This window comes from Arthrobacter sp. MYb23 (genome assembly GCF_002979775.1).
In the GTDB taxonomy this organism is placed as follows: Bacteria; Actinomycetota; Actinomycetes; order Actinomycetales; family Micrococcaceae; genus Arthrobacter.
Map to the genome: position 1 here is coordinate 1 of NZ_PCPR01000007.1, position 115,343 is coordinate 115,343.

Annotated in this window: 105 protein-coding genes (1 of these 105 running past the window's edge); 62 read left to right on the top strand and 43 right to left on the bottom strand. The window is 61.5% G+C overall.

The window, feature by feature from the left end; translation table 11 throughout:
* From mltG to nusB, 8 genes are all read left to right on the top strand, one after another.
* On the top strand, nucleotides 1–1,618 hold a 1,618-nt coding region (gene mltG, locus CQ020_RS24460; protein WP_374956261.1), incomplete at its 5' end, for an endolytic transglycosylase MltG.
* Nucleotides 1,615–2,469 (top strand): shikimate dehydrogenase, encoded by an 855-nt coding sequence (locus tag CQ020_RS09660; protein WP_105691660.1) that lies wholly within the window; start codon nucleotides 1,615–1,617, stop codon nucleotides 2,467–2,469. The genes mltG and CQ020_RS09660, both read left to right, overlap by 4 nt.
* Before the next feature lie 26 nt (nucleotides 2,470–2,495).
* Nucleotides 2,496–3,695, top strand: coding sequence for a chorismate synthase (gene aroC / locus CQ020_RS09665; RefSeq protein WP_105568108.1), 1,200 nt, complete (start codon nucleotides 2,496–2,498; stop codon nucleotides 3,693–3,695).
* Entirely contained in the window at nucleotides 3,695–4,252 is a 558-nt protein-coding gene (locus CQ020_RS09670) for a shikimate kinase (protein ID WP_105691661.1), read from the top strand. Before aroC ends, CQ020_RS09670 begins: the two co-directional genes overlap by 1 nt.
* Nucleotides 4,249–5,340, top strand: coding sequence for a 3-dehydroquinate synthase (aroB, locus tag CQ020_RS09675; RefSeq protein WP_105691662.1), 1,092 nt, complete (start codon nucleotides 4,249–4,251; stop codon nucleotides 5,338–5,340). The genes CQ020_RS09670 and aroB overlap by 4 nt, the downstream gene beginning before the upstream one ends.
* On the top strand, nucleotides 5,337–5,858 hold the full coding sequence (locus tag CQ020_RS09680) for a lipopolysaccharide assembly protein LapB (RefSeq protein WP_024816829.1): 522 nt from the start codon (nucleotides 5,337–5,339) through the stop codon (nucleotides 5,856–5,858). Before aroB ends, CQ020_RS09680 begins: the two co-directional genes overlap by 4 nt.
* A 153-nt stretch (nucleotides 5,859–6,011) precedes the next feature.
* A complete protein-coding gene (gene efp / locus CQ020_RS09685) occupies nucleotides 6,012–6,575 on the top strand; it encodes an elongation factor P (RefSeq protein WP_011774957.1) in 564 nt (187 codons plus the stop codon).
* Nucleotides 6,575–6,985 (top strand): transcription antitermination factor NusB, encoded by a 411-nt coding sequence (gene nusB, locus CQ020_RS09690; protein WP_011774956.1) that lies wholly within the window; start codon nucleotides 6,575–6,577, stop codon nucleotides 6,983–6,985. Before efp ends, nusB begins: the two co-directional genes overlap by 1 nt.
* Before the next feature lie 93 nt (nucleotides 6,986–7,078).
* Here the strand turns inward: nusB and CQ020_RS09695 are convergent, their stop codons facing one another.
* Complete coding sequence (locus tag CQ020_RS09695) at nucleotides 7,079–8,329, bottom strand: PrsW family intramembrane metalloprotease (RefSeq protein WP_374955186.1); 1,251 nt, start codon at nucleotides 8,327–8,329, stop codon at nucleotides 7,079–7,081.
* 155 nt (nucleotides 8,330–8,484) lie between these two features.
* Here CQ020_RS09695 and pyrR point away from each other — a divergent pair, with 155 nt between their 5' ends.
* The 13 genes from pyrR (at nucleotide 8,485) to CQ020_RS09760 (ending at nucleotide 23,505) form a co-directional block, all read left to right on the top strand.
* Nucleotides 8,485–9,069 carry a bifunctional pyr operon transcriptional regulator/uracil phosphoribosyltransferase PyrR gene (gene pyrR / locus CQ020_RS09700; RefSeq protein ID WP_105691664.1) on the top strand — a complete coding sequence of 195 codons (585 nt, stop codon included), beginning with the start codon at nucleotides 8,485–8,487 and terminating at the stop codon, nucleotides 9,067–9,069.
* Nucleotides 9,066–10,073 carry an aspartate carbamoyltransferase catalytic subunit gene (locus CQ020_RS09705; RefSeq protein ID WP_105691665.1) on the top strand — a complete coding sequence of 336 codons (1,008 nt, stop codon included), beginning with the start codon at nucleotides 9,066–9,068 and terminating at the stop codon, nucleotides 10,071–10,073. The genes pyrR and CQ020_RS09705 overlap by 4 nt, the downstream gene beginning before the upstream one ends.
* Nucleotides 10,073–11,398, top strand: coding sequence for a dihydroorotase (locus CQ020_RS09710; protein ID WP_105691666.1), 1,326 nt, complete (start codon nucleotides 10,073–10,075; stop codon nucleotides 11,396–11,398). The genes CQ020_RS09705 and CQ020_RS09710 overlap by 1 nt, the downstream gene beginning before the upstream one ends.
* Entirely contained in the window at nucleotides 11,398–11,919 is a 522-nt protein-coding gene (locus CQ020_RS09715) for a hypothetical protein (protein ID WP_105691667.1), read from the top strand. The genes CQ020_RS09710 and CQ020_RS09715 overlap by 1 nt, the downstream gene beginning before the upstream one ends.
* Nucleotides 11,900–13,147 carry a glutamine-hydrolyzing carbamoyl-phosphate synthase small subunit gene (gene carA, locus CQ020_RS09720; RefSeq protein ID WP_105691668.1) on the top strand — a complete coding sequence of 416 codons (1,248 nt, stop codon included), beginning with the start codon at nucleotides 11,900–11,902 and terminating at the stop codon, nucleotides 13,145–13,147. The genes CQ020_RS09715 and carA overlap by 20 nt, the downstream gene beginning before the upstream one ends.
* Nucleotides 13,147–16,455, top strand: coding sequence for a carbamoyl-phosphate synthase large subunit (gene carB, locus CQ020_RS09725; protein ID WP_105691669.1), 3,309 nt, complete (start codon nucleotides 13,147–13,149; stop codon nucleotides 16,453–16,455). Before carA ends, carB begins: the two co-directional genes overlap by 1 nt.
* A complete protein-coding gene (gene pyrF / locus CQ020_RS09730) occupies nucleotides 16,448–17,323 on the top strand; it encodes an orotidine-5'-phosphate decarboxylase (protein WP_105691670.1) in 876 nt (291 codons plus the stop codon). The genes carB and pyrF overlap by 8 nt, the downstream gene beginning before the upstream one ends.
* A 98-nt stretch (nucleotides 17,324–17,421) precedes the next feature.
* Entirely contained in the window at nucleotides 17,422–17,748 is a 327-nt protein-coding gene (mihF, locus tag CQ020_RS09735; RefSeq protein ID WP_024816819.1) for an integration host factor, actinobacterial type, read from the top strand.
* Between the two features lie 21 nt (nucleotides 17,749–17,769).
* Nucleotides 17,770–18,342 (top strand): guanylate kinase, encoded by a 573-nt coding sequence (gene gmk / locus CQ020_RS09740; RefSeq protein ID WP_105691671.1) that lies wholly within the window; start codon nucleotides 17,770–17,772, stop codon nucleotides 18,340–18,342.
* Nucleotides 18,343–18,381: 39 nt separating this feature from the next.
* Nucleotides 18,382–18,642, top strand: a complete 261-nt coding sequence (gene rpoZ, locus CQ020_RS09745; RefSeq protein WP_017197559.1) for a DNA-directed RNA polymerase subunit omega — start codon at nucleotides 18,382–18,384, stop codon at nucleotides 18,640–18,642.
* A gap of 27 nt (nucleotides 18,643–18,669) precedes the next feature.
* Nucleotides 18,670–19,926, top strand: coding sequence for a bifunctional phosphopantothenoylcysteine decarboxylase/phosphopantothenate--cysteine ligase CoaBC (coaBC, locus tag CQ020_RS09750; RefSeq protein WP_105691672.1), 1,257 nt, complete (start codon nucleotides 18,670–18,672; stop codon nucleotides 19,924–19,926).
* 76 nt (nucleotides 19,927–20,002) lie between these two features.
* The gene (gene metK / locus CQ020_RS09755; RefSeq protein WP_024816815.1) at nucleotides 20,003–21,232 is read left to right on the top strand and encodes a methionine adenosyltransferase; all 1,230 of its coding nucleotides are present in this window, start codon (nucleotides 20,003–20,005) and stop codon (nucleotides 21,230–21,232) included.
* A gap of 170 nt (nucleotides 21,233–21,402) precedes the next feature.
* Nucleotides 21,403–23,505: a primosomal protein N' gene (locus CQ020_RS09760; RefSeq protein WP_105691673.1), complete on the top strand. Its 2,103-nt coding sequence runs from the start codon at nucleotides 21,403–21,405 to the stop codon at nucleotides 23,503–23,505.
* Between the two features lie 18 nt (nucleotides 23,506–23,523).
* On the opposite strand, the gene CQ020_RS09765 is transcribed toward CQ020_RS09760, so the two are convergent.
* The 4 genes from CQ020_RS09765 to CQ020_RS09780 are packed head-to-tail and all read right to left on the bottom strand — an operon-like array spanning nucleotide 23,524 to nucleotide 27,451.
* On the bottom strand, nucleotides 23,524–24,606 hold the full coding sequence (locus CQ020_RS09765; protein ID WP_105691674.1) for a glycosyltransferase family 1 protein: 1,083 nt from the start codon (nucleotides 24,604–24,606) through the stop codon (nucleotides 23,524–23,526).
* Nucleotides 24,603–25,547, bottom strand: a complete 945-nt coding sequence (locus tag CQ020_RS09770) for an alpha/beta fold hydrolase (protein WP_105691675.1) — start codon at nucleotides 25,545–25,547, stop codon at nucleotides 24,603–24,605. The genes CQ020_RS09765 and CQ020_RS09770 overlap by 4 nt, the downstream gene beginning before the upstream one ends.
* A 10-nt stretch (nucleotides 25,548–25,557) precedes the next feature.
* On the bottom strand, nucleotides 25,558–26,454 hold the full coding sequence (locus tag CQ020_RS09775; RefSeq protein WP_181151830.1) for an aldo/keto reductase: 897 nt from the start codon (nucleotides 26,452–26,454) through the stop codon (nucleotides 25,558–25,560).
* Nucleotides 26,455–26,488: 34 nt separating this feature from the next.
* Nucleotides 26,489–27,451, bottom strand: a complete 963-nt coding sequence (locus CQ020_RS09780) for a sugar-binding transcriptional regulator (protein ID WP_011774935.1) — start codon at nucleotides 27,449–27,451, stop codon at nucleotides 26,489–26,491.
* Nucleotides 27,452–27,573: 122 nt separating this feature from the next.
* Between CQ020_RS09780 and CQ020_RS09785 the strand changes: the two genes are divergently transcribed.
* The 8 genes from CQ020_RS09785 to holA all read left to right on the top strand — a co-directional run bounded on the left by CQ020_RS09785 (nucleotide 27,574) and on the right by holA (nucleotide 39,311).
* The gene (locus CQ020_RS09785) at nucleotides 27,574–29,355 is read left to right on the top strand and encodes a glycerol-3-phosphate dehydrogenase/oxidase (protein WP_105691676.1); all 1,782 of its coding nucleotides are present in this window, start codon (nucleotides 27,574–27,576) and stop codon (nucleotides 29,353–29,355) included.
* Between the two features lie 169 nt (nucleotides 29,356–29,524).
* Entirely contained in the window at nucleotides 29,525–30,277 is a 753-nt protein-coding gene (locus CQ020_RS09790) for an MIP/aquaporin family protein (protein WP_105691677.1), read from the top strand.
* Between the two features lie 77 nt (nucleotides 30,278–30,354).
* Complete coding sequence (glpK, locus tag CQ020_RS09795) at nucleotides 30,355–31,869, top strand: glycerol kinase GlpK (protein WP_105691678.1); 1,515 nt, start codon at nucleotides 30,355–30,357, stop codon at nucleotides 31,867–31,869.
* Between the two features lie 288 nt (nucleotides 31,870–32,157).
* Nucleotides 32,158–34,686, top strand: coding sequence for a leucine--tRNA ligase (gene leuS, locus CQ020_RS09800; RefSeq protein ID WP_105691679.1), 2,529 nt, complete (start codon nucleotides 32,158–32,160; stop codon nucleotides 34,684–34,686).
* A 59-nt stretch (nucleotides 34,687–34,745) separates the two neighbouring features.
* Complete coding sequence (locus tag CQ020_RS09805) at nucleotides 34,746–35,729, top strand: DegV family protein (protein ID WP_374955187.1); 984 nt, start codon at nucleotides 34,746–34,748, stop codon at nucleotides 35,727–35,729.
* Between the two features lie 72 nt (nucleotides 35,730–35,801).
* Nucleotides 35,802–36,647, top strand: coding sequence for a helix-hairpin-helix domain-containing protein (locus CQ020_RS09810; RefSeq protein WP_105691681.1), 846 nt, complete (start codon nucleotides 35,802–35,804; stop codon nucleotides 36,645–36,647).
* Nucleotides 36,648–36,690: 43 nt separating this feature from the next.
* Entirely contained in the window at nucleotides 36,691–38,376 is a 1,686-nt protein-coding gene (locus CQ020_RS09815; RefSeq protein ID WP_105691682.1) for a ComEC/Rec2 family competence protein, read from the top strand.
* Nucleotides 38,295–39,311: a DNA polymerase III subunit delta gene (holA, locus tag CQ020_RS09820; RefSeq protein WP_105691683.1), complete on the top strand. Its 1,017-nt coding sequence runs from the start codon at nucleotides 38,295–38,297 to the stop codon at nucleotides 39,309–39,311. Before CQ020_RS09815 ends, holA begins: the two co-directional genes overlap by 82 nt.
* Before the next feature lie 157 nt (nucleotides 39,312–39,468).
* Here holA and rpsT read toward each other — a convergent pair whose 3' ends face one another.
* Complete coding sequence (gene rpsT / locus CQ020_RS09825) at nucleotides 39,469–39,729, bottom strand: 30S ribosomal protein S20 (protein ID WP_024816801.1); 261 nt, start codon at nucleotides 39,727–39,729, stop codon at nucleotides 39,469–39,471.
* Nucleotides 39,730–39,907: 178 nt separating this feature from the next.
* Entirely contained in the window at nucleotides 39,908–40,450 is a 543-nt protein-coding gene (locus CQ020_RS09830; RefSeq protein WP_105691684.1) for a type II toxin-antitoxin system PemK/MazF family toxin, read from the bottom strand.
* A gap of 159 nt (nucleotides 40,451–40,609) precedes the next feature.
* On the opposite strand from CQ020_RS09830, the gene lepA reads away from it, so the two are divergent.
* Nucleotides 40,610–42,463, top strand: a complete 1,854-nt coding sequence (gene lepA / locus CQ020_RS09835; RefSeq protein ID WP_024816799.1) for a translation elongation factor 4 — start codon at nucleotides 40,610–40,612, stop codon at nucleotides 42,461–42,463.
* Nucleotides 42,464–43,693 (top strand): radical SAM family heme chaperone HemW, encoded by a 1,230-nt coding sequence (gene hemW, locus CQ020_RS09840; RefSeq protein ID WP_105691685.1) that lies wholly within the window; start codon nucleotides 42,464–42,466, stop codon nucleotides 43,691–43,693. It abuts the gene before it with no gap.
* A gap of 73 nt (nucleotides 43,694–43,766) precedes the next feature.
* Here hemW and CQ020_RS09845 read toward each other — a convergent pair whose 3' ends face one another.
* Entirely contained in the window at nucleotides 43,767–44,180 is a 414-nt protein-coding gene (locus tag CQ020_RS09845) for a DUF4870 domain-containing protein (RefSeq protein ID WP_105691686.1), read from the bottom strand.
* Between the two features lie 122 nt (nucleotides 44,181–44,302).
* Nucleotides 44,303–45,154, bottom strand: coding sequence for a DUF3097 domain-containing protein (locus tag CQ020_RS09850; protein WP_105691687.1), 852 nt, complete (start codon nucleotides 45,152–45,154; stop codon nucleotides 44,303–44,305).
* Between the two features lie 191 nt (nucleotides 45,155–45,345).
* Here CQ020_RS09850 and hrcA point away from each other — a divergent pair, with 191 nt between their 5' ends.
* From hrcA to CQ020_RS09865, 3 genes are read left to right on the top strand one after another with little or no spacing between them, the layout of a single operon-like run.
* Nucleotides 45,346–46,353, top strand: a complete 1,008-nt coding sequence (gene hrcA / locus CQ020_RS09855) for a heat-inducible transcriptional repressor HrcA (protein ID WP_105691688.1) — start codon at nucleotides 45,346–45,348, stop codon at nucleotides 46,351–46,353.
* A 50-nt stretch (nucleotides 46,354–46,403) separates the two neighbouring features.
* Nucleotides 46,404–47,531, top strand: coding sequence for a molecular chaperone DnaJ (gene dnaJ, locus CQ020_RS09860; protein ID WP_105691689.1), 1,128 nt, complete (start codon nucleotides 46,404–46,406; stop codon nucleotides 47,529–47,531).
* 2 nt (nucleotides 47,532–47,533) lie between these two features.
* Nucleotides 47,534–48,307, top strand: coding sequence for a 16S rRNA (uracil(1498)-N(3))-methyltransferase (locus CQ020_RS09865; protein WP_105691690.1), 774 nt, complete (start codon nucleotides 47,534–47,536; stop codon nucleotides 48,305–48,307).
* A gap of 61 nt (nucleotides 48,308–48,368) precedes the next feature.
* Here CQ020_RS09865 and CQ020_RS09870 read toward each other — a convergent pair whose 3' ends face one another.
* Nucleotides 48,369–49,241, bottom strand: coding sequence for a GerMN domain-containing protein (locus CQ020_RS09870; RefSeq protein ID WP_105691691.1), 873 nt, complete (start codon nucleotides 49,239–49,241; stop codon nucleotides 48,369–48,371).
* Nucleotides 49,242–49,668: 427 nt separating this feature from the next.
* Between CQ020_RS09870 and CQ020_RS09875 the strand changes: the two genes are divergently transcribed.
* From CQ020_RS09875 to CQ020_RS09895, 5 genes are all read left to right on the top strand, one after another.
* The gene (locus tag CQ020_RS09875; protein ID WP_105691692.1) at nucleotides 49,669–50,760 is read left to right on the top strand and encodes a PhoH family protein; all 1,092 of its coding nucleotides are present in this window, start codon (nucleotides 49,669–49,671) and stop codon (nucleotides 50,758–50,760) included.
* On the top strand, nucleotides 50,757–51,230 hold the full coding sequence (gene ybeY / locus CQ020_RS09880; protein ID WP_024816790.1) for an rRNA maturation RNase YbeY: 474 nt from the start codon (nucleotides 50,757–50,759) through the stop codon (nucleotides 51,228–51,230). Before CQ020_RS09875 ends, ybeY begins: the two co-directional genes overlap by 4 nt.
* Nucleotides 51,227–52,558, top strand: a complete 1,332-nt coding sequence (locus CQ020_RS09885) for a hemolysin family protein (RefSeq protein ID WP_105691693.1) — start codon at nucleotides 51,227–51,229, stop codon at nucleotides 52,556–52,558. The genes ybeY and CQ020_RS09885 overlap by 4 nt, the downstream gene beginning before the upstream one ends.
* Nucleotides 52,542–53,504: a GTPase Era gene (gene era, locus CQ020_RS09890; RefSeq protein WP_105691694.1), complete on the top strand. Its 963-nt coding sequence runs from the start codon at nucleotides 52,542–52,544 to the stop codon at nucleotides 53,502–53,504. The genes CQ020_RS09885 and era overlap by 17 nt, the downstream gene beginning before the upstream one ends.
* A gap of 106 nt (nucleotides 53,505–53,610) precedes the next feature.
* Nucleotides 53,611–55,170 (top strand): LCP family protein, encoded by a 1,560-nt coding sequence (locus CQ020_RS09895; RefSeq protein WP_105691695.1) that lies wholly within the window; start codon nucleotides 53,611–53,613, stop codon nucleotides 55,168–55,170.
* A gap of 95 nt (nucleotides 55,171–55,265) precedes the next feature.
* On the opposite strand, the gene CQ020_RS09900 is transcribed toward CQ020_RS09895, so the two are convergent.
* Nucleotides 55,266–57,218, bottom strand: coding sequence for a M13 family metallopeptidase (locus CQ020_RS09900; RefSeq protein ID WP_105691696.1), 1,953 nt, complete (start codon nucleotides 57,216–57,218; stop codon nucleotides 55,266–55,268).
* 249 nt (nucleotides 57,219–57,467) lie between these two features.
* Between CQ020_RS09900 and leuA the strand changes: the two genes are divergently transcribed.
* From leuA to CQ020_RS09915, 3 genes are all read left to right on the top strand, one after another.
* Nucleotides 57,468–59,207 carry a 2-isopropylmalate synthase gene (gene leuA, locus CQ020_RS09905; RefSeq protein ID WP_105691697.1) on the top strand — a complete coding sequence of 580 codons (1,740 nt, stop codon included), beginning with the start codon at nucleotides 57,468–57,470 and terminating at the stop codon, nucleotides 59,205–59,207.
* An 85-nt stretch (nucleotides 59,208–59,292) separates the two neighbouring features.
* Entirely contained in the window at nucleotides 59,293–60,045 is a 753-nt protein-coding gene (gene recO / locus CQ020_RS09910; RefSeq protein WP_105691698.1) for a DNA repair protein RecO, read from the top strand.
* Nucleotides 60,046–60,047: 2 nt separating this feature from the next.
* Entirely contained in the window at nucleotides 60,048–60,872 is an 825-nt protein-coding gene (locus CQ020_RS09915; protein ID WP_105691699.1) for an isoprenyl transferase, read from the top strand.
* 33 nt (nucleotides 60,873–60,905) lie between these two features.
* On the opposite strand, the gene CQ020_RS09920 is transcribed toward CQ020_RS09915, so the two are convergent.
* The 3 genes from CQ020_RS09920 to CQ020_RS09930 are packed head-to-tail and all read right to left on the bottom strand — an operon-like array spanning nucleotide 60,906 to nucleotide 64,693.
* A complete protein-coding gene (locus tag CQ020_RS09920; RefSeq protein WP_105691700.1) occupies nucleotides 60,906–61,979 on the bottom strand; it encodes an alpha/beta hydrolase in 1,074 nt (357 codons plus the stop codon).
* Complete coding sequence (locus tag CQ020_RS09925; protein ID WP_105691701.1) at nucleotides 61,976–63,001, bottom strand: alpha/beta hydrolase; 1,026 nt, start codon at nucleotides 62,999–63,001, stop codon at nucleotides 61,976–61,978. The genes CQ020_RS09920 and CQ020_RS09925 overlap by 4 nt, the downstream gene beginning before the upstream one ends.
* A 9-nt stretch (nucleotides 63,002–63,010) precedes the next feature.
* On the bottom strand, nucleotides 63,011–64,693 hold the full coding sequence (locus tag CQ020_RS09930) for an FAD-binding dehydrogenase (protein WP_105691702.1): 1,683 nt from the start codon (nucleotides 64,691–64,693) through the stop codon (nucleotides 63,011–63,013).
* 68 nt (nucleotides 64,694–64,761) lie between these two features.
* Here CQ020_RS09930 and CQ020_RS09935 point away from each other — a divergent pair, with 68 nt between their 5' ends.
* Nucleotides 64,762–65,841, top strand: a complete 1,080-nt coding sequence (locus CQ020_RS09935; RefSeq protein WP_105691703.1) for a quinone-dependent dihydroorotate dehydrogenase — start codon at nucleotides 64,762–64,764, stop codon at nucleotides 65,839–65,841.
* A gap of 134 nt (nucleotides 65,842–65,975) precedes the next feature.
* Here the strand turns inward: CQ020_RS09935 and CQ020_RS09940 are convergent, their stop codons facing one another.
* Nucleotides 65,976–66,569: a DUF3043 domain-containing protein gene (locus CQ020_RS09940; protein WP_105691704.1), complete on the bottom strand. Its 594-nt coding sequence runs from the start codon at nucleotides 66,567–66,569 to the stop codon at nucleotides 65,976–65,978.
* Between the two features lie 135 nt (nucleotides 66,570–66,704).
* On the opposite strand from CQ020_RS09940, the gene CQ020_RS09945 reads away from it, so the two are divergent.
* The 5 genes from CQ020_RS09945 to CQ020_RS09965 all read left to right on the top strand — a co-directional run bounded on the left by CQ020_RS09945 (nucleotide 66,705) and on the right by CQ020_RS09965 (nucleotide 71,884).
* Nucleotides 66,705–68,138, top strand: coding sequence for a dipeptidase (locus CQ020_RS09945; RefSeq protein WP_105691705.1), 1,434 nt, complete (start codon nucleotides 66,705–66,707; stop codon nucleotides 68,136–68,138).
* A gap of 164 nt (nucleotides 68,139–68,302) precedes the next feature.
* Nucleotides 68,303–68,695: an iron-sulfur cluster assembly accessory protein gene (locus CQ020_RS09950; protein ID WP_011774901.1), complete on the top strand. Its 393-nt coding sequence runs from the start codon at nucleotides 68,303–68,305 to the stop codon at nucleotides 68,693–68,695.
* A gap of 183 nt (nucleotides 68,696–68,878) precedes the next feature.
* Entirely contained in the window at nucleotides 68,879–69,751 is an 873-nt protein-coding gene (gene coxB / locus CQ020_RS09955; protein ID WP_024816775.1) for a cytochrome c oxidase subunit II, read from the top strand.
* Between the two features lie 10 nt (nucleotides 69,752–69,761).
* A complete protein-coding gene (gene ctaD, locus CQ020_RS09960; RefSeq protein ID WP_011774899.1) occupies nucleotides 69,762–71,486 on the top strand; it encodes a cytochrome c oxidase subunit I in 1,725 nt (574 codons plus the stop codon).
* Nucleotides 71,483–71,884: a cytochrome c oxidase subunit 4 gene (locus CQ020_RS09965; protein WP_105691706.1), complete on the top strand. Its 402-nt coding sequence runs from the start codon at nucleotides 71,483–71,485 to the stop codon at nucleotides 71,882–71,884. The genes ctaD and CQ020_RS09965 overlap by 4 nt, the downstream gene beginning before the upstream one ends.
* Before the next feature lie 124 nt (nucleotides 71,885–72,008).
* Here the strand turns inward: CQ020_RS09965 and CQ020_RS09970 are convergent, their stop codons facing one another.
* Complete coding sequence (locus CQ020_RS09970; protein WP_105691707.1) at nucleotides 72,009–72,302, bottom strand: HPr family phosphocarrier protein; 294 nt, start codon at nucleotides 72,300–72,302, stop codon at nucleotides 72,009–72,011.
* Nucleotides 72,303–72,459: 157 nt separating this feature from the next.
* Here CQ020_RS09970 and CQ020_RS09975 point away from each other — a divergent pair, with 157 nt between their 5' ends.
* Complete coding sequence (locus tag CQ020_RS09975; protein ID WP_024816772.1) at nucleotides 72,460–73,248, top strand: GntR family transcriptional regulator; 789 nt, start codon at nucleotides 72,460–72,462, stop codon at nucleotides 73,246–73,248.
* Between the two features lie 112 nt (nucleotides 73,249–73,360).
* Here the strand turns inward: CQ020_RS09975 and CQ020_RS09980 are convergent, their stop codons facing one another.
* From CQ020_RS09980 to CQ020_RS09995, 4 genes are all read right to left on the bottom strand, one after another.
* Nucleotides 73,361–75,034, bottom strand: a complete 1,674-nt coding sequence (locus tag CQ020_RS09980) for a ubiquinol-cytochrome c reductase cytochrome b subunit (protein ID WP_105691708.1) — start codon at nucleotides 75,032–75,034, stop codon at nucleotides 73,361–73,363.
* On the bottom strand, nucleotides 75,012–76,082 hold the full coding sequence (locus tag CQ020_RS09985) for a ubiquinol-cytochrome c reductase iron-sulfur subunit (RefSeq protein ID WP_024816770.1): 1,071 nt from the start codon (nucleotides 76,080–76,082) through the stop codon (nucleotides 75,012–75,014). The genes CQ020_RS09980 and CQ020_RS09985 overlap by 23 nt, the downstream gene beginning before the upstream one ends.
* 95 nt (nucleotides 76,083–76,177) lie before the next feature.
* On the bottom strand, nucleotides 76,178–76,966 hold the full coding sequence (locus CQ020_RS09990) for a c-type cytochrome (RefSeq protein WP_105691709.1): 789 nt from the start codon (nucleotides 76,964–76,966) through the stop codon (nucleotides 76,178–76,180).
* Nucleotides 76,967–77,054: 88 nt separating this feature from the next.
* The gene (locus CQ020_RS09995; protein WP_105691710.1) at nucleotides 77,055–77,693 is read right to left on the bottom strand and encodes a heme-copper oxidase subunit III; all 639 of its coding nucleotides are present in this window, start codon (nucleotides 77,691–77,693) and stop codon (nucleotides 77,055–77,057) included.
* 148 nt (nucleotides 77,694–77,841) lie between these two features.
* Here CQ020_RS09995 and trpD point away from each other — a divergent pair, with 148 nt between their 5' ends.
* On the top strand, nucleotides 77,842–78,900 hold the full coding sequence (gene trpD, locus CQ020_RS10000; protein WP_105691711.1) for an anthranilate phosphoribosyltransferase: 1,059 nt from the start codon (nucleotides 77,842–77,844) through the stop codon (nucleotides 78,898–78,900).
* 18 nt (nucleotides 78,901–78,918) lie between these two features.
* Here the strand turns inward: trpD and CQ020_RS10005 are convergent, their stop codons facing one another.
* Complete coding sequence (locus tag CQ020_RS10005) at nucleotides 78,919–79,197, bottom strand: Lrp/AsnC family transcriptional regulator (RefSeq protein ID WP_014921945.1); 279 nt, start codon at nucleotides 79,195–79,197, stop codon at nucleotides 78,919–78,921.
* 72 nt (nucleotides 79,198–79,269) lie between these two features.
* Nucleotides 79,270–79,659: a DUF3054 domain-containing protein gene (locus CQ020_RS10010; protein WP_105691712.1), complete on the bottom strand. Its 390-nt coding sequence runs from the start codon at nucleotides 79,657–79,659 to the stop codon at nucleotides 79,270–79,272.
* Between the two features lie 155 nt (nucleotides 79,660–79,814).
* Here CQ020_RS10010 and CQ020_RS10015 point away from each other — a divergent pair, with 155 nt between their 5' ends.
* Together CQ020_RS10015 and CQ020_RS10020 are read left to right on the top strand one after the other, a co-directional pair.
* Nucleotides 79,815–80,270 (top strand): VOC family protein, encoded by a 456-nt coding sequence (locus CQ020_RS10015; RefSeq protein ID WP_105691801.1) that lies wholly within the window; start codon nucleotides 79,815–79,817, stop codon nucleotides 80,268–80,270.
* Between the two features lie 85 nt (nucleotides 80,271–80,355).
* On the top strand, nucleotides 80,356–80,781 hold the full coding sequence (locus CQ020_RS10020) for a VOC family protein (RefSeq protein ID WP_105691713.1): 426 nt from the start codon (nucleotides 80,356–80,358) through the stop codon (nucleotides 80,779–80,781).
* Nucleotides 80,782–80,873: 92 nt separating this feature from the next.
* Here CQ020_RS10020 and CQ020_RS10025 read toward each other — a convergent pair whose 3' ends face one another.
* Nucleotides 80,874–81,860, bottom strand: coding sequence for an Lrp/AsnC family transcriptional regulator (locus CQ020_RS10025; RefSeq protein WP_105691714.1), 987 nt, complete (start codon nucleotides 81,858–81,860; stop codon nucleotides 80,874–80,876).
* 102 nt (nucleotides 81,861–81,962) lie between these two features.
* Between CQ020_RS10025 and CQ020_RS24755 the strand changes: the two genes are divergently transcribed.
* Nucleotides 81,963–82,808 (top strand): RNA polymerase sigma factor, encoded by an 846-nt coding sequence (locus CQ020_RS24755; protein ID WP_105691715.1) that lies wholly within the window; start codon nucleotides 81,963–81,965, stop codon nucleotides 82,806–82,808.
* Nucleotides 82,809–82,900: 92 nt separating this feature from the next.
* Here CQ020_RS24755 and CQ020_RS10035 read toward each other — a convergent pair whose 3' ends face one another.
* Nucleotides 82,901–83,383, bottom strand: coding sequence for a MarR family transcriptional regulator (locus tag CQ020_RS10035; RefSeq protein WP_105691716.1), 483 nt, complete (start codon nucleotides 83,381–83,383; stop codon nucleotides 82,901–82,903).
* A 104-nt stretch (nucleotides 83,384–83,487) separates the two neighbouring features.
* Here CQ020_RS10035 and CQ020_RS10040 point away from each other — a divergent pair, with 104 nt between their 5' ends.
* Nucleotides 83,488–84,708 (top strand): NAD(P)/FAD-dependent oxidoreductase, encoded by a 1,221-nt coding sequence (locus tag CQ020_RS10040; RefSeq protein ID WP_105691717.1) that lies wholly within the window; start codon nucleotides 83,488–83,490, stop codon nucleotides 84,706–84,708.
* A gap of 78 nt (nucleotides 84,709–84,786) precedes the next feature.
* Here the strand turns inward: CQ020_RS10040 and CQ020_RS10045 are convergent, their stop codons facing one another.
* Nucleotides 84,787–87,180 carry an excinuclease ABC subunit UvrA gene (locus CQ020_RS10045; RefSeq protein WP_181151832.1) on the bottom strand — a complete coding sequence of 798 codons (2,394 nt, stop codon included), beginning with the start codon at nucleotides 87,178–87,180 and terminating at the stop codon, nucleotides 84,787–84,789.
* 130 nt (nucleotides 87,181–87,310) lie between these two features.
* Between CQ020_RS10045 and CQ020_RS10050 the strand changes: the two genes are divergently transcribed.
* Genes CQ020_RS10050 through CQ020_RS10060 form a run of 3 tightly spaced genes read left to right on the top strand, consistent with a single transcriptional unit; the run spans nucleotide 87,311 to nucleotide 90,280 of the window.
* Nucleotides 87,311–88,447 carry a type III polyketide synthase gene (locus CQ020_RS10050; protein ID WP_105691719.1) on the top strand — a complete coding sequence of 379 codons (1,137 nt, stop codon included), beginning with the start codon at nucleotides 87,311–87,313 and terminating at the stop codon, nucleotides 88,445–88,447.
* Nucleotides 88,444–89,157 carry a class I SAM-dependent methyltransferase gene (locus CQ020_RS10055; protein ID WP_105691720.1) on the top strand — a complete coding sequence of 238 codons (714 nt, stop codon included), beginning with the start codon at nucleotides 88,444–88,446 and terminating at the stop codon, nucleotides 89,155–89,157. The genes CQ020_RS10050 and CQ020_RS10055 overlap by 4 nt, the downstream gene beginning before the upstream one ends.
* Nucleotides 89,150–90,280, top strand: a complete 1,131-nt coding sequence (locus CQ020_RS10060; RefSeq protein ID WP_105691802.1) for an NAD(P)/FAD-dependent oxidoreductase — start codon at nucleotides 89,150–89,152, stop codon at nucleotides 90,278–90,280. The genes CQ020_RS10055 and CQ020_RS10060 overlap by 8 nt, the downstream gene beginning before the upstream one ends.
* A 32-nt stretch (nucleotides 90,281–90,312) precedes the next feature.
* On the opposite strand, the gene CQ020_RS10065 is transcribed toward CQ020_RS10060, so the two are convergent.
* Complete coding sequence (locus tag CQ020_RS10065; RefSeq protein ID WP_024816757.1) at nucleotides 90,313–90,720, bottom strand: nuclear transport factor 2 family protein; 408 nt, start codon at nucleotides 90,718–90,720, stop codon at nucleotides 90,313–90,315.
* 54 nt (nucleotides 90,721–90,774) lie between these two features.
* Between CQ020_RS10065 and CQ020_RS10070 the strand changes: the two genes are divergently transcribed.
* The gene (locus CQ020_RS10070) at nucleotides 90,775–91,449 is read left to right on the top strand and encodes a peptide deformylase (protein WP_105691721.1); all 675 of its coding nucleotides are present in this window, start codon (nucleotides 90,775–90,777) and stop codon (nucleotides 91,447–91,449) included.
* Nucleotides 91,450–91,482: 33 nt separating this feature from the next.
* Here CQ020_RS10070 and CQ020_RS10075 read toward each other — a convergent pair whose 3' ends face one another.
* On the bottom strand, nucleotides 91,483–93,498 hold the full coding sequence (locus CQ020_RS10075) for a S9 family peptidase (protein ID WP_105691803.1): 2,016 nt from the start codon (nucleotides 93,496–93,498) through the stop codon (nucleotides 91,483–91,485).
* 68 nt (nucleotides 93,499–93,566) lie between these two features.
* Here CQ020_RS10075 and CQ020_RS10080 point away from each other — a divergent pair, with 68 nt between their 5' ends.
* The 4 genes from CQ020_RS10080 to CQ020_RS10095 all read left to right on the top strand — a co-directional run bounded on the left by CQ020_RS10080 (nucleotide 93,567) and on the right by CQ020_RS10095 (nucleotide 96,624).
* Complete coding sequence (locus tag CQ020_RS10080; protein ID WP_105691722.1) at nucleotides 93,567–94,409, top strand: methyltransferase domain-containing protein; 843 nt, start codon at nucleotides 93,567–93,569, stop codon at nucleotides 94,407–94,409.
* Between the two features lie 80 nt (nucleotides 94,410–94,489).
* On the top strand, nucleotides 94,490–94,951 hold the full coding sequence (locus CQ020_RS10085) for an NfeD family protein (protein WP_105691804.1): 462 nt from the start codon (nucleotides 94,490–94,492) through the stop codon (nucleotides 94,949–94,951).
* Nucleotides 94,952–95,042: 91 nt separating this feature from the next.
* Nucleotides 95,043–96,020, top strand: a complete 978-nt coding sequence (locus CQ020_RS10090) for an SPFH domain-containing protein (RefSeq protein WP_105691723.1) — start codon at nucleotides 95,043–95,045, stop codon at nucleotides 96,018–96,020.
* Between the two features lie 256 nt (nucleotides 96,021–96,276).
* Nucleotides 96,277–96,624 carry an RNA polymerase-binding protein RbpA gene (locus CQ020_RS10095; protein WP_011774875.1) on the top strand — a complete coding sequence of 116 codons (348 nt, stop codon included), beginning with the start codon at nucleotides 96,277–96,279 and terminating at the stop codon, nucleotides 96,622–96,624.
* Nucleotides 96,625–96,746: 122 nt separating this feature from the next.
* On the opposite strand, the gene CQ020_RS10100 is transcribed toward CQ020_RS10095, so the two are convergent.
* The 16 genes from CQ020_RS10100 to CQ020_RS10175 all read right to left on the bottom strand — a co-directional run.
* A complete protein-coding gene (locus CQ020_RS10100) occupies nucleotides 96,747–97,490 on the bottom strand; it encodes a polyprenol monophosphomannose synthase (protein WP_105691724.1) in 744 nt (247 codons plus the stop codon).
* Nucleotides 97,491–97,638: 148 nt separating this feature from the next.
* Nucleotides 97,639–99,297, bottom strand: a complete 1,659-nt coding sequence (locus CQ020_RS10105; RefSeq protein WP_105691725.1) for an amidohydrolase — start codon at nucleotides 99,295–99,297, stop codon at nucleotides 97,639–97,641.
* Between the two features lie 48 nt (nucleotides 99,298–99,345).
* Nucleotides 99,346–102,318 (bottom strand): RNA helicase, encoded by a 2,973-nt coding sequence (locus tag CQ020_RS10110; protein ID WP_105691726.1) that lies wholly within the window; start codon nucleotides 102,316–102,318, stop codon nucleotides 99,346–99,348.
* Nucleotides 102,319–102,342: 24 nt separating this feature from the next.
* Complete coding sequence (gene tatC, locus CQ020_RS10115; protein ID WP_105691727.1) at nucleotides 102,343–103,179, bottom strand: twin-arginine translocase subunit TatC; 837 nt, start codon at nucleotides 103,177–103,179, stop codon at nucleotides 102,343–102,345.
* Nucleotides 103,180–103,185: 6 nt separating this feature from the next.
* Nucleotides 103,186–103,455: a Sec-independent protein translocase subunit TatA gene (gene tatA / locus CQ020_RS10120; RefSeq protein WP_105691728.1), complete on the bottom strand. Its 270-nt coding sequence runs from the start codon at nucleotides 103,453–103,455 to the stop codon at nucleotides 103,186–103,188.
* 36 nt (nucleotides 103,456–103,491) lie between these two features.
* On the bottom strand, nucleotides 103,492–103,842 hold the full coding sequence (locus CQ020_RS10125; RefSeq protein WP_105691729.1) for a hypothetical protein: 351 nt from the start codon (nucleotides 103,840–103,842) through the stop codon (nucleotides 103,492–103,494).
* Between the two features lie 9 nt (nucleotides 103,843–103,851).
* Complete coding sequence (locus CQ020_RS10130) at nucleotides 103,852–105,870, bottom strand: YafY family protein (RefSeq protein WP_181151833.1); 2,019 nt, start codon at nucleotides 105,868–105,870, stop codon at nucleotides 103,852–103,854.
* 95 nt (nucleotides 105,871–105,965) lie between these two features.
* Nucleotides 105,966–106,361 (bottom strand): FKBP-type peptidyl-prolyl cis-trans isomerase, encoded by a 396-nt coding sequence (locus tag CQ020_RS10135; RefSeq protein ID WP_105691731.1) that lies wholly within the window; start codon nucleotides 106,359–106,361, stop codon nucleotides 105,966–105,968.
* A 68-nt stretch (nucleotides 106,362–106,429) separates the two neighbouring features.
* Nucleotides 106,430–107,362, bottom strand: coding sequence for an FKBP-type peptidyl-prolyl cis-trans isomerase (locus CQ020_RS10140; protein ID WP_258141814.1), 933 nt, complete (start codon nucleotides 107,360–107,362; stop codon nucleotides 106,430–106,432).
* Nucleotides 107,363–107,491: 129 nt separating this feature from the next.
* A complete protein-coding gene (gene pafA, locus CQ020_RS10145) occupies nucleotides 107,492–108,856 on the bottom strand; it encodes a Pup--protein ligase (protein ID WP_024816742.1) in 1,365 nt (454 codons plus the stop codon).
* A 1-nt stretch (nucleotide 108,857) separates the two neighbouring features.
* Nucleotides 108,858–109,565, bottom strand: a complete 708-nt coding sequence (gene prcA / locus CQ020_RS10150; RefSeq protein ID WP_105691733.1) for a proteasome subunit alpha — start codon at nucleotides 109,563–109,565, stop codon at nucleotides 108,858–108,860.
* 1 nt (nucleotide 109,566) lies between these two features.
* Nucleotides 109,567–110,376: a proteasome subunit beta gene (gene prcB / locus CQ020_RS10155; RefSeq protein ID WP_105691734.1), complete on the bottom strand. Its 810-nt coding sequence runs from the start codon at nucleotides 110,374–110,376 to the stop codon at nucleotides 109,567–109,569.
* Between the two features lie 79 nt (nucleotides 110,377–110,455).
* Nucleotides 110,456–110,659 carry a ubiquitin-like protein Pup gene (locus CQ020_RS10160; protein ID WP_024816739.1) on the bottom strand — a complete coding sequence of 68 codons (204 nt, stop codon included), beginning with the start codon at nucleotides 110,657–110,659 and terminating at the stop codon, nucleotides 110,456–110,458.
* A 119-nt stretch (nucleotides 110,660–110,778) separates the two neighbouring features.
* Nucleotides 110,779–112,398 (bottom strand): depupylase/deamidase Dop, encoded by a 1,620-nt coding sequence (gene dop / locus CQ020_RS10165; protein ID WP_105691735.1) that lies wholly within the window; start codon nucleotides 112,396–112,398, stop codon nucleotides 110,779–110,781.
* A 50-nt stretch (nucleotides 112,399–112,448) separates the two neighbouring features.
* Entirely contained in the window at nucleotides 112,449–114,257 is a 1,809-nt protein-coding gene (gene arc / locus CQ020_RS10170) for a proteasome ATPase (RefSeq protein ID WP_181151834.1), read from the bottom strand.
* A gap of 97 nt (nucleotides 114,258–114,354) precedes the next feature.
* A protein-coding gene (locus tag CQ020_RS10175) for a tRNA (adenine-N1)-methyltransferase (protein WP_105691736.1) crosses the window boundary here: on the bottom strand, nucleotides 114,355–115,343 show its 3' portion. It continues 76 nt past the right edge of the window; only the last 989 of its 1,065 coding nucleotides appear in the window; the start codon falls outside the window, past its right edge; it ends in the stop codon at nucleotides 114,355–114,357.

Below are 115,343 nucleotides of genomic sequence, written 5' to 3' on the forward strand. Positions count from 1 at the left end.
AGTGGCGCCGCCCACACCCGTGGCACCCCCCACGCCCGCAGCGTCCCCCACAGCCGCAGCACCTCCGACAGAGCCCGAGGTGCCGGCCGATGGTGCTGATGAGGCCACACTCCACGTGAATGAAGAGCACGGCAAGCCCGAAGGCCACCTTCAGGACCCCCATGAGCCTGACGTGCATGAGCCTGACGTGCCTGAGCAAGACGTGCCTGGGCAAGACGGCGAAACCCGTGAGCACGGTGCCAGTGAGCATCTTCCCGCAGAGCAACCTGTGGTTGAGCACATGGGGATCGGTCACGGAGAGACGTCGAACGGTCACATACACCCCGAAGACGTCCATCAGGGTGAGATGGAACACGATGCTGTTTCGGCGGAGCATCCAGAGGTGCACGCTGGTGGCCATGAGTACGTGGAGCACCACGCCCACTACCCGTTGGGTACTCATGAGGAACTCCACCATGAGGAACTCCACCATGAGGAAGTCCACCATGACGTTCTTCTTGATGACCATCCCCACGATCTCATCCCCCTTCCGGCGAGTCCGGCGTCCAAGGCCGCCGCTAAGAAGGCCCGCCGTCGTCGTCGTGTCCTGGCCCTTCTGATCACGCTGGGCGTCTTCGTTGCCGCGATCGCCATTGGTGCTCAGTTCCTGAAGCCCTTGCTGGGCATGGACAAAGTCACTGACTACCCCGGCCCGGGAACAGGCTCGGTGACCATCACGGTGCCTGAGGGGTCCGGTCCCAAGGCTGTAGCCAACGATCTCGTTGCGAATCGCGTGGTGGCTGATTCGGATGCTTTCGTCAAGGAGTTCCTCAACGAAGGCGGCGAACTCTCGCCGGGCGCCTTCACTTTCCGCACCGAGATGAAGAATTCGGATGCCGTAGCGGTCCTGGTGAACAAGGATGCATCCAAGGTCATGTACTTTGCGCTGAGCGCGGGCTTGCGTATCAACGAATCGTTGGAGGCCATCTCCAAGGGTTCGGGCATTCCACTGCAGGAGCTCAACGCCCTGAACCAGGCACCCGGGCAGTTCGGTGTTCCGGCAAAGGCCAAGAACCTGGAAGGCTTCCTCGCCCCGGGCGAGTATCGGTTCGAACTCGGCACCCCGGCCAAGGACATCATCCAGAAGTTGGTGACCACCACCCTCGATGAACTCAAGGCCCAGGGAGTTACCGACCCCGCGAAGCAATACGACACCGTAACCATCGCCAGCATTGTTCAGGCCGAAGGCGGGCAGGCGGACTATGGAAACGTGGCTGGAGCAATTTACAACCGGCTTAAGCCCAACAACATTGAGACCAGTGGACTGATCCAGTCCGATGCCACTGTGACGTATGGCCTGGGCAAGAAGTCGTTCCACCTCACTGAGGAAGAAAAGGCCGATAAGTCCAACGCCTACAACACCTACGCCAACGTGGGGCTGCCGGTGGGTCCCATTGGCTCGCCGGGCAAAACGGCCATTGATGCCGCAGCCAAACCGACGCAGAACGAGTACCTCTACTGGGTGACCATCAACTTGGACACCAAGGAGACCAAGTTCTCCAAGACGTTGGCTGAGCACAACACCTACGTTGAGCAATACAATGCGTGGTGCGCGGCCAACGCAGGACGGTGTGTGTGAGTCGTCGTGCCGCAGTCCTGGGGCACCCGATTTCACATTCGAAGTCTCCGGCACTGCACTCTGCTGCCTACGCCAAGTTAGGTGTGGACATCGACTACTCGGCGATCGATGTCACGGTGGAGGGGCTCCCTTCGTTCATGGACTCGCTTCGCGGTGACGAGTCTTGGTGCGGCCTTTCGGTGACCATGCCGTTGAAATCGGCCATGGTCAAGGAAATGGATGAAGTCCGCGGCGCCGGTGCCCACCTTGGTGTCATCAACACGGTCGTTTTCGAGCACGACGCCGGGCGGGTGCGTCGGGTGGGGTTCAACACTGATGTGGCTGGCATCGTCGAAGCAGTCCGCTACGCGGGCGTAGTTGCCGCACCCCACGTGGCCATCCTTGGTGGAGGCGGCACCTCGGCTGCGGCCGTCGCCGCTGCGCAGGAACTCGGCGCCCACCACGTCGACGTCTTCGTCCGTGACGCCGGCCGTGCCGGTGATGCACAAGCCGCCGCGGCCGCCGTCGGAATTTCCCTTACCGTCCGGCCGCTGACGGAAGCGGCGGCCGCCGTGGCCGGGACGGATCTGGTGATCTCCACGTTTCCGCCCCGCGCCGCCGATTCCTTGGCGGAGGAGCTTGCAGCCCTGCCGGGTACGGGAGCTGGCGTCCTGTTGGACGTCGCCTACGATCCTTGGCCCAGCCGGCTGGCGGAAGTGTGGCACGGCCACGGGGGAGCGGTGGTCCCGGGGCTGGAGATGCTGATGTATCAGGCGGCCGAGCAGATCAGGCGCTTCAGCGGCTGTGATGTCGACGCCGCCGTCATAGATGTGATGTGCGACTCAGTCGGGCTTCCCCGGCGAGTGTTCTAGACGCCCTACATGGCAGGATTGGTTATATGTTGCGTTGGTTGACTGCCGGTGAATCCCATGGTCCGGCTCTGATCGGAATTGTTGAAGGCGTGCCCGCCGGTGTTGAACTCACCAGTGAGCAGATTCGTGACGCGCTGGCGCGCAGGCGCCTGGGCTATGGACGTGGTGCCCGCATGAAGTTTGAGCAGGACGAGGTCACCATCATGGGTGGTGTCCGGCATGGACTTACCCAAGGCGGCCCTGTGGCCATCCAGGTTGGAAATACAGAGTGGCCCAAGTGGGAGCAGATTATGTCTGCTGACCCCGTGGCCCCTGAAGTCCTTGCCGATCAGGCCCGCAATGCACCTCTGACCCGTCCGCGGCCGGGGCACGCCGATTTCACGGGCATGCAGAAATATGGATTCGACGAAGCGCGTCCGGTCCTCGAGCGTGCCAGCGCACGCGAAACAGCCACACGCGTGGCCCTTGGCACCGTTGCCGCCCAGTTCCTGAAGCAACTGGGTATTGAATTGGTAAGTCATACCGTTTCCATTGCGAGCGTGACCGTCCCCGAGGGCAGGCCCCTGCCGTTGCCCAGGGATGTTATTGCGCTCGACGCCGACCCCCTTCGTTGCTTCGACCGTGAGACTTCCAACGCGATGGTGGCCGAGGTGGATGCCGCCCACAAAGAGGGCGAAACCCTGGGCGGCGTGGTGGAAGTACTGGCTTACGGGCTTCCGCCGGGATTGGGCAGCTACGTCCACTGGGATCGTCGTCTCGACTCCCGCCTGGCAGCCGCGCTCATGGGTATCCAGGCCATCAAGGGCGTGGAGGTTGGTGATGGCTTCCTCACGGCGGCTCGTCGTGGATCTGCGGCGCATGACGAGATTCTCAAGGATGACAACGGCAGGATTGTTCGTCAGACCAACAGGGCCGGAGGCATTGAAGGCGGCATGAGCATTGGTGAAGTGCTTCGTGTCCGGGCTGCCATGAAGCCCATCGCCACAGTCCCGCGCGCACTGCGGACCATTGACGTCAGCACGGGCGAGCCTGCCAAGGCGCACCACCAGCGTTCAGATGTTTGTGCGGTCCCTGCAGCAGGCGTGGTGGCCGAAGCCATGGTGGCGTTGGTTTTGGCTGAGGCTGTTGCCGAGAAATTCGGTGGTGACTCTGTGGCCGAGACCCAGCGCAATCTGCAGGGCTACCTTGAAAGCATCCCCGCAACCTTGGACTCGGTCGGCCGCTAGTGGTCCGCGCTATCCCGGATGGCCTGCCTGTTGTTCTCGTTGGCCCCATGGCGGTCGGAAAATCGGCGATAGGCCAGCAGCTGGCCCATCAGCTCCGTCTTCCCTTTGTGGATACCGACGCAGTGGTTGTGGCTGCTCACGGCAGCATCGCCGATATCTTTGCGGGCAGGGGGGAACACGCGTTTCGTGAGATTGAAGCGCGGGCTGTGGCCAAGGCCATCGAGTCCGCAAAGATGGAGCCGGCCATTATTTCCCTCGGCGGCGGAGCGGTGCTTGATTCCGGGACCCAGCAATTGTTGGGGGAGTGCACCGTGGTCTATCTGGAGTGTGATGCGGAAACCGTCGCGGACAGAATTGCGCGGAACACCGGAAGGCCCTTGCTGCAGGGTGACGCGATGACCCGATGGGAAGCGTTGTTCGCTACCCGGCGGCCAGTCTATGAGCGTCTTGCGGACATTGTCATGGACGTCCGTTCTGGATCCGTGGCGGAAATCGGCCTCCATTTGGAGGAGCGGCTGCTCCAGCATGCAGCCTTGAAAGAGGAAGTTGAAAAGTGAGCAACGAAGCAACTGTCATCAAGGTGACCGGCCAGTCCGTTAACGAAAACTACGACGTCGTGGTGGGTCGTGGACTCTTGGGCACCCTGCCCGCCAAGCTTGGCGAACGCGTCCGACGTGTTTTGGTGATTCACCCACGCGCCCTCCGCCTGACTGGCGATACTGTTCGGGACGAGCTCGAAGCCGCAGGTTTCACTGCGCTCACGGCTGAAATCCCTGATGCAGAAGAAGGCAAGCACATCCAAGTGGCAGCATTCTGCTGGCAGGTGCTGGGCCAGAACGACTTCACGCGATCTGATGCCATTGTGGCAGTAGGCGGCGGCGCAGTAACCGACCTCGCCGGCTTTGTGGCAGCTACATGGCTTCGCGGAGTCAAAGTCATCCACATGCCCACGAGTTTGCTGGGCATGGTGGATGCTTCGGTCGGCGGCAAGACCGGCATCAATACGGCCGAAGGCAAGAACCTGGTGGGGTCCTTTCACCCGCCGGCCGCAGTCCTGGCTGACCTTGACACGCTCCAGACCCTGCCCAAGAACGAGCTCATTTCTGGAATGGCCGAGGTCATCAAGTGCGGCTTCATTGCCGATCCGGTGATTCTGGACCTCGTGGAGAAGAATACCGACGCCGTGATGGACGCGGGATCGGACGTTATCCGTGAGCTTATTGAGCGTGCCATTTCCGTGAAAGCTGATGTCGTCTCCCAGGACCTCAAGGAATCGGGCCTCCGTGAAATCCTGAACTACGGGCACACCCTGGGCCATGCCATTGAGCTCGTGGAACGCTACTCATGGCGTCACGGTGCCGCTGTGTCGGTGGGAATGATGTTTGCTGCCGAGTTGTCGCGAAGCGTGGGCCGCTTGTCCGATGCTGACGCGGACAGGCACCGCACCATCTTGGAAAGCCTCGGTTTGCCCACTACATACCGCAAGGACCGCTGGCAGGGTCTTCTGGACGGCATGCGCCGTGACAAGAAGTCCCGCGGTGATCTTCTCCGCTTTGTGGTCCTGGATGGTGTGGCAAAGCCGGGCATCCTGGAAGTCCCTGACACTTCTCTCCTGTTTGCCGCCTACCAGGAGATCGCATCATGACCGTCACTCTTCGTGAAGGCGTCAGCGACTGGCCCACCGCCGGGTTCCCGGGAGTCCGGATGAACCCGGACACGTTGCTTCCTGTGATTGTCAACGAGGAAATCATGGAGTCCGCCCTGGCGGCTTCTGAAGATCCAGCGGATCGCATCATGGCGCTCCTGCTGGACAACCAGCCCAATGAGGCTGCAGAACTCCTGGCTGAAGCGCGCTACAAGGATCCCGAGTCGTTCCGGCTGCGGATTTTTGAAGCAGAAGTGCACCGTGCAACCAATCGCTTGGATCGTGCTGTCCAGTTGTTCAGGCACCTGCTGCAGGACGTCCAGGGCAGCCCCAAAGAAGCCATTGTCCACCAGTACCTGGGCCGGGCATACTTCGTCAGCGGGAACGCCCTGGCAGCATCCGAGGAATTCGCCAGGGCCTTGGACCTCCGTGTTGCGATGGCTGCCGATGCTGCGCTGATCTATTCCTCCGCAGTTGCCCTTCAAAGGGCCCGGAATGTGCTGGAACTCGCTTCCTGAAGCCCGGTGGAACACTCGCCGCAAGCCTTTGACGTAAATGCCGGTAGAATGGTTCTTGGATTTTTGATAAATACGCGCTGGCGGGCCGATTGGCACGCCTGCTTGGCATAGATAGCTGGCAGCTAGAACCAGTGCGATAACCAGAGGATACGAGTGGCAACCACAAACGACATCAAGAACGGGACCGTACTGAAGCTCGAGGGCCAGCTCTGGAACATCATCGAGTTCCAGCACGTCAAGCCTGGCAAGGGCGGCGCCTTCGTCCGCACCAAGATGCGCAACGTCATGTCCGGCAAGGTGGTGGACAAGACCTTCAACGCCGGTCTTAAGATCGAAACCGCCACGGTTGACCGCCGCGATTACCAGTACCTGTACCAGGACGGCGAAGACTTCGTGTTCATGGACACCCAGGACTACGACCAAATCACCGTGTCCGGTGCCACCGTGGGCGATGCCACGAACTTCATGCTCGAAAACCAGATGGTGAACATTGCCATCCACGAGGGCACGCCGTTGTACATCGAACTGCCTCCGAGCGTCGTCCTCGAAATCACTTACACGGAGCCGGGCCTTCAGGGCGACCGCTCTTCGGCAGGCACCAAGCCGGCCACAGTCGAGACCGGCTACGAAATCCAGGTTCCGCTGTTCGTTGAGCAGGGCACCAAGGTCAAGGTTGACACCCGGGATGGCAGCTACTTGGGTCGGGTCAACGACTAGTGAGCGCACGCGGTAAAGCCCGTAGCAGGGCACTTGAAGTACTTTTCGAGGCGGAGCAGCGTTCCGTTTCGGCTTTCGACGCGATGACAGCGCGCCGGGAGAAGACCGATCTTGTCATCAACCCCTACACGGTGGAAATCGTGGAGGGCGTTGTTTCCATGCAGGCAACCATTGATGAGTTCCTGCAGACTTACGCCCAGGGCTGGACGTTGGAGCGGATGCCGTCGGTAGATCGCATCATCCTCCGCATCGGTGCTTGGGAACTTCTCTACAATGACGAAGTTCCTGACGGCGTAGCTGTCAGCGAAGCCGTGGCTCTCGCCAAGACCATGTCCACGGACGAGTCGCCCGCGTTCATCAACGGGCTGCTTGGCCGCCTGCAGAAGCTCAAGCCGTCCCTCCTCGCGTAGGCCTTCACTCGCGAAAGCTTTTCGAGGCGCGATGAGTTCAGGGCAATGAATAGGGAAAGGACCCGCATCCACAAGATGCGGGTCCTTTCTGCATTACTGGAGGACTGCTGCCCTGAGGGAGGGGATGCTCCTGAGGAGCTCAAGCTCGTCATGCTGATGGACGTGGACGTCGCGGCCGCTGAGTATCCGCTGCCGGGTAAAGGCCAGCGCTGTGGCCCCCTTGATGAAGGCCTTCATCTGCGCTCCGCGCCCACGCGAGGATGCCCAATGAATAGCCTGCCGCCGGCCTCGTGAGGTAGCCAGCATCTCCACTTCCGCTGGAGTGAACCAGCCTGCCCGGGCATACTCGAGGAGCCGTTGGCGGGTTAGTTTCCCTTCAGCGACCCGGAGCAGAATGATGCCCGTAGCGGCAACCAGGAAGATCGGGACTTGGACCACGAAGTACTCCACCAGGAAGTTCTGGCCCATGCTGTTCCATCGGTTATGCAGGAACATCGCGGGCAGCAAGCCGATGAAGAAGGCCAGGAAAGCGTAGCCCGAGTGCCATTTTCGGGCGGCGAAGCCCATGATCAGTCCGGTTGTCCCCGTGAAGACTGCATGCGCGAACGGCGACATGACACCGCGGAGGATGAAAATCCGGATGAGGTCAGTACTGGGATCGGTGGAGGAGGCTATTTCGCGGCCAAAGTAGAGGATGTTTTCCGTGAAAGCGAATCCGGCGGCGATGGTAAAGGCGAAAACGACGCCGTCCACAGGTCCGTCAAAGTACTTGCGCGCTGCGAGGATCAGGACCAGCAAACCCAGCGATTTGGTGAATTCCTCCACGATGGGGGCCTGGACCGTGGCCATGAAGTAGGTGAATGCTTCTTCACTCGAGGTGGGGGCGGCGAGGGCGAAGAGCGGCTGGATGAGCAGCGTCCCGGCAATGGAAACCGCAGCACCCCAGGTGAAAGCGAACCACAGGAGCCTCTTTGGTTCGGGCTCCCAGCGATCGATCACCCGTACCGTCAACAGCACCACGGAGAGAGGTATCAGGGAGGCAATGAAGCCGATGACAAAACCGGTGATGCCGGTGTTGCCCAGCAGAAACGGAACCACCAGGAACAGGCTGCCCAGAACCAGGACGGTTGCACCGATGAGCAAGGGAAGCGTCCCCCAGGACGGGCGTGCTGGCGGCGCTGGTGGCCTGGCCCAGGTTTGCCGAGGCAGTGTTGTGGGATTACCGGGGGCCGGTTGATAATTCCCGGGCTGGACGCGGCCGATCCAGGTGGGGTTGGCGCCAGGTTCCAGATAAGGCCGCGGATAGGGTTGTCCGCCGGGTTGGCCGTGGTGGTTCATGGTCATGGGCAAGAGCCTATTCCACGGCACGGACTGTGAGCTTAAACTCACTGGTCACGGCCGTCTTGGGTGAGGTGGAAAAGGGGCGCTGTGGTAGCTTTGAAAAGCAAATATTCCTTTTTTAATTCCGTCCCGTGAGGCGGGGAAAGGGGAGACGAGCGATGACTGAAGTCACTTCAGCGCACGTGCCGTCGCGGGTTGTTCTCAATCAGGCGGACATTGATCGTGCGCTCACTCGTATCGCCCACGAGATCCTCGAAGCCAACAAAGGCTCCCAGGACCTGGTCCTGTTGGGCATTCCCAGCCGCGGCTATCCTTTGGCTGTGCGGCTTGCCAACAAGATCGCAGCCGCCGATCCCACGGTCAACGCCGACACCATGGTTGGTCAGCTGGATGTCACCATGTTCCGTGACGATCTTTCCCATCAGCCCACGCGGCCCCCACGCCACACCCGGCTCCCGCTGTCAGGCATTGATAACAAAGTTGTTGTCCTGATTGACGACGTCCTGTACTCCGGCCGGACCATTCGCGCGGCCCTGGATGCCTTGGTTGATCTTGGCCGCCCCCGCATCGTCCGTCTTGCGGTGCTGGTGGACAGGGGCCACCGTGAGCTTCCCATCCGCGCGGATCACGTGGGCAAGAACCTGCCCACTTCCTCCTCGGAGAAGGTCCGGGTCCACCTTGAGGAGATCGATTCTGTGAACGGCGTGCCCGTCAACGAGGTTGTTATCGAGGCCGGCAAGTGAAGCATCTCCTTTCCACCGAAAACCTCAGTCTCTTTGACGCCATCCGTGTTCTGGACACGGCGGAGGAAATGTCCGCCGTTGGCGAGCGTGAAGTAAAGAAACTTCCGGCGTTGCGGGGCCGGACCGTAGTGAACCTCTTCTTCGAGGACTCCACCCGTACCCGTATCTCCTTTGAGGCGGCGGCCAAGCGGCTGTCAGCAGATGTCATCAACTTCGCCGCCAAAGGATCCTCGGTCTCCAAGGGAGAGTCGCTCAAGGACACGGCGCAAACACTTGCAGCGATGGGTGCGGATGCCGTCGTTATCCGGCACTGGGCCTCCGGCGCGCCGCACCGGCTTGCTGCCACCGACTGGATCGACGCAGCCGTCATCAACGCTGGCGATGGCACCCATGAGCACCCTACGCAGGCACTGCTGGACGCCTTCACCATGCGTCGGCATTGGTCACAGGTCAACGGCATTGAGTCCACGGGGGCAGACCTCAAAGGCATGCGGGTAGCGATTGCCGGAGATGTCCTGCACTCGCGCGTGGCCCGTTCCAATGTGTGGTTGCTCAAGACCCTTGGCGCCGAGGTCACGCTCGTGGCGCCCCCCACGCTGCTGCCCATCGGCGTCGAGCACTGGCCTTGCACGGTCAGCTACAACCTGGACGAGACCCTGGAAGCCGGCATCGACGCCATGATGATGCTCCGCGTCCAGGGTGAGCGGATGAACGCCTCATTCTTCCCCTCAACCCGTGAGTACTCGCGGCGTTGGGGTTTCGACGACGCAAGGCTCCGCGCGCTGGATGATCTCGGCATGAAGGACACCATCATCATGCATCCCGGCCCCATGAACCGTGGCTTGGAAATTTCATCGGCAGCGGCCGATTCGCCGCGTTCAACCGTCCTCGCCCAGGTGCGAAACGGTGTCTCGGTCCGCATGGCCGCCCTTTACCTGCTGCTCTCCGGAGATTCCCGTGAAGCGGCCCCCACCTTAAGCCAGTCCAGCAAGGAGACCAACTGATGGCCGAGAACAGCTACCTGATTCGTGGGGCCGCCATCCTCGGCGGCGAAGCTGAAGACCTCTTGATCCGCGACGGCGTCATTGAAGCACGCGGCAAGGACCTGTCCGCTGACGACGCAACTGTCATCGAGGCCCAGGGCCTCGTCGCATTGCCGGGCATGGTGGACGTTCATACGCACCTGCGCGAACCCGGCCGTGAAGACGCCGAAACGGTGGAGACCGGCACCCGCGCCGCCGCCCTGGGTGGCTTCACCGCAGTCCACGCGATGGCTAACAGCAACCCGGTGGCAGACACCGCGGGCGTCGTGGAGCAGGTTCACAGCCTGGGCCGGGCTTCCGGCTGGGTGGACGTCCGCCCTGTTGGTGCAGTAACCGTGGGTTTGGCCGGGGAACAACTGGCAGAGCTGGGCGCCATGGCGGACTCCCGCGCGCAGGTCCGGATGTTCTCTGATGACGGCATCTGCGTCCACGACCCCGTGATCATGCGCCGTGCGCTGGAGTATGTGAAAGCGTTCGACGGCGTGGTGGCCCAGCACGCGCAGGAGCCCCGCCTTACCGCCGGTGCGCAGATGAATGAAGGCGCAGTGTCCGCCGTGCTTGGACTCACGGGGTGGCCCGCTGTCGCCGAGGAAAGCATTATTGCGCGCGACGTCCTGCTCGCGCAGCACGTTGGTTCCCGCCTGCACGTGTGCCACGTGTCCACGGCCGGATCAGTGGAAATTGTGCGCTGGGCAAAAGCTCGGGGAATCAACGTCACCGCCGAGGTCACACCGCACCACCTGCTGCTCACTGATGAGCTGGTCCGCAGCTACGACCCCGTCTACAAGGTCAACCCGCCGCTGCGCACCGATTCCGACGTTCAGGCGCTCCGGGAGGGCCTGGCCGACGGCACCATCGACGTCGTGGGAACCGACCACGCGCCGCACCCCAGCGAGCATAAGGAATGTGAATGGGCGCAGGCGGCCATGGGCATGACCGGTCTTGAGACCGCACTGTCCGTGGTTCAGGAGACCATGATCGAAACCGGCCTTATGACCTGGGCTGATTTCGCCAGGGTTACCTCGTTCACGCCTGCAGTGATCGGGCGCGTCGCTGATCAGGGCCGTCCGCTGGAGGTTGGCGAACCTGCCAACGTCATCCTGGTGGACCCGGCTGCGCGTTGGACCGTTGACCCGCATAAAATGGCAACCATGGGCCGCAATTCACCGTTCAAGGGCAAGGAGCTGCCCGGATCCGTGGTGGCCACCTTCTTCAAAGGCCACCCCACGGTCCTTGATGGTCAGCTCAACACGCCTTACAGGTACCCGGCAGTCAGCAGCAACTGATGGACAACCAAACACTGACCGTGCTGATCACGGTGCCGCTGATCGTCGTCGTCCTGGCGATGATCTGGCTGGGATGGCGGAACCGGCTGAGGCGGCAAGCCGACGTCGAACGCCTTCCCGAGGTGCCGAAGCAGCTGACACCGGCCACGGTGGTAGCAGATGGCCAATACGTGGCCAGCACTACGGCCGGCGACTGGTTGGACCGGATCGCAGTCCAGGGCCTGGGTATCCGGACCAACGCGGAGCTGAGCATCCACGCTGAAGGCGTGCTGTTCGACCGTTCCGGTGCCGCCCCAGTTTTCATCCCGCGCTCCGCACTGGTGGATAGCCGTGAAAGCAACGGAATGGCTGGAAAATTCGTCGAAAAGGACGGACTCCTGGTCATCAACTGGAAGCTTGGCTCCCGTGAACTCGACACCGGCTTCCGTTCCAGGCACGCAAGCGACAAGCAGCTCCTCCTCGATGCCCTTCAAGAATTGATCTCCGCAGCCCCTCAGGCAGATGCCGATAGTGGAAAGTAATAAAGTGACGGATAGTAAAGCAGCCACCACCCCCACCCCCTCAGCAGCAGTACTCGTGCTCGAAGACGGCCGCATGTTCCGCGGCCGCAGCTACGGAGCCCAGGGAACCGCCCTGGGGGAGGCAGTCTTCGCCACCGGCATGACCGGCTACCAGGAGACCATCACCGACCCCTCCTACGCGCGGCAGTTGGTGGTTCAGACTGCGCCGCATATCGGGAACACTGGCGTGAACAGCGAAGATGCTGAGTCCCGCCGCATCTGGGTGGCCGGGTACATCGTGCGCGATGCCGCACGCCGCCCGTCCAACTGGCGCTCCGAACGCAGCCTCGATGACGAACTCGTTGATCAGGGAATCGTCGGCATCCAGGGCGTGGACACCCGTGCCATCACCCGCCACCTCCGCGAGCACAAGACCATGCGCGCAGGCATCTTCTCCGGCGAAGCCGCTCAGGCCACGGACAAGGAACTGCTGAATACGGTCCTGGCCAGTGCCCCCATGGAAGGCGCCGCCCTCGCCGAGGAAGTCTCCATTGATGAGGCCTACGTCGTAGAGCCCAAGGACCACGGCTGGGACGGTGAGCCGCGCTTCTCCATCGCGGCCGTTGATCTTGGCATCAAGGCTATGACACCGATTCGCTTCGCCGAGCGCGGCGTCCGCGTGCACGTCCTGCCCGCCACGTCCACCTTGGAGGACGTCAACGCGGTCAAGCCCGACGGTTTCTTCATGTCCAATGGACCTGGCGATCCTGCCACCGCAGACCACCAGGTCTCCCTCCTGCGCTCCGTGCTGGACGAGAAACTTCCGTACTTCGGCATCTGCTTCGGTAACCAGATCCTGGGCCGTGCCCTGGGTTTCGGGACCTACAAGCTCCGTTACGGCCACCGCGGCATCAACCAGCCCGTCATGGACCGCCGGACCGGCAAGGTGGAAATCACCTCCCAGAACCACGGCTTCGCCGTTGATGCGCCGCTGAACGGTTCCACCGTGGCGCCGGAAGAGCGCTACGGGCGGGTGGAAGTCAGCCACGTTTCGTTGAACGACGACGTCGTTGAAGGACTCGCCTGCCTCGACATCCCCGCGTTCTCGGTCCAGTACCACCCTGAAGCCGCGGCCGGCCCGCACGATGCCGCGTACCTCTTCGACCGCTTCATCGACCTCATGGCCGACACCAAGGCCCAGGCCACAGGCGCCAACTCCACCGACTCCAAGACTGAGGACAAGAAGTAATGCCCAAGCGTACAGATCTCAAGAGCGTCCTTGTCATCGGTTCCGGCCCCATCGTCATCGGCCAGGCGGCCGAGTTCGACTACTCCGGTACCCAGGCGCTTCGCGTCCTCAAGGAGGAGGGCCTGCGGGTCATCCTCGTGAACTCCAACCCGGCCACCATCATGACGGATCCCGAGTTCGCTGATGCCACGTACGTGGAGCCCATCACTCCCGAGGTGGTGGAGAAGATCATCGCCAAGGAGCGTCCGGACGCCATCCTGCCTACCTTGGGTGGCCAGACGGCCTTGAACACGGCCATCGCCTTGGACAAGAACGGTGTGCTGGAGAAGTACAACGTGGAACTCATCGGCGCCAACATTGCTGCCATTGAGCTCGGCGAAGACCGTGAGAAGTTCAAGGGCGTCGTGGAGCGTTGTGGCGCTGAGTCCGCACGCAGCCACATCATCCACACCATGGAAGAGGCCTTCGCTGCTGCCGAGGATCTGGGCTACCCCATGGTGGTCCGTCCCTCCTTCACCATGGGCGGCCTGGGTTCGGGCCTGGCGTACAACGAGGATGATCTCCGCCGCATCGTCGGCCAGGGCCTCCAGTACAGCCCCACCACTGAGGTCCTGCTCGAGGAGAGCATCCTCGGCTGGAAGGAATACGAGCTGGAGATGATGCGCGACAAGAACGACAACGTCGTTGTTGTGTGCTCCATCGAGAACTTCGACCCCGTTGGTGTCCACACCGGTGACTCCATCACGGTTGCTCCGGCGCTGACCCTGACGGACCGTGAGTACCAGAAGCTGCGCGATGTCTCCATCGCTGTGATCCGTGAAGTGGGTGTGGACACCGGCGGCTGTAACATCCAGTTCGCCATTGATCCCGCCACGGGCCGTGTAGTGGTGATCGAGATGAACCCTCGCGTATCCCGGTCTTCCGCCCTGGCCTCCAAGGCAACCGGCTTTGCCATCGCCAAGATCGCCACCAAGCTGTCCCTTGGGTACACCTTGGACGAAATCCCGAACGACATCACGCAGAAGACGCCGGCCTCTTTCGAGCCGACCCTGGACTACGTTGTGGTCAAGGTTCCCCGCTTTGCCTTCGAGAAGTTCCCGGCAGCGGACAACACCCTCACCACCACCATGAAGTCCGTGGGCGAAGCCATGGCCATGGGCCGTAACTTCACCGAAGCCCTGCAGAAGGCTCTCCGTTCCTTGGAACAGAAGGGCTCACAGCTCGACTTCAGCTCCGTGCCGGAGTACGAGGTTGCCGAGCTCATCGAGAAGGCCAAGCGCCCCACTACTGACCGCCTGCACCAGGTGCAGCGCGCGCTCTTGGGTGGCGCCACGGTTGAAGAGGTTTTCGAAGCCACAAAGATCGATCCTTGGTTCCTGGATCAGCTGCAGCTCTTGAACGAGACCGCGCAGGAGATCCGCAAGGCCGGTGTGCTCACTGAGGACATGCTGCGCAATGCCAAGCGCCATGGCTTCTCCGATGAGCAGATCGGTGCTTTGACGCACAACAACGAAGCTGTGGTCCGCGGCGTCCGCCAGGCCCTGGGCATTCGTCCGGTCTACAAAACAGTGGATACCTGTGCTGCTGAGTTCGCCGCCTACACCCCGTACCACTACTCGTCCTATGACGAGGAAGATGAAGTAGGCCTGCACGCCAAGCCTTCCGTCATCATCCTTGGCTCCGGGCCCAACCGTATTGGCCAGGGCATCGAGTTCGACTACTCCTGCGTCCACGCCTCCATGGCGCTGCGCAAGGCCGGCTATGAGACGGTCATGGTCAACTGCAACCCGGAGACTGTCTCCACGGACTACGACGTCTCCACGCGCCTGTATTTCGAGCCGCTGACGCTTGAGGACGTCCTCGAGGTCATCGCCGCGGAAGAACGCACCGGCGGCGTCATGGGCGTCTTCGTCCAGCTCGGCGGCCAGACCCCGCTGAAGCTGGCACAGCAGCTGGCCGACGCCGGCGTTCCGATTTTGGGCACTTCGCCCGAAGCGATCGATCTGGCAGAGCACCGCGGCGCCTTCGCCCGCGTCCTTGATGAGGCCGGACTGACCTCCCCGAAGAACGGCACCGCCGTCTCCTTCGAGGACGCCAAGAAGATCGCCGACGAAATCGGCTACCCGGTGCTGGTCCGTCCGTCCTATGTCCTGGGTGGACGCGGCATGGAGATCGTCTACGACGAAGCAAACCTCTCCCGTTACATCGCCAATGCCACGGAAATCACCCCGGACCACCCGGTGCTGATCGACCGCTTCCTGGAAGACGCCGTCGAAATTGACGTCGACGCTCTCTTCGACGGCACGGACATGTACCTCGGCGGCATCATGGAACACATCGAGGAAGCCGGTATCCACTCCGGTGACTCCGCTTGCGTCCTTCCTCCGATCACCTTGGGCAACAATGTGATCGAACGCGTGCGCACGGCAACCCGCGCCATTGCCGAAGGTGTGGGCGTTCGCGGCCTCATCAACATCCAGTTCGCTCTGGCCTCCGACGTCCTGTACGTCCTTGAAGCCAACCCGCGTGCTTCGCGCACCGTCCCGTTCGTCTCCAAGGCAACCGGCGTGCAGATGGCCAAGGCGGCAGCCCTCATCGGCACAGGGGTGACCATCAACCAGCTCCGCGGAGCCTACAAGATGCTGCCGGAAACCGGTGACGGTTCCACCCTGCCGTTGGACGCCCCGGTTGCGGTCAAGGAAGCAGTCCTTCCGTTCAGCCGCTTCCGTACGCCGGAAGGCAAGGTTGTGGACTCCCTGCTCGGCCCGGAAATGCGCTCCACCGGTGAAGTCATGGGCATTGACAAGCACTTTGATACGGCGTTCGCCAAGAGTCAGGCAGCCGCTAACAACGCACTGCCCACTGAAGGCAAGATCTTCGTTTCAGTAGCCAACCGTGACAAGCGTTCGGTGATCATGGGCGTCAAGCGCCTCTCGGACCTGGGCTTCGAGATCGTCTCCACGGGAGGCACCGCTGACGTCCTGCGCCGCAACGGCATCCAGGCGACTCCGGTGCGCAAGGTTGCCGAGGGCAGCAGCGCCGAGGGCGAAGGCACCATTGCTGATCTGGTCATCGCCGGCGAGATCGACATGGTCTTCAACACGCCGTCCGGTGGCGAGGCCCGGAGCGACGGATATGAGCTCCGCGCCGCGGCAACGTCCATCGGCATTCCCTGCATCACTACGGTTGCCGAGTTCAACGCAGCGGTGCAGGCCATCGAGGCACTGCGCACGTACGAGTGGTCCGTGACCAGCCTGCAGGAGCACGCGGCCAACCTGGCATCGGCAGTGGAAGCAGCCAATGCCTGAGTCTGCTGCACCACAGCAAGGGCAGCAGCCGGTCCGGGAGTCCTTCGGCTCCCGGCTGGCTGCGGCCATGGCCGCGCGCGGTCCGCTCTGCGTCGGGATCGACCCCCACCCACAGCTTTTAGCTGACTGGGGATTGAACGACGACGTCGCCGGCCTGGAGCGCTTCTCGCTGACAGTGGTGGAGGCCGTGGCTTCGCTCGCTGCCGCAGTCAAGCCGCAGGTGGCGCTCTATGAGCGTCACGGCTCTGCCGGTATGGCAGTGCTGGAACGCACCCTTGCCGCCTCGGCGGAGGCGGGTGTACTCAGCATCGCCGACGCGAAACGCGGGGACATCGGTTCCACCATGGCGGCCTACGCGGATGCCTGGCTGCGGGACGGTTCGTCCCTGGCTGCGGACTCGGTGACCTTGAGTCCGTACCTTGGCTTTGAGTCGCTGCGCCCGGCGTTGGACCTCGCTGCCCAGTACGGCAGGGGAGTGTTCGTGCTTGCGCTGACATCGAACCCTGAGGGAAAGTCCGTCCAGCACGTGGGCGGGAACGATTCCGTGGCGCGGCGGATTACCGCCGCCGCCGCCGTCGAAAACCAGCGCTACGGCGGTGACCTGGGCTCTGTTGGCCTGGTGGTGGGGGCAACCATCGGTTCTGCCCTGTTTGATTTGGATATCGATCTCGAGGCTGTCCGCGGTCCGATCCTTGCTCCTGGACTAGGTGCACAGGGCGCCACTCCAGCCGATCTTCGAGCGACGTTCGGCGCTGCGTACCCCACTGTCCTGGCGACCTCCAGCAGGGGGATCCTGGCCGCCGGGCCGTCCCTGGCAGGGCTCCGTGCTGCAACGGAGGAAACACTGGGCGGGCTTCGCTCGGAGTAAGTTGTCCACGCTCATTGCGCAACCGGGCCCCTGCCGGGTAGGTTCAGGATCAGTCCGCGTGATCTGGATCACAATCGCGATCTGACAGGGGTTTGGCAGTGGGCCTTAAAGAGCTGACACCGCAGGAGCGTTCCGATGCCCTCGAGAAGGCTGCCAAGGCGCGGGCCGTACGCGCCGCGGCAAAGGAACGGCTCAAACGTGGCGAGGTGAGCATTGCCGAGTTGATCTCCTCAGGTACTACCGACGAGGCGATTGCGCGCATGCGGGTGGTGGAATTGCTGGAGGCCCTGCCGGGCATTGGTCCGGTCAGGGCAGCAGGAATCATGGCTGAGATTGGGATTGCCGGATCCCGGCGCATCAGGGGGCTGGGAATTCATCAGGCCCGGGCGCTGGTAGATTTTATGGATACCCAGCAAAGCGTTTGACGCATCTCCCCGAAGGAATCCGTGAGCAAGAAACCCGGACTGACTGTCCTTGCAGGCCCCACTGCCGTTGGCAAGGGAACCGTATCCACCTACATCAGGGACAACTATCCAGAGGTTTGGCTCTCGGTCTCGGCAACCACCCGGGCTGCGCGTCCGGGCGAAACGGATGGCGTCCATTACTTCTTCAAGTCCGCTGAGGAGTTTGACTCCCTGGTCGCCGAGGGTGAACTCCTGGAGTGGGCTGTAGTGCATGGCCAGAACCGCTACGGCACCCTCCGCAGCACTGTTGACGCGGCTATCGCCGATGGCAAGTCAGTCCTGCTGGAGATTGACCTCCAAGGTGCGCGGCAGGTCAAAGCAGCGGTCCCGGACGCGAATTTCGTGTTCCTGGCACCGCCCAGCTGGGACGAAATGGTCCGTCGATTGGTGGGCCGCGGCACTGAAACTCCCGAGGAACAGCAGCGCAGGCTGGAAACCGCTAAACTGGAACTTGCTGCTGAACCGGAGTTTGACCACACCGTCATCAATGACGACGTTCGCCGGGCAGCAGACGAGCTTGTTTCACTCATGGGGCTTACCCCGCACCAGCGCTAAGCGCTTGCATTTGTTGGCCCGCTAAAATTTGGAGAATTCGTGTCCACGAACCTTGAAGGCATCATCAACCCGCCGATCGATTCGCTGCTTGAGGCTGCTGATTCCAAGTACGGCCTGGTCATCTTCGGCGCCAAGCGTGCCCGTCAGATCAACGCCTACTACGCACAGCTCCACGAGGGCCTGTTCGAGTACGTCGGCCCCTTGGTTGACACCAAGCTGAATGAGAAGTCGTTGTCCATCGCTCTGCGCGAGATCAACGAAGGCTTGCTGGTTTCCACGCCGATCGAGCCCGCAGAATAACAAAGACTGCCTGTTGACGGAGGTCACGTGCGCATAGTCCTCGGAGTCGGGGGAGGGATCGCAGCCTATAAGGTTGCATCGCTCCTCCGGCTTTTTACTGAAGCCGGTCACAAGGTGACGGTCATTCCCACGGAAGCTGCCACCCGGTTCGTCGGAGTGGCCACGTGGGAGGCCCTCTCCGGCAACCCTGTGAGCAACAGCGTCTTTGACGACGTCGAGAAGGTCAACCATGTCCGTTTGGGGCATGAAGCCGACCTGATCGTGGTTGCCCCTGCCACGGCCGATCTCCTGGCCAAGGCAGCTACGGGACAAGCGGGAGACCTCCTCACCAACACGCTTCTCATGGCTCACGGACCGGTTCTGTTTGCCCCTGCGATGCACACGGAAATGTGGCAGCACGCCGCAACCCAGGCGAACGTGGAGACGTTGCGCAGCCGTGGCGTCACCGTGCTCGAGCCTGCCTCCGGTCGCCTGACGGGCGCAGATTCAGGGCCTGGGCGTTTACCGGAACCGGAAGCTATTTTTGCTGCCGCCGTGGCTTTGGCCGGGGCTTCAGTGGACGGCGGACCGAATGCCGCCCCCGCCCCGCACGCGACTTTGGCTGGACGGACGGTTACCATCTCCGCCGGCGGCACAAGGGAAGCGCTGGACCCGGTCCGGTTCCTGGGCAACCGTTCCTCCGGAAAGCAGGGTGCCGCTTTGGCCGCGGCTGCTTTGGCGGCCGGGGCAACGGTGAAATTCCTCGCCGCTCACATGGACGTCGAGCCGCCTGCAGGAGTGGAGCTTGTCCGCGTTGAATCGGCCTTGGAACTGCGCGAAGCTGCACTGAAAGCGGCAGTGGACTCCGACGTCGTCATTATGGCCGCTGCCGTTGCGGACTTCCGTCCGGCAGAGGTCTCGGACACCAAGATCAAGAAGGTTGACGGCGAGGACGCTCCCGTTGTGCGGCTGATCCGGAACCCGGACATCCTGCATGAGCTCGTGGAGCGCCGTAATGCCGAGGGCGGTCAGCAGCTGATTGTCGGTTTCGCGGCCGAAACGGGCGACGCTCACGGCGACGTCCTTGACCATGCAACGGCCAAGCTCAAGCGCAAAGGCTGCGACCTCTTGGTGGTAAACCAGGTGGGCATTGGCCGGGTATTCGGCCAGGATGACAATTCGGTGGTCATCCTGTCCGGCCACGGAGCCGAACCGGAGTCAGCCGCGGGCTCAAAGGCCGACGTCGCAGCTGCCGTGATTGATCGGGTGGGCTCCGAGCTCACGCGGGTCTTTCCGGCCATGTAACTGAGCCCACACCCGAATTCTTAGCAAAGGGACACACGGCAGATCCCGCCGTCCCGCAACCCAGTAAGGTGGTCGAGTGACTTTACCGCTGCACCATGAACACCATGGCACCCCGTCCAAGCTCCGGCTCTTCACGTCCGAATCGGTCACTGAAGGGCATCCGGACAAGATCTGCGACCAAATCAGCGACTCCATCCTGGACGCGCTGCTGGCCGCTGATCCTGAATCCCGCGTGGCCGTTGAAACCATGGCCACTACGGGCTTGGTGCACGTGGCCGGTGAGGTCACCACCGACGCTTACGTGGAAATCCCGCAGATTGTCCGCGAGACCATCCTGGGCATCGGCTACGACTCGTCCGCCAACGGATTCGACGGCGCCCGCTGTGGTGTGTCCGTGTCCATCGGCCAACAGTCCAACGACATCGCCGGTGGCGTGTTCAACTCACTTGAGGCCCGTGAAGGCCGTCAGGAGGACGATTACGACCTCCAGGGTGCGGGCGATCAGGGAATCATGTTTGGCTATGCCAGCGATGAGACGGCGTCTTACATGCCTACTCCCATCTGGCTCGCCCACCGTCTGTCCGAACGTCTCACTGAGGTCCGTAAAAACGGCGAGCTGGCCTACCTTCGCCCGGACGGCAAGACGCAGGTCACCGTAGGATACGACGGCGATCGGCCGGTTTCCGTGGAAACGGTGGTCATCTCCAGCCAGCACGCCGAAGAGGCTAGCCTTGAGCAGCTTCGTGCGGACTTGGCCAGCTACGTGATCGACCCCGTCATGTCGGCGTCCAACCTGGATATTTCGCATGCTGCAAACATTCTCAACCCCGCGGGCGCCTTCGTCATCGGCGGTCCCGTAGGCGATGCCGGGCTCACAGGCCGCAAGATCATTGTGGACACCTACGGGGGATTCTCGCGCCACGGCGGGGGAGCTTTCTCCGGCAAGGATCCGTCCAAGGTGGACCGCTCAGCCGCTTACGCCATGCGCTGGGTTGCCAAGAACGTGGTGGCCGCCGGACTGGCCAAGCGGGCTGAGATTCAAATTGCCTATGCCATCGGCCAGGCACGCCCGGTTGGAACGTACGTTGAGACCTTTGGCACGGAAACCGTTGACCCGGCCCGCATCAGTGAAGCGATCGACGAACTGTTCGACCTCCGTCCGCGCGCCATCATTGACGCACTGGATCTCAAGCGGCCCATTTACGCCAAGACAGCGGCGCACGGTCACTTCGGTCGCGATGACCCGGACTTCACCTGGGAACGGCTGGACCGCGTGGCCGACCTGAAGGAATACTTCAACGCCTGAACCCTGCACGATCGGCTGGCAGCAGGCGCATCAACCCCAGGTTGTTGTATTGTCCGTGGCCCATGATTGGCTGGTGCCAGAGAGATGCCCGCAGCGGGTCAATCCCGCTGCGGGCATTCCGGGTTAAGAATGCGTGGTGTTTTCCGCGCTCAGAGTTGGAGGTGAAGTGCATGGCAGGACACGAGGCCCAGCCGTCGTTGCTTCAACCCTCGTTGCTTCAAGGTTTTCCGGATCGTGCGCCGGTCAATGGGCCGCCGCTTGCTGCTGAGAATCCAGTGGCCCGGGTGGTGCTCGAATCTTCCCTGCCCCATTTGGACAGGCCCTTCGACTACAGCGTTCCAGCAGAGCTCGCCGAGGTGGCTGCTCCCGGTGTCCGGGTGAAGGTGAAGTTCAATGGCCAGGAGCTCAATGGCTACATCATTGAACGGCGCGCAGATTCGGATGCTGCGGCGCCCCTCAGTACCCTGCATAAGGTTGTATCTCCAGTTGCGGTCCTGACCCCGGCTGCTTTGGAGCTTGCCGGTACAGTGGCTGGCCGTTACGTCGGAAGCCTGAGCGATGTCCTTCGAACGGCAATCCCTCCGCGGGTGGCCAAGGTGGAGAAGGAACTTCTGGCCGGGGACTTCGAAGCCGGCGTCGTTGACCTGAAACCGGCCACAGACGCCCACGCGTGGGCTTCTTACGGTAATGGTGAGCCCTATCTGCAGCACCTTGCCAAGGGCGGTTCGCCCAAAGCTGTCCTCACCGCTCTTCAGGGGTTCGGCCCTGGTGGCTGGCCGGCCATGGTTGCGTCGGCTGTTGCCACCGTTCGCTCTTCGGGACGTGGTGCGGTAGTGGTGGTGCCGGATTATCGGGATCTTGAGCAGTTGGAGGCAGCGCTTGCCAACGTCCTGCCGTCGTCCGACGTCGCCCGTCTCACAGCGGATGATGGGCAGACACCCCGTTATAGAAACTTCCTGCGGCTTCTGAGCGGGACAGCGGGAGTGGCCATCGGTACTCGTTCGGCGGCGTACGCTCCTGTGCGCGACCTTGGTTTGGTGGTGTGCTGGGACGACGGCGACGACCTCCATATCGAGCAACGGGCCCCTTATGCGCACACCAGGGAAGTCCTTCTGTTGCGTGCCGAGCAGGAGAACGCCGCTTGCCTGATGGCCTCCCATAACCGAAGCACCGAACTCCAGCGCCTTGTTGAAATGCAGTGGGCTGTGCCCATTGAAGCACCGCGAAGTACAGTCCGCGCCACGGCACCCCGGGTTCTGAACACCGCTGACAGCTTCGAACAAGAACGTGATCCTCTGGCGCGTATTGCGCGATTGCCCGGTGCGGCGTGGCGGGCAGCCAAGGAGGGCCTGGAGCGCGGCCCCGTCTTGGTCCAAGTGGCCCGGGCCGGTTACGCCCCGTCGCTGGTGTGCGAGACGTGCCGGGAACTTGCGCGCTGCAACGCCTGCCAGGGGCCGCTGGCTGTGAACAGCAGTTCGGCCATGCCGGCGTGCCGCTGGTGTTCCACGCCGGCCCCACAATGGCGCTGCATGCACTGTAGCGGAACAAGACTGCGCCGTGGGGCGGCAGGAGTCATGCGGACGGCAGAGGAGTTGGGGCGGGCCTTCCCTGGCAAAGCCGTCGTGACGTCATCCGGTGAGCACATCAAGGCAACCGTCCCGGATGCTCCTGCCCTGGTGGTCGCAACGGTTGGTGCTGAACCGGTTGCGTCCAACGGATACGCTGCAGCCCTGTTGCTGGATGGCAACTCGTTGCTCCGCCGTGAGAACCTGCGCGCAGGGGAAGATACTGTCCGCCGGTGGTTCAATGCCGCTTCCCTCGTGAAGCCGGCCAGCCAAGGTGGGCTCGTGGTGATCACTGCGGACGATACCGCGGCGACAGGAGCACTGTTGCGGTGGGACGCCGCTGGATTTGCCTCGCGGGAGTTGGCGCTTCGGAAAGAATTGCAGCTGCCCCCGGCAGTCCGGGTGGCCTCCGTGACCGGCCCCAGGGCCGACGTCGTGCATTTCAGTGACGCCTTGGAAACCAGCGCCCACCTGGCCTCGATAGCCAAACTCCGCAAAGCCGGGCCTGCACCCGTTCAGCTTTCCGCCAGCAATCAGGGCTCCGCCGCTGCGGTTGAGAACGATGCGGACGTCCGGACGCTCTATTTCATTCCTTACGCAGACGCCGCAGAGACCACCCGGGCCATGCGGGCCGTGAAGGTGGCCAACGCCGCCAAGCGCACGTCTGGCCCGGTGCAGTTGCGTTTGGATGGCGTCGACGTTCTCTGACCCTGGCCGTGCGCTGGATTACGCCTTCCGGTGACGCTGTGCAACGACCTCTTCGGCCGCGGCCAGAAGCTGCCGTGCCGATTCGTCCCAGTTGAAGGTGGCGGCGCGTTCCACCGATGTTCGGGAACGCTCCTGCCAGAGTGCGTCCTCGCCCAGCGCAGTTACAGCAGCCGCGAATTCAGCGGGCGATTCAGGGTGGACGTAGCTGACGGCGTCGCCTCCGACTTCACGGAAGATGGGAATATCGCTTGCGATGACCGGAGTACCCAAGGCCATGGCCTCCACCAGCGGCAAGCCGTATCCCTCAGCTCGTGAAAGGCTGGTCAGCGCTGTGGCACGCAGCAGCAGTTCGTCGTACTCGGCGTCAGTTACACCGTTGTGGAACACCACCTTGGCTCCGTCGGGAACCAAGGCCTCCAACTCAGCTTTGCGTTGCGGGGTGATCCGGCTGAGCAAGTGCAGGGTGTACCCCGGCAGCCCGGACATGCCCCGGACCATGGTTTCCACGTTCTTGTACGGCATGAACGAACCCATATAGAGGATCGACTTGTCTGCCCCTGCTTCAGGGTCCCGGGGTTTTTGGCCTGGTTGAGGTGCGTTCCCCACGATGCGGACGGGACGCTTTGTCAGCGTGTACTTGGACATGAGGGCTTCAGTGGTGCGGCTGATGGTAGCCACGATGTCCGCACGGTTGAGCAGGAGCCGCTGCGGCCAGAATGCCTTGTGGTAAAGCCTCCACAACAGGCGCACGGGTGCGGGTAGAAAGCCCGGGGGAGTCGGGTGTTCGTAGTAGATGAGGTCGTGAAGCGTGAGCACAAGCCCGTATTTGCGGCCGAAGGTGCCCATGGTCTGCATGGGACAGACCACCACGTCAGCACCAAGGGGGTTGACCTTGCGGGCCACGAACAATTCCAAGGGCGATAGTGGGCTGTTGGCCATCACGTACGGTACGTCGGGGAGAAGGGCCAGTTGCCGCTTGTCGCTGATCAGCATAGTGACGTCGGCGATTTTGGACGTTGCGGCTATGAGGCTTGAACCGTAGCGGCTGATGCCATCGTGATGGTCCGTTCGGGTAAAGCGGGCGTCGATGACAATTTTCACGCGGGATGTTCCTCCAGGAAGGTGCGGATTGCTTCGGCGGCCGGAACCGGCGTCTCGTAGTGGATCAGATGCCCGACGTCGGGAATCACTACCAGCGCCGCGTCCGGCAGGAGCTTCATGAGTTTGTGCTGGTTGGGAAGAGTGGCGATCTCGTCTTTTTCCCCTGCGACAAGGAGCACCGGAAGAGTCAGTTTCCCGGCTACCTCGGCGACGTGTCCCGAAACAGAGGCTTTGAAGGACTCCAGCAGGCTTCTCCGGTCTGAGAAGGCACTGAAGTAGGCATCGTGTTGGCCGTGGATGAAACGGCGCAGGTTCTTGTCTTTGGTTTTCGCCATGGTGATGCTCATGACGCGGACGATCGCTCGATTCCTGAGGACCGCCAGCCCCAGTGGGCGGGGGAGCTTGGCCGAGACCTGGTAGTACAGCACAGCCAGTTTGGTCATGATTCCCTTGGGGCCTTCAAGCGCCGGCGCGGCAATGGGATTGATGAGGACCAAGGGATATACGGCGCCCGGATGCGTGGCGGCAAAGTGACTGGCCACGATCGACCCGAAGGAGTGGCCCAGGAGTACGGTCTTGGGTCCCAATCCGAGGGCGCTCATGAAGCCGGTGATGAACTGCCCGTAGCGTTCAACGGAGTGCTCGCCATCGACGAACGGTTCGGAGCTTCCGAAGGCCGGCAGGTCCGGCATGATGATGCGCATCTCCGGAAGCTGGTCTGCTACGCGCAGCAGTCCGTGGTGGTCGCCCCGGAACCCGTGGATGACCAGGATGGTGCGGGTTGCCGGCGTGGCGGACACGGGCTCGTACGTCCAGTAGGCAACATTGCTGCCGTCCACGTCCACATCCGAGGCGTGCGTACGGCCTTGCAGGGTTGAGCTGAAGAATTGACTGGGGGCCTGCGCTCCGTCAGGTGTGTGCGCGGTGTCCACTGTTTCCATACGGATGGTCCTAGTTCACGTTGTCCGGGTGCGACCCGGTCCGATGATGGCGTTCGAGTCCTGCGATGCCGTCCATATCGGTGGCATCCAGTTCGAAGTCAGCGACGGCAAAATTTTCCTTGATCCGGCCGGCAGAGCTTGCTTTCGGTATCACCAGGTTTCCCACTTGGAGGTGCCAGCGGAGAATGACCTGTGCGGGGGTCCGGTTGTACTTGTCCGCCAGCGCGGTAATGGCGGGGTCGGCCATTACCTGCCCGCGGCCCAGTGGACTCCAGGCTTCAGTGGCGATGCCGAGTTGTTCGTGCAAAGTTCTCAACCGGCTCTGCTGAAGCCAGGGGTGCAACTCGATCTGATTTACTGCGGGAACAACTTCAGCCTTCTGCATCAGCTCTTCCAAGTGTCCGGGCTGGAAGTTGGACACGCCGATGGCCCGCACTTTCCCTTCCCGGTACAGGGTCTCCAAAGCTTTATAGGTCTCTGCAAACAAACCCCGCCCGGCACAGGGCCAGTGGATGAGGTAGAGGTCCACATAGTCAAGCCCAAGGTTGGAGATGGAAGTATCGAACGCCCGGAGCGTGGCATCGTAGCCCTGGTCATCGTTCCAGACCTTGGTGGTGACGAAGAGGTCCTCGCGTGCGAGTGCGTGCACGGATTCGCCGGAGCCGCCGGTGGCTCTGTTCGCTTCAGCGGCGTCTCCGATCGCACCGCCAAGCGCCCGGCCCACTCCTACTTCGTTGCCGTACATGGCGGCAGTATCAAAGCGCCGGTAGCCCTCGCCCAAGGCTGTGGCAACCAACGCTTCTGCGTCTTTGGCGGGAACTTTATAGAGTCCGTATCCCATGCGGTCCATCTGTACGCCATTGTTCAGCGCCAACTTGTTTGATGTCAGCTTGGAAGGGGATCTCATAGCAACGACTCTACCCATTCCCTGCACGATTACTTCAGGAATGGCCGTTGAAACTCACCAGGCGTCGGGCTGAGGCTTCGTCCAGAATGAGGTCTGTTGCCAGCCCGGCTGCCAGAGCTCCTTGGAGTCCATTGATCTTCGATGCCCCGGACACCACGCAGATCCGGCGCCTGACTTGACGCAACTGTTCATGGCTGGGACCGGTTGACCTCTCATTAAGGGTGATGCCGTCCGAGGACCCGTCACTCCTGAAGAAGACCGTTGCGACGTCGCCCACCACGTCGTCGGCTGCCAGCATGGTGAGGTCGTGTTCATCGAGGTAACCACCGGCGTACACATGGCTCGGGTAGTCGGAATCCACCGAACCGACGCCGAAGATGGCGATGCTCATGCGGGCCTGCAAGTCCAGGATGCGTTGAACGCTGCGCTCATTCCACATGGCTGTCTTGGTGGAGGCATGATCAAAAAAGGCCGGAACAGGGAACTGCTCCACGCGCGCACCGTAGGCGCTGCCGAAGCGCCGCATGATGTCACTGGCATAGGTAATGCCGGTGGTTTGCATGTTTCCGGCTCCGTTGAGTTGGACCACGATGCTGTCGTGGGTCATCTTGCGGGTGAGGTGCCGGCTGACTGCGCTCAGGGTCGCGCCCCAGGCCACGCCGATGATGGCATTGGAGTCCACCAGGGGTCCGATTGTTCGTGCAGCCTGCATGGCTACGCGGTCCAAGGTCTCAGCTTCGTTGAGGGTGTCCAGTACCGGGACCACATGGACGTCCACGCCGTACTGGTTTCGGATCTGGCTTTCCAGCTCAGGACCGGTATCAAACGGGCTGCGAATCTGGACCTGAACCAGTCCCGTTTCCCGCGCCGAAGAGAGCAGTCTGGACACCGTTGATCGGGACGTCCGGAGCTCTCGGGCAATCGCATCCATGGTCAGGTCCTGCAGGTAATACATCTGTGCAGCCCGGAGCGCATCCGAGTGACGTGATCGTGCCATCTCATTTCCTTCCTGCACGTTTGTGCAAATAGCTTGACTCCATTTTCCACCTTCGCAAGATTAGTGGTGAACGGTGCAGCAGCGAGTGGCGCGGCGCACGAACCAAGCCCAAGGGAGCAGTTTTGGGACACAACAAGATTTCCGGTACCTCACAGCACACTCAGCGCGACTCCGTCGTTGCACTGCAGGAGCGGCCCTCGGCCAAGGTGCTCATCATCGGCGGAGGCATCAACGGTGTGGGAACGTTCCGCGATCTCGCCCTCCAAGGCGTGGACGTGGCACTTGTTGAACGTGGTGACTACTGCCAAGGCGCCAGCGGAGCTTCCTCCCACATGATCCATGGCGGCATCCGTTACCTCGAGAACGGTGAGTTCCGCCTGGTCCAGGAATCCGTGGTTGAGCGCAACAGGCTCCTGCGGATCGCTCCGCACTACGTGAAGCCGCTCCAGACCACCATCCCGATCTTCAGCACGTTCTCCGGAATCCTGTCTGCACCCATGCGGTTCCTCACCCACAAACAGGGCAAGCCCAAGGAACGCGGCGCGTTCCTCATCAAGGTGGGCCTGAGCATGTACGACTTCTTCTCCCGCGACGGTGGCAGCGTACCCCGCCACCAGTTCCACGGCCGGACCAAGGCCCTTGCGGAACTTCCCAAACTTCCTTCAAATCTGAAGTATGCGGCCACATACTTTGATGCTTCCGTTCACAATCCGGAACGCCTGACCCTGGACGTCCTGCAGGACGGCGAGAAAGCGGGACGCAGTGGGGGACTTCCGGGAGGAAGCGCCCGGGCCAGCAACTACGTCTCACTCGTCTCCATGGACTCAGACGGAGTCCGGCTCCGCGATGAACTGACCGGCAAAGAATTCGAATTCCAAGCTGACGTCATCGTCAACACAACAGGCGCATGGGTGGACCTCACCAACCAGGCCATGGGCGCCGTCAGCAAGTTCATGGGCGGTACCAAGGGATCCCACATCGTCCTGGACCACCCGGAACTCCTCGCGGCCTGCAACGGGCGGGAAATCTTCTTTGAGCACACTGACGGCCGCATTGTCCTGATCTACCCCATGGGTGACAGGGTGCTTGTTGGGACCACGGACGTGGACGCCGATATGTCCGAAGACGCCGTCTGCACTGACGAAGAAATCGACTACTTCTTTGACCTTGTCGGCCACGTGTTCCCCACCATCAAGGTGGAGCGCGAACAAATCGTCTACAGCTTCGCCGGTGTCCGTCCCCTGCCGCGCCACGACGAAACCCAGCCTGGATTCGTCTCCCGCGACTACCGCATCGAACGCAGCGTCCGCACCGGCAGCGACGCTGTCACAACGCCAGGCGGTAAGGCCGCCGTCGTCCTCAGCCTTGTGGGTGGTAAATGGACCACGTTCCGCGCGTTGGCCGAGCACATGACCAACGACGTCCTCCGCGAACTGGGCATGGAACGCAAAGTCTCGACGGCGAAACTCGCCATTGGCGGCGGTGCGGGCTTCCCTGCAACCGAACAGGGCGAACAGGAATGGATCAAGAAGCACATGGGGCCTGGCCTGGACGCTGACCGCGTAGCTGTCCTGCTGACCCGCTACGGAACCCGGGCAGACGCCGTTATTGAGTTCCTTAATGCCGGACCTGACACGCCGCTGCGTTCCACCCGAGAACTGAGCGTCCGGGAATTGCTCTTCATGGCTGAGAACGAGCAAATCGGTCACTTGGTGGATGTCCTCATCCGCCGGACGTCGCTCGCCTTCCGGGGCCTGGTCACCGGTGAGCTGCTCAATGAGATCGCCGCGGCGTTGGCCGAGCCACTCGGCTGGGACGCTGCTGCCCGTGAGGCAGAAATCCGCCACGCCCAGGAAGTACTGCAGAGGTTCCACAAGGTTGACGTGCACAGTCTCGTAGCCTGACACCAAGCAGCGGAAAAGCTTGACCGTCCCAGAGTGCGGTGGGGGCGGAATGGGGTAGGTGGGCCCGCCAGGGGAACACCACACCGGGACGGTTCCGGAGACAACGGAACCGTCCCAACAGCCTCTTCACCCGCGAGGGGGCTGACAACAGAAAAATGAGGAGTCAAAGATGTCTCTTGGAATTGTTTTCCTTTCCGAAGTATTCGGAACCATGATGCTGACCCTGCTGGGTTGCGGCGTCGTGGCAAACGTTGCGCTCAAAGGCACCAAGGGCAACAACGCTGGATTCTTGATGGTGACGTGGGGCTGGGGTATTGCGGTCTTCGCGGGCGTTTTCGTGGCCGCAAAGTCTGGTGCGCACCTTAACCCGGCCGTCACCCTGGGCCTGCTGGTCAACGGCAAAGCAGAGTACGCCCCAGACGTAGCAGTCACCTTCGCTTCGACGCTGACGTACTTCGGTGCTGAACTGCTCGGCGCATTCCTGGGCGCAGTTGTTTGCTGGCTCGCTTACAAGCAGCACTTCGATGAAGAACCCCTTGCAGCAAACAAGCTGGGCACCTTCTCCACCGGTCCGGCCATCCGTTCCACCCCCTGGAACCTCGTCACCGAAATCATCGGCACGTTCGTCCTGGTCTTCGTCATCCTGACCTTCGGCGGCACCCCCTCCGGCCTCGGCCCGCTGGCGGTTGCACTGCTTGTTGTCGGTATCGGTGTTTCCCTCGGTGGCCCCACCGGCTACGCCATCAACCCCGCCCGTGACCTCGGCCCCCGCATCGCCCACGCCCTCCTTCCCATCAAGGGCAAGGGCAGCAGCGACTGGGCCTACTCCTGGATCCCTGTGGTCGGACCGCTGGTTGGCGGTGCACTCGCAGGCATTGTTGCCCTGTGGGTTCCCGACATCATGCCCCCGATCGCCGGCTAGTACAGCGCATACCCGCAACACCCACCCGCACGTTGTAGATCACCATCTGAGTAGCTAACAAAGACAAGGACGTCACCATGAATCAATACGTCATCGCCATCGACCAAGGCACCACCAGCTCCCGCGCCATCGTTTTTGACCACACGGGCAACATCGTCTCCACCGGCCAGATGGAGCACGAGCAGATCTTCCCGCAGGCCGGCTGGGTGGAGCACAACCCCGCCGAAATCTGGAACAACACCCGGGAAGTTATTGCCTCCGCCCTGTCCAAGGCGAACCTGACACGGCACGACATCGCCGCCGTCGGCATCACCAACCAGCGCGAAACCGCTGTCGTCTGGGACAAAAACACCGGCGAGGCCGTCTACAACGCCATCGTCTGGCAGGACACCCGCACGCAGCCCATCGTCGATGAACTTGCACAGGACGGGGGAGTGGAGCGCTTCAAACAGAAGGTAGGCCTTCCGCTGGCAACGTACTTCTCCGGTACCAAGATCAAGTGGATCCTGGACAACGTGGACGGCGCCCGCGAACGCGCCGAAGCCGGAGACCTCCTTTTCGGCAACACCGATGCCTGGGTCCTCTGGAACCTGACCGGCGGTGTTGACGGCGGTGTGCACGTCACCGACGTCACCAATGCCTCCCGCACCCTGTTCATGGACCTCGAAACGCTCCGATGGGACCAGGAAATTCTGGACGTCTTCGGTGTTCCCGCCTCCATGATGCCTGCCATCAAGTCGTCCTCCGAGGTGTACGGCCACGTCCACACCTCGCAGTTGCTTCGCGAAACCCCTGTAGCCGGCATCCTCGGTGACCAGCAGGCAGCCACTTTCGGCCAGGCAGCATTCCAGGCCGGCGAAGCCAAAAACACCTATGGCACCGGCTGCTTCCTGATCTTCAATACCGGCGAAGAGATCGTTCACTCCAAGAACGGCCTGCTCACCACCCTTGGATACAAGCTGGGAGATGCCAAGCCGCACTACGCCCTCGAAGGTTCCATCGCCGTCACCGGGTCCCTGATCCAGTGGCTCCGCGACAACCTCGGCATGATCAGTTCCGCCCCGGAGGTAGAGGAACTTGCGGCCGGTGTTAAAGACAACGGTGGTGTCTACATCGTCCCGGCATTCTCTGGACTGTTTGCACCGTACTGGCGTGCAGACGCACGCGGAGCAATCGTCGGCCTCACGCGCTTCGCCAACAAGGGCCACATTGCCCGCGCAGCCCTGGAAGCAACTGCTTTCCAGACCCGCGAGGTGCTCGACGCCGTCAACGCAGATTCGGGTGTACCGCTCACCGAATTGAAGGTCGACGGCGGCATGGTCGCCAACGAGGCACTCATGCAGTTCCAAGCAGACATCCTGGGCGTACCCGTAGTCCGTCCGAAAGTGGTCGAAACCACGGCCCTCGGCGCTGCCTACGCCGCTGGCCTCGCCGTCGGCTTCTGGAAAGACCTTGGCGAGCTCAGCGCCAACTGGAACGAAGACAAGCGCTGGGAACCGCAACTGCCGGCAGAAGAGCAGGAGCGTCAACTGCGCCTCTGGAAGAAGGCCGTAACAAAGTCCATGGACTGGGTCGACGAGGACGTTAAGTAGTCATCTCCCGACAGAGGTTCCGGGGACTCCCGCCCGCCCGCTTCGCGGTGCCCACCACACCATGGCGGGGAGTCCCCGGAACCTCTTTGGCGCGCGGCCGACTTACACCCAGCCCATGGGTTTGGTGGGGTAAGGTATTGGTATGCGTGCGATCCTTCTGCTTAGCTAGCCGCTCGGCTTTCACTAGCCGTGCGGCCGCCCCTCCATTGTTGAGGGGCTTTTGTGTGTCCGGGACCTTCCGGTGCAAAGCAGGAGTAAACCGCCATCGAAGAACAGAAGAGGGCAGCAGTGAGCGTTCAGCCGGAGACAGAGACCGGAGCAGCACCAACAGCCGCAGCCGAAGCGCCTGAAGAGGGCGTCTACAGCTTCGCTGCGATGGAAGCCAAGTGGCCGCAGGTGTGGGAGGACCTCAAAGTCTTCACCCCTGCCGACGACGGTTCCAAGGAACGCCGCTACGTGCTGGACATGTTCCCCTACCCTTCCGGTGACCTTCACATGGGCCACGCCGAAGCCTTCGCCATGGGCGATGTGGTGGCACGCTACCTGCGGCAGAAGGGCTTCGACGTCCTGCACCCCATCGGTTGGGACTCATTTGGACTCCCTGCGGAGAACGCTGCGATCAAGCGAAACGCACACCCCAGCGAGTGGACGTACGCCAACATCGACACCCAGGCGGCCTCGTTCAAGCGATACGCCATCTCTGCTGACTGGTCCCGCCGCATCCACACCTCAGACCCCGAGTACTACCGGTGGACCCAGTGGCTGTTCAAGCGCTTCTACGAGCGTGGGTTGGCCTACCGCAAGGACTCGCCCGTTAACTGGTGCCCTAAGGACCTCACTGTCCTGGCGAACGAGCAAGTAGTCAACGGTGCTTGTGAGCGCTGTGGCACCCCTGTCACCAAGAAGTCCCTGAATCAGTGGTACTTCAAGATCACCGACTACGCCGACCGTCTCCTTGAGGACATGGACCAGCTGCAGGGCCACTGGCCCGAGCGCGTTCTGGCCATGCAACGCAACTGGATCGGCCGCTCCGAAGGCGCCCACGTGCGTTTCGTCATCGAAGCAACCGAGGGCCGTGCCGAGCGCGAAGTCACCGTGTTCACTACACGCCCTGACACGCTCTATGGTGCAACGTTCTTCGTTGTGGCAGCGGACGCGCACCTGGCGCTGGACCTGGTGACTCCGGAACAGCACGATGAACTCATGGCCTACCGCGAAAAGGTCAAAGCCCTTTCGGAAATCGAACGCCAGTCCACTGAGCGCGAGAAGACCGGCGTCTTCACCGGCCGCTACGCCATCAACCCGCTCAACGGCGAAAAGCTCCCTGTATGGGCCGCTGACTACGTCCTGGCGGACTACGGCACAGGAGCCATCATGGCTGTGCCGGCCCACGATCAGCGCGACCTCGACTTCGCCAAGACGTTCAACCTGCCCGTGCGCGCGGTACTGGACACCGGTGCCGAAGATCCGGCAGAGACGGGCGTTGCCACTGCCGGCGAAGGCACGCTCAAGAACTCCGGCGAACTGGACGGGCTCACCAAGTCTGACGGCATCCCCGCAGCGATTGAGATCCTTGAGAAGCTGGGAACCGGTGAGAAGTTCGTCAATTTCCGGCTGCGCGACTGGCTGCTGAGCCGTCAGCGTTTCTGGGGTACCCCCATCCCCATCATCCACTGCGGTGAATGTGGCGAAGTGCCTGTCCCCGATGACCAGCTTCCGGTCAGGTTGCCGGACAATTTGCGCGGTGAGGCGTTGTCGCCGAAGGGTACTTCCCCGCTGGCCTCCGCCGTCGAGTGGGTCAACGTTGAGTGCCCCAACTGCGGACGCGCTGCGCAGCGTGATACAGACACCATGGACACGTTTGTGGACTCGTCCTGGTACTTCCTGCGGTTCGTGTCGCCGGATTACACCGAAGGCCCGTTTGATCCCGAAAAGATCAATAACTGGATGCCGGTCGGACAGTACGTGGGCGGCGTGGAGCACGCCATCCTGCACCTGCTCTACGCACGTTTCTTCACCAAGGTCATCAAGGACATCGGCCTGATCGAAGCCAACGAGCCGTTCTCGGCCCTGCTTAACCAGGGCCAGGTACTCAACGGCGGCAAGGCCATGAGCAAGTCCCTCGGCAACGGCGTGGACTTGGGCGAGCAGTTGGACAAGTTCGGTGTCGACGCCGTACGCCTCACCATGGTCTTCGCCTCCCCGCCGGAGGACGACGTCGACTGGGCGGACGTTTCGCCGTCGGGTTCTGCCAAGTTCCTGGCGCGTGCCTGGCGCCTGGGCCAGGACGTCAGCAGCGAACCCGGTGTTGATCCTGCCACGGGTGACCGCGCCCTGCGCACCGTCACGCACAAGACCATCGCCGACGCCGCTGAACTGTTGGACAACAACAAGTTCAACGTCGTGGTTGCCCGCCTGATGGAACTGGTCAACGCCACCCGCAAGACCATCGATTCCGGTGCTGGTGCCGCAGACCCTGCTGTTCGCGAAGCGGTGGAAGCCGTCGCAGTGATCCTGAGCCTCTTTGCGCCGTACACCGCCGAAGACCTCTGGAACACCCTCGGCCACCCTGCTTCCGTAGCGAATGCAGGCTGGCCGAAGCACGACGACGCACTGCTGGTGCAGGACACCGTCACCGCCGTGGTCCAGGTCCAAGGCAAGGTTCGCGACCGCCTGGAAGTTTCGCCGGACATCACGGAGGACCAGCTGCGTGAGCTCGCCTTGGCCTCGGAAAACGTCCAGCGGGCCTTGGACGGCCGCGGCATCCGCACGGTCATCGTGCGGGCACCTAAACTGGTGAACATCGTTCCTGCCTAGCAGGAAGTGTGCGGCCGCCGGTATTTTGCCGGCGGCCGGCCATCATCTTTGGAGGTCGCGTGCCTGAGCGAGAACCACCCGCATGGATTTGGCTCAAGGAAAGAGTGGCGCGTCTCCGCCAGCCCACCGCGCCGGTTGCTGTCGCTGACGTGCCATTGGCCGCCGTCGTCAAGACCGCAATCGTCACAGATTCCGCAGCTGCCCTCCCTCCGGATTGGGTGTCAGCCTTCACTGCCGACGGACGCCTCGCTGTTGTCCCCATGCCTGTCATGGTTGGGACTGAAATCTACGGTGAGGGCGAAGACGACATCACCCAAACGCTGTCGCTGGCTCTGGCCTCTGGAGCATCAGTGAAAACGTCACGGCCTTCACCTGGCCAGTTTGAACAGGCGTACCTCGCTGCCCAGCGCCAAGGTTTCGAGTCCGTGGTGTCCATCCATATTTCTTCCGAGCTCTCCGGGACCGCCGACGCCGCAAGGTTGGCTGCCGCAAGGGTTACCATTCCGGTCGAAATAGTTGACTCTCGCACAGTGGGAATGGCTCAGGGAATGGGCGTTCAGAGTGCCGTCGTAGCGGCAGCCGATGGCCAGGGAGCGGCAGAAGTCCGCGGCTTCGCCGAAAAGCGCATGGAGCGCACCAAGGTCTACTTCTACGTACCCAGCCTCGAACAATTAAGGCGCGGCGGCCGTATTGGCGCGGCAGCGTCCTGGTTCGGTACCGTCCTGGCCATCAAGCCCATCCTGGCGGTCGACGGCGGCAGGATCGTACCGCTGGAGAAGGTCCGGTCCGCTGTACGCGCCATAGCCCGCCTTGAGGAGATCGTCGCCGACGACGTAGCCTCCCGCCCCGCCGGTCAGCAACGATTGGCGGTGCACCACTTTGGCAATCAGCTGGAAGCCGAAGCGTTGGCAGCCCGCCTGAAGGAAAAATTCCCGGACTGCCCTCCACCCCAAATCAGCGCCCTCCCGGCTGTTCTGGCGGCACATGCCGGATTGGGTGTACTCGCAGTCATCGTGGGGGAGAGCAGCACCCCTACGGGCTGATCCTTTGGTCCCTTATCCACATAGAGCATCTTGTCCCCGTCGTTCCCGATGGAGGAGCCATAGGCTCGAGAGATGCCACGCCGGAACCGGGAAGCCTCCCAAGATGCCGCAACGCAGGCAGCCCGGCAGCGCTTTGCCTCGCATCTGAGCACCCGCCCTCAATCCCCACCGCTCTTGGAGCTGCCCCCCGAGCCTGGCCCTGTCCCTGAGGATTCAGATCCGGAAAGTCATGCGGGTCACGCACGGACACGGTGGAGGACCCCGTGGCGGGTTGCTGCCTTGGTGGCCATCGTCGGGGTTGGCATCATTGCCTGGCACTTTTGGCAGTCTTCTGTTGGGCAGCCAAGTTCCGAACCCCTCAGTCCTTCGTTTTCTTCCGGCCCGGCAGTAACTTCCGGGCCAGCAGTGCCGGAGCCCCCGGTATCTCCGCAGCCAGAAGCCACAGGGACCGGCGGGAGCGTGGTGGTGCACGTCGCCGGTGCTGTGCAGAAGCCTGGGGTCGTTTCCCTGCCGCTGGGCAGCAGGGTCTTTCAGGCAATAGATGCAGCCGGGGGTGCTGGGCCCAACGCGGAACTCAATGGACTTAATCTTGCTGAGGTGCTCAGTGACGGCGTCAAAATTCACGTACCGGTGATCGGGGAGATGCAACCTGAACCCGCCCCGGTTGCCGGCGGTTCTGGTAGCTCCGGTGGGAGCGCGGCCCCTGCGGCTAAAGGGGCGAAGGTCAACATCAACACTGCGTCGCTGGAAGAACTGGGCACTCTGCCCAGAATCGGGCCCGTGACTGCACAAGGAATCATTGACTGGCGGAAAGAGCATGGCTCCTTTGCCTCGGTAGATGAACTTGACGCCGTGGACGGCATTGGCCCCAAGCTCATGGAGTCCCTCAAGGATCTGGTGACGGTGCAGGGTGGTTGAGCCGGCGGGGGTGCCTGCTCTTTCGGGAGGCTCACCGTCACCAATGCGCGCGGATTTGAGGCTGGTCCCTTCTGTTCTGGTTACGTGGTCCGTTGCTCTTGTCGGGTCCTTGATCGACGCCGCATGGTCCGCAGCGCTGGCAGGAATCTTGGGTTTGGCGGGGCTCCTGCTGCTGGCAAGGGCGCGGCGTTATGGGGCAGCCGCGCAACGGACGAGAACGATTTCTGCAACCCTTGCTTTGGCAGGTGTCCTGGGTGCGGCAGTGGCTGTTAGTTGTGCTGTCACGGCCAACACGCAGGAAACGGGGCCGCTGGCTGAAGCTGTGGCAGGGGGAAGCGGTGTCCTCATTGAAGTGCAGATCACCGGAGCTCCTGTTGAGGTCCCTGTGCCGGGGCACACCGCTGGATCTCGATGGTCCGTTGCTGCGGCTTTGGTTGAAGTCACCTCCAAGGGTTCCGTGACGCAAGGCTCCGCGGACGTGATGGTGATCGGTGGAAATGGCTGGCAAAACGTGCGGCCCGGGCAGCACGTCAGAACGTCGGGAACGCTGAAGGCTGTACGGGAAGGACAAATGCAGGCGGCACTTCTGTCCGCTTCCTCTGCTCCGGTCGTCATCGGCTCTGCTTTTGATGTCCGGCAGTCCGCCTTCGATGTGCGGAGGCAATTCGTCGCCGCGTCGGGGTGGTTGCCGGCGGACCCGGCCGGTCTGATGCCAGGGATGGTCACCGGAGATACGAGCGCGCTGCCTGAAAGCCTCGAGGCAGATATGAAGACAACGGGAATGACACATTTAACTGCGGTCAGTGGCGCCAACTGCAGTTTAGTGCTGGGAGCGTTCGTCCTCTTGGCGAGATGCATCAGGTTGACGCGGCCGCTGGCCGGAGCTTTTGCGGCATGCGGTCTGACGGCTTTTGTTGTCATGGTCGGTCCTGATCCGAGTGTTCTACGAGCGGCTGTCATGGGGACCGTAGGGCTGGCTGCCTTGGTTGGCGGCTTGCGGGGTCGATCCCTGACCTTCCTCTGCCTGGCCACCATCATGCTGTTGCTGCTTGATCCAGGCATGGCTGCAAATGTTGGGTTCCTCCTGTCCGTCCTGGCAACCTTGGGTATCGTCTTGCTGGCCAGCCGTATGGCGTCATGGATACCTTCGATCGTGCCGCGCTGGCTGGCCGCCGGATTCGCCGTACCGCTGTCCGCCCAATTGCTGTGTGGCCCCGTCATCGTGGCCCTCCAACCGCAGTTCACTCCGTACGCGCTGATTGCCAACGTGGTGGCTGGCCCATTGGTAGCGCCGATAACGATTTTCGGAACTGTAGCCGTTCCGCTGGCGGTAGTCTTTCCGTGGCTGGCGGTGGTGCCCGTCGCTGTGGCAGGGGGATGCGCAGGCGCTGTGGCTGGGGTGGCCCGGTTCTTCGCCCATTTGCCCGGGGCGGCCCTCCCTTGGGCCGAAGGTCCAGCTGGGGTGTCGGCCATGGTGGCCCTTTCGCTCATATCCCTCCTCCTGGTTTGGATGGTCCTGCATCCGGCAGGAGTGAAGTATCACGTCTTGGCGTTTCATCGCGGGGTAATGCTGATTCTGGAGCGCGGACCAAGGCGTAGACATGGCAGACTTGAAGCCTGCAAGAAAACGTCCGGAAGGAACCACCTGTGGCTGCTGCCCAAAACACCCGGGCCAAGAGCGTCGCGGCGAACAACGTCAGCTGGCGGGATGCGACGCCGGCCGCCGTAGTCCTGATCATGGGCCCTGAAGAGTACCTGGGTATCCGTGCCATGGATGGCATCCGGAGCCACGTAAGAACCGCTACACCGGACGTCGAGCTCAGCCGGTTGAATGCGGGCTCCTACGAGCCCGGCTCACTGGCTATGGCCGTCACGCCGTCTCTCTTCGGGGAAGACAAGCTCATTGAGGTTGAGGGTCTTGAAGCCATGAACGACGCTTTTCTGGCCGACGGATTAGCCTACCTTCAGCATCCGGACCAGGACGTTGTCCTCGTCCTGCGCCATGCCGGGGGAGTGCGTGGTAAGAAGCTGCTCGATGCCGTGAAGTCAGCCGGCTGGCCCGTCATTGATTGCCAGCCACTGAAGAAGGACTCGGACAAAACCGCATTTGTCGTCTCTGAGTTCAGGGCCGGTGGGCGCCGCATCGAGGGCGAGGCTGTCCAGGCGTTGGTGAATGCGGTGGGCGCCAACCTCTCAGAGCTCGCTGCCGCCTGCAATCAGCTCATCGCCGACGCCACCACTGCTGTCACAGCTGAAACCGTGGAGCGCTACTACGGTGGCCGGGTGGAAGCCACAGCCTTCAAGGTGGCCGACGCTGCCATGGCGGGCAACGGACCGGTGGCATTGTCCACTCTGCGTCACGCCCTGGCCACAGGCGTTGATCCGGTTCCTTTGGTTGCGGCACTCGCGGCCAAGCTGAGGACCTTGGCCAAGGTTGCAGGTGCAAATGGATCTCCTGCCACCATTGCCAAAAACCTGGGGATGCAGCCTTGGCTTGTGGAGCAGGCACAGCGTGACGTGCGCCGTTGGACTCCCGAGGGTCTGATCCGCTCCATCCAAGTCATCGCAGAAGCGGATGCCCAGGTGAAGGGCGAGTCACGTGACCCCGTCTACGCAGTGGAGCACGCGGTCACGGTGATAGCCACCTCGGCCAGCCGCCGTTGAGGTCACTCAAGGGTGATATCGCCGAACGTTGATATCGCCCAACGTTGAGACGCGCAGCGCTGACTTCCCGGCTAAACAAGGCATTGCTTGTTAAACCCAAAGGCCGGCACCCAAGGGGTGCCGGCCTTTTGATCAGCTCAGTCGAACTGGAAAAACCTTAGAGTGCGTTGACCTTCTTGGAGATCGCCGACTTGCGGTTTGCAGCGTTGTTCTTGTGAATAACGCCCTTGCTGACAGCCTTGTCCAGCTTGCGGCTGGCAGCAACAAGTGCAGTTCCAGCAGCATCCTTGTCGGCAGACTCAACGGCGGTGCTGACGGCGCGGATGGCCGTCTTCAGCTCAGACTTGACGGCGTTGTTACGCAGGCGAGCCTTCTCGTTGGTGAGGATGCGCTTCTTCTGGGACTTGATATTAGCCACGTATGAACTCTCTTTTTAATGCGGAAATGGTCTAGAGGGTTTTCAGGTTGGCCATCGACTGAGCGGCGTGGGGATGCCTATGGCAGCCAACCATGCGTGGCCGTCGACCTGCACGGACACACAGCTATAAAGGATAGCAGAAAGTCAGAGCCCGCGCAGGTCTGAGGGCTCAGCATCGCTATCGCCGCTCTTGAAGGGCCCGGACTACTTCCTGGAACTTCGACTTTCCCAGGACTGCGCCCTCGCGACGGACAGCCTGGGGATCCAGGCGGATGACGCGGTCGACGTTGATCTCACTTGGCCTGCCTTGCCGATCCCAGGAACCAGCGCCGATATCAACGTAGTCTCCAGCCCTGCTGCCGTTGTCGTGGTCCTGGGACGTCAACATGAGCCCTAAAAGCCACGTGCCGTCCCGACCAACCAGAAGGACGGGCCGGTCCTTGCCTTGCGTGTGGTCCTCTTCGTAGGGGACCCAGCTCCACACGATCTCCCCGGGATCCGGCTGGCCATCCGGCTTGGGGGAGTAGTTGACTTTGACCGAACCGCGATAGTCGCCCGGGTAGGACCCGGATTGAGGCCCGACGGCAGTCCGCCCGGTTCGCTGGCTGGAAGGGACCTGCCTGGACGTGCCTGACGGTGTTCCGGCTTTGGTGGCGCTGCCTCGGAGTGCCCTGAGTGATCGCAGGAGAAGTTTGCCCACGGGGCGCAAGTCGAAAGCCATGTGACAACGCTACAGCCGGATGCTGCCAAAGCCGGAGGCGCAATGTACGGCGAAGCGCCGGTTCATGGGAGACTAGAGGATCAGATGCGCGGCGTGTTCCGGCTGGCCTATGCCCGGTTCCAGGAATTGCCGCGCGAGTGTCGACAGTAAGGATCCTGCGTGTCTCCCATGGCCCGCACCGCACCGGTGCCCGCCGCTACAGATCCGGCCATCATCCGGAACTTCTGCATCATTGCCCACATTGACCACGGTAAGTCCACCTTGGCCGATCGCATGCTGCAGTACACCGGCGTCGTTAGCAAACGCGACATGAAGGCCCAGTATCTGGACCGCATGGATATCGAACGTGAGCGCGGTATCACCATCAAGTCCCAGGCTGTCCGCATGCCATGGGAACTTGATGGCAACAGCTACGCGCTGAACATGATCGATACCCCTGGCCACGTCGACTTCACCTATGAGGTTTCCCGCTCCCTGGCCGCTTGTGAAGGCGCTGTGCTGCTGGTTGATGCGGCCCAGGGCATTGAGGCCCAAACCCTTGCCAACCTGTATCTGGCAATGGAAAACAACCTCACCATCATTCCTGTGCTGAACAAGATCGACCTCCCGGCCGCCCAGCCTGAAAAGTATGCGGCAGAGCTTGCCAACCTCATCGGTGGCGATCCCGAGGACGTCCTCAAGGTTTCCGGCAAAACCGGAGTAGGCGTCGAGGCGTTGCTGGACAAGATTGTCCGCGATCTCCCTGCCCCGGTTGGCGATCCCAACGCTCCGGCCCGCGCCATGATCTTCGACTCCGTCTATGACACCTACCGCGGCGTGGTGACCTACGTCCGTGTGGTGGACGGCATGCTCCATCCGCGTGAACGTATTCAGATGATGTCCACCCGGGCAACGCATGAGCTCCTGGAGATTGGTGTCAGCTCCCCGGAGCCCACGCCGTCCAAGGGTCTCGGTGTGGGCGAGGTGGGCTACCTGATTACGGGTGTTAAGGATGTCCGCCAGTCCAAGGTTGGCGATACTGTCACTAACCTTGCCAAACCGGCGTCGGAGTCGTTGAGCGGTTACGCCGACGCCAAGCCGATGGTCTTCTCGGGTCTTTACCCGTTGGACGGCACGGACTACCCGGTACTCCGTGACGCCCTCGAAAAACTGATGCTCAACGATGCCGCGCTGGTTTATGAGCCAGAGACGTCCGCGGCACTGGGCTTCGGTTTCCGCGTAGGATTCCTGGGGTTGCTTCACCTCGAGATCACGCGTGAGCGCCTCGAGCGGGAGTACAACCTTGACCTCATCTCCACTGCTCCCAACGTGGAGTACGAGGTAACCCTCGAGGACAAAAAGGTTATCCACGTGACCAACCCCAGCGAATACCCCACGGGCAAAATCTCCGAGGTCCGCGAACCGATGGTGTCCGCAACCATTCTGGCGCCCAATGAATTCGTGGGTTCCATCATGGAGCTGTGCCAAAGCCGGCGCGGCCAGATGCGCGGCATGGACTACTTGTCCGAGGACCGCGTGGAGCTTCGCTACTGGATCCCGCTGGCAGAGATCGTGTTCGACTTCTTCGACCTCCTGAAGTCCAAGACCCGCGGTTACGCCTCGCTGGACTGGAAGGCCGACGGCGAGCAGGTGGCTGACCTCGTCAAGGTGGACATCCTGTTGCAGGGCGAGCAAGTGGACGCCTTCAGCGCCATCACCCACCGCGATAAGGCCTACGCCTACGGCGTGATGATGACCGGGAAGCTCCGGGAGCTTATTCCGCGGCAGCAATTCGAGGTGCCCATCCAGGCCGCCATCGGATCCCGCATCATTGCCCGCGAGAGCATCCGGGCCATCCGCAAGGACGTTCTTGCCAAGTGCTACGGCGGTGACATCACGCGTAAGCGCAAGCTGCTCGAGAAGCAAAAAGAAGGCAAGAAACGCATGAAGATGGTGGGTCGCGTGGAGGTGCCCCAAGAGGCATTCATCGCAGCCCTGACCACCGATGAGTCCAAGGACAAGGCCAAGAAGTAAATGCCCAGCGTCCTACCTTTGGGCGACCCGGCACCTGCGGACGGCATCTTGCCTCCGCAGGTGTTGGCAGGCGTCGAGCACCGTAAGTTCGGGCTCTATGTCCACATACCATTCTGCGCAGTACGTTGTGGCTACTGCGATTTCAACACCTACACAGCCACGGAGCTCGGTGGTGGCGCCTCTCAGGACGCGTACGCTGCTACCGCCGTCACTGAATTGGACTTCGCCTCGCTGGCGCTGGACGCCTCCGGACTGCCCAGACGTCCCCTCAGTACCGTCTTCTTTGGTGGTGGCACTCCCACTCTTCTCCCGGCAGAAGACCTGGCTGGGATACTGAAGGCCGCCATCGGCCACTGGGGCCTTGAGCCCGGCGCCGAAGTCTCTACCGAGGCCAATCCTGATTCCGTGACTCCTGAATCCCTGAAGATTCTGGCCGATGCAGGGTTCACCCGGGTCTCTTTTGGCATGCAGTCAGCCGTCCCGCACGTTCTGAAAGTCCTGGACCGCACCCACACGCCGAGCCGAGTGCCCCTTGTGGTGCAGTGGGCGCGTGAGGCCGGCCTTGCCGTGAGCCTGGACCTCATCTACGGCACCCCCGGAGAGTCCATGGCTGACTGGCAGTTGTCCCTTGAAACGGCGTTGTCCTACCAACCTGACCACATCAGTGCCTATGCGTTGATTGTGGAGGACGGCACCAAACTCGCCGCCCAGATACGTCGCGGTGAGGTACCGGGCATTGATGACGACGACCACGCCTCCAAATACGAGCTGGCAGACAGATTGATCTCCGAAGCGGGCCTGAACTGGTATGAGGTCAGCAATTGGTCACGGACACCGGACCAAGCTTGCCGTCACAATCTTGCCTACTGGCGGGGAGATGATTGGTGGGGCATCGGGCCCGGCGCACACTCCCACGTCGGAGGTGTCCGGTGGTGGAACGTCAAGCACCCCACGGCGTACGCCTCAAGGCTCGGTAACGCAAGCTCTCCGGCTGCCGGGCGGGAAACTCTCGACGCCGAAACCCGGGAAGTCGAGCGCATCATGCTTGAGGCCCGGCTCGGCACGGGATTGTCCGTGGATGCCTTGGGCGCGATCGGACGGCACGCGATGGCAGGCCTCATTGCTGACCAACTGGTGGACCCTGTACAGGCGTTCAAAGGCCGCCTCGTCCTGACGCTGAAGGGTAGGCTCCTGGCTGACGCCGTAGTCCGAAGGATTCTGCCAGACTGACCGCACATTACTGCGCGGCTGACTGACAGGTGCTACCTGACCGAGCGGCCGCCCTGACAGGGCGGCCGGTGAGTTACTTGATCCAGCGCAGGTTGATTTTGTATCGGTGAGGCTGTCCGTGGTTTACACGGATGCCTGCCGAGACGGAGAAACACGTCAGGGCCACCCAGATTGCGGTGGCAATGACGGCGAAGATGTTTCCCACCACGGGCAGCAGGACCAGGACATTGGCCAGAACAGCGGCGATGGTGGGAGGCAGTGTGAAGTTCAGCGCTTCTTTGGATTCCTGCGCGGTGAACGGTCCGCGATCCCGGAAAATCAAGTAGATCAAAAGAGACGGCAGGCATCCCAGGATGCCGCCAAAGTGGGCCAGGGTAGCCCATTGCCTGTCCTCGCCGGCCGTCAACGGGAGTGCGTTGGCAGGCGCGCCGTGGTACTGGGGCCGGCCTGCGGCGCTGCCCGGTTCTTCAGGAGCGTTATCTGCCACGGTGTCTTCCCTTTGCTGTAAAGATGCTGCGGTGTTGCTGTCCCAGAATACCGGCCCCAACAGACTTCCCCGGACCAAAGCCACTTTGACACGGTACTTGCTGATACTTGCGAGCCTCCATCTCAGGGAACCGTCAAGAAATCAATGACCTCTTCGACGCGACCCAACAACGATGCCTCAAGGTCGGCATATGTGCGGACGGCACCCAGGAGTCGTTGCCAGCCCAAGCCTACGTCCTCAGCGGTCTCGTGCGGCCAGCCGAAGGCAGTGAGGATTCCCGTCTTCCAATCGATCCCGCGAGGCACGGCGGGCCACGCGTCAATGCCCAGGACCTTGGGCCGGATTGCTTGCCAGACATCCACGTAGGGGTGTCCAACAATGAGGACGTTTCCCGCAGCTCCGGGCACTGTCATGGCGTCGGCGGCGATGCGGGACTCTTTGGAGCCGGGCACAAGGTGGTCCACGAGGATGCCAAGCCGGCGGCCTGAACCGGGATTGAAGTCGGCGATGGCGGACTTCAAATCATCAACGCCATGCAGTGGCTCCACCACGATGCCCTCCACTCGCAGGTCGTCTCCCCAGACCTTCTCTACGAGCTCGGCGTCGTGTTTTCCTTCCACCCAGATGCGGCTGGCCTTGGCTACTTGCGCCCGTTGTCCCTGGACCCTCACGGATCCTGAAGCCGTCCGGCCGGACGGAACGGTGGACGCGGCGGGGCGCGGGGCGGGAGGCATCAACCGTATGGCCTGCCCTTCAAGCAGGAAGCCAAATCCCAGTTGGAACGATTTGGTCTTTCCCCGCCGGTCTTCAAGGGACACCACGTGCATGCCGCCCGATTTCTCTACACGCGTGACTTCGCCCACCCAGCCCGACTGCACGTCCTCGAGGACCATCCCCCGTTGGACGGCTACTTCCGGCAATTGTTTTTTGGCTGGAGCGGACAGATCCTGCGGACCCCAATTGTTCAAAGCCAAGGGATTCCTACCTTTTGTGCTGGTTTATGGTGCGGGCCGAAGCCGGCCGCGGCAGGTTTCAATGCTAACAACGGGGTGGCTCATACTAGACTTGTTAGCACTTGGGCATGTTGAGTGCTAAGTGTGGAGTCCTGGGGTGATCCCGCGTTGACCGGTCGGAGCGACCATGGCAGTCGTCAGGAGGTGGTGCTATGAGTGAGCCGCGCAAGCTCGAAGTGCTGCGTGCCATCGTTGAGGACTACGTACACTCCAGGGAACCTGTGGGGTCGAAAGCCCTCGTGGAGCGGCACCATCTTGGCGTTTCCAGCGCCACCATCAGAAATGACATGGCGGTCCTGGAAGAAGAAGGCCTGATTGCGGCGCCCCACACCAGCGCAGGGCGAATTCCCACCGATAAGGGCTATCGCCTCTTCGTTGACCGCATTTCGCAGGTCAAACCGCTCTCCGCAGCCGAACGCAGGGCCATCCATTCGTTGCTCGAGGGCCCGGATGATGTTGAAGATATCCTGGAGCGCACTGTAAGGCTCTTGTCGCAACTGACCAATCAGGTCGCCGTCGTGCAGTACCCGCATTCCAATCGCGCTTTGGTCCGTCACGTGGAATTTGTCCAGTTGGCCCCTCAACAGGTGCTGGTGGTCCTGATCGCGGACACCGGCAGCGTTGGGCAGAAGGTGATCGACGCCGGCTCTGACGTCAGCAATGAGGCCTTGATGCTTCTGAGGTCCCGCTTCCTTGGCAACATTGCCGGCACCCAACTGGCTCTTTTGCCACAAGTGCTTCCGTCCGTAGTGGCCCTGTGTCCGCCGGAGCTCCGCAGCCTGGCCCAGACGTTGGCCCAGGGGCTCCAATCGTTGAGTGACACCAGCCGCGAAGAGCGCATCCTGATGGCGGGAACGGCAAACCTGGCCCGCTCCAACGTGGATTTCCCCCTGAGCATCGGCCCGGTGCTGGAAGCCCTTGAGGAACAAGTTGTCATGCTCCGGTTGTTGTCTGACATGGGGGATGATCCCCGTGGCGTCACCGTGAGCATTGGACGTGAAAATCCATACGACGGCTTGGCGGAGGCCTCCGTCGTAGCTACGGGATATGGCTCCGGTGCGAAGGTGGGAATTCTTGGTCCCACCCGCATGGACTATCCCACCACCATGGCAGCCGTTCGCGCCGTGGCCCGTTACCTATCCCGCATCCTCGGCGGCTGAACGCCGGTCCGAGGAAACATCCGCAGTACAACAAGGAAGAGATACCGACTTTGAGCAGCCACTATGACGTTTTGGGAGTCTCGCCGGAAGCCACCGGGGAAGAGATCAAAAAGGCGTACCGCAAGTTGGCGCGGAAACTGCACCCTGACGTAAACCCCGGTGAAGATGTGGCCGAACAGTTCAAGGCCGTGACGCACGCCTACGAGGTACTGTCCGATCCCCAGAAGCGACGCGTATACGACGCCACGGGCAATGAGAACGGCACGGACAACGGTTTCGGTGGCGGCTACGCCGGCCAGGGTTTCGCGTTCCAGGACATCTTCGACACCTTCTTTGGTGGAGGCGGCGGCCACGGGGGACCAGCCTCCCGTGTTCGTCGCGGCCAGGACGCGCTGATCAGCGTCCGCATCGACTTGAAAGACGCCGTGTTCGGCGTCAACAGGAAGCTCGAAGTGGACACTGCCGTGACTTGCCCCACCTGTGATGGCAGTTGCTGCCGCCCCGGCACTCACCCGGAACGCTGCGACATTTGCGGTGGCAGCGGCCAGGTCCAGCGCGCTGTCCGTTCCATCCTCGGCCAGGTCATGACCACCGCACCTTGCGGATCCTGTGAAGGCTTCGGCACGGTCATCAAGGACCCCTGCAACGAGTGCAACGGGCAGGGCCGCATCCGCAGCCGCCGTTCCCTCACCATCAAGGTCCCGGCCGGTGTCGCCACCGGTACGCGCATCCAGCTGTCCGGGCAGGGTGAAGCAGGACCCGCAGGCGGCCCAGCCGGCGATCTCTATGTGGAGATCAGGGTCAACAACGATTCCATGTTCATGCGTGAAGGTGACGACCTCCACGCCACCCTGAGCGTGCCCATGACCGCTGCAGCACTGGGTACGGAGCTGCAGCTGGACACCTTCGACGGCGCACAGCACCTGGATGTGAAGGCCGGTACCCAATCCGGAGAAGTCATTACCCTGCGCGGCCTGGGTGTTACGCACCTCCGGGGCTATGGACGCGGTGACCTCAAGGTGCACTTGCACGTGGAGACCCCAACCAAGCTCGACCCCGCCCAGGAGGAACTCCTGCAGCAGCTCGCCAAGCTGCGGGGTGAGCAGTTTACCGAGGGAAAGCTTGTGGCCAGCGGCGGAATGTTCGCGAAGCTTCGGGACAAGCTCGGTAATCTGTAGCGGTGAGCAATCCGGTTTTCTTTACACCGGCGGGCAGCCTTGACCAGCTGATCCCCGGGTCCACGTTTGTGTTGGAAGGTGCCGAGGCCCGCCATGCAGTCACCGTCAAGCGGTTGGCTGTGGGCGAGCCCGTGGATATAGCTGATGGTTCGGGCATGCGGTTGACCGGCACGGTGGTTGACGCCGGTTCCAGCGCCCTGACTGTGAAGGCATCCGAGGTAATCCTCGAGCCCCAACCGGAGGTCCGGCTGGTGCTGGTTCAGGCCCTGGCTAAAGGCGATAGGGACGAACTCGCCATCGAGACTGCCACGGAGCTGGGAATAGACGCCGTCATTCCGTGGCAGTCTGAACGGGCAATAGTGCGTTGGAAGGGTGAACGGGCCGCCAAAGCGCATGCCAAATGGCAGTCGGTGGTCACTGCAGCAGCCAAGCAGGCACGGCGTGCTTGGATTCCTGAGGTGCGGTCCATTGTGGACACCAGCGCTTTGGCGAAGGCCGTCGCCGCCGCTGACTTGGCCATCATCCTCCATGAAGACGCCAAGAATCCCCTGCGGACGGTCCTCGAAGAGTCAATGGTGATCCGGACTGGAGACGAAGGGACCCCTCGCGAGGTCCTCTTGATCGTTGGACCGGAGGGTGGGATTTCACCGCGGGAGGTAACGCGGCTCAGTGACGCGGGAGCCGTGACGGCACTCCTGGGTCACCACGTCTTGAGGTCGTCGACGGCGGGACCTGCCGCCGTCGTTCTTGCCAGTGACGTTCTGGGCCGCTGGTAGTCAGCCCCCGCAGGTATCCGACATCGCAGCAATCCGGCCCCGCCGTTATCCGACCCCGCCGTTATCCGACGTTGAACAAGCGGGTGTCAATGCTCGTTTCGATGGTTGCACCGGCTTCATCGACTTGTGAAACCCGCAACTCATACTTTCCGGCCTTCAGCGTGGCGCTGAAGGTGAAAACTCCGTACTGCCCCGGCTCGCCGGTTGCCTGGGTTTGTCCAGTGAAGAGGCTGGTCTTTTCGCCCTTGCCGTTCTCCTGCAATATCTGCCAGTTGACTGGCCGTGAACTGTCGGTGCTGCGGCCATTGAACTTGACCACACCGGCCGGCAGTGTTGTTTCCTCCTGCGGATCGATAATCCATAGAGGGGCCACCAACGACGCGTTCCGTTCCATGGGTTGACCGAGTTTTACCTGCCCGAAGGCCATGTAGTCCGTGTGTCCGTCAACCAGGATGACAACTTGGATCTGTTGGCCGGAGTTTATGAGTCCCGAGGACGAGGCTGCTGCGGTGGCTGTGTAGACCAGCTGCTGGACAGCGCGCTGCGCCATTCCGGCGTCGAGGTTTGAGTTGAAGGCATCCCGCGAAATATCTACGGTGATGACGTTCTTGCCGGAGATGGACGTTGCCAGGCTCTCCGGGGCCTGCCATGGCGTGAAGAAGTCGTGGTCCAAGGGTTTTTCGGACATCATGATCCGGAGCGCGGTGGTCACAGGGTTTCCGTCGCTGGAAATGTCCCTGAACTCACGGTAGAGGTAAACCTCTTCCTTGCTGCGTCCAATCCAGTAAACAGGGATCTTCGTGGAAGCCTGCGTAGTTTCCAGCGGTGCGTGGCTGGCAGGGGCGTCCTGAAGAGTGACCGGTGGCGGACTCGTGGTGGCTTGGGTGCCGCCGCCATTGGCTATGCAGCCGGTGAGAAGCAGGACAGCAAGCATCGCAGGCACGGCGATGACGGACTTAGTCCGTTTGTGCGCGCCATCTCCGATGCTTACTGGCTCTGAAATGGGTGTCCTGCCTTACCGTGTGTCTCTTGGCGGACCCTGCCGCCGGGGCGGGACCGCAGGGTGCCGATGCCACCCGCTATGCCAGCTTGGCACATCGTCGACGCCGGTCAGCCGGGATTGGGCGGGCCGGCGCCAACTGAAACATGATTGATACCCGCTTGATGCCGAGTTGAGACAAAATGTATGACATGACAGCGGGGCTCCAATGGTGGCGGCGGTTTCGGTTCCACGGACGCAAGGCTGGCGTAGGATTGAAGACATTCCGGCATCCGGACAGGCACCTTTCAGCGGCCGCGAATGTCGAATCGATGGCGTTAACACGACCAACCGGAGGAGAAAAGGCCCTAGGGCCAGCACTATGAGTGAATCTTTGAACGGGCGGCTCAGGACCGGAAACGGCAACCAGCCGCCCACCGAGTTCCCGCACACACTACCGGGTACGCGCACGGAAGTTGTCACCTTCGACAACTCCGACCAGATGGTTCACTCGTTGGGCAGCCACGACGAAGCCCTGCGGTACATCGAGGAACAGTTCCAGGACGTCAGCTTCCATGTCCGGGGCAACGAACTCTCCATGACAGGTCCTTCCACCGTCATTCCACGTGTCATGCGTCTTCTGGAGGAAGTCCGCGGGCTCGTCGCTAAAGGGACCGTGGTCACTCCGGACATCCTTCAACAGCTCGTGTCCCTCCTGAGGGCCCAGTCCGTGCAGAATCCGGCCGATGTCCTGACGCACAACATCCTGTCCAGCAGGGGCAAGACCATTCGGCCCAAGACGCTGAATCAGAAGAACTATGTTGATGCCATTGACCAGAACACGGTGATTTTTGGAATTGGTCCGGCAGGTACTGGCAAGACCTATTTGGCAATGGCCAAAGCAGTGCAGGCCCTGCAGACGAAGGAAGTCAGCCGGATCATCCTGACCCGGCCTGCAGTGGAGGCGGGGGAGAGGCTGGGTTTCCTCCCCGGCACGCTGAGCGACAAAATCGACCCCTATCTCCGCCCGCTGTATGACGCGTTGCACGACATGATGGACCCCGAGTCCATCCCGCGGCTGATGGCTGCAGGGACCATCGAAGTAGCACCCTTGGCCTACATGCGCGGACGCACGCTCAATGACGCCTTCATCATCCTCGACGAGGCACAAAACACCACTCCAGAGCAGATGAAGATGTTCCTTACCCGTCTGGGCTTTGGTTCAAAAATGGTGGTCACCGGTGACGTTACGCAGATCGATCTGCCGTCCGGTTCGACGTCCGGTTTGAGGATCGTCAGGGAAATCCTGAAGGGAATTGACGACGTCAACTTCTCCATCCTCGAAGCAGCCGACGTCGTGCGCCACCGGTTGGTTGCCGACATCGTCTCCGCCTACAGCACGTGGGATGACGCACACAGCGGCGATGCTGCAAATACAGCTGGAGCACAGTACAACCGTGGAGTTCGTAAATGAGCATTGAAGTAAACAACGAGTCCGGTGTAGCGGTGGACGAAGCGCAACTGGTGACGTTGGCACGCTTCATCTTTGAGCGTTTGTTCATCCACCCCCAGGCGGAACTGTCCATCCTCCTTGTCGATGAACCGGCCATGGAGAAACTCCACATTGAGCTGATGGACGAGCCCGGTGCAACGGACGTCTTGTCCGTCCCCATGGACGAACTGACGCCGGGCACTCCGGACAAGCCCACGCCGCAGGGAATGTTGGGAGACATCGCCATCTGCCCGCAGGTGGCCGAGGTGCAGGCGCGAAATGCCGGCCACGCCACGCAGGATGAGATGTTGCTCCTGACCACCCACGGCATTCTCCACCTGCTGGGCTTCGACCATGCCGAGCCAGAGGAAAAAGAAGAGATGTTCGGTTTGCAGCGCGAACTGCTGTCTGAATTCCTGGGCAAGGATGCCCCCATGGAGACCATGCAGTGACCTCGATCATCCTGGTCGGCATGGCGCTGGTTTTCCTCAGCTTCGTTGCGCTGCTGACCGCGGCGGAGGCTGCCTTCAACTTCCTGCCCCGGCATGAGGCCGAACAATCCATCGTACGGAGCAAGGGCAAGGCGCTGGGGGGAATCCTCAAGAACCCGATCGCCCACATGCGCGCCCTGCGTTTTTGGCGCGTGTGGTTCGAAATGGCGGCAGCAGTCGCCGTCGCCGTGGTTCTGCACAGTCTGCTGGACAACGTGTGGCTCGCCGGACTTGCAGCCACGGGCATCATGGCGGTGATCGGCTTCGTCCTGGTGGGCGTTTCGCCCAGGCAACTGGGCCGCGCGCACTCTGGCCCCGTCGTTCGCTTCACGGCACCGCTCATCAGGTTCCTTTGCTGGATACTGGGACCCATCCCCGGCTGGCTTGTGGCTCTGGGACAGGCGGTTGCACCCGGCGCCCCGAGTGGTGACGATGCTTTCGTCAGCGAAGAAGAGTTCCGTGAATTCGTCGATCGTGCCGCGGAGTCGGACATGATCGAAGACAATGAGGCAGAACTCATCCATTCGGTTTTTGATTTCGGTGACACGTTGGTGCGTTCCGTCATGGTTCCCCGCACCGACATCGTCAGCATCGGCACGGGCTCGGATCTCGAAACGGCGATGGGCCTTTTCCTGCGGTCCGGCTACTCAAGGATCCCGGTCATCGGTGAGAACACTGATCAGATCCGTGGAATTCTCTACCTCAAGGATGTGGCTGCCGCCATGCATCGGAGGGAACCCGGATTACAAGCCCACGATGTCGACTCGCTCGCACGGGACGTGCGATATGTCCCGGAGTCCAAGCCGGTCAGCGATCTTCTCAGGGAACTCCAGAAGGAGTCCACACACGTGGCCATCGTCATCGACGAGTATGGCGGGACCGCCGGGTTGGTCACGCTTGAAGACCTGATCGAGGAGATCGTTGGTGAGATCGTGGATGAATACGACGCCGCCGCGGAAGAAGCTGTAGGTCTAGGCGATGGCACCTACCGCGTCAGCGCCCGCATGAGCATCGATGACCTGGGTGAACTTTTCGACATCGACCTTGACGACGACGAAGTGGATACAGTGGGCGGTCTGCTCGCCAAAGCCCTTGGTCAGGTACCCATTGTGGGGAGTGCCGTCGAAGTGAACGGAATTTCGCTCCGGGCCGATAGGCTGGAGGGTCGCCGAAACAGGGTCAGCCACATCATTGCGGCAGCCATGCCAAAGGAAGACACTGACTTTGAAGACCTACTCGATGACGCCGACTCAACGCAACAGGGAGTTCCACGTGAGCAAGCAAAATAAGAAATTCGACGCCGATGCTGATTTCGGTGGCTTCCACGCGGGCTTCTCGGTGCTTGTGGGCCGGCCCAACGCTGGAAAGTCCACCCTGACTAATGCCTTGGTGGGGCAGAAGGTGGCCATCACCTCGGCCAAGCCGCAAACAACACGGCACACCATCCGCGGTATTGTCCACCGCGAAGACGCCCAATTGATCCTCGTGGACACCCCTGGTCTCCACCGGCCCCGTACGCTGCTGGGGAAGCGGCTCAACGACCTTGTGGCCGATACTTTGTCGGAAGTGGACGCGATCGGGTTCTGCCTGCCGGCAAACGAGAAGATCGGACCCGGCGACAAATACATCGCGGCTCAACTGGCCGCCGTCGGACGCAAGCCCATCGTGGCGCTGGTGACCAAGACCGATCTTGTGGACCGTCAGGCGTTGACTGAGCAACTGCTCGCAGTCGCCGCATTGGGTCGCGACGTCCTTGGCGAGCAAGGGTGGGCTGACATCGTGCCGGTGTCTGCCGCCGATGGCTTCCAGGTTTCCACTGTTGCCGATGTCCTGATCAGCCACATGCCGCCTTCGCCGCCGCTTTATCCCGACGGCGAACTCACTGACGAGCCTGAGGCGGTCATGATCGCTGAGCTCATTCGCGAAGCCGCCCTTGAGGGCGTCCGCGATGAACTTCCCCACTCGCTCGCAGTGGTGGTGGAGGAGATTGTGCCCCGCGAAGGCCGTACTGAGGACAACCCGCTGTTGGATGTTCGGGTGAATCTTTACGTCGAACGCCCCTCCCAGAAGGCCATCATTATCGGTAAGGGGGGAAGCCGGCTGCGTGAAGTGGGAACCAACGCCCGGAAAGGCATTGAAACGCTGCTGGGCACTCGGATTTACCTCGATCTTCACGTCAAGGTAGCCAAGGATTGGCAGCGAGATCCCAAGCAATTGGTCAAACTCGGCTTCTGATTGGCATCGCTGGATCCGGCGTGGCTTGGGGCCCGATAAGGAAGTTCTCAGAAACGGCAACTATGATTGCGGGGATCCAGCTGTTTGATGAAAGGTAAACCAAATAGTGCGACGTCGTGACGCCCGCCCGCAGGGCACCGGCACCGCTGGCCCTTCCGGGGCACGCCATGGAGAGGATACCGACGGTACTCCTCGCCACATGAAGGCGCCCAAAGGCCTGCCGATGTGGTTGAAGATCGTTACCGGCGTGGTTTCTGTTGCGCTGGTTGCAGGCGTTGCCTTTGCCGCTTTCTGGTTTATCCGCCTGCAGAACAACATCACCAAGGCGCCCTTGAGCGCAGCGGAAACCCGCAACGCCGGTGACCCCTTGGCCGATGACAAGACGGATCGATTGCAGATCCTGATCCTCGGTTCCGATACCCGTGACGGCAAAAATGCCGAGTACGGCAGTACTGAAGACTCCACCGGGTACGGCCACTCCGACGTCATGATGCTGCTGGATATATCCGCGGACAACAAACGCGTCAATGTCTTGAGTTTTCCGCGAGACCTGTTGGTGGACGTGCCGCAATGTACGGACCGCACCAACAACCAGACTTTCCCGGCCCGCAGTGGCGTTATGATCAACGAGGCCATGGCCGAAGCCGGAATCGGTTGTGCCGTGGACACTGTCAACAAGCTCACCGGCCTGGAAATCGATCACTTCATGATGGCGGACTTCAACGCCGTCAAGGAGCTTTCCCACGCCGTGGGTGGCGTCAACGTCTGCGTCAGTGATCCGGTGTTTGACCCGGATTCCCGGCTGCGCCTGGCCAAGGGCGACTCCCTGGTCGAGGGCGAACAGGCACTGGCATTCCTGAGGACCAGGCACGCTTTCGGCGACGGAGGCGACCTCGGGCGTATCAAGGGCCAGCAGGCGTTCCTCTCATCCCTCACGAGGAAGCTCAAGGACGAAGGAACTCTGGGCAATCCGCAGAGGCTGTTGCAGATCGCAGATGTGGTCACCAAGAACCTGACGGTGGACGAGGGACTGGCGTCAGTTCCTTCGCTGCTCACCATTGGTGGGCGGCTCAAGGACATTGATGTTTCCAAGGTGGCATTCGTCGCGGTGCCCACTCAGGCTGCGGCGGCGGACCCTAACCGGCTGGAACTCATCGAACCTCAGGCATCGCAGCTGTTCGCGGCACTTCGTGCGGACCTCGACCTCACAAACCCAGGTGCGACGTCCACGCCCGCTCCCAGCGAAAGTCCTGCCCCACAGCCGACGGCCACCACGCCCGCGGCACCCGCCTACGACAAAGCCATCCAGCCCGTAGCTGTTGCCAACGGCAGCGGCGTTGCCACCAGGGCACAGGAACTCATGACTGTGCTCACCGGCAACGGATTTACCCAGGCCGTGTCCTACTTGGCCAACCCGGTGGATCAGACAGTGCTGTACTACGGGCCCGGTTTTGCGGAAGTGGCTGCCGACGTAGCTACACTCTTCGGCATTCCTGCCGCGCAGGTCCAAGAAGCACCGGGCGTAGCGGGCGTGCAGCTCTACGTGGGTACCGATTTCGGCACCGGAACCGCTTACGGTGCCGCCTCGGTGCCGTCCAATGTGGTCAACCAAACGGCCAACGATGCCGTGTGTCAACAGGTGAATCCTCTGTACATTGATCAGTAGCGAAATAGTGATCAGTAGCTGAGTTTTCCCGCAATAGCGCATAGAGCAACGGCCGGTCAGTTATCCAACTGGCCGGCCGTTGCTGGTGCTGAGTACTACCAGATGCTGACGCGTTCCCCTGGTTCCATCCACATGCCGTCGGTTTCCGTCACGGCGAACGCTTGATGGAACGCGTCGAGGTTGCGGGCAATGGCGTTGGTGCGGAACTCGTTGGGGGAGTGGGGGTCGGTAGCCAGTCTTCGGATGGCTTCTTCGGCGCGGATCACCTGGCGCCAACCGGCAGCCCACGACATGAAGAACCGTTGGAAGCCCGTAAAACCGTCAATGACTTCCGGCTCGGCTCCGTTCAGGCTGAGGAGGTAGGCCTTGTACGCAATCGTCAGGCCGCCGAGGTCGCCGATGTTTTCACCCAGCGTCAGCTTGCCATTGACCTTATGGTCCGGCGCGGCATACGGGGACAAGGCATCGTACTGGGCAACCAACTTCGCAGTCAGTGCTTCGAAGGCCGTCCGGTCGTCCTCTGTCCACCAGTTGCGAAGCGCGCCGCTGCCATCGAATTGGGATCCTTGGTCGTCGAAACCATGGCCGATCTCGTGGCCGATCACCGCACCGATGCCACCATAGTTCACAGCATCATCGGCATCCGCAGTGAAGAACGGAGGCTGAAGGATGGCCGCAGGGAAGACGATCTCGTTGAGCATCGGATGGTAATAGGCATTGACCGTCTGCGGTGTCATGAGCCACTTTGTCAGATCAACCGGCTTACCGATTTCATCCAAGTGCCGGTCAACATCAGCATCATGGGCGCGTTCCACGTTGCCGAGGAGATCCTTGGGGTCGATCTCGACGGCGGAGTAGTCGATCCACTTCTCCGGGAAGCCAATCTTTGGCCGGAATGCGTCCAGCTTCTTGAGTGCCTCCTTTTTGGTGTCCTCGCCCATCCACGCCAGGGAGGAGATACTCTCCCGGTAAGCTTCGATCAGGTTTGAGACGAGTGTCTCCATCCTTGCCTTGTGTCCCGCAGGGAAGTGCCGGTCAACGTAGATCTGGCCCACTGCCTCGCCGAGGGCTGCTTCTACCACTGCCACCCCGCGCTTCCACCGTTCTTTGTTCTGCGGCGTACCACTGAGCGTGGTGCCGTAGAAGTCGAAGTTCGTGGAGACGAACCCTGTTGAAAGATACGGGGCGGCCGAGCTGAGAACCCGGAGTGTCAGCCATTCCTTCCAGGCTTCCAGTGACTCGGATTCCAGCAAAGCCGCAGCGCCTGCAAAGAAGTCCGGAGTGCTCACCACTATTTCGCTTGTCTTTGCTGCGTCTACCCGCGCGGCCTGGAACCACGTGTCAAGAAGAGGGAAGATCGCTGCGGCTTCGTCTGCGGTCTTGAGGTTGTAGGTCTTTTGGGGGTCCCGCAGCGTGACGTTGTCCCAGTGGTGGGATGCCAAGGCGGTTTCCAGTGCGACGATGCGCTGTGAGGAAGCCTGTGCGTCCGCTATACCCGCGAGGTTGAACAGTTTGGCAATGTAATCGCCGTATGCGGCAACAATGGCCGCGAACTTTTCTTCGCGGTAGTAGGACTCGTCCGGCAAGCCCAAGCCGCCCTGCCCGATGTACAGAAGGATCCGCTCGGGGTTGCCGGCGTCCGGAGCTGGGTAGATGGAGAAGAGTCCGGAGACGTCTGAGCGGAACAAACGTCCCATCAGGGCGGCGAGTTCCTCGACGGAACCCACCGCCTGGACCTCATCAAGGCGGCTTCGCACCGGTTCCAGGCCCTTTGCTTCGGCTGCTTCTTCGTCCATGAAGCTGGCATAAAGGCCGCCGACCTTCTGTTCGACGCCAGTGGCTGACTCTCCCTTGGCGGCTGCTTCTTCAATGATCGCCTTGACGGCCAACTCGGCGCCATCCCGCAAGGCCGTGAAGGTACCTTCCAGTGGCCTGTCGTCAGGGATCGTTGTGCTGTTGAGCCACGCGCCGTTGACATGCTGATAGAGGTCGTCCTGGGGCCGGACGCTGTGATCGATATTCGAAAGAGAGATCCCCGACTGTGGCACTGTGGCTCCTTGTGTGGACGCTGCAGCCGGCGTTGCCACCGTCGCGGCGTCTGCATAGTGGACGTTGCATGAGGTGTTGCACTGTCATCATACGCATCGTGTTACTGTGAATTTGTGCGTACGGCGATGCTTCTTCTTAGCTGCCGCGGCGAGGCCTGAAAGCTATCTGAAGCTGGGCCATCCTCGCCGCGGAGTTCCGTTGTGTCCGGCTAAGCTTTCACTTAGTTCTTAGAGAAAAGGCCACACGTCATGCGTAATGCACAAAAGCCCTCCGGTATGCCGATTCACCGCTACCTGCCGTTCCAAGACCTGATTAGCGTCGAGGTCCCGGACCGTACCTGGCCCGATAAAGTCATCACCAAGGCTCCGCGTTGGTGTGCAGTTGACCTCCGCGATGGCAACCAGGCGCTGATCGACCCCATGAGTCCGGCCCGCAAGCTGAAGATGTTCCAGCTGCTGGTCAAGATGGGGTACAAGGAGATCGAAGTTGGTTTCCCCTCGGCCTCGCAGACGGACTTCGACTTCGTTCGCCAGCTCATTGAGGGCGGCCATATTCCGGACGACGTCAGCATCCAGGTCCTGACGCAGGCACGTGAGCACTTGATCGAGCGCACCTACGAGTCTCTGGTTGGAGCCAAGCAGGCGATTGTGCACCTGTATAACTCCACCTCCGTACTGCAGCGTCGCGTCGTGTTCAACCAGGACGAGGACGGCATTCTGGACATTGCCCTGCAGGGTGCGCGCTTGTGCAAGAAATACGAAGAAACCCTCACGGACACACACATAACGTATGAATACTCGCCGGAGTCCTTTACCGGAACTGAGCTCGAGTACGCCGCCCGTGTGTGCAATGCCATTGCGGACGTCTTTGAGGCATCTGCTGATAAGCAGGTCATCATCAACCTGCCTGCCACCGTTGAAATGGCAACCCCCAACGTCTACGCCGACTCGATCGAGTGGATGCACCGCAACCTGCACCCCCGCGAGGGAATCATCATCTCCCTTCACCCCCACAACGACCGCGGAACAGGCGTAGCTGCTGCTGAACTCGGGTACCTGGCAGGTGCGGATCGTATTGAAGGCTGCTTGTTCGGCAACGGCGAACGCACCGGCAACGTGGATTTGGTGACACTGGGCCTGAACATGTTTGTGCAGGGCGTTGACCCCATGATCGATTTCTCTGATATCGATGAAATCCGCCGCACGGTGGAGTACTGCAACCAGCTGCCGGTTCCGGAGCGTTCACCCTACGGTGGCGACCTCGTCTTTACCGCTTTTTCCGGTTCGCACCAAGATGCCATCAAGAAGGGCTTCGAGGCGTTGGAGAAGGACGCTGCAGCTGCAGGAAAGGCGGTGGACGACTTCACCTGGCAGGTGCCCTACCTGCCCATCGATCCCAAGGATCTTGGCCGCAGCTACGAAGCCGTGATCCGCGTCAACTCGCAGTCCGGCAAGGGCGGCGTAGCGTACCTCCTGAAGAACGAGCACAACCTGGATCTGCCCCGGCGGGCCCAGATTGAGTTCTCCGGAGTCATCCAGCGCCGCACCGATGCCGTGGGCGGCGAGGTAAGCGGTGCCCAGCTGTGGCAGATCTTCCAGGACGAGTACCTGCCCTCTGACGAAGAGCAAGCCCAGTGGGGCCGCTATGGATTGGGCAGCGTGAGCACCGAGACGGACGAATCCGGCGCAATGACCATGAACGCCAACCTGCGGATCGACGGCGTCGAAGTCCGCCGGACGGGCCACGGCAATGGTCCCATCGCGGCCCTCCTGGACATACTGCACCATGACGGCGTTGACGTGCGGGTGCTGGATTACAGCGAGCACGCCCTCTCCGAAGGCGGCAGCGCCAGCGCAGCAGCATATGTTGAGTGTGCTGTGGGAGAGCGCGTCTTGTGGGGCGTGGGAATTGATCCCAGCACCACCACGTCATCCCTCAAGGCCCTGATTTCGGCGGTAAACCGGGCCGTTCGGGACGCCCAGGCGTAAGGGCCCCTCGTGTGGTGACGGGAAATCCCGTCACCACACGGTCCGGCGAACACTGCCGGACCCCGGCATAGTGCGAAGATTAGTTGTGGCCAATCCGTCTTTTGCAGCACGCTCCTATCGGGACGATGCCGTGGTGCTCCGCACCCATAAGTTGGGTGAGGCGGACCGAATCATCACTTTGCTGACCAAGCACCATGGCCAGGTTCGTGCCGTTGCCAAGGGCGTCCGCAGGACCAGCAGCCGCTTCGGAGCCCGCCTGGAGCCGTTTATGGTGGCGGATCTGCAACTTGTCCAAGGCCGGACCTTGGACATTGTGACCCAGGCCGTGGCGAAAGGCGCGTACGGAAGCAGTATCGCCGCCGATTACGGGCGCTTTACCGTGGCTGCAGCCATGACAGAGACTGCCGAGAAGCTCACGGATGCTGATAACGAATCAGGGACCGCACACTACAATCTGCTGGTTGGGGCCCTGGCTGCACTAAGCCGTTCGGACCATCCGCCGGAACTCATTCTAGATTCTTATCTATTACGGGCTTTGGCCACTGGTGGCTGGGCGCCGAGCTTCACCGATTGTGCACGTTGTGGCCGTCCCGGTCCTCACACGGCATTCGCCGCTCCCGTAGGCGGCATGGTGTGCAGCGATTGCAGGCCCCCGGGTTCACCGGCTCCGGCACCGGAAACAGTGGTGCTGCTCGGTGCCCTGCTGACCGGCACATGGAGCGTCGCCGATGCTTCAGACCCTCGGCATAGGCGGGAGGCCGCCGGCTTGGTGGCAAGCTACCTTCAATGGCACCTTGAACGGGCCTTGAAATCACTCAAACATGTGGAGCGAAGCTGACAGTGGTACTTGGAAAGAAGAGCAAGTCAATCGCGGCAAGGACGACTCCTGTGGTCGCCCCTTATGGACACCCTTCCGGGGCGGTACCGCCAAGCATTCCGAGTGAGTTCATCCCGCAGCATGTCGCGATAGTCATGGATGGCAACGGGCGCTGGGCCAATCAGCGTGGCCTCCCGCGGATTGAGGGGCATAAAGCGGGGGAGCCCGCGCTCCTGGACGTCATGGCCGGGGCCATTGAACTCGGAATCAAGTACGTCAGCGTCTATGCGTTCTCCACTGAGAACTGGCGCCGGTCGCCCGAAGAAGTTCGTTTCCTCATGGGATTTAACAAGGATGTGCTACGCCGCCAGCGCAACCAATTGGATGAGTGGGGTGTACGGATCCGCTGGGCTGGACGCCGCCCCCGCCTGTGGGGATCGGTGATCAAGGAGCTGGAAGAGGCCGAGGACTATACCCGCGCCAATGACACCTGCACTTTGACCATGTGTGTTAACTACGGCGGCCGCGCAGAAATTGCCGATGCCGTCTCGGCCATCGCTCATGACGTCGCTGCAGGCCGCCTGAAGCCGGGATCGGTCTCGGAGAAGACGATTCAGAAGTATCTGGATGAGCCGGACCTTCCTGACGTGGATCTCTTTCTCCGCAGCTCGGGGGAGCAGAGGTTGTCCAACTTCCTGTTGTGGCAATCCGCGTATGCGGAGTTCGTCTTCATGGACACGTTGTGGCCGGACGTGGACAGACGGACCCTGTGGGACGCCGTCGAGATTTATGCAAAACGCGACCGTCGCTATGGAGGGGCCGTTGATGCGGCACCAGCAGTTAAGTAGCACGCGCCAGCCAATTAGCATGCGCTTGTTAACTCAGTAGGGATAGGCTGCCAACCACACGGCTACGTCCCGGTAGGCCTGTTGGCGGACGGTCCGCCTTGAGAGAAAGACGTCGTGCAGGGCGCCCGGATAGCGGAACACGGCAGTCCTTCTGGCAAGGCCAAGTGCCCTCCGTGCGGTTTCCTCGACGTCAATAACCGCATCAGCCCGCATCAAGTCCGCAGTCCATTCGGCCTGGATCCGGGTCCGCCCGGACAGAAGCACCAGAACGGGTGCGTCGATGTTGAGCTTGCGTTCCACTGCTGCGTGGCCCGCAAGAACCGCTTTGGTCCATCCGGCGCGAATAGGAAAAGAAGCCCGTGGCCGCCACACGGGATCCAAGATCCATTCGCCGTGTCCCTCATTGCTGACACTTTCCCAGTACGCCGGCATTTCCGGGAATCTGAACGGGCGCTTTGGATCGGTCCGTGCAAAAGGTTCCACCAGGTGCATGGCGATGCTCCGGACCAAACTGCTTCCCTGGAGTTCCAGCCATGGCGAATTCAGGACCAGGGTACCCACACGTCCGGGATTGCGGTCGGCCCACAAAGCCGCGATCAACCCGCCCAGGGAATGGGCGAGCATGTGGATGGTGGGAGGAGTGGAATTACTGGTTCTTAGAGCTACGTCCCGTTCTATTTCACGTAAGGCCGCAGCGAGGTCTTCGTCGTAGGCGCCGAGGTCCGACGTGTAGCCGGGCGTTTGCCCCGGCAACAGGCTGCGGCCGAACTTCCGCAGGTCCACGGCATAGAAATGAAAGCCCGACGCCGTCAGGTACTCGGCGAGCTCGGTCTGCAGGAAGTAATCCGCCCATCCGTGCAAATAGAGGACTACTCTGGGTGCTCCGCCGGGGTCGGCAGGCGTGGGGCGGCGTTTGCGTTTGGTAAAGGACGCCAGGAAGTCAAGCACTCCTTGTGGAGACGGATGAGCAGCTGGTGGTGCATGCCTGATGAGGGTCGCTTTGACCGGCCCCTCTTCATCGGATTTCAACGGTAGATCCATGCACTCGTAGCCGTGGCCGAGAACGTCGGGTTGCCAGAGCGAAACCGACTCCTCCGTGGTGGTCATGTGTCTCCTTCCCGCCAATGCTCAGGCTCGTCGTTATCCATGAATCCGTTGACCCACCGTGCAAGTCGCGCATAGGCGTCCTTCCGCACGGCTGGAGCCGAAAGAAAGACGTCGTGGAGGGCACCATCGATGCGTTCCAAGGTAACTGTCCGCCCTAAGGCCATGGCCCGCAAAGCTATGACACCGACGTCCAGCACGGCATCCGAACGGCGCATCGATTCCTGCCACACCATGCCATTGGCGCTGGTGCTGGAGGTCAGCACAAGGACCGGCATCTCCAGGTTGAGGCCCCGGGCCACTTGTGAATGGCCGGCAAAGACAGCGCTGAGCCAGCCAGCGCGGACCGGGAACGCAAGCGGAGGCCGATAGTTCTCATCCAGGGTCCATTCCCCTTCGGCGGTACTGCTGATGCTCCGGAAGTAGAAGCCGCGCTCCGGCAACCTTAAGACAGTCTCGGGGCGGATCTTTGCAAGGGGGGACACCATGGCTTGGGCAGCGCGCCGCACCAGTGAGCTGCCGTGCATCTCCAGCCACGGACTGTCGAGAATCAGGTATTGGACGTTGTCCGGGTGGCGGCTGGCCCACAGCGCTGCCACCAACCCTCCGGTGGAATGGCCCATCAGTGTCAGGCTCCCCTTCGGGGAGGAAGCACGATCGCCATGAATGACGTCGATGGCTTGTTGAATCTCGGCGTCGTAGTCGATCAGGTTCCCTACATAGCCGCCGGGCATATCGGAACGGAGGCTTCGGCCATGGTTATGCATGTCCAAGGCGTAAAAGTCGTAGCCTTGGTCTGCCCAGAAGCCGGCCAGTGCGGTGTTGAAGAAGTAGTCACTCCAACCGTGGAGGAACAGTACGGCGCCGTGGCGCTTCGGCGGTGACTGGCCGTCGTCGTCGGCGAAGCTCCCGGGCTGGACTCTGTGCCGGATCAAGGTGGCATGCCTGATCACGCCATCCGGGCCCGTGGCCTCCAGGCCACAGGCTTGGAACTCGGGTCCAAGTATGTCAGTGGTCCACTCCATAAGTTCAGCTTAGACACTGGCAGCGGCGTGCCGGCCTGCAGCCCTCCCGGTGAACAGGCAACCTCCCAGGAAGGTTCCTTCCAACGCCCGGTACCCGTGGATGCCACCGCCTCCGAAGCCGGCCGCTTCGCCTGCAGCATAGAGGCCTGGGATGACCATACCCTCGCCATTCAGCACCCTTGTGTGCAGATCAGTGGTGATTCCGCCCAGGCTTTTCCGCGTTAGCACCGAGAGTCGGATGGCAATCAAGGGTCCATGCCGAGGGTCCGTCAACCGATGCGGGGGAGCAACCCGCATGAGCTTGTCGGTGGCGAATCGACGCGCCGCCCTGATTGCGGCCAGTTGGGGGTCCTTACCCAGGCCGCTGCTCACCTGACTGTCCCGTGCCCGGATCACTGCCTCAAGCCCGGCGGCGTCAATCAAGGAGGTTCCAGTGAGCTGGTTCATGCGTGCTGCAAGATCAGCAGGCGTTGATGCCTGAAGGAAGTCGACGCCCTTGTCCAGAAAGCGCTGAATGGGCGAGTCCTGTGTGGGTCGAAGACGCGATGCGAGCAGCCGTACGTCTTTACCCGTAAGATCCGGGTTCTGCTCGGAGCCGGAGAGCGCCAGTTCCTTCAAGGCAATGGTGCGGTTGAGGACAAACCAAGAGTATCCATGGCCCGTACCCACTATGTGCCTCAGCGCCCCCTGGGAGTCAAAGCCCGGGAAGAGCGGCGCCGGCAGCTGACCTCCTTCTGCGTCCAGCCATAGTGAAGAAGGCCCGGGAAGAATTCGGATCCCGTGGTTGGGCCACACAGGATCGTAGTTGTGGATCCCTTCGGGGTAGTGCCACATCCGGTCGCCGTTGATCAGCGAAGCGCCGGTGGACTCAACGGCGGAGAGAAACTCGCCGTCAACGGACGCCGGCACGCCGCTGAGCAGGTAGTCCGGTGCAGAGCCTCCCGGCCATTGCCTGCGCACTGCCGGGTGGTTACCACCGATGCCGCCCGTCGTCACCACAACAGCATCTGACCTCGCCTCAAAGCTCCCGACGACGCCGCGCCCGGAAGCCTGGCCCCTCACCGCCGTCGACCGTTCCAGTATCTCCCCGGAAACACCGGTAACCCTGCCCGCAGTGGTGGTGAGGGAGACCGCCCGATGCCTGAAGTGCATGCTGACCCTGCCAGCATCAAGGCCTTCGCGCACCTTGGCGAGGAACGGTTCAACAAGCGCCGGCCCGGTTCCCCAGGTGACGTGGAACCGGGGGACGGTGTTGCCGTGGCCCTGAGGTCCGTAGCCGCCGCGTTCAGCCCACTGCACCAAAGGAAAGATGCCAACGCCCAGACTTCGCAGCCATGCCCGTTTCTCGCCTGCCGCGAAGTGGACATAGGCCTCTGCCCATTCCCGGGCGGTGTGATCCCGGGGCCGATCGAAAGCTGCTGAAGCAAGCCAGTCGGAGAGGGCAAGCTCGGCGCTGTCCTTCACGCCCAATCGCCGTTGCTCGGGCGTGTTGACCATGAAGAGGCCACCGAAGGACCAGTGGGCCTGGCCGCCAACGGAAGCCTCCGGCTCTTGGTCCAGGACAGCCACAGTCTTGCCGGCGGCATACGCAGTGGCCGCGGCAACCAGTCCGGACAAGCCAGCGCCAACCACCACGATGTCAGCTGTGACCTTATGGTTCCCATGATGTGCGTCACGATTTTCCATCGGCATGCCTACATGCTAGCGGCAGGCAAGGTCACGGGTTTGGTGAGTCGTCGGTAACCGGGAAAACTAGGACCATGCGCGTTTACCCCACATTCTTCAAGTTGGCCTTCTCCTGGATGGATGCCGAGAAGGCCCACAAGATCGGCTTCCAAGGAATCCGGGCGGCCCACCGTTCCGGCGCCGGGAGGATCCTCGCCAGGATCACAACTCCTGATGCTTCCCTTCGTACGGAGGCGCTGGGGCTTGTTTTTCCTTCACCGTTCGGCCTGGCGGCAGGCTTCGATAAGGAGGGACACGGCATCGAAGCCTTGTCCGAGCTTGGATTTGGGCATGTGGAAGTCGGGACCATCACCGGCCAGGCACAGCCAGGGAATGACAAGCCGCGCCTTTTCCGCTTGATTGAGGATAAGGCGGTCATCAACCGCATGGGATTCAATAACGACGGCGCCGCAGCAGTTGCGCCGAGACTCAAGTCAGCACGGGCTGCTTTGCAACGGATGCACCCGGACGTCCGGCCGATTATCGGGGTCAATATCGGCAAGACCAAGGTGGTTGAGCTCGATGACGCTACCGAGGATTACCTGGTCAGTGCCCGAAGCCTGGCGCCGGCGGCCGACTACTTGGTGGTCAACGTGAGCTCGCCCAACACCCCTGGGCTTCGTTTGCTGCAGAACGTGGAAAGCCTGCGGCCCCTGCTCCGGTCGGTTGGCGATGCTGCCGATGAAGCCGCCGGGCGGCATGTTCCCTTGCTGGTCAAGATTGCGCCCGACCTTTCCGATGAGGATGTCGACGACGTCGCACGGCTTGCGTTGGACCTGAAACTTGACGGAATCATCGCCACCAACACCACGATTTCCCGTGACGGCCTCGTCTCGGACGCTGCGAAAGTGGAGTCTCTTGGCGCCGGTGGCCTGTCCGGTGCGCCCCTCAAGCAGCGTTCCTTGGAGGTGCTGCGCAGGCTCAAGGACTCTGTAGGGGACCAACTTGTCCTTATTGCGGTGGGTGGCGTCGCCACCCCGCGGGATGTTCAGGACCGCTTGGATGCCGGGGCCACGTTGGTGCAGGGCTACACCGCATTCCTCTACGAAGGCCCTTTCTGGGCTTCCCGGATCAACAAGGGTCTCGTGAAACTTCGCAGGCGTGCATCCCGCTAAGGCGGGCTCCATCAATAAGGCCCTGGTGACGGGATAGCCTGGAACAAAGAAGACCCCGGACCAGTGGTCCGGGGTCTTCTTCGATGCAAGGGCCCGTGGCGCGTGTCTTATAAGGCGTCTGGGCTTTTTGACTTCTAGTCGGGGTACTGTCCGCGCTTTACCTGGGGTTTGGGAAGGCGGAGCTTGCGGAACTGAAGGGCACGCATGCAGCCGTACCAAATTGAGCCACGCTCCACTTCGCCGAACTTCTCTGTTAGCCGCTTCCGAAGTTTGCGCGAAAGGATGAAGACATCCACAAAGACCGCCAGGAACATAATCCAGAAACCAACGAGGACATAGCTGATGCCGGCGCTGGTGGGCGGAATGATCAGGGAGATGACTACGAACAGCAATGCGCCGAACATGAGGTACTCGCCGAGGCTGAAGCGCGCGTCAACGTAGTCACGCACGTACCGCTTCTGGGGGCCCTTGTCCCGAAGGGGGAGGAATTTCTCGTCTCCCGTGTCCAGGGCCTGCCGCATTTTCTGCCGCTGATCCTGAATGGCCACCCTTTCCGCTGCCTTGGATGCCTTACGGTCGGTGGGAACCAACGGGCGCTTGCGGGCCGCTTCCTGGTCCTTCCGCTTGGGCGTTGGGGCGCCCTTTCCCGCACCGGGCTCCGGTGCGGTGGCGTAGGCCTGATCTACTACTGATTGAGCGCTGGGCTCTTCCTTTTTGCGTCCGAACACCCATACAGAATACCCCTCTGGAAGGTGGTGCACGTTACGTGTCCGGTTTGCCGGCGCCCTTTGACCTGCGTGCGGACCCGTGGTTCCGGCTGTGCCTGCTTCGGAGGGAGAATCCCCGGCGGTAAAGTGTGGCCCATGACTTCAGCACATGCGGAGATCCCGCAGAACAAGCAAGGGCACTCCGGCTCCACTCCTGTCGAGGCACTGACGGCGGCAGTCAACGAATCCTTCGACGCCACGCTTGCGTCGCTGGAAGACCTGGTGGCTATTCCAGGCATTGCGTGGGCTAGCTTCGATCCCAAGGAACTGGATCGGAGCGCCGACGCCGTTGCTTCCTTGGTGAGGAAGGCCGGCATGGAGGACGTCCGGATCCTTCGCTGCAATAAGGCGGACGGTACGCCCGGTGGTCCTGCCGTCGTCGCGCGCCGCCCTGCCGCCCAAGGCAAACCGACTATCCTGCTTTACGCCCACCATGACGTCCAGCCCCCGGGAGACCGAAGCCTCTGGAACTCGGAACCGTTTGTCGCCGAAGAGCGGAATGGCCGTTTGTACGGACGCGGCGCCGCCGATGACAAAGCAGGCATCATGGCGCACCTCGCCGCTTACAGCGCCGTGACGAAGGTCCTGGGGGAGGACTTCGGGCTGGGCGTGACCTTCTTCTTCGAAGGCGAGGAAGAAGCGGGGTCGCCCACTTTCCGTGCCTTCCTTGAGGAGCACCAGGAACTTCTCCGGTCCGATGTGATCGTCGTTGCGGACTCCAGCAACTGGAAGGTGGGAGTACCGGCCCTCACCACCAGCCTTCGTGGCCTGGTGGACGGAACGTTCGAAGTGCGTGTTCTGGAGCATGCCGTCCATTCGGGCATGTTTGGCGGTCCTGTGCTCGATGCCCCCACTCTCTTGTCGCGGCTTATTGCGACCCTCCACGACGACGCCGGCAACGTAGCAGTGGCCGGCCTCGTGGGCCGGGACGAGGTGGCCGTGGACCTCACCGAAGCTGACTACCGCGCCGATGCATCGGTGCTCGACGGCGTACGGCTGGCCGGCAGCGGAACCATCGCCTCGCGTTTGTGGACCAAGCCCGCACTGTCCATCATTGGCATGGACGTCCCCGCCGTCGACGTCGCATCCAACACCCTTATACCGGCGGCCCGGGCGAAGTTCAGCATGAGGCTGGCGCCGGGCCAGGACCCTGAAGCGGCAATGGCGGCCCTGAAGCAGCACGTTGAATCCCATGCGCCGTTCGGTGCCCAGGTGACGTTTACGCCGGGGGAGAGGGGCAATGCCTTCTCCACCGACACGACATCTGCCGCGGCGCGGCTGGCCCTTTGGGCACTGGGGGAATCGTGGGGCGTCAAGCCGGTGGAAATGGGAATCGGTGGTTCCATTCCCTTCATCTCGGATCTCCTGGAGATGTATCCGGATGTCCAGATCCTGGTGACCGGAGTTGAGGATCCCGATTCCCGTGCGCATAGCGCCAATGAATCGTTGCACATCGGAGACTTCCGGCATGCTGTCCTGGCTGAGACCCTGATGCTCGCCCGGCTCAACACCGACGGCCTGGCAGAGTAGCCTCCGACGTCGCGCCGGGAACAACCACATGCTGGCTGTGGTTACGTCAGGAGTTACAGCTAAGCGTCTGCGCGACGTAGCATTAGCTATAACCCGTACGTAATTGGGTAAGGGCAGGCAGCGTTCCGGCGCCGCCGCCAAGAGCTTCATAAGAAGGTAGGCCAATGAGCACTGCAACCAACGAAAACAGCACCGGAGCACAGCTCGTCACCAACGACGACGAACTGGCCACGCACGAGGTCAATCTGACCGACGTCGCCGCGGGCAAGGTCCGCAGCCTCCTCGAGCAGGAAGGGCGCACAGACCTTCGACTGCGCGTTGCAGTCCAGCCTGGAGGATGCTCGGGCCTGATCTACCAGCTTTACTTCGACGAGCGCCTGCTCGACGGAGACGCCGTGCGCGACTACGACGGCGTTGAGGTCGTAGTAGACAAGATGAGTGTTCCCTACCTCAGCGGCGCAAGCATCGACTTCGAAGACACTATTTCGAAGCAGGGCTTCACCATTGATAACCCGAACGCCGGCGGCTCTTGCGCCTGCGGCGATTCATTCCACTGATGTGAGCCATCGCCGCATGTCGGCGCCCCTTCGAACATGTTTGAAATGGTTCGGAGCCACGGCGCTGACATGTGCGCGAAAGCCGCGTGATAGCGGTAAGCTCTACATCGGGTAGTAAAACTTTTAGTGTGCCCGGTGAGCCTTCGGCCTGCCGGGAGACAGCAACAAGAGGAAGGGCCGTCTGTGAGTTCGCAGAACCGAACCGGCAGCCGACGCATAAAGATCACCTCGATCACTGGCTTGGCAGTTGCCGGCGCGTTGGTTTTGACCGGATGTTCACCAGAGGTAGAGAAGGGTTGGCTGCCGACAGAGCGCGGCACCACCAACCACACTGACCGGATCATGGACCTCTGGGTCAACTCATGGATCGCCGCCTTGGCAGTCGGTATCATCACGTGGGGCCTCCTGGTCTGGTGCATCATCGCTTACCGTCGCCGCAAGGGCACCACGGGTTTCCCGAAGCAGCTCAGCTACAACCTGCCGCTCGAGGTCTTCTATTTGACCATCCCGCTGTTCATGGTCTTGGTGTTCTTCTACTTCACCGACCAGGACCAGCGTGCAATTGATGACCGCTCCCAGCCTGCCGACGTCGTTGTTGATGTCCGTGGCAAGCAGTGGGCATGGGACTTCAATTACAAGCAGGGTGAGGTCATTAATGAAGACCTCCACGAGGCCGGCGTTCAGGCCCACCTGACCGGCAATGAGGTCGACAAGGAACTGCTTCCCACCCTGTACTTGCCCGTAGGCAAGTCCGTGGACCTGGAGCTGAACTCCCGCGACGTCATCCACTCATTCTGGGTACCCGCCTTCCTTCAGAAGCGCGACATGATCCCGGGCAAGACGAACTACATCAGGTTCACCCCCACCAAGGAGGGCACCTTCGATGGCAAGTGTGCCGAACTCTGCGGTGAATACCACTCCGAAATGCTCTTCCGCGTCAAGGTTGTCTCCGAGTCTGAATTCCAGGCCCACATGGACAAGCTTCGCCAGGAAGGCAACACGGGCCTCCTCGGTGCGGAATATGACCGCAACCCGAACCTGAACGAATCCAAGTAAGGGAAGCGACGTGGCTACGTACACTCAATCCGCACCGGGGGTCCTCGAAGCTCCGGTAGTTCCTAAATCCAAGGGGCGCATCGTCGTCAACTGGATCACCTCCACCGACCACAAGACCATCGGGTACATGTACCTGATTGCATCCTTCGTGTTCTTCTGCCTCGGTGGCGTCATGGCGTTGTTGATCCGCGCTGAACTGTTCGAACCCGGAATGCAGATCCTGCAGACCAAAGAGCAGTACAACCAGATGTTCACAATGCACGGCACTGTGATGCTGCTGATGTTCGCAACGCCGCTGTTTGCCGGCTTCGCGAACGTCATTATGCCGTTGCAGATCGGCGCACCCGATGTCGCCTTCCCGCGTCTGAATGCTCTGGCGTTCTGGTTCTTCCTCTTCGGTTCCACCATCGCCGTGTCCGGCTTCATCACCCCCCAGGGTGCTGCATCCTTCGGCTGGTTCGCTTATGCGCCGCTGTCCAACACGACGTTCAGCCCCGGCGTCGGTGGTGACCTCTGGGTCTTCGGTCTTGCGCTATCCGGTTTCGGAACCATTCTTGGTGCCGTCAACTTCATCACCACCATCATCTGCATGCGTGCACCGGGCATGACCATGTGGCGTATGCCGATCTTCACCTGGAACACGCTCGTCACGGCGATCCTGGTCCTGATGGCTTTCCCGCCGCTGGCAGCTGCCCTGTTCGCACTTGGTGCCGACCGCCGCTTTGGTGCCCACATCTTTGATCCCGAGAACGGCGGCGCGGTCCTTTGGCAGCACCTGTTCTGGTTCTTCGGGCACCCCGAGGTGTACATCATCGCCTTGCCGTTCTTCGGTATCGTCTCGGAGATCTTCCCGGTCTTCAGCCGAAAGCCGATCTTCGGTTACAAGGGTCTTGTCTACGCAACCATCGCCATCGCCGCCCTGTCCGTTACCGTGTGGGCCCACCACATGTATGTCACCGGATCGGTGCTGCTGCCGTTCTTCGCCTTCATGACCATGCTCATCGCAGTTCCCACAGGTGTGAAGTTCTTCAACTGGATCGGTACCTTGTGGCAGGGCTCCATTACGTTTGAAACGCCCATGCTCTGGAGCATCGGCTTCCTTGTGACGTTCCTCTTCGGTGGCCTCACCGGCATCATCCTGGCTTCGCCGCCGCTCGACTTCCATGTTTCCGACTCCTACTTCGTGGTGGCACACTTCCACTATGTCGTCTTCGGTACCGTCGTATTCGCCATGTTCGCAGGGTTCTACTTCTGGTGGCCCAAGTGGACGGGCAAGATGCTCAACGAACGTCTTGGCAAGATTCACTTCTGGCTTCTGTTCCTTGGCTTCCACGGCACCTTCCTGATCCAGCACTGGCTGGGTGTTGAGGGTATGCCGCGTCGTTACGCCGACTACATGCCGCAGGATAACTTCACGTGGATGAACCAGTTCTCCACTATCTCCTCCTTCGTCCTGGGTGCTTCGCTCCTGCCGTTCTTCTGGAACGTCTACATCACCTGGCGCAGCAACAAGAAGGTTGAAGTGGATGACCCGTGGGGCTTCGGTGCTTCGCTTGAATGGGCAACTTCCTGCCCCCCGCCGCGCCACAACTTCACCTCCTTGCCCCGTATCCGCTCCGAGCGCCCGGCCCTGGACCTGCACCACCCGGAGCTGGCCCAGGTGCACACCGCCGAGGCCCCGTCACCCGCAGCAGCCGTTTTGGGTAACGCCGACCAAAGGGACGTCAGCAAATGAAAATTGAATCGTGGCTCTTCGGAGCCGGAGTCTTCTTCTTCGTCCCTGTAGCCATCGCTTATGGCTTCCTGACGGAATGGAACGAGTGGGTAGGTGTCCTGGGCATCCTCCTCGTCGGCGGCCTTGCTGGCATGATCGGCGCATACCTTGGCTTCACGGGTAAGCGGATCGGCCTGCGACCCGAGGATCGTCCCGACGCCGAGGTCCACGAAGGCGCCGGCGAGCAGGGGCACTTCAGCCCCTGGAGCTGGTGGCCGCTGGTTCTTGGCTTGGCTTGCGCGGGTGGATTCCTCGGCTTGGCGATCGGCTTCTGGGTGACTTACGTCGCTGGTGGCCTCGCCTTGGTTGCCTTGGTTGGCTGGGTTTTCGAATACAGCCGTGGCGATCATGCCCACTAACTAATATTGAAGATATGACGATGGGCCCCACCTTCTGGTGGGGCCCATCGTCATATGGAGCTGTCTCAGGGGGCCGCTAGCCGAACGCGACGCCGCCGCCCTGAAGACGTTCCAGAGGCAGCCGTCAGTGGGCCTGTGTGTCCTCCAGAACGGCTGAAAGACTCACGAGTGCACTCTGAGCCCCGAGAAGAGTCTGATCGTCGCTGAGGGCCTCTGGGGCTACTGCCAGGAATACTTCGCAGCCCTGCTCAAAGTCTTCGGTCATGACCTCCAGCAAAGAGCGGGCATCAACTGGACGACAGCCGTGCTTGCGGATAGTGACAGGAAGCCCGGTTTCAGTGACGGCACGAACAAAAACTGCGGCCGCCCTTGCATGCAAACCGATTTCGGCGGCCACGAAGGTCTTCTGCTCCGGCAACCCAGCTCCTTTGATACGCGACGGAATCCGTCAGAAAAATGATTCATACCAGCCTAGCCGCAGGGACTGCACGTCTTCCACATCCCGCAACGGTGGTCTAGACCTGTGAGTCGACTGATCTATCCTTGAATCATGACTCAATTGCCGGGACTCTGCCGTGGCTGAGGCAGCAAGCATTGCCGGTGAGATCGACCGCGCCAGTGGCACTCCCATCTATGTTCAGCTCCGCGAGATCCTTCGGACGTTCATTGCCCAGTCCTGCCCGCCCGGGTCCGCGCTCCCTTCGGAACGGGACTTGTCCGAACGGTTTGGACTGGCGCGAATGACTGTTCGCCAGGCTATTGACGCCTTGGTTGGCGAAGAAGTCATTGAGCGGGTTGTTGGCCTTGGAACTTTTGTCAGGAAGCCAAAGCTGGATCTGCAGGTGAAGTTGACCTCCTACAGCGAAGAGATGCAACGTCGTGGGATGGTGCCCGCCGCCAAGGTCCTGAGCTTTGAGCAAATTGCTGCCAGCGCGTTCCTGGCCAGGGAGCTGCAATTGGACGAAGGCACACCACTGGTGCGTTTTCGTCGCCTTCTGTTGGCAGATAACGAACCCATGAGCGTGGATGAAAACTTCATTCCAGCGCATCGGGTGCCCGGGTTGCTCGATGAAGCACCTCCAACTTCGCTATACAACGTTCTGAGCGAGCGTTTCGGCTTGGTGATGGAGTGGGGTGAGGACATGATCGAGGCCACTGCGGCGTCTCCGTCCACTGCCAGACTCCTCAATGTTGACGTCGGTTCACCTCTGCTCAAGATTCAACGCCACGCCTTCGTGGCCCGTGCAATGGTGGACTACTCCGTCTCGTACTACCGGGCTGACCGGTACAAGCTCTGGGTGCCGCTGCAACGGCCAGGCATTCGTCCCACACGGAACTATTCCTCGGGGTATCGCACACAATAGTCCCCAAAGCTTCTGAAAGTGCTTGATCCCTCACGGGGAATTAACGACATAAGGGAAGGGCCCGGTCCACAGTGGACCGGGCCCTTCCCTTATGCGTTTGAGTGTTGAACCGCTAGTGGCTCAAGCTCTTCTGGTCTTCACCAGCTGCGATGGCCTCGTGGTGGCCATGAGCGTGTGCTGCTTCGAGTTCGGCCGGCGTTGCAGGGGCAACGCGGTCTTCGAAGAACCAGCGGGAGAGTGCCGCGCGGCGCTTCTCCTTGCCGGTAACAACGCCATGCTCATTCGGCTGCGCCGGGATGGGAGCCGGTGATTCGAACCCGACGAGCTTGTACCGCTTGTACTCATCCAGCGGGGCATGAACCTCGATGAACTCACCGTGGGGGAGTCGGACGATGCGGCCCGTTTCGCGACCATGAAGTGCGATTTCGCGGTCCTTGCGCTGAAGGGCCAGTGCAATTCGCTTGGTCACAATGAAGGCGATAACCGGTCCAATGAAGAACAGGGTGCGGAGCCAGTACGTGACATCGTTCAACGACACGTGGAAGTGCGTGGCGATGAGGTCAGAACCTGCCGCTGCCCACATCACGCAGTACCAGGTGAAACCTGCAACACCAATCGCCGTACGGGTGGGGGCGTTGCGCGGACGGTCCAGAACGTGGTGTTCGCGGTTGTCCTTGGTGACCCAACGTTCGATCCAGGGGTACATGAACAACACCGTGAAGATGATGCCAGCCGGTACAAGGGCCGGAAGCAAGACGTTCAGCGTCAGGGTGCGTCCGAAGATGACCCATTCGAAGTGGAAGTCATTGATGACACCCGGCATGAGGCGCAGGGCACCGTCAACGAACCCGATATACCAGTCAGGCTGGGTACCGGCCGAAACCGGTGAGGGATCGTAAGGGCCATAGTTCCAGATCGGGTTGATCGTGAATGCGGCCGCCATGAGGGCCAGGACGCCGAAGACGATGAAGAAGAATCCACCGGCCTTGGCAGCGTATACCGGGCCGAGGGGGTAGCCAACGACGTTGCCGTCGTTGCGTCCGGGGCCGGGGTACTGGGTGTGCTTGTGCACAACCACCATGAAGAGGTGAATGACGATCATCAGGAGGATGAGGGCCGGGACCAGCAGGATGTGAAGGACGTACAGTCGGCCGATGATGGCCGTACCCGGGAACTCACCACCGAAGAGGAAGAACGACGTGTATGTACCGATGACCGGAATGGACTTGATCACACCATCGATGATGCGCAGGCCGTTGCCGGACAGCAGGTCATCGGGGAGGGAGTAGCCGGTGAAGCCTGCAGCCATTGCCAGGATGAGCAGCACGCCGCCCACCACCCAGTTCATTTCACGGGGCTTGCGGAAAGCACCCGTGAAGAAGACGCGCAGCATGTGCACACCAAGGGAGGCCACGAACAGCAGAGCTGCCCAGTGGTGAACCTGGCGCATGAACAAACCACCGCGGACGTCGAACGAGATGTTCAGCGACGAGCTGTAGGCAACTGACATTTCGACGTTGTACAGCGGAGTGTACGAACCCTGGTAGTGGGTTTCCGCCATGGACGGATCGAAGAAGAAGGTCAGGAAGGTACCTGACATGAGCAAGATGACGAAGGAGTACAGCGCCACCTCACCAAACATGAACGACCAGTGGTCGGGGAAGACCTTCCGGCCGAACTCGCGCAGGATGCCGGAGCCGCCAACACGCTCGTCCACAAAGTTGGTGAAACTACCAACCTTGGTCTTCGGAACGAAGGGGGCTTCAGCTGTTGATGAGGCGCTCATGCTCGTCACGCTCCCAGTAACTCGGTCCTACAGGTTCTCTGAAGTCGCTGGTGGCGACGAGGTAGCCCTCTGCGTCAACTGCGATGGGCAGCTGGGGGAGCGGACGGCTGGCCGGTCCGAAGATGACCTTGCATTCCTGCGTCAGGTCAAAGGTGGACTGGTGGCAGGGGCACAGGAGGTGGTGCGTCTGCTGCTCGTAGAGAGCAACCGGGCAACCGACGTGCGTGCAGATCTTGGAGTAAGCAACGATTCCGTTGTAGCTCCAGTTTTCGCGGCCCTCGGAGGGGTTCAACGAGTCCGGGTCCAGGCGCATCAGGAGAACGACGGCTTTTGCCTTCTCGTTCAGCTTGCCTTCGTGGAGTTCGTTGAGTCCTTCGGGGATCACGTGGAAGGCCGAACCGATGGTGACATCCGACGCCTTGATGGGCGTGCCATCGGGATCACGGGTCAGGCGCTTGAGCTTGTCGCCCTCAGGCGCCCACATGGTGTGTGCCAAAGCGTTGTCCGGCCGCGGACCCAGATCGCCGAAAATGGCGAGGGCGGGCAGGGGAGCAAGTGCAACGGCACCAAGAAGGGTGTTGCGGATCAACGGGCGGCGCTTAATGCCGGTCTCGTCCACGATGTCGTCGACGATACGCACGGCGGCCTGGCGATCTTCTTCAGTACGGATAGCGTGGCGCTCTTCCGACACCTCGTGATCGGGCATCAGGGCCTTGGCCCAATGCACGATTCCGGTGCCGATTCCCAGCATTGCGAACGCCGTACCGAGACCCAGAAGGAGGTTCTGGGTGCGGATGGTCGCAATTGAGGTGTCGTCGCCCAAATCGATGGCAAAGTATGCCACCAGGAACACGAGCGTACCGATTACAGAGGTGCCAAACAGAATGGCTACCTGACGCTCGGCGCGCTTTGCGGCTACCGGGTCCGTGTCAGCCAGGCGCAAACGATGCGGAGGGAGTCCAGGATCCTGGAACTTCTCCACCTCATTCTGACCAGCCGTAGCTACGGTGCCCGAGTGGTTCGGACTGCCGTCACTATGGTTGCCCATAATTCGCCTCATCCTTCTCTCGTTGTCTCGGCCGGGGCCGAGTTATTATCAGTTTCAAACTGCTGACCATGCAGCAGAAGTTTTATGTGTCCGGGCTAGGACGTGCGGGACGTCAACCAAATCGTGAATGCGATGATGACACCCAAGCCGGCAACCCAAACGAACAGACCTTCAGATACCGGGCCAAGTGCGCCCAGATCGGCACCACCGGGTGAACCGTTGGCTTCGATGGTCTTCAAGAAGGTGATGATGTCGCGCTTGTCCTCAGGGGTGACGTTGGAGTCGCTGAAGACGGGCATGTTCTGCGGGCCGGTAACCATGGCCTCATAAATGTGCTCGGCGCTTACTCCAGCCAAGGCGGGGGCAAACTTGCCGCGGGTCAGGGCGCCACCGGCAGCAGCAGCGTTGTGGCACATGGCGCAGTTCACCCGGAAGAGTTCGCCACCGTTGGCTGCGTCTCCCTTTCCATCGAGGAGGTGTTCCTCGGGAATGGCCGGGCCTGCGCCGAGGGATGCAACATATGCCGCGAGCTGCTTGGTCTGTTCCGCATTGAACTGGGCGGGCTTCTGCTGGGCCTGCGGGCCGCTCATCTGCATGGGCATGCGGCCGGTGCCAACCTGGAAGTCAACTGCAGCAGCACCCACGCCGACCAGCGAGGGGCCGTCCTGGGTTCCGCTGGCACCCATGCCGTGGCAGGTGGCGCAGTTGGCGGCAAAGAGCTTGCCGCCTTCTTCTACGTCACTTGCGCTGAAGCTTGTGGTGTCGGCCTTGGCCTGGTTGACAGTTGTGGCAACGGCGTACAGCCCACCAGTGAGGAGGAGGCCCATCAGCAACAGCGCAATGGCTGCCAGTGGGTGACGTCGCTTCTGCGATAGTGCCTTCACGTGGTGGTTCCTTTATTCGATCCTGCGTCGGCTCCGCGAGCCGCTTCTTGAAATTCTGCCTCTTGTAGAAAAAGAGTCAAAGCCGGGCTTACTTGAGGACGTAGATGACCAGGAAGAGGCCGATCCACACAACGTCCACGAAGTGCCAGTAGTACGAGGTGACGATCGCCGAGGTCGCTTCGAAGTGACCGAACTTCTTCGCTGCAAACGCGCGGCCAATGATGAACAGGAACGCGATCAAGCCGCCAATGACGTGCAGGCCGTGGAAGCCGGTGGTCATGTAGAAGGCCGAGCCGTAGGCGTTGGACGACAGGGATACATTCTCTGAGACGAGCATGGCGTATTCCGTGGTCTGTCCGGCCACGAAGAAGGCGCCCATAACGAATGTCAGGGAGAACCATTCGGTCATGCCCCAACGGGTGAACTGCAGGAGCCCACCGGTACGGCGCGGCTCGAGCCGCTCGGCGGCGAAGACGCCCATCTGGCAAGTGAAGGAACTTGCCACAAGGACGATGGTGTTGACGAGCGCAAACGGGAAGTTGAGCTTGGCCGTCTCCTCGGCCCACATCGTTCCGGATGTGGAGCGCAGGGTGAAGTACATGGCAAAGAGGCCGGCGAAGAACATCAACTCACTGGACAGCCAAACAACGGTTCCAACAGAAACCAAGTTGGGGCGGTTCAGCGTCGGGTGCGCCGGGGTACTGGGGGCATGGGTCGCAGATGTCACAAGGACATTATGTCTGTAAAAGTCCAGACTTCCCAATGCAAACCACCGATTCGGGAGACTTTTTCTACAAAGACGCGAATTCGCGCGGAAAAGTTCCCGGTCGCGTTCACATTGGTCATCGGCGTGGCTGGCTCGATAGCATCAGGGAGTGACTTCTCCGGTAACGGCACCTGCAGCCAGCAATACCTGGCCAGGGCTCATCTCAGCACTGATCAATGGCGACGACCTTGCAGTGGGCAACACAGAGTGGGCCATGAACACCATCATGTCCGGTGAGGCGACGCCGGCTCAGATTGCCGGCTTCCTGGTCGCACTGCGAGCCAAGGGCGAGACGGTCGAAGAATTGGCCGGACTTGTTGAAGCCATGGTCCAGCACGCGAATCCGATCACCATCTCCGGTGAGAAGCTGGACATCGTTGGCACCGGCGGTGACCGGTTGAACACCGTGAATATCTCCACCATGGCCGCCCTCGTGGCAGCCGGCGCCGGAGCCAAAGTGGTCAAGCACGGCAACAGGGCCGCTTCCTCCACGTCGGGTTCGGCCGATGTTTTGGAGGCCTTGGGTGTCCGCTTGGACCTATCGATCGAGCAGGTGGCCCGCAACGCAGAAGAGGCGGGAATCACTTTCTGCTTTGCCCAGGTTTTCCACCCCTCGTTCAGGCACACCGCTGTTCCGCGCCGTGAGCTGGCTGTACCCACTGCCTTCAATTTCCTGGGCCCGATGACCAATCCGGCGCATGTACAAGCTTCGGCTGTGGGAGTAGCCAACGCCCGCATGGCACCGTTGGTGGCGGGAGTGCTTGCCCGTCGCGGGAGTCGGGGGCTGGTGTTCCGTGGTGACGACGGCCTGGATGAGTTGACCCCCACGGGACCATCGACTGTCTGGGAGATCAGGAACGGAACAGTCAGGGAGCAAGTCTTTTCGCCTGAGGATCTGGGAATCCGTGCTTCCACGGTAGCGGACCTTCGCGGAGGTGACGCCGCTGCCAATGCAGCTGTAGTGCGCGACATCCTCGATGGCAAAGAGGGACCGGTGCGCGACGCCGTACTGCTGAATGCGGCAGCTGGATTAGTGTCGGTTGATCTCGACGCCGAAGGGAGCCTTGAGGACCGGATGAGGACCGCTTTTGCCCGGGCGGCGGAATCCGTTGACTCCGGCAAGGCCGCCGAAGTGCTTGCCAAGTGGACGGCTCTTAGCCAAAGCTAAAGACCAGCTGTCCCTCTGCTACTCGAATCCGAGCGCGAACGCTGCGTCCAGGTCGTGCTGTGAATAGGCACGGAAAGCAATGTGCGTGGTGGTATGGACCACTGAGGCAACCTTTGACAGGCGGTCTGCGATTACGTCGGCAAGCTCGTCGTGCTTGCTCACCCTGGCCACCGCAATGAGGTCCCACTCGCCCGTGACGGAGTACACCTCACTGATGCCCTGAATGGCCGATATCTGTTCGGCGGTCTCCGGTATGCGCGAGGCGTCGGTCTTGATCAGGACGAAAGCGGTGATCACGTGGGGCCTTTCCGGAAATGCATCGTTGCGGACGATTTCCAGCCTAGTGCATTGCCGCGGGCGGGGACTTGATCACGCTCCGCGTTGCCGTTTGCGTGATGCCCTCAACAGCAGCGCAGCGATGAGCCGGTACCCGAGCAGGAAAACGCCGAGGGTAAGCAAGGCCACCAGCACAAACGGCAGCACGACGGTTTGGCCTGTGGCCGCCCTGAGCAGCATCCCCACGATGACTGCGCCAAGCCAAATGCCGACTCCGGAAGGCCAGGCAGCCATGGGTGCCCGCCAAGCCCGTGTGAGAACCCAGGCGGCCGTCGCTCCAGCCAGGAACGGCCATGCTGTGGCGAAGGCCCCCGAAATGATGTCACCACGCGCGTGCGCATCCCGTCCTATGGCGGCGAAGACAAGAATGAACAAAAGATCTGCGATGGCTGCGGGGATCCACAGTCGTGAGGGTGAAGGCATACCCATGACACTATCCGGGGGCCTCCCTCCTGCGCGAAATCGCAGTCGCCGTAGCAGCGGTGGATGGATTCGCCGTCGGCCGTTGTGTAGGTGATGCCACAGTATTAGCCTCTGACGGGGGACAAGGAGTTCCCGGCTACTTGGAGGAGCGGCAGATGCAGAAGATTTCGACCTGTCTATGGTTCGACGGTCAAGCGGCTGACGCCGCCGAACTGTATACCTCGATATTCGATAATTCGTCCATGGGTTCGATAATGCCCGGACCTGATGGAAACCCCATGACCGTTGAGTTTGAGATTGAGGGCAGGCAGTTCATGGCCCTCAATGGCGGACCGGCTTTCGTGTTCAACGAGGCTGTCTCGCTGGTGGTGAACTGCGACTCCCAAGAGGACGTGGACAGGTATTGGGACGCTCTTCTCGTCGGGGGACAGGAGAGCCAGTGCGGGTGGCTGAAGGACAGGTTCGGCTTGTCGTGGCAGATAGTTCCAACTGCACTGCCCGGTCTCTTGGCCGGCTCCGACCCAGCAGGATCCCAGCGTGCCATGGAGGCAATGTTGAAGATGCGGAAACTCGACATCAACGTCCTTCAAAGGGCCTACGACGGCGACTGATCGCCGCGGGGGACAGGCGCCCGGTGGCGCTGCCAGCATTGCCCACGATGAAGCATGACCATCTCAACACTGAGGAGACTGACCAATGACAACCCGCCTTAATCCATACATCTCATTTCGGGACAATGCCCGGGACGCGATCACTTTCTACGAATCCGTCTTCGGCGGTGAACTGAACATCAGCACTTTCGGCGACTACCAAGCCAGCGAAGATCCAGCCGAAGCCAACAAGGTCATGCATGCCATGTTGGAAACTCCCAACGGATTGACGCTGATGGCGGCTGACACCCCGGCCGGCATGGCGTACAACCCCGGTGACAATATTTCGGTCTCCTTGAGCGGAGACTCTTCGGATGAAGCGGAACTCCGCGGGTACTGGGACAAACTCGTCGACGGCGGCACCATCACGGTGCCGCTTGAGATGGCGCCTTGGGGTGACACCTTTGGAATGTGCATAGACAGCTTCGGGATTGGCTGGCTGGTCAACATCGCCGGAGCCCAGCAGCAATAGTCGTTCCGGGACGTCGGAATCTACAGAAACTGCCCCGCAGAGAGATTCTGCGGGGCAGTTGCGTGAGGTCGTGTGTTCGCTGTGCGTGTTCACTACGCGGTGATGCGCCTTCCGTCAGGTGTGAGCCGGTTGCCCATGTGCTTGGGAGTGCGCAGGACTATGCAACGGTCCATGATCTCCGCGAAAGGAAGCCGTTCGCCCAGCTGCCTCTCCAGCACTGTCATGTCCTCTACCCGACGAAGCCATACCAGCATCAGGATTGAATACAGGCCACCGGTGGTGGCCACCAGACGGACCTCGTTCAAGCCAACGAGCTTCTCCGCAACGGACTCCACCTTGGTGGCCGGAACACGCAGGAAGTACCACACGGCCACAGGCCAGGGGGAGTAGGGGCGCGCCACCTCCAGGCGCAACACCAAACGCTTCTCGGCAATGATGGTGGCCAGCGCATTCCTTGCCTTGGTGGTGCTGATTCCCAGGTTCTCGGAAATTTCGGCGACGGAAGCCCGGCCGTTGGTACGCAGGATGCCTGCAAGATGGTCCTCTGCGTCGGCTGAGATGCCCCTGTGTGCGGCCGTGGGCAGTGGGAGGCTCGACTCCAGTTGCAGTACCTCCTCGTCCTGGAGGGAACGCAGCCGCCAGAGCTGGGCATCGGCGAGGAGTCGGATACCGCGGTGTGTTCGCGTCCGGGTCACGCCGGCGATGTTGGAGAGTCTGTCCAAGACGAACCCGGCAAGATCGGCATCTGTCCGGCACAGCAACGTCACCACCATGTCCCGCCCACCGATTGTTTGGTCAATGGAGAGCACTTCAGCGTCGCGGGCAAGGTCCTCCGTAGCCTCGGATATGCGTGCCGGTGTGCATTCCACCTCCACTATTGCGCCGACATACTTCGCTCCGGGTCCTCTATAGCTTGCCAACCATGCCAGCCCCTGTTCCTGAAGGGCAGCCCAGCGTCTTGCGAGGGTGACGGCGTCTGCGCCGACGATGGGCGCCAGGGCAGCCCAAGGGGCGCGCGGACGAATCTGCAGGGCATGAAGAAGCCTCAGGTCACGTCCATCCAGGTCGTAATCCTGCATTTTGCATCTCCTTCCCCTAAATTGGCTGCGTTTTCCGTGGGTATTTCGTCCCGATGCCTAGATTCTAGGGTCCGCGAAGATCACTGACGACCATGAGGGGCCATGTCCGCTACGAACCCGTCCCACCAGGAGTTGGCCTCCGAAGAAGAGCCTCACGATTACTACGGTCTTTTCCCTGACCAGCGGCGGGGGAGTGGGGCGTCCCTCCCGAACCCGGGACGGGAGCCGGACGAACCGCGCGGGTTGTGTGACCATTCGCTTTTGTCCTTGGTGCGCGCGGGGCGGCTTTATGCCTTTGCCGAACTATTTCGGAGATACAGAAGCCTCGCCGTGTACGTGGCCCGGATGGAGTCCGACAATCCATCTGACGTGGACGATGCAGTGGGAGAAGCGTTTGCGTCTGTTTTCCAGGCTTTGGTGGTTGGCGGAGGGCCCGCAGACTCTTTCAAGGCTTATCTCCTGACCACTGTGCGGAGAACCGCGCATCGTCGGAACCTACAAGCCAGGCGCACCGGTTCTCAGAGCCCCGTGATGGGCAGCGGGGCGGGCTACGACGATCGCTACCTGGACGCCTTGGAGGCCACTTCACTTGTTGAAGCATTCAGGTCCCTGCCGAGGCGTTGGCAGGCAGTGCTTTGGTACAGCGAAGTGGAAGCCATGAAGCCGGCGGCGGTGGCGCCCATCATGGGATTGACCCCGAACAGTGTTTCGGCCCTGCTCATACGCGCGCGCAAAGGCCTAAGGCAGGCCTACCTCCAGGTTCACGTCCTCGCAACACCCCTGGATTCGTGTGCGGACGTGTCGCGTCACTTCGGGAAGTTCGTCCTCAACAATGGACGAGGGCCAGGCAGCGCGAAGATTCACCGCCACGTAAATGAGTGCCCGAAGTGCGAGGTTGCGTTGGCTGGCTTGCACGAGATGCGAAAGGCCATGAAAGGGGCGGGGTGACCCATGGGGAAGGGTTCGTTAAACATCTACTTTACATAATGTAGATTATCGGCGTTATGTGAGAGCGCCTGGGAGGGGTGCCGGGTTTGGCGTCAGCGTGCCTCGTTTCCCAGGCGCGCAGCTGCGTTCTTTTGGATTTCCGCGGCTTTCGCTGAGTAGTCGGCGATGACGCGCAAGTCGTCGTCGCTGTAACCCTCAAGCAAGCTCGTCAGGCCGCTCATGAAATCCACGAAATACGGCGTTGCGGCGGTTACTTGGTCGCCGATCAGCTCTATCAGGACCTTCCGTTTATCTTCGTCATGCTTGATCCTGCGGGCTATGCCCTTGCTTTCCAGCCGCTGCATCAGCCCGGTTACCGAGGCTGGCGCCAGGCCCGAATGCTGTCCAAATTCTCCTGCCGTCATAGGCCCGAACCGCAACAGGATATCGATGGCTTTACCTTCTGTTGCGGATAATCCGCGGAGTTCGGAGAGCTTCGTGTGGAACATCACCGCCGCCGTCGAGAGCTCCCGCCCGGAGGCGAAAACGGCTTCCAGCAGGGCCTTTCGGGCGTCCACGTTGCTTTCTGAGTGCATCCACAGAGGCTAGCAAGGTATTTCGCGATTCCGAAAGGATTGACGCCCCAGGGTCTCGGCGATATATTTCGTTCGACCGAACGAAATATTATCTGGAGGCCCTGATGTTGAACTGCATTGTTATTGGTGCCGGCATTGCCGGACTCTCAAGCGGCATAGCGCTGCACAAGGCCGGTCATCGGCCTGTTATTTTCGAGGCCTACGGAGCGCCGTCGGATGGCATCGGCGGGTTCCTGACGGTGGCCGTCAACGGCTTCGACGCCTTGGACACTCTCGGCCTCAAAGGGGCCGCAGCCAACCTGGGTTTCAGCACTCCCCTGATGTCCATGTACTTGGGAAGCAACGGTAAACACCTTGCGGACTTCGATTACGGCGGAACCCTGCCTGACGGCACCACGGCCCGCACCATGACCCGTTCCGAGCTGTACGGCATGCTGCGCGAAGAGGCCGGCCGGCGCGGCATCCGCATTGTTTACAACAAGCGGTTGACCACGTTGGACGAAAGTCACCGGGGCGTGAGAGCGGATTTCCACGACGGAACCAGTGAACATGGGGACATGGTGGTTGGTGCCGATGGCCTCCATTCACGCGTCAGAAAGCTGATCGATCCCACGTCACCGGCACCCAGGATCATTCCGCTGCTGAACACAGGCGGCATTGTTCCTGCGGGGGTTCTGACACACGGGTTGATGGACGTGGAAGCCGGACGCATGAAGATGGTCTTCGGTAAGCGCTGCTTCTATTGCTACATGCAGGATCCGGACGGCCGGACCTGGTGGTTTGCCAATCCCCTGCAAAGGTCCTCTGAAGATCCCTCCACGTTGGACTCCCACGCCCGAAAGGCTTGGTTGACCAAGCTCGTCGCCGGGGACCGCACGATCATGGCGGCCATTGTCACCGCCACGAATGACATCATCAGGCCCTACACGACCTCGGATTTTCCCAGCATTCCACGGTGGCAGCGCGGGAGGCTTGTTCTGGTGGGCGACGCTGCACATGCAGCATCGCCGTCGTCCGGTCAGGGAGCTTCCATGGCAATCGAAGACGCCGTCACGCTGGGTCGTTCGCTCCAAGGGCTGCAGCCGGTCTCAATATCGGGGGCGCTGGCCCGCTATGAAAACGAGCGCAGGACGCGGGCGGAGGCGGTGGTCGAATGGGGTCGCAGAAATGCGGCGCCGAAGATCCGTGGCCAGTTCAAGCGTGTTTTTGAGGATTTGGTGCTGCCCGTGGTCTTTCGCGGAATCGCACGCAAGTCGGAGGACAACTTTGAGTGGGTGTATCGGCATCACATTGAGTGGGACGCTGCGAATTCAGACGTCTGTTGAGGGAAGTGTCCATGGAGGTACCCGGCAGCGAAACTGCGGGCCGGCGTCGACTCCGCCGACCCGCAGTGCGTGCACGTATCAGGCGCCTACGTACGCGGCCAGGTGTTTGCCCGTCAACGTCGACTTCCCGGCCACCAGCTCAGCAGGCGTTCCGGCGAAAACGATCTTGCCGCCGTCGTGGCCGGCACCAGGTCCGAGGTCTATGATCCAGTCCGCGTGGGCCATCACAGCTTGGTGGTGTTCGATCACAATCACGGATTTTCCGGACTCAACCAGACGGTCAAGCATGCCTAACAGGTTTTGGACATCGGCGAGGTGCAAGCCCGTGGTTGGCTCGTCAAGAATGTAGACGTCACCCTTTTCAGACATTTGCGTCGCCAACTTGAGCCGCTGGCGCTCACCACCGGACAACGTGGTGAGAGGCTGGCCGAGTGTCAGGTATCCCAGCCCGACGTCGGCGAGGCGATCCAGAATTTTATGGGCAGCCGGGGTGCGGGCATCACCGTCGCTGAAGAAGCCCACGGCCTCGTCAACGGACATTGCAAGCACCTCTGCAATATTGCGTCCCCCCAGGCGATACTCCAGTACGGCGGCTTGGAATCGCTTTCCCTCACACTCTTCGCAGGGCGATTCCACGGTTGCCATCACTCCGAGATCCGTGTAAATGACGCCTGCGCCATTACACGTTGGGCAGGCGCCCTCGGAGTTCGAACTGAAGAGCGCAGGCTTGACGCCGTTGGCTTTGGCAAAGGCCTTGCGGATGGGTTCGAGCAGCCCTGTATACGTGGCCGGATTGCTTCTGCGGGATCCTCTGATGGCCCCTTGATCAATCACCAGGACGCCGTCGCGCTTGGATACTGAACCGTGGATCAGCGAGCTCTTGCCGGAGCCGGCCACGCCGGTGAGGACGCAAAGCACGCCAAGGGGGATGTCGACGTCGACGTTCTTGAGATTGTTTGTAGAGGCATCCCGGATCTCCAGATGGCCGGCAGCTGTACGCACGCTGTCCTTGATGGACGCCCTGTCGTCAAGGTGGCGCCCTGTGATGGTATCGCTCCCACGCAGCCCCTCAAGGTCACCTTCGAAACATACTGTGCCGCCGCCGGTGCCGGCACCAGGCCCAAGGTCAACCACATGGTCGGCGATCGCGATGGTTTCCGGCTTGTGTTCCACCACCAGTACGGTGTTTCCCTTGTCCCGAAGCTGCAGCAGGAGCTGGTTCATGCGCTCGATGTCGTGCGGGTGCAGGCCAATGGTGGGTTCATCGAAGACATAGGTGATATCGGTCAGTGAAGAACCCAGGTGCCGGATCATCTTGGTCCGCTGGGCCTCTCCCCCTGACAAGGTGCCCGCAGGCCGGTCCAGGGACAGATAACCCAAGCCGATTCCAGCGAAAGAGTCCAGAAGATGTTGGAGCCCCTTGAGCAAAGGAGCTACGGAGGGTTCATCAAGCTCGCGGACCCAGTCCGCGAGGTCGCTGATCTGCATGGTGCAGACGTCAGCAATACTCTTGCCGTTGATCTTGGACGACCTGGCCTCAGGGCTCAGCCTGGTGCCTTCGCACTCCGGGCACGTAGTGAACGTGATGGCACGCTCAACGAACGCACGGATGTGGGGCTGCAGGGCATCCACGTCCTTGCTGAGCATCGACTTCTGGATCTTGGGGATCACGCCTTCGTAGGTGAGGTTGATGCCCTCCACTTTGATCTTGGTGGGCTCCCGGTACAGGAGGTCGTGGAGTTCCTTCTTGGTGAACTTGGAAATCGGCTTGTCCATGTTAAAGAACCCTGAGCCGCTGAAGATCCGTCCGTACCAGCCATCCATGGTGTAGCCGGGAATGGTCAGGGCGCCTTCGCTCAGGGATTTCGTGTCGTCATACAGGGCCGTGAGATCAAAGTCATTGACCGCTCCCATGCCCTCGCAGCGTGAACACATGCCGCCCAAGCGATTGAACGAGGCTTTCTCGGTCTTCGTTTTGCCTTCACCGCGTTCCACCGTGATGGCGCCACTGGCCTTCACTGTGGGCACGTTGAATGAATAGGCGTTGGGCGAGCCGATGTGGGGATGGCCAAGGCGGCTGAACAGGATCCGCAACATGGCGTTGGCGTCCGTAGCTGTACCCACGGTTGAGCGCGGATTGGAACCCATCCGCTCCTGGTCCACGATGATCGCGGTAGTCAACCCTTCGAGGACGTCGACGTCGGGCCGGGCCAGGGAGGGCATGAAACCCTGCACGAAGGCACTATAGGTTTCGTTGATCATGCGCTGTGATTCTGCGGCGATGGTTGCGAAGACCAGTGAACTTTTCCCGGAGCCGGAAACACCCGTGAAGACAGTGAGCCGGCGCTTCGGAATCTCGATGCTGATGTCCTTGAGATTGTTTTCACGTGCACCCTGGACCCGGATCAGATCGTGAGTGTCCGCTACATGGGACCCCGGAGATTGCGTGTCCGTGCTCGCGGCAATAGTCATGATTTCTCCATCTGTTAGGCGGCGCTGCCCAACAGTCCCCCGCCGGCGTCGCCTGGTTCACCTGGCCAACCTCGGCCAGTAGCTTCGATTCTGCCATTGTCTTCCAAGCTTTACTCGCTAAGAATGAAGCATGCCGGTATACATGAGGTCACTTGAAACCGCAGTTCCGCAAACAATCCTTGTCCAGCAGCAAGCCCGGGACGTCTTCGCATCACAGCCAGGACTCACGCGGCTGGGAACCCGACTGGTCAGTACCTGCTTCGACTCAGCAGCCATCGACACCCGATACACCGCCGTGGCCGAGCTCAGCCTTGACTCCCATTCGGAAAATCCCCGGTTCTTTGACCCTGAAACCAACCGGGTCCTGAGTCCCAGCACCAAGGTCAGGAATGAGATTTTTGCGACCGAAGCCACCAAGTTATTCGTCGAAGCAGGCAAAGCTGCAGTAGCCCAGGCCCCCGGGATAGATCTGGATGACATTACGCACGTCATCACGGTGTCCTGCACGGGATTCTTCAACCCCGGCCCGGACTATAAAGTGGTCAGGGCCTTGGGCCTTAATCCCGCCGTACAGCGGTATCACCTCGGATTCATGGGCTGCTACGCGGCCTTTCCCGCCCTCAAGGCTGCCAAGCAGTTCTGCGTCGCCGACCCCACCGCGGTTGTCCTGGTGATCTGTGTTGAGCTGTGCTCCCTGCACGTCAGGACATCGAACGACCCCGATACGATCATGGGCTCGGCGATCTTCGGTGACGGCGCGGCAGCCGCGGTGGTGAGCGGCCGGGAGCTGCAAGGGCCGGAGCCGGCCATCAGGCTCGATCACTTTGAGACCGTCCTGACGCCGGTGGGCGAGGAAGCCATGGCGTGGAACATCGGGGACGAAGGATTCGAAATGGTGCTGGGATCGTATGTTCCCCACATTATTGAAGAGCACATCACCGGTGCGTTGGAGCCGCTGCTCGCCAAGGAACCGTCCTTGGCGGGCCTGCCCTATAGCGACATTACACACTGGGCCATACACCCCGGCGGCCGAAGCATCCTGGACAAGGTGGAGTCCAAGTTGGAACTGACGCAAGAGCAGTTGGTGCCGGCCCGGGAGACACTGAGGGAATATGGAAACATGAGCAGCGCCACCGTGCTGTTCGTCCTCAAGTACATGCTGGAGAAGGGGGCAACTGAGCAGGAGGAACGGATCTGTTCCATGGCATTCGGCCCGGGCCTGACGGTGGAAACGGGACTCTTCACGCTGGTCTCCCCTGCTCTGTGACTCCATGGGGGTCCCTCCACTCGAGGGATGTACATGCTGTTGAGGAGATGGACAGGGCCGACTGCGACCTCAAACGCCTCCACAGGACCTACGCGCGCTTTCCTGTGGTTAACGGGTTGTTGTCTGGATGGCACGGGACGTATCGGCAACGACTCCGCCCGTTGCTGGCTGCGAACAGTGCGGTGTCAGTGTTGGACATTGGATGTGGCAGCGGTGATGTGGCACGGAGCCTCGTGGGGTGGGCGCGAAAGGATGGATTCCGTCTCTCTGTGACGGCGATCGATCCGGATGAGAGAGCATTCGCCTTCGCATCCCAAGCGCCTCCCGTAGAAGGTGTTGTTTACCGGAAAGCGCACAGCTCCGAGCTCGTACCTGAGGGCCGGAAGTTCGACGTCGTCATTTCCAACCACATCCTTCACCACCTCGATCCCGGGCAACTGGCAGCTGTCCTCCGTGATTCCGAGTCGCTGAGCCAGGGCCTGTGCCTCCATAACGACCTCAACCGCAGCAACATCGCGTACCTGTTGTTCCTGGCAGGCTTCTGGCCGTTGGGCGTGGGCTCGTACATTTGTGGGGATGGGTTGACGTCCATCAGGCGCAGTTATACCGCTGCGGAGCTGACCGCGGCTGTTCCGGTCTCATGGTCGGTGGAAAGAAACGGGCCGTGGCACCATCTGCTCGTTCATGACATTCGGGAGAATGATGCCTGACGTCGTCATTGTTGGCGCGGGGCCAGTAGGCCTGTTCATGGGCGTGCTGTTGCTTCAGCGGGGGCATCAGGTCCGAATCCTGGAGCGCCGGAGCTGCAGGAGCAGCCGTTCGCGCGCCATCGGAATCCACCCACCGGCACTGGCAGCGCTGGCGCGTGCGGGAGTTGCCGATCCCCTGATAACTGCGGGCGTCCGTATCAAGAGGGGCGTCGCTTACAGCCGGAGGCGCCCGGTGGCCGAGCTGGCGTTCGACGGCGACACCGGCTTTCCCTTCATCCTGGCTGTCCCTCAGCCGGTCACGGAGGAAGCCTTGGAGCTGGCTGTGCAGAATTTAGACGCAGATGCCATCGTCCGGGGTGCAGACGTTCAGGAGGTCGTGGAAAACCTGGGTCGCGTGCGCACCGTCGCGAATTGTGCCGCAGGCGTTCAGGAGTTCAGCAGCCGGTTGGTGGTGGCTGCCGACGGAGCGCACTCGGCCATCCGCAGGCATTATCTGCCGGATCTGCCGGACCGGAGTTATCCGGACAGCTACATCATGGGCGACTTTCCGGATAGCACCGGCCACGGCTCCGACGCTGTCTTGTATTTGGAACCCGGCGGAATCGTGGAGTCCTTTCCCCTGCCGGGAGCTATCCGGCGATGGGTGGTGAGGCTGGGTGCGCCGGAAGAGGACCCTACGGCGGACAAGCTGGCCCACCTGGTGCTGGCCAGGACCGGTGAGGTGCTCGATGTCCCCGGCAACTCGATGCTGAGCGCTTTCGAAGTACGGTCGCGGGTGGCTCACCGCATGGTTCACGGCAGGGTGGTGCTGCTAGGGGACGCAGCCCACGAAATCAGCCCCATCGGAGGGCAGGGCATGAACCTTGGCTGGTTGGATGCTGCGGCGCTGGCCCCGATCATCGATGCTTCGTTCCGGGGTGCCGACGTGGGGCCGGATCTGGCGGGTTTCGAGAAGTCCCGCATAAAGGCGGCGCAGCGCGCTTCGCGTCAGGCTGGACTCAACATGGCTCTGGGAAGACCTCTCCCCCCTCCCGCCATGTCAGCCAGGAACGCGGTTTTCGCAAGCGCGTTGGGAGTACCGGCAATTTCCGGGTTGGTGGAGCGCCGCTTCACCATGCGTTAACTGGTTCCGGCGCACCGGTCGATCCGGGTTGGCTACTCGGGGGTGGTGTAGTAGCAGTCGTAGGTGTCCTGGCTGATGATCAGTCCGTCCCGCAGTTCGAAGACCGCCGTGCTCCTGGCTCTGATGGTATCGCCGCGGTCCCAGTACGGAAGGTCAAGCAGCAAGGTGGCGGACCAGTTCATTTCCAGCACCACGCGGTTGTCCTGGCTCGTTGTGCGGACCACGTCAAAGCGCTGATCAGAGACGATGTCCTTGCTATGGTCGGCGCCGGCCAGGGTCTCGGCAAGATCCCGGGTTGAGCCTGTTTTGGACAAAGCGTGCGGCCATTCCGTGAGCTTGAAATCGTCTGCGAGGAAGGGCCGTATTTCAGCAGCTCCGCCGCCGGCTTCAACCGTTCGAACAAACCCAAGTACACAATCCAGGGGGGTGGAATCGATCATTCATCGAGCCTAGCCCACACCCGGGGATGCCTGATGGCGCGTTAGGCTCACTGTATGACGCACCAACCTCATCCGGAGGCCACGAGCCCTGCTACGGACTACAACCCGATCCGCATACGTGATGCTGTTCGCCGGCTGCTGGATGCGGACGAGCTGCCGCCCATTGTGCAGGCCGGGCACCCGGTGTTGCGTCAGCTTGCAGCGCCTTACGACGGTCAGGTTGACGACGCTGAGTTGACGGCTTTCATAGAACGGATGAGAGATGTCATGCATGACGCCCCGGGAGTCGGCCTGGCCGCTCCCCAACTAGGCATCCCTTTGCAACTGGCTGTTCTGGAGGACAAATACCCGGTGGATCCGGAGTCAGCTGCGGTGCGTCACAGGGAACAGTTGGAATTTTTCGCTGTGATCAACCCGCAGTACCGCCCGCTCGGAACAGAGACCGCCTCGTTCTTTGAAGGGTGCCTCTCCGTCAGTGGGTACCAGGCGGTAGTGACGCGCCACCGGAACGTGGAGTTGCGCTACACCAGTCCTGCGGGCGAGCCCACGGAAGCCTGGTTCTCAGGATGGCAGGCCCGCATTGTGCAGCACGAAACGGACCACCTCCATGGCGTCCTGTACCTGGACCGGGCCGAACTGCGCTCATTGTCCAGCAATGCTGAGCACTCGGCCCGCTGGTCCGCTCCGGAGATCGACGAGGCCCGCCGGGCTCTTGGCTTCCTTCGCTGACGCCGAATCAGGGTAGTTCAACCGGCAGGACCGTTAGTCCTCCAGACGATTGACGTCCGAGGGAAGGTACCGTGCCCACCAGCGGAGGATGTGCTCAAAGCGCTGCCTGCGGTGATGTGGCGTGCCGGACCGCGACAACTCATGATCCTCCCCGGGGAAGATCAACAAGGAGGTGTCCACGCCCTGCGCCTTCAGGTGCGCGTAGTAGCGCTGACCCTGTTCAATCGGACACCGAAGATCGTTCTCGCTGTGAATCACCAAGGTGGGTGTTTCGACGCTGGAGACTACTGCCATGGGACTTTGGGCGGCCATCTGCTCCGGTGTTCCTCCGGTGTACTCGGTGCCGAAGAACCACCCGATGTCAGCCGAACCTGCAAAGCTGACGGGGTCCAGGAAGCCACGCTCCACAATGGCGCCCTTAAACCGATGATGGTGGGCAATGGTCCACGCAGTCAGGTAGCCACCGTAGGAGCCACCCATGATTCCCAGACGGTTTTCATCCAAGGCACCAAAGGAATCCAACGCTGAGTCCAGGAACGCCAGCACGTCCTGCATGTCGAGCGTGCCCATGCGTTCCTTGATGGCGCGTCCGTGGGCTTGTCCGTAACCGGATGAACCGCGTGGGTTACACATGAGGACTGCGTATCCGGCAGCGGCATAAACCTGTGCTTCGTCGAAGAAAGCACCCGTGTACTGGGCGAAGGGGCCGCCATGGATGGAGAGAAGAACGGGGTGGGGGCCAGGCCCGTCAGGGAAAACCACCCAACCGTGCACCGGATGCCCATCAGCGGATTCGGCCTCGAAATCCAGGGGTTCCGTGACCCGGGTGTTGTTGCGCAAAGGGGCGGAGAAGTCCGTGAGGAGGCGGATCTCGCCGTGTTCAAGGGAGGCGACGTCCCCCGCCGTGGAGGCGTCGGAGAAACTCACGGCAATTTCCCCATTGGCAGCCACCGTGGCGCCGCTAACAACCTTGGCCCCATGAACCAAGGGTGTGATCTCGCCACCAGCCGTGACATCGAGCAGTTCCACGCTTCCCAGCGCCGAGTTCAGCACCAGAACGCTGGCAGGACCGCTGGGCTCGAGTGGTCCGGAGACGTCCAGATGCTCGACGTCGGTCAATGCCGTGGCCTCTCCACCGCCAATGGGCATGGCGTAGAGAACGGAATTTCGGGCCACGAAGTCCCTGCCGGTGTCACCCAGATCCTGGGCGACATAGAAGAGCCAGCGGCCATCCGTGGAGGCCCGCACAGAAGTGACGGTTTGCGGCTTTCTGCTGGAAGGTTCGACGGCGGTTGGCTGGCCGCCGCTGGCATCGACACGGTACAGGGAGGTGACGAGGTCGTCGTCGTGTCCTTCATGGAGTGCTGCGCAGAAGAAGAGGTGCGCGCTGTCAGCCGAAAAGCAGGGTGACTCATGGTCGGAGTCTCCAAACGTGACCTGCCGTGCAGCGGGGATTCCCGCAACAGGGCGTGTGGGTTGTTCGTGGGCGGCCCTCCCGCGAGGAGCGACTGCCGGCTCACCACCCAGTTCAGGCACCTCAAGGACAAACAACTGCTGGCGCTGGTCAGCGGTATAACCGAGGCCGTTCATCCTGTACTGGTTGCCGGTGACCATCCGGGCGTCTTCTCCCCCGGACGTGACGCCGTCCACCGTGCTGTAGCGACCCTGTTCCGGTACGCGGGCCTGGAACGCGATGCGGTGGGAATCAGGCGCCCACACGAACCCACCCACGCCGGCGTGCTGATCGGTGAGCCGTTGCGGCTCGCCGCCCGCGGCTTCCACGACGAACAGTTGCGGCTTACCGTCCTGATCGGTCCTCAGGAAGGCAAGAACCAGGCCATCGGGAGAGAACGCCGGGGAACTATCCCTGAATCCGCGGGTGATGCGTCGGGAATACTTGGTGGTATCCATAGGGATGCTCCACAACTGACCCACATAGCTGTCAGCATCAAAATCCGGTCTGGTGACGGAAACCACCGCCTTAGTGCCATCGGGGTGGATTGCCGGGGCGGACACGGAGTTCAGCAGGTGCAATTGCTCGGGTTTCACGATGGTGAGCCTAGCCCGGCAGTTCATCACCCGTCACCAGACACTCCGTCCGCCGTAGGATTGGAGCCATGTTGTCCGATGCCGTTGCTGCCCTCCGTTGTCCTGTTTGCCAAGGGGCGCTTCGGCTCAGGGAAAGCCGGCAGCAGACACTTGTCTGTGAGGCCGGGCACCTGTTCGACGCCGCCAGACAGGGCTACTTCAACCTGTTGACGGGCAAAGGTACGGTCTTCGAAGCAGACTCGGCAGACATGGTGGCCGCCCGTTACAGGTTCCTGGACGCCGGGCATTACTCCGCCCTCGCCCGCGCCGTTGCAGACGCAGCTGCAGGATCACTTCAGCGCCCCAACGCCCTGGTTCTCGACGCCGGAACCGGCACAGGCCACTACCTGCAGGCGGTCCTTGAGAGATCCGGGGCAACGGGAATCGGCGTGGACATCTCCAAATTCGCGCTAAGGCGCGCCGCCCGGCTCAACCCGCAGGCCGCCAACCTCGTATGGGACATATGGCGCCCGCTGCCGATGGCCGATAACACCGCAGATGTGGTCACAGTAGTCTTCGCCCCGCGAAACCCCGCCGAGTTCGCCCGGGTACTTCGACCCGGCGGATCGTTGATCGTTGTGACACCCGGTCCGGGCCATCTTGCCGAGATCGCGGCCCGGACAGGCATGCTCGGCATTGAAGAGGGCAAAGAAGACCGGCTGGTGGACTCGATGCGGGAATACTTCGACTCCGGCACAAGCCAGAGCCTTGACCTTCCCCTGACGTTGACGGGCTCGGAGGTTGCCGACCTCGCCTACATGGGCCCGGCCGGACACCACCTGCAGCGTAAAGAGTTGGAGGAGTTGGCCACGCTGGAAGGTTCAGTGGCTGCCACCGCGAAGTTCCGGATCAGCGAATTCGCTGTGTCCTGACGTGGGACGGAACGTCGGGCTAGGATGGAAGAACAGTGACTGTGATCCCGCTCGCGGGATCCGGGACCAAGGGGGAAAAGATGTTCGAATGGCTCGGCGAAAATTGGTGGGCACTCTGGCTCACGGTCTTCCTCGCGTTCGCAGTGGTGGAGATGCTTACTCTCGACCTCTTCTTCATCATGCTGGGCGGTGGAGCCCTGGCCGGACTGATCGCTGACTTTGCCGGGGCCGATTTCTGGCTCCAAATCGTCATTTTCTCCGTGGTCTCCCTCCTGATGATCGTCTTTGTCCGCCCTGTCGCCATGAAGCACCTGCATAAGGGGCCAGCGGAACAGCGCAGCAATATAGACCGGCTTATCGGTCAGTCCGCCCTCGTCATTGAAGCCGTGAGCGGTACCAGTGGGCTGGTCAAGATCGGCGGCGACGTGTGGAGCGCCCGCAGCACGGCCGGTGTTCTCGACGCCGGCGCAACAGTCCAGGTCACCAGAATCGATGGGGCGACGGCGGTTGTAGCCTCGCCTGCCGAGAACAGCCCGCGCTAAGGCGCGCCTTGAATTTCAGCGGTTGCCGGTGCGGGCAGCCTGCCCGCGTTCAGCCGCATCAAACCACGCAATTGGGGAATGAAGGAGATGTATGGACGGCTTAGGAGGAACAGCAGCAGCAATTGTGCTGATTGTTCTCGTCATTTTTGTCATCATCGTGTTGGTCCGTTCGGTGAGGATCATCCCGCAGGCACGTGCCGGCGTCGTTGAACGCCTGGGCAAGTACCAGCGGACACTCAACCCGGGACTAACCATCCTGATCCCGTTCGTCGACAGGCTCCTGCCGTTGCTCGACCTGCGCGAACAAGTGGTGTCGTTCCCGCCTCAGCCGGTCATTACCGAGGACAACCTGGTGGTCTCGATTGACACCGTTGTCTACTTCCAAGTTACTGATCCCCGGGCCGCAACCTACGAGATCGCCAACTACATTCAGGCCGTGGAGCAGTTGACCACCACCACGCTTCGCAACGTGGTGGGTGGGCTCAATCTTGAAGAAGCCCTGACATCCCGTGACCAGATCAACGGCCAGCTGCGCGGCGTTCTTGACGAAGCGACGGGTCGTTGGGGAATCCGCGTGTCCCGAGTGGAGTTGAAGGCGATTGATCCGCCCCACTCCATTCAGGACTCCATGGAGAAGCAGATGCGCGCAGAGCGGGATCGCCGTGCGGCCATCCTGACCGCTGAGGGTACCAAGCAGTCGCAGATCCTCACCGCTGAAGGCCAGCGTCAAGCCGCCATCCTGGCAGCTGAGGGTGACGCCAAGGCGGCCATTTTGAGGGCAGACGGTGAAGCCCAAGCCATTCAGAAGGTCTTCGATGCCATCCACAAGGGCAACCCGGACCAAAAGCTCCTGGCGTACCAGTACTTGCAAACCCTCCCCAAGATCGCAGAGGGAAGCTCAAACAAGCTCTGGATCATTCCCAGCGAAGTCGGCGAGGCACTTAAAGGCATCGGCGGCGCGCTCGGAGGTAACAACGGGGACTCCCCCGCTGGCCTCTTCGGCGGCCCGGAAGAGACCAAGTCGTCCGAGCCGGCGGGAACACCCCACCAGCCACGGCCCGCTGAATAAAGCAGTGCACAGAGCCTCCGAGCGGTCAGCCATCCAGGCTGGCCGCTCGTTGTTTGTTCCTTCTTTTGAGTAGTAGGCGGGTATCCGCGTATAATGGGATATTTGTCCGGCTGGTTCAGCGAGGATGGAACATTAAAGCTTGGCCAGGCGTTGCAATTAGTGATGCAAGGTGTGCAGAAGTAGTCCGTAAGGATCGTGAAAACGGCTTACGGCTAGCGCGGGGTTCCTGCTCCGCGAACAGACAGAGGGAGTAATCATGAGCGATCGCAGCCTGCGGGGTATGCGTCTTGGCGCCCAAAGCATGGAAACAGAATCCGGCGTTGAACCGGCACCGCGCCAGCGGGTCGAGTACCGTTGCGAGGATGGCGAGCAGGTCTTCGTGACCTTCTCCTCAGAAGCCGAAATTCCCCCCGTTTGGGTATCCAAGACTGGCAAGGAAGCGCTGCTGGTTGACGGCGAGCGTCCCGTGGATGCCAACGAGAAGGCCGTCCGCACGCACTGGGACATGCTCTTGGAACGCCGCAGCCTTCCCGAGCTGGAACAGATCCTTGAGGATCGTCTGAACATCCTGCGTGAGCGCCGCGGGGAGCGCCGCTCCGCGTAGTCGGCCGTCGACGTACAGACTGGCATCGTCTTAGCGAAAAGGCCGGGTCTGGTTTCCCTCTTGGGAACCGGACCCGGCCTTTCTGTGTGCTGAACGCGGGAAGTTGCGCTGAAGGCGTCGAGTTATTTGGCTGCTGCCGGTGACTTGCGGGTGAGCTTGGCCCACCGCGCCGCGAGTCCCCACTTGGTGACGTTGATCATGGCCTCAACCACAATGTTGCCGCTCATCTTGGATGCCCCGAGCTCGCGCTCGACGAACGTGATGGGGCGCTCTTCGATGCGGAGCCCAAGCTTGGCCACGCGCCACGCCAGGTCAACCTGGAAGCCGTAGCCAACCGATTCCACCTCGTCCAGGTTCAAAGCCTCCAGCGTGCTGCGGCGGAAGGCGCGGTAGCCCCCGGTGACGTCCTTGATCTTGACGCCCAGCATGATGCGGGCGTAGGTGCTGCCGATGCGGGAAATCGCCTGGCGGTACAGCGGCCAGTTGACCACGCTGCCACCTGGAACCCAGCGGGAGCCCATGGCGAGATCTGCCCCGGCCTCTACTGCATCAAGGAGGAGCGGCAACTGTTCCGGCTTGTGAGAACCGTCGGCGTCCATTTCCACCAGGACGTCATAGCCTGCCGCCAGCCCCCACTTGAAACCTGCGATGTAGGCAGCTCCGAGGCCTTCCTTGCCTTTGCGGTGAAGGACATGTACTTGGCTGTCCTCTGCGGCGAAGTCGTCGGCCAGCTTTCCCGTGCCGTCTGGACTGTTGTCGTCCACCACCAGGACATCGGAGTGCGGCACTGCTGCGCGCAGCCGTCCCAAGGTAACGGGGAGCGATTCCAGCTCGTTGTAAGTGGGAATGATCGTCAGGACACGCAAGAAGAGGCCTTTCCTTGATGGAGCGGTCAGTGTGCCGGAGCAGCCTGGCGGCTGGCATTCTGGCGCAACTCTCCATTATAGGACGACGGCAGGGAAGCATTTGGCGGCTGTGGCGGCAGTCACAAGGCATGACTCGCCGCCGTTTACATTAGACCCTCAGTGATTCGTGAGCGAACAGCTCGTGTCCCTCGCGTACCGTCTGCAGGCAACGGGGGTCGCTGCCAGTGTCAAGGGCCGGCAAAAGTGGCGTCCTCGCACGGGGATCCGTGCTCCAGGACTGCACCCGGCTATCAGCTACCTGCACCATTAGTTCGTCCACCTCCCACACAGCGAAACTTGCTGGAGCCCCCGGGACCAATTGCCCCATCAGGGGATTGCGGTGCCTGGTGGCCCGCCACCCCGCACGCGTGTGCCCCAGGAACGCCGCACGAGCTGATATCCGTTGTTCCGGGTTGCTGTGCTCCAAGCAGGCCCGCACACTCGACCACGGGCGGAGAGGCGTTACCGGGCTGTCGCTTCCGAAGGCTATCGGCACGCCGCTCGCGTAGAAGGAGGCGAAGGGGTTCATTGCCTGGCTGCGGCCACCCAAACGCTGTTCGTAAAGACCACCTGCCGCACCCCACGCGGCGTCGAAGCCAGGCTGAACACTGACCGAGACGGAGTACTTGGCCAGGCGATCGATGGCGGACTGGTCAGCCATTTCCACGTGCTCAAGGCGATGGCCGGCTGCCTGGATACGTTGCTCCCCCACCTCGGTGGCTGCTGCGTCAAAGGCGTCCAGCACGGCGGCCAAGCCTGCGTCGCCTATGACGTGGAAGCCAGCCTGGGCTCCCAGCAGGGACGTGGCAACAAGATGTTTGGCGGCGTCGTCAACCGACAGGTACAAACTGCCGCGTTGGCCCTGTGCATCGGAGTAGTCGTCCATGAGGGCGGCCGTTCGGGACCCGATCGAGCCGTCTATGTTGAGGTCACCAGCAAGGCCCAGGACTTTGGTGCCCAGGCCGTCCAGAATGGCTTGTGCGTGCTCCTGGGAGGTGGCGAGCTCGCCCCAGTACGGTAGAACTTCTGGCGTGTACGGGTGCTCGTTCCAGGCCGTGGCCATCCTCAGGTCCTCAGGACCGCAAATGTGTGGTGCGGACATCTCGGCGATGGCAACGTAGCCGTGGGACGCGGCCTCCTGCAGGGCCGACGCCTGGTAGCTTCGCCGTTCGGGTTCGTTGAAATTCCGGGCAGTCAACCGGGCGGCCGTATGTGCTGCCCGGACCACGCGGGCTTCCCCGGAAAATCCGTCGAGGTTGTTCAACCCTGCTTCCGCGGCAAGCGAGGGTGAGACGAGGGCCGAATGGACGTCGATGCGTGAAACGTAGACGTGCCGTCCGGCACCTGCCCTTTCGATCTCTTCCAAGGTAGGGAGCGTGGGATCATTCCACATCGTTTCATCCCAACCGTGGCCCAAAACTGTGCCAGTGCCACCGGCGGAGGCAACGGCGTCGAGCAACTCCTTGGCCGAACGTACCCCGGCGAGCTGCAGCCCGGACAGGGCAAGGCCCGTCTCAGTCAGGTGCGCATGAGAGTCGACGAAGCCCGGGGCCAGGAGGGCTCCCTTGAGGTCGATGATTTCCATGGAGGAGTCGGCTATGGAGGAGGCTGCCTGCTCGGAGCCAACCCAGGCTACGGTATCGCCGTCCACCACCATGGCCGTGGCAAAAGGATCTGCCGCGGTATAGATCGAACCATTGCGGTACATCGTGACCTTGCGGTCTGGGGTGGTGCGGTCCGGGCCGGCTTGCGCGCCTGGCTGGTTCATGCGTTGTGCTCCTGAGCGTTGAAAACTATGTATCTGTGAAGGGACGGCCTAAGCCACGGTGGAGTAAGCCACCACGCCGCGACGGACCAAATCAATGGATTCCCGGCACACACGCACCAAACGTGCGTCCAGTTGCGGGATCTTGGCCAGCTGGTCGAGGAGGTCAACCACTTGTTTGGCCCACCGAACAAAGTCCCCGGCCGCGAGGTCGGTTCCGCTCAGCACGTCCTGAAGGTGGCGCCCCCTGGCCCACTTGTACATGGGCCACACGAGTCCCAGCTCCGGTTCGCCGGTCAAAGGCAACCTGTTGCGTTCCTCGGTATCTTCGAGTTGTGACCACTCGCGGATCACGATGTCTACGGCCGATTCCAGGGAAACGGAAGGCATCTTGGGCCGCAACCCCCGGTCTTCCCGTTTTGCTTGATACACCAAGGTGCTCGCCAGCGAGGCCAATTCAGCGGCATCAAGATCGTTGATGGCGCCGCGCCGCACAGTCTGGGAAATGAGCAGGTCCTTCTCCCCGTAGATCCGGCGAAGCCGTTGCCCGTCGGCGCTGATGGTGACGTGTCCGGCGTCGTCGGTTTCCAGGTAGCCGTAAACCGAAAGAACATCGCAGACGCGGTCGAACGTCTTGGCAATGGTGTTGGTCCTGCTTTGAATTTGCCGGACCAGGCCGTCGGTCTCCCTGCGCAGCTTCCACCAACGCTCCGACCACCGCGCATGGTCCTCGCGTTCGCTGCAGCCATGGCAAGGATGGGCCCGCAGCGCACGCCGAAGGTCCGCGATCTTCTTTTCCTGATCCGGCAGGCGGGCCCCGAGGCCGAAGTCTTCGTGCCTGCTGTTGTTCCGGCTATGGGGAGCATCTTCGCTAATGGCGTGCCGCATGGAGGATGCGAGGTCCCGGCGTGCTTTGGGAACCTTGGCGTTGAAGGACTTCGGAATGCGGATACGCGTTACCGGTGACACCGGACCATCGAGGTCATGGACGCCGATGCGTCGCAGCTGGTTGTCAGAGGTGAGCACCGAGGGCCGCGGTTCCCGGGCGTTGCGGTCCACCTCCAGCACCACGGCATGTCCTGCCAGCCGGCCGCTGTAAATGTTGATCACATCGCCGGGGATCAACCGTGTGAGGGAATCCGCAACATGCGACTTCCGGGCGCGTTGGTGGTCGCGGGCGGCAAAGTTCTCGGCATCGCTGAGTTCACGTCGGAGTTTCCCGTACTCTGTGAAATCGCCCAAATGGCACTGCATGGATTTGGCGTAGCCAGCCAGGGACTCCTCACGCCCACGGACCTGCCGGGCAAGGCCCACTACGGAGCGGTCAGCTTGGAACTGCGCGAATGAAGATTCAAGGATTTCACGGGCCCGGACCCGTCCGAACTGGGCAATCAGGTTGATGCTCATGTTGTACGTAGGCCGGAAACTGGAGTTCAAGGGGTAGGTGCGTCGGGAGGCAAGCCCGGCTACGGCGGCGGGATCTGTCCCAGGCTGCCACAGCACCACGGCATGGCCTTCGACGTCGATTCCGCGGCGGCCGGCGCGACCGGTGAGCTGGGTGTACTCCCCCGCAGTGATGTTGACGTGCGCTTCACCATTGAACTTTTCCAGCTTTTCCAGCACCACACAGCGTGCGGGCATGTTGACGCCCAAGGCCAGTGTTTCCGTGGCAAAGACAGCCTTGACCAAGCCATCGGCAAAGAGTTTTTCCACCACTTCCTTGAAGGTGGGGAGCATGCCCGCATGGTGGGCGGCGAAGCCCCTGATGAGTCCGTCCCGCCAACCCCAGAATCCGAGGACATCGAGGTCATCCGCAGGAATTTCGTGGCTGGCCTCATCCACGCGCTGGGCAATAATCTGCTGTTCCTGCTCGGTGGTCAGCCACAGTCCCGAGGCTGCGCACTGTGCTACAGCAGCGTCACAGCCGGCCCTGGAGAAAATGAACGTGATGGCAGGCAAGAGATCCTGGCGCCTCAGGCTCTCAATAACCTGGGGGCGGCTTGCTTTCCGGACAGGACTGCGCTGCTCGGACTGTTGCCGTTCATCGCGGTAACGGTCCTGCCGCCGTCGGCTCCGGCCACCGTGCCCAAACCGGCCATTCATGTTCATCCGGCTCTCCGAGCGGGCCATGGCCAGCAGGTCCGGGTTAACCTCGAATTCGGGGCCGGTAACTGCCTGCCGCGCCGTGTTCGCCGACGATCGCTTGGCTGAGATGCGTCGATCAGTGCTGGAAGGCTCCGCCAGGACCTCTTCTGACTCGGTGAGGTCAGGAACCTCGGTTTCCTGTGCTCCCGGGGCCTGGGGTGCAATTTCGTCGAAGGTGGTGTCGCCGGCAAAGAGATCCACAATTTCCCGGCCTACCATGACGTGCTGCCATAGTGGCACGGGACGGTGCTCAGAGACGATGACATCAGTATCGCCCCGCACAGTGTCCAGCCAGGCGCCGAATTCTTCGGCGTTGGACACCGTTGCACTCAGCGAGGCAACTTGCACCTCGCTGGGCAAATGGATGATGACTTCTTCCCACACGGCTCCGCGGAAGCGATCTGCCAGGTAGTGGACTTCGTCCATCACCACAAAGCCCAGATCGCCCAGGGTCTCAGAATCGGCATACAACATGTTCCGAAGAACCTCGGTGGTCATCACCACCACAGGCGCTTCGCCGTTGATGGTGGTGTCGCCTGTCAGCAAGCCAACGTTGGCCGGGCCGTATTTTGCCGCCAGTTCCGAGTACTTCTGGTTGCTCAACGCCTTGATGGGCGTCGTGTAAAACGCTTTGAGTCCCCGTTCCAGGGCCAGATAGATCGCGAACTCGCCAACGATCGTTTTTCCGGCACCCGTGGGGGCTGCCACCAAAACGCCGCGGCCCTCTTGGAGCGACCTGCACGCTTCCCGTTGGAAGTCGTCCAGTTCAAAGTCCAAGGAGCGGGCGAATGCGCCAAGGTAAGTTTTTGACTCAGCTGCCCGCTGGGCTGCCGCCTGGTAACGGTCTGATGGAGATGAAGACCCGGAAATGGAGGACATGCACCAAGCCTAGTGGGCCAAGGTCTAGAGATTCTCCAGATCCGTGGCCGGGGTTGCGATGTCTGCAGTGGCTTCCGTCTCAGCTGCCCGCTTGACGGCCCGGCGTTCGCGACGCCTGTCATTCAGGAGACAAACACCAATGGCCGCGAAGAACAGGAGCAGCATGGGCGCTGCAAGGTAGAACATGCTCATGGCGTCAGCGCCTGGAGCGGCCATCGCAGCGAACAAGCACACCAGGAAGATGGTGATTCTCCAGCTCTTGATGAGCTGTTTGCCCTTGATAATTCCAGCGAGGTTCAATCCCACCAGAACCACGGGCACCAGGAAAGCAATCCCAAAGGCCAGCAGGAGGCGCAGAACGAAGGCCAGGTAAATTTCAGCGCTGATGAAGTTTGAGCCGCCCACCGGTGTGAAGTCGGTCAGCACCCGAACGGCGTTGGGCAACACCAGCCACGCAAGCAGGACACCACCGATGAACAATGGCACCGCTGCTGCCACGAAGGACAGCGCCAGGCGCCGCTCCTTCTTGTGAAGCCCTGGAACAATGAAGGCCCATAGCTGGTAGATCCAGACGGGGCTTGAAAGGATGACTCCAAGAAAGACCGAAACCTGGACCATCAGATCGAATGAACTGGCTACGCCATCAAAGTTCAGTGTTGCAGCGCGTCCCTCTTTTTCGTTGAGGTCCTTGATCGGCTTGATCAATGCTTCCAGGAGGGGCTGGTAGACGATGAAGCCCACCACTGTTCCCACAATGACGCCGATTGCAGCCTTGAAGAGCCGGTTTCGCAGCTCCCTGAGGTGATCCAGGAGCGCCATCCGGGCTTCGGGGTTGGCCTTGCGCCCCTTCGTCTCTACCACGTCTCTTTAGACGCGGTTGGAGGGCGGTACGTCAGTCTCGCCGTTGTTCTTGGTGGTGACGTCCGGGTGGCCTACAACTTTGCCTTCAACGGCGTCGGAAGCGTCCGGGGAGTCCTTTGTCTCGGAAGAACCATCCTTCTTCATCTCCCGGACTTCAGACTTGAAAATACGCATCGACTGCCCAATGCTGCGCGCCATGGACGGCAGCTTCGGCGCTGCAAAGAGCACCAGAGCCAGAACGATGATGATGATGAGATGCCAGCCTTCGAGCCTCATGTGGGGAGGTCCTTTCCTTTTGGATACATCCTACGTCTATCTGAATTCAATGTCGTGCAGGGATTGTGGCTGACCCCGCTCGGCTTTGCGCTTGACGCGCCGCTGACGACGAACTTCCTGGCGGGAGGCTTTGGCCGTCAGGTAATCATGACGCATCTGATCCGGTGAGGCAAAAATTGCGGACCCCGGCTCAGGGCGCGGTTCCGCCGCCTCAACGTCGGAGGTTTCCGGGACAGGCGAAAGATTGCTGAAACGTTTACCCGCCGCAGCCAGCTCATGAACAGTTGACATGAATTTCCTGTACAAGCGGTAACCCAGCGTTAGATGAAGGAGCAACGAAAGGGCTATGAGCGCGATCCACAACAGGATCCAGAACCACCAAGGCATTTGAGTAGTCTAGCCAGCCTTGGTGACCGAAGGTGAGTTGTACTGAGCCAGGGCCGCGTCGATCCACCTGCGGGTTTCCTCCCGCACGGACCGCGGTTCGAGAATCCGGACGGCACCACCATGCTGGGAAACAAACATCGGCAGCCATCCTGCGTCCCCAAACCGGACCTCGGCGAGCAGCCCGCCGTCGGGGAGCTGTGCGGTGCGTTCCGCGTAGTAATCATCGGCAAGCCCGGCGCCTTGGCGGGTCAGTTGGAGAGTGACCAGTACGTCGTCGTCTCCGGGCGTGAACAACCGTGCCGGAAAGTCCTGCCCTGCAGTTGCGGCTCCGGAGATATCCCGGCCGTTGGCCTCCAAGGTCTCCACCCGGTCCAACCGGAAGTTTCTGATGCCGGACTTACTGTGGCAGTACGCCTCGAAATACCACGTACTGTCCAGGGAGTAGAGCCGCAGGGGGTCGACGTCGCGCTCGGTCACTTCGTCGCGTTGCAACGAGAAGTACCTCAGCCGCAACTGCTGACCTTCCCTGATGGCCTGGGTTACTGTGGCGAAAGCCTGTGATTGTTCGGGCGCCACCGATTGGCCTGACACTGAGCCGGCCAATCTTGCTGCCTGTCCCGCAGCGCCCGTCAGCTTGATCGTGACAGATTCCAAGGCGCTTCCCGACTCATCCTCAGGCATGCCGGCCAGGGCAGGCAGGTCTCCCAGCATGGCCAGGCCGGTCAGCAGCGCCGCCGCTTCATCTTCACTGAAACGCACCGGCCGGTTCAGGTCCAAGTGCTCGGAGATGTACACGTGATCGTTTTCCCACTGGATGTCCAGAAGGTCGTCCGGATATCCCTCGGGCAGACCCGAACAGATGAGGATCTTCAGGTCATCGATCAGGGCCTTGCGGCTGATGCCGAAGTGATCAGCGACCTGCTGGATGTGCAGGCCTTGGTGGTGGACCAGGAACGGCACCAGTTGCAGCATCCTGGCCAGTTGGTCTTCGGAGGTGCGCTTGCGCGCACGGGGCGCACGGCCTGTCTCGGGAAACTCAACAGGTACCGGCGGGGCGACATCAAAGTCTGCGGCAGCTTTGAGGCGGCGTACGACGGCGGCGCGCAGTTCCGCAGGCCCGGAGACTTTCAGATGGGGCCCGTAGGATGCCAGCTCTTCGCCCAGCTGCTCCGGATCCCGGAAGTCCACCACGATGCGGTCGCGGCCACTTTCATCCGGGGACTCGACGACGAAGGTGGCCTTCTTGCGCAAAGCAAGCAATCTGTCCTTTTCCACCTCCAGGGTGGCTTGCCTGACAGGGAGCTCGTTGAGTTGGTCCAGTTCAGCGCGGGCGTTGAAGCCTTCCGGCGGGTGGAAGCTGCCTGTGGTGTCCACTTCTACGGCCGTGGTCATCCGGGAGAGCCTGAACAGCCTCTTGGCCCCTCTCCCCCGGTCCAAGCCAACGAGGTACCACTGACCGAAGCGACTGCCCAGGCCCCACGGTTCAACATCGCGGATTTCTTCCCGCCCCGTGCTGACCGCGAGGTAGCCGAAGCGGACCGGGTGCTTGCCGTGCATCGCTGCAACGACGTCGTCGAAGGCCTGTCCGGCAGGCTTGATTCGGGGTTGGACGCCTGCAGGGAGGTCCACGTCCGTAAAGCCTCCAGCTGCCTGCAACTTACGTACAGCGTTGGCGGCTGCCGTTCCCAGGGCTGCGCGTTCCCAGAGCTGGGCAGCGAGCAGCAAGACGGTGCCCTCCGCCGGGGTCAAGCTCACATCGGGGAGACGGTTGGAGTCCTTGCCGATCCGGTAGCGCGCCGATGCGGGGTCGTCCGCACCGAAGTTTCGGGGGTCCATCACGGTTTCGATGTCAAAGCCGAAATGCTTCAGATCCACTTTGTCGCGTTCGAACATTCGTCCAAAGGCGACATCGTTCTCCGCAGAATCGTGGTACACCTTGTCGCGTAGCACGGCGCGTGGGAGACCCACTTTGGTATTGAGCAAAGCCAGGAGAAGGTTCAGGAGACGTTCAGTGCGGGATGCGGACACGGTTGCTACGTTACTAAAGACCAGCCCGAAAGCAGCAAGGCGCGTCACCGACCGGTAAAACCGGAAGGTAACGCGCCTTGCGAAAAGCCGATGTATTAGCGAACAGCTACGAGGTCCACCACGAAGATCAGGGCTTCGTTGGGCTTGATGGCTCCGCCGGCTCCGCGCGAACCGTAAGCAAGCTCGGAAGGAATCTCCAGGCGACGTCGGCCGCCCACCTTCATGCCCAGCAGGCCTTGGTCCCAGCCCTGGATGACCTGGCCTACGCCTACGCGGAAGTCCAGAGGAGCGCCGCGACCCCAGGAAGCGTCGAATTCTTCGCCAGTGGACCAGGCAACACCCACGTAGTGGGCTGACACGGTGTCCCCCGTCTTGGCTTCGGGGCCGGTGCCCTCAATCAGGTCCGTGATGACGAGGTCCGCGGGGACGTCGCCTTCCGGGAAGTCAATTTCAGGCTTGGTGCGGTCAAATTCACGCTGACCAAATGACATGGTTGCTCCTTGGGTTGTGGGAACGGAGAAGTTTTCAGGAACCAGCTTAGCCAGAACCCGCGCAAGTTCTACTTTTTGCCGGTGATCTCAACAACGAAGACCAACGGGCCCGCAGGCTTGCCCTGAGCAGCGGCGCTTGCACCGTAGGCGAGATCCGTGGGAATCGTCAGGAGGACCTTGGAGCCGACCTTCTGCCCCGTAAGTCCGAGCGTCCAGCCCTTGATGACCTGGTTCAGGCCGAAGGTAGCGGCCTCGCCGCGGTCATAGCTGGAGTCGAACTTGGTGCTGTCCTCCCAGCGCCAGCCGGTGTAGTTGGCGTTGATCGTGTCAGAGTCTTTCAGCTCCTCGCCGGTGCCCTCGGAAAGGACCTTCACGGAAAGGCCGGCAGGTGCATCAGTCTTGGGGATCTCCACGGATGGAGCGCCCTTGTCGTCAAAGGTCACCTTGGGAAGCTTGCCGTCTTTGTCCAGCTGATCGGTCTCTTCCTTGCTCAAAAGACCGGGTGCGTCCTTGGCGGAGGCAATCTTGAAGATCACCAGCTGGGAGGAGGCCGGCGCCGAAGCAGAGGCGCTGCCGGGAGCAGCAATGGCCACATGGCTGCCGACTTTGGCACCGATGATGGCGTCGAAAATCAGCTCATTGCCGGACTTCATCTGCTCGGAGAGTTCGATCGGCTGGGGTCCCTTGGTGTAGCCGTCCTCAAGTGTTTTGCCATCGGTGCCATCGACTGCGACATACACCAATTCGGCGATTTGACCCATTTTGACCGGCTCGCCGTCACCTTCCTTGACTACCTTGACGGTGGGTCCCGTCACGGCGAGGGGCTTGGAGAACTCAATGCCGGGAGCTTTGTCATTGCCGTTGTCCGTCACCTTCAGGGAGTCGAGCTTGGAGACGTCACCTACTGATTTGCTGGTGGGCTCAGCGTCCGGAGTGTCTCCGCCACCGCACGCGGTGATCAGCAGCAGGGCGGGCAGGAGAATTGCTAGGAGTCGGCGCACAAAAAGACACTTTCGTCGGGGCAAGGGGACACTTGGAATGGCGCGTAACGCATCCAAGCGGGGCGTGTCTCGGGAAGAGACCACTATCCAGAATAGCTTGCGAAGCTGGGAGCCAGCTTGTAAACCCCTCTAGCCCATGGATTCAAGGAGGGCATCCACCCGCTCATCGACGTTGCGGAACGGATCCTTGCACAGGATGGTCTGATGTGCGCGGTCATTGAGTTTCAGGTGTACCCAGTCCACCGTGTAGTCACGGCCCAGCTCCTGTGCCCTTCGCACAAAATCTCCGCGCAACTTGGCGCGTGTTGTTTGCGGCGGGGCATCCACGGCGTCCTTGACGTCGGTTTCGGTGACCAGCCTTCGTGCTGCACCCCGGGCTTGAAGCAGGAAGAAGATGCCGCGTTGCCTCGAGATGTCATGGTAGGTGAGGTCCAGCTGCGCAATCCGGGGTGAATCAAGGCTGAGGTCATGCCGGCGCATGTAACCGTCCATCAGCTTTTTCTTGATGGCCCAGTCAACCTCGGTGTCGATGGAGCTGGTGTCGCCACTCTCGATGGCGTTCAACGTCCGCTCCCACAAATCCAGGATGAGCGGAACGTGGGCGTTATGGGCGCCATTCGCCGCCACAAACTCGGTGACCTTGTTGAGGTATTCGCGCTGAATATCCAGGGCGGTCAGCTGCCGTCCGTTCGCCAAGCGGACCAGTGCGCGGCCGGTGAGATCGTGGGAAATTTCGCGGATACTGCGGATGGGATTCTCCATGCGCATATCACGCATAATGACGCCCGCTTCGATCATGCGGAGGATAAGGTCCACAGTGCCGACCTTGAGCAGCGCCGAGGTCTCAGACATATTGGAGTCCCCCACAATCACATGCAGGCGGCGATAGAACTCGGCGTCCGCATGTGGCTCATCGCGTGTGTTGATGATGGGCCTGGACCTGGTGGTGGCGGAGGATACGCCTTCCCAGATGTGGTCGGCCCGCTGGGAGAAAGCGAACGTGGCGCCGTGGGGTGTCTTGAGTACTTTGCCGGCACCAGCGATCAGTTGCCGGGTCACCAGGAAGGGAATCAGAATCTCGGCAAGGCGGGAAAATTCCCCGCGCCGCGGTATGAGGTAGTTCTCATGGCTGCCGTAGGAATTGCCCGCAGAATCAGTGTTGTTCTTGAAGAGGTACACCGTGCCGTTGAAGCCCTCGGCGGCGAGCCTGGCCTGAGCCTCATCGACGAGGTCGTCCAGGATAAGTTCGCCGGCCCTGTCATGGGCAATGAGCTGGGCGAGGTCGTCGCACTCCGCAGTGGCGTACTCCGGGTGCGAGCCCACATCGAGGTAAAGCCGTGAACCGTTGGTGAGAAAAACGTTGGATGACCTGCCCCAACTCACCACTTTGCGAAAGAGGTACCGTGCCACCTCTTCGGGCGCCAAAGGGCGGGAATCAGGGCTGGAATAGGAAATTCCGAACTCGGTTTCGATGCCAAATATCCGCTTATCCATCTCAGCTCTCCTCTGTGAGCAACCGGGTCATGTCTTCCGGCAGCAGCCGGCGAAACGCCCTGCGGGACCCGCGGTTGCTTTCCGAAGCGCGATACAGCACGGCGGCTTCGACGGCGGTGGCAGGCAGTTCGTCAACATCCTTATTGGTGGCCAGAGCCCGCAAGGCCAGCTGCATGGCCCCCGCCAACGTGAGCTCCGACTCCCAAGCCCCGCTGACGACATCGGAAATCTGGTCAGCGAGTCCGCCCATGACGACGAAGCCGTTCTCATCGGCGATTGATCCGTCGAAGGTCAGGCGGTACAAGTGGTCCTGTTCCTGGGTGACACCAACCTCGGCCACTGCCAATTCCACCTCGAACGGCTTCTGCTCTGCTGTGAACACCGCTCCGAGGCTCTGGGCATAGACACTTGCCAGGCCGCGGGCCGTCACGTCCTCGCGGTCGTAGGAGTAGCCGCGGACGTCTGCGTACCGGACTCCCGCTTGCCTGAGGCTTTCGAACTCGTTGTATTTGCCCACCGCGGCGAACGCAATTTTGTCGTAGATTTCACCGATCTTATGCAGTGACGGTGACGGGTTTTCGGCGATCAACGCGATGCCATCGGCGCAGCTGATGACCACAACAGAGCGCCCACGCGCTATGCCCTTCCGTGCGAAGTCCGCACGGTCCTTCATCAACTGCTCAGGTGAGACGTAGAACTGCTGAGTCATATCAGGCCTCCCGTCCGGCGGCAGCCCGCGATTCAACGATTGTTCCGGCTATCGCGGCCAGATCCCGTTCAGGGACACGCCGGTTGCCGGATCGATCGACCGTATATACCACCGGCCACAGTTGCCGGACGGGGTCGGGGCCGCCAGTGGCGGAGTCGTCATCGGCGGCGTCGTAGAGTGCCTCGACAGCCACTGCCACGGCGTTTTCTTCAGACAAATTGGGCTTCCACAACTTTTTCAGGGCGCCACGGGCGAACACCGAACCGGAACCAACAGAGTGATGCTCCTGTTCTTCGTAGCGACCGCCTGTGACGTCGTAGGAAAACAAGCGGCCCACGCCGGAACCGAGATCGAAGCCTGCGAACAAGGGGATGACCGCCATTCCCTGCATCGCCATCGGCAGGTTTCCGCGGATCATGGCGCCCAGACGGTTGGCCTTGCCCACGAGGCTGAGGAGGGTGCCCTCAATCTTCTCGTAATGCTCCAGCTCAACCTGGAAAAGCCGTGTGATGTCAATGGCCAGGCCAGCGGTACCGGCAATGCCGAGGACCGAGTACTCGTCAGCCGGAAACACTTTCTCGATGTGCCGGCTGGCGATGATGTTGCCCATGGTGGCTCGGCGGTCTCCAGCCATCAGCACTCCCCCGGCGTAGGTCAAAGCAACGATCGTGGTGGCATGGGGGGACGCCGGCACCATGCCGGCGGGTAACGATTGATTGTAAGGAAGAAGTTCGGGACGCGAGCGTTGAAGATGCTCCGTGAAAGAAGACGTTGCCTGGGTGGCCAGGGGGCCGGTTGATGGGTCCTGCATTGCTGCACTCCTTCGACTCTGCATTCCGATGCCCGGCGGCCTCACGCCGGCCGGGCAGTACATCCTCTGGCGGGTCCGCCTACTGGCCACCCTTTTGGACAAACGCCCTGACGAACTCTTCAGCGTTGGATTCAAGAACGCCGTCGATTTCGTCAAGGAGGTCATCCACGCCTTGGGTCGCGTCAGAGGCCTGTGCCTCCGGTGCTGCCGGTGGTGCCTCCGGTACGTCCACTTCGGTCTCGGTTTCCCGTGACTGCGGTTGTTGCTGCTCCTGTGCTGCCATTTTCTTTCTCCCTACTGTCAGTCTCCTGAAGACGGAGACTTCCTACTGCCATATTGCCACGCTGACCGGTGCTGCGGACGGCTTTGGCCGGCGACGAATAATCCTGTGGCGGGCGTCCTTCAACTCCTGGCAGGCGGTGGCTTCTGACCCAACAATTCCGCCAGGAAAGAGGCCGCATCCGTGTGACGGTCAAAGAGGGCGCCGGTCAAAGCCCGGGTTCCCCGCAAAGGCTCCCGCGTAGGCACCCGCTGCAGTTTCCCCAGCCCTGGAACATCAAAAATCACCGAGTCCCAGCTGGCGCCCACAACGTCCCTGCCGAACCTGGAAACGCACCGCCCGCGGAAGTATGCACGGGTGTCCGACGGCGGTTCGGTCACCGCCCGGGTGATGTCGGCGTCGTCCACTATGCGCATCATCCGGTCCCTGGAGAGAAGCCTGTGGTAGAGGCCCTTCTCAGGACGGATATCGGACCATTGAAGATCCACCAGGCCAAGACGGGCGTCGTCCCAGGCCAGTCCGTCGCGGTTTCGGTAGCCTTCGAGAAGCGACTTCTTGGCCACCCACTCCACCGACGACGCAGCGGCATCAGGATCGGTCCCCAGGGTTGTCAGCGTGGACTCCCAGTGAGCAAGGACCTGGTGAGTGTGGCCGTCACCGGTAACTGAATCCGCCACCCCGGTCTCCTGGGCCAGCTTGGCGGCTGCCTCGAAATACATCCACTGAACATCCAGTGCTGTCACCCGCCTTCCGTCGAGGAGCCTGACGGTGGTGGTCAGTGTGGTGTCGTGGCTGACGGTTTGGAGCGCCTGGACGGGTTCATGAACCTCAATTTTGGGAGCCTGGCCCGCCTCGATGAGGCTCAGGACCATGGCCGTGGTTCCGAACTTCAGGAAGTTGGAGGACTGGCTGAGGTTGGCGTCCCCAATGATCACGTGCAGGCGGCGGTACTTATCTGCTGTTGCGTGTGGCTCGTCCCTCGTATTGATGATGGGGCGGCGGATGGTTGTCTCCAGCCCCACTTCTGCTTCGAAGAAGTCCGCCCGCTGGCTGATCTGGTAACCCGGCGTCGAGCTGTCCTGCCCCATCCCCACCCGGCCCGCACCACACATCACCTGGCGGGTGACGAAGAACGGCGTGAGCCCGCGGATGATGTCCCCAAAAGGCACCAAGCGTGGCATGAGGTAGTTCTCGTGCGAGCCATAGGACACGGACTTGTTGTCAGTGTTGTTCTTGTACAGGTTGATGGGTGGCAGTGAGGTGTCTGCCGCGACCTTCCGGACGGTGGCCAAGGCAACCAGGTCGCCGGCGGCATCCCAAGCCACGGCATCGCGGGGGTTGGTGACCTCCGGGCTGGAGTACTCAGGGTGCGCATGGTCCACGTACAGACGTGCACCATTACCGAGGACCATGTTCATCAGCAGGGAACCGGACTCGTCCGAGCCATCCAGTTCCAACTCCTGGCGGCCATACGCCAAGGCGACAGCTTCGGCGTCGAGCACTGGCGGTTGGTCCGTGAGCTGGCTTGGATCGGCCGCAGCCCTGTCCACGGTCCAACCGCGGGCATCGTGCAGAGGTTCCTCGTCCGTGTAATCCCACCGGGTCTCCGCACCGCCGGCCGCCCGTTGCCGGGTCACGGTGGCATACGCCTGAATGATCCGGGCGGACATCATGGTGGCGTTGGCCCCCGGAGCTGACGGCGCGTGGATCCCATATTCAGTTTCCGAGCCCATGACACGCATGGCGCCGCCTGCGGGAAGTTTCTCTGCGGGTAAACCCTCGGGCCTTGCTGTCACAGGTACTGACCCGTGTTGGCAGTGGTTTCGATGGACTTGCCAGGCTCCTGACCTGCCTTACCCTGCACGATGGTCCTGATGTAAGTGATCCTTTCACCCTTCTTGCCCGAGATTCTTGCCCAGTCATCCGGGTTGGTGGTGTTGGGCATGTCCTCGTGCTCACGGAACTCATCGACGACGGCCCGGAGCAGGTGATCGATCCGAAGACCCTTCTGGTGAGTGGTCAGCAAATCCTTGATGGCGTACTTCTTGGCACGATCCACCACGTTCTGGACCACGGCACCGGAGTTGAAGTCCTTGAAGTACAGCATCTCCGTATCGCCGTTGGCGTAGGTGACCTCAAGGTACTCATTGGACTTCTCGGTGGAGTACATTGCCTCCACTGTGCGCTGGACCATGGCATCCACTGTGGCTTGCACATCGCCGTCATACTCGGCCAGATCCTGGGGGTGGAAGGGCAAGTCAGTGGTGATGTACTTGGCGAAGATGTCGGCTGCGGCTTCGGCGTCAGGCCGTTGGATCTTGACCTTCACATCGAGGCGACCGGGACGAAGGATGGCGGGGTCGATCATGTCCTCACGGTTGGAGGCACCAATGACGATCACGTTGTCCAAACGCTCCACGCCATCGATCTCACTGAGCAGCTGAGGCACGATGGTGGTTTCGACATCCGAAGAAACGCCGGTACCGCGTGTACGGAACAACGAGTCCATTTCGTCGAAGAAGACCACCACGGGGCTGCCATCTGAAGCCTTCTCGCGGGCACGGGCGAAGATCAAGCGGATGTGGCGCTCAGTCTCACCCACGTACTTGTCCAGGAGCTCGGGACCCTTGATGTTAAGGAAGTAACTCTTGAGATCGATATTGCCGGCCCGCTCTGCTGCCCGGGCAGCAAGGGAATTCGCTACTGCCTTGGCAATGAGTGTTTTGCCGCAGCCTGGAGGGCCGTAAAGCAAGATACCTTTAGGGGCCTTCAACCCATGCTCCCGGTAGAGGTCCGGATGGAGGAACGGCAACTCCACGGCGTCACGGATCTGCTCGATCTGCGGGCCAAGGCCACCGATGTCCTGGTAGGTGATGTCCGGAACTTCTTCAAGGACGAGGTTCTCCACCTCGGCGCGCGGGACCTTCTCCAACGCGTAGCCCGTCCGTGAATCCAGCGACAACGCGTCGCCCACCTTCAGGTGAACACTTTGGAGCGCACCGGACAAGCGGACCACACGTTCTTCATCGGCGCGTCCAACCACCAATGCACGGTCCTTGCCCAGCATTTCCTTGAGCGTGACCAGTTCACCGGCGCGTTCGTAGCCGAGTCCCGCCACTACCAGCAGAGCCTCGTTAAGCAGGACTTCCTGCCCGACGGCGAGCTGGTTGAGGTTCACCAGCGGACTGACGCCCACACGCATTTTGCGGCCCGCGTTGAAGATGTCCACAGACTCTTCGGTGGCTGCCTGTCCTGAACTGCCGGCGGCCGGCTGCTTCCGCGGGTTGATCTGCACCACGGTACCGAAGCTGTAAGGAGGTTGGCCCTCCTGCTCCAAGGCGCCCTTCAAACGAAGAATCTCAGCCTTCGCCGTCTCCAGCATGCTGACAAGTTTGCTGTTGTTCTGGGTGGCGGCTGCCAGCTGGCGGTCGATGTGGCGGAGCTTGTCCCGAAGGATGTTGATCTGCCGTTCGGCAACAGTCAGTTCACTCGAGGTCTCCGGCGGTTGAACTGCGCCAAGCCTCCTGCCAGCCGTATTCTCCGCTGCGTCGTTTGCATCTTCCGGCGTTGGCCGCCCAAGGTCGTTGTTTGACGTATCCACGATTCATCAGCCCCTTCCTGCGCTTAACAAGACCTTAGTCCCGAAAAGCTCAGGGTGCTGGGTGACATTCGGAATGCGAACCCTATTGTGACCTTTGTCAGTTTGTGACTGAGGGGTCATCCTGAACGTTGGTCCCGGCGATTGCGTCACGCGCCGCACGTCGCAGTTTCTTGTCAGACACGGAGCGTTCCCCCACAGCTGCAGGGGTCCAGGCGTTGAGGTCCTCTTCGCTGAATTCAGTCTTGGACGGGCGGCGCTTCACGGAAATTCCGGTGACGCCGTCAGCGAGACGGCGGGTAACCAGGAGGAAACCGGTGTGGGCCACCATGCGGTGGTCCGGACGGACCGCCAAGCCCTCAAGGTGCCAGCCACGAACCATCGATTCCCAGGCGTCCGGTTCGGTGAAGCGGCCGTCAGCTCGGATGGCCTCGGCGGTGCGGGACAGCTGCGTGACGGTGGCCACGTAGTTGATCCAGACACCGCCCGGAGCCAGGACAGTGGCCACGGCGTCCAGGCACTCCCACGGGGCGAGCATGTCCAGGACAACCCGGTCAACGGAACCCGGGGCTTCAGCCTTGACCACCTCGTCCTGGAAATCGCCCAGGGAGATCTGCCATGCGGGATGGGGACCGCCGAAGATGGTCTCAACGTTTCCACGGGCGATGTCAGCAAATTCTTCGCGGCGCTCAAACGAGTGGAGGTATCCGCCGTCGCCGACTGCACGCAACAGGGAAATCGACAGTGCGCCTGAACCCACGCCCGCTTCGACAACTCGCGCGCCGGGGAAGATGTCCGCCATGGTGACAATCTGGGCGGCGTCCTTGGGGTAAACCACTGCCGCACCACGGGGCATGGACAGAACGAAGTCAGAGAGCAAAGGACGCAACGTCTGGTACTGCTGGCCAACGTTATTGCTGACCACCGAGCCATCCACCTTGCCGATGATCTCATCATGGTTCAGGAAACCGCGGTGGGTGTGGAAAGCGCCGCCCACTTCCAGCGTGATGGTGTTCATCCGCCCACGCTCGTCCGTGAGCTGGACCCGCTCGCCCACACGGAAAGGACCGCGGCGTCGTGCAGCGCCCG

Coding starts and splice junctions, on each gene's coding strand:
- dop (WP_105691735.1), bottom strand. CDS start 112,398: ATGCGTGTCATGGGCTCGGAAACTGAATATGGGATCCACGCGCCGTCA.
- CQ020_RS09790 (WP_105691677.1), top strand. CDS start 29,525: ATGTCTCTTGGAATTGTTTTCCTTTCCGAAGTATTCGGAACCATGATG.
- CQ020_RS09980 (WP_105691708.1), bottom strand. CDS start 75,034: ATGAGCGCCTCATCAACAGCTGAAGCCCCCTTCGTTCCGAAGACCAAG.
- CQ020_RS09715 (WP_105691667.1), top strand. CDS start 11,398: ATGGACAACCAAACACTGACCGTGCTGATCACGGTGCCGCTGATCGTC.
- CQ020_RS10080 (WP_105691722.1), top strand. CDS start 93,567: ATGTTGTCCGATGCCGTTGCTGCCCTCCGTTGTCCTGTTTGCCAAGGG.
- CQ020_RS10105 (WP_105691725.1), bottom strand. CDS start 99,297: ATGAACCAGCCAGGCGCGCAAGCCGGCCCGGACCGCACCACCCCAGAC.
- CQ020_RS10025 (WP_105691714.1), bottom strand. CDS start 81,860: ATGCAGGATTACGACCTGGATGGACGTGACCTGAGGCTTCTTCATGCC.
- CQ020_RS10040 (WP_105691717.1), top strand. CDS start 83,488: ATGTTGAACTGCATTGTTATTGGTGCCGGCATTGCCGGACTCTCAAGC.
- aroC (WP_105568108.1), top strand. CDS start 2,496: ATGTTGCGTTGGTTGACTGCCGGTGAATCCCATGGTCCGGCTCTGATC.
- pafA (WP_024816742.1), bottom strand. CDS start 108,856: ATGGATAAGCGGATATTTGGCATCGAAACCGAGTTCGGAATTTCCTAT.
- ybeY (WP_024816790.1), top strand. CDS start 50,757: ATGAGCATTGAAGTAAACAACGAGTCCGGTGTAGCGGTGGACGAAGCG.
- prcA (WP_105691733.1), bottom strand. CDS start 109,565: ATGACTCAGCAGTTCTACGTCTCACCTGAGCAGTTGATGAAGGACCGT.
- CQ020_RS09870 (WP_105691691.1), bottom strand. CDS start 49,241: ATGCTTGCTGTCCTGCTTCTCACCGGCTGCATAGCCAATGGCGGCGGC.
- CQ020_RS09875 (WP_105691692.1), top strand. CDS start 49,669: ATGAGTGAATCTTTGAACGGGCGGCTCAGGACCGGAAACGGCAACCAG.
- carA (WP_105691668.1), top strand. CDS start 11,900: ATGCCGATAGTGGAAAGTAATAAAGTGACGGATAGTAAAGCAGCCACC.
- CQ020_RS09930 (WP_105691702.1), bottom strand. CDS start 64,693: ATGCCGATGGAAAATCGTGACGCACATCATGGGAACCATAAGGTCACA.
- CQ020_RS09810 (WP_105691681.1), top strand. CDS start 35,802: ATGCCACGCCGGAACCGGGAAGCCTCCCAAGATGCCGCAACGCAGGCA.
- CQ020_RS09945 (WP_105691705.1), top strand. CDS start 66,705: ATGACTTCAGCACATGCGGAGATCCCGCAGAACAAGCAAGGGCACTCC.
- CQ020_RS09920 (WP_105691700.1), bottom strand. CDS start 61,979: ATGACCACCACGGAGGAGTCGGTTTCGCTCTGGCAACCCGACGTTCTC.
- CQ020_RS10135 (WP_105691731.1), bottom strand. CDS start 106,361: ATGTCATTTGGTCAGCGTGAATTTGACCGCACCAAGCCTGAAATTGAC.
- CQ020_RS09770 (WP_105691675.1), bottom strand. CDS start 25,547: ATGGAAACAGTGGACACCGCGCACACACCTGACGGAGCGCAGGCCCCC.
- CQ020_RS24755 (WP_105691715.1), top strand. CDS start 81,963: ATGTCCGCTACGAACCCGTCCCACCAGGAGTTGGCCTCCGAAGAAGAG.
- CQ020_RS09775 (WP_181151830.1), bottom strand. CDS start 26,454: ATGAGATCCCCTTCCAAGCTGACATCAAACAAGTTGGCGCTGAACAAT.
- CQ020_RS10085 (WP_105691804.1), top strand. CDS start 94,490: ATGTTCGAATGGCTCGGCGAAAATTGGTGGGCACTCTGGCTCACGGTC.
- CQ020_RS09925 (WP_105691701.1), bottom strand. CDS start 63,001: ATGGAGTGGACCACTGACATACTTGGACCCGAGTTCCAAGCCTGTGGC.
- hrcA (WP_105691688.1), top strand. CDS start 45,346: ATGAGTGAGCCGCGCAAGCTCGAAGTGCTGCGTGCCATCGTTGAGGAC.
- leuA (WP_105691697.1), top strand. CDS start 57,468: ATGCGTAATGCACAAAAGCCCTCCGGTATGCCGATTCACCGCTACCTG.
- CQ020_RS09985 (WP_024816770.1), bottom strand. CDS start 76,082: ATGGGCAACCATAGTGACGGCAGTCCGAACCACTCGGGCACCGTAGCT.
- CQ020_RS10125 (WP_105691729.1), bottom strand. CDS start 103,842: ATGCCTTGGTGGTTCTGGATCCTGTTGTGGATCGCGCTCATAGCCCTT.
- tatA (WP_105691728.1), bottom strand. CDS start 103,455: ATGAGGCTCGAAGGCTGGCATCTCATCATCATCATCGTTCTGGCTCTG.
- glpK (WP_105691678.1), top strand. CDS start 30,355: ATGAATCAATACGTCATCGCCATCGACCAAGGCACCACCAGCTCCCGC.
- hemW (WP_105691685.1), top strand. CDS start 42,464: ATGCCCAGCGTCCTACCTTTGGGCGACCCGGCACCTGCGGACGGCATC.
- carB (WP_105691669.1), top strand. CDS start 13,147: ATGCCCAAGCGTACAGATCTCAAGAGCGTCCTTGTCATCGGTTCCGGC.
- prcB (WP_105691734.1), bottom strand. CDS start 110,376: ATGCAGGACCCATCAACCGGCCCCCTGGCCACCCAGGCAACGTCTTCT.
- pyrR (WP_105691664.1), top strand. CDS start 8,485: ATGACTGAAGTCACTTCAGCGCACGTGCCGTCGCGGGTTGTTCTCAAT.
- CQ020_RS09815 (WP_105691682.1), top strand. CDS start 36,691: ATGCGCGCGGATTTGAGGCTGGTCCCTTCTGTTCTGGTTACGTGGTCC.
- CQ020_RS10050 (WP_105691719.1), top strand. CDS start 87,311: ATGCCGGTATACATGAGGTCACTTGAAACCGCAGTTCCGCAAACAATC.
- CQ020_RS09695 (WP_374955186.1), bottom strand. CDS start 8,329: ATGACCATGAACCACCACGGCCAACCCGGCGGACAACCCTATCCGCGG.
- CQ020_RS09780 (WP_011774935.1), bottom strand. CDS start 27,451: ATGGCACGATCACGTCACTCGGATGCGCTCCGGGCTGCACAGATGTAT.
- CQ020_RS10015 (WP_105691801.1), top strand. CDS start 79,815: ATGCAGAAGATTTCGACCTGTCTATGGTTCGACGGTCAAGCGGCTGAC.
- CQ020_RS10065 (WP_024816757.1), bottom strand. CDS start 90,720: ATGATCGATTCCACCCCCCTGGATTGTGTACTTGGGTTTGTTCGAACG.
- CQ020_RS09760 (WP_105691673.1), top strand. CDS start 21,403: ATGGCAGGACACGAGGCCCAGCCGTCGTTGCTTCAACCCTCGTTGCTT.
- CQ020_RS10010 (WP_105691712.1), bottom strand. CDS start 79,659: ATGCCTTCACCCTCACGACTGTGGATCCCCGCAGCCATCGCAGATCTT.
- CQ020_RS10060 (WP_105691802.1), top strand. CDS start 89,150: ATGCCTGACGTCGTCATTGTTGGCGCGGGGCCAGTAGGCCTGTTCATG.
- CQ020_RS10045 (WP_181151832.1), bottom strand. CDS start 87,180: ATGACTATTGCCGCGAGCACGGACACGCAATCTCCGGGGTCCCATGTA.
- pyrF (WP_105691670.1), top strand. CDS start 16,448: ATGCCTGAGTCTGCTGCACCACAGCAAGGGCAGCAGCCGGTCCGGGAG.
- CQ020_RS09965 (WP_105691706.1), top strand. CDS start 71,483: ATGAAAATTGAATCGTGGCTCTTCGGAGCCGGAGTCTTCTTCTTCGTC.
- CQ020_RS10035 (WP_105691716.1), bottom strand. CDS start 83,383: ATGCACTCAGAAAGCAACGTGGACGCCCGAAAGGCCCTGCTGGAAGCC.
- CQ020_RS10020 (WP_105691713.1), top strand. CDS start 80,356: ATGACAACCCGCCTTAATCCATACATCTCATTTCGGGACAATGCCCGG.
- CQ020_RS10095 (WP_011774875.1), top strand. CDS start 96,277: ATGAGCGATCGCAGCCTGCGGGGTATGCGTCTTGGCGCCCAAAGCATG.
- CQ020_RS09680 (WP_024816829.1), top strand. CDS start 5,337: ATGACCGTCACTCTTCGTGAAGGCGTCAGCGACTGGCCCACCGCCGGG.
- CQ020_RS10070 (WP_105691721.1), top strand. CDS start 90,775: ATGACGCACCAACCTCATCCGGAGGCCACGAGCCCTGCTACGGACTAC.
- CQ020_RS09935 (WP_105691703.1), top strand. CDS start 64,762: ATGCGCGTTTACCCCACATTCTTCAAGTTGGCCTTCTCCTGGATGGAT.
- CQ020_RS10160 (WP_024816739.1), bottom strand. CDS start 110,659: ATGGCAGCACAGGAGCAGCAACAACCGCAGTCACGGGAAACCGAGACC.
- CQ020_RS09710 (WP_105691666.1), top strand. CDS start 10,073: ATGGCCGAGAACAGCTACCTGATTCGTGGGGCCGCCATCCTCGGCGGC.
- CQ020_RS10090 (WP_105691723.1), top strand. CDS start 95,043: ATGGACGGCTTAGGAGGAACAGCAGCAGCAATTGTGCTGATTGTTCTC.
- CQ020_RS10110 (WP_105691726.1), bottom strand. CDS start 102,318: ATGTCCTCCATTTCCGGGTCTTCATCTCCATCAGACCGTTACCAGGCG.
- CQ020_RS09830 (WP_105691684.1), bottom strand. CDS start 40,450: ATGGCTTTCGACTTGCGCCCCGTGGGCAAACTTCTCCTGCGATCACTC.
- CQ020_RS09950 (WP_011774901.1), top strand. CDS start 68,303: ATGAGCACTGCAACCAACGAAAACAGCACCGGAGCACAGCTCGTCACC.